This window comes from Isoptericola aurantiacus, from assembly GCF_044769875.1.
GTDB classification, from domain to species: domain Bacteria; phylum Actinomycetota; class Actinomycetes; order Actinomycetales; family Cellulomonadaceae; genus Isoptericola; species Isoptericola aurantiacus.
Genome location: NZ_JBJBAE010000007.1, coordinates 1 through 113,813 on the forward strand (window position 1 = coordinate 1; position 113,813 = coordinate 113,813).

96 protein-coding genes and 2 pseudogenes (1 of these 98 running past the window's edge) are annotated in these 113,813 nt (G+C 73.2%); 53 read left to right on the forward strand and 45 right to left on the reverse strand.

Annotated elements, in window-relative coordinates; genetic code table 11:
* Positions 1-176: 176 nt before the first annotated feature.
* Both ACIQLL_RS16485 and ACIQLL_RS16490 read right to left on the reverse strand, forming a co-directional pair.
* Positions 177-1,304, reverse strand: coding sequence for a substrate-binding domain-containing protein (locus ACIQLL_RS16485; RefSeq protein WP_402469494.1), 1,128 nt, complete (start codon positions 1,302-1,304; stop codon positions 177-179).
* Positions 1,301-3,232, reverse strand: a complete 1,932-nt coding sequence (locus tag ACIQLL_RS16490) for a heparinase II/III domain-containing protein (protein WP_402469496.1) — start codon at positions 3,230-3,232, stop codon at positions 1,301-1,303. The genes ACIQLL_RS16485 and ACIQLL_RS16490 overlap by 4 nt, the downstream gene beginning before the upstream one ends.
* Before the next feature lie 182 nt (positions 3,233-3,414).
* Here ACIQLL_RS16490 and ACIQLL_RS16495 point away from each other — a divergent pair, with 182 nt between their 5' ends.
* The 8 genes from ACIQLL_RS16495 (at position 3,415) to kduI (ending at position 12,379) form a co-directional block, all read left to right on the forward strand.
* On the forward strand, positions 3,415-5,328 hold the full coding sequence (locus ACIQLL_RS16495) for a DUF2264 domain-containing protein (RefSeq protein ID WP_402469499.1): 1,914 nt from the start codon (positions 3,415-3,417) through the stop codon (positions 5,326-5,328).
* A gap of 62 nt (positions 5,329-5,390) precedes the next feature.
* Entirely contained in the window at positions 5,391-6,713 is a 1,323-nt protein-coding gene (locus ACIQLL_RS16500; RefSeq protein ID WP_402469501.1) for an ABC transporter substrate-binding protein, read from the forward strand.
* 97 nt (positions 6,714-6,810) lie between these two features.
* The gene (locus tag ACIQLL_RS16505) at positions 6,811-7,773 is read left to right on the forward strand and encodes a carbohydrate ABC transporter permease (protein WP_402469503.1); all 963 of its coding nucleotides are present in this window, start codon (positions 6,811-6,813) and stop codon (positions 7,771-7,773) included.
* The gene (locus tag ACIQLL_RS16510) at positions 7,773-8,666 is read left to right on the forward strand and encodes a carbohydrate ABC transporter permease (RefSeq protein WP_402469506.1); all 894 of its coding nucleotides are present in this window, start codon (positions 7,773-7,775) and stop codon (positions 8,664-8,666) included. The genes ACIQLL_RS16505 and ACIQLL_RS16510 overlap by 1 nt, the downstream gene beginning before the upstream one ends.
* A complete protein-coding gene (locus ACIQLL_RS16515) occupies positions 8,663-9,400 on the forward strand; it encodes a DUF624 domain-containing protein (protein ID WP_402469508.1) in 738 nt (245 codons plus the stop codon). The genes ACIQLL_RS16510 and ACIQLL_RS16515 overlap by 4 nt, the downstream gene beginning before the upstream one ends.
* Positions 9,401-9,447: 47 nt before the next feature.
* Positions 9,448-10,749, forward strand: coding sequence for a glycoside hydrolase family 88 protein (locus ACIQLL_RS16520; RefSeq protein WP_402469510.1), 1,302 nt, complete (start codon positions 9,448-9,450; stop codon positions 10,747-10,749).
* A complete protein-coding gene (gene kduD / locus ACIQLL_RS16525; RefSeq protein WP_402469513.1) occupies positions 10,746-11,510 on the forward strand; it encodes a 2-dehydro-3-deoxy-D-gluconate 5-dehydrogenase KduD in 765 nt (254 codons plus the stop codon). Before ACIQLL_RS16520 ends, kduD begins: the two co-directional genes overlap by 4 nt.
* Before the next feature lie 50 nt (positions 11,511-11,560).
* Positions 11,561-12,379, forward strand: coding sequence for a 5-dehydro-4-deoxy-D-glucuronate isomerase (gene kduI, locus ACIQLL_RS16530; protein ID WP_402469515.1), 819 nt, complete (start codon positions 11,561-11,563; stop codon positions 12,377-12,379).
* 175 nt (positions 12,380-12,554) lie between these two features.
* Here the strand turns inward: kduI and ACIQLL_RS16535 are convergent, their stop codons facing one another.
* The 4 genes from ACIQLL_RS16535 to ACIQLL_RS16550 all read right to left on the reverse strand — a co-directional run bounded on the left by ACIQLL_RS16535 (position 12,555) and on the right by ACIQLL_RS16550 (position 14,821).
* Complete coding sequence (locus ACIQLL_RS16535; protein ID WP_402469518.1) at positions 12,555-12,776, reverse strand: PspC domain-containing protein; 222 nt, start codon at positions 12,774-12,776, stop codon at positions 12,555-12,557.
* Between the two features lie 128 nt (positions 12,777-12,904).
* Positions 12,905-13,726, reverse strand: coding sequence for a hypothetical protein (locus ACIQLL_RS16540; RefSeq protein ID WP_402469520.1), 822 nt, complete (start codon positions 13,724-13,726; stop codon positions 12,905-12,907).
* Complete coding sequence (locus tag ACIQLL_RS16545) at positions 13,723-14,472, reverse strand: ABC transporter ATP-binding protein (RefSeq protein WP_402469523.1); 750 nt, start codon at positions 14,470-14,472, stop codon at positions 13,723-13,725. The genes ACIQLL_RS16540 and ACIQLL_RS16545 overlap by 4 nt, the downstream gene beginning before the upstream one ends.
* Positions 14,438-14,821 carry a GntR family transcriptional regulator gene (locus ACIQLL_RS16550; protein ID WP_402469525.1) on the reverse strand — a complete coding sequence of 128 codons (384 nt, stop codon included), beginning with the start codon at positions 14,819-14,821 and terminating at the stop codon, positions 14,438-14,440. The genes ACIQLL_RS16545 and ACIQLL_RS16550 overlap by 35 nt, the downstream gene beginning before the upstream one ends.
* A 110-nt stretch (positions 14,822-14,931) precedes the next feature.
* Here ACIQLL_RS16550 and ACIQLL_RS16555 point away from each other — a divergent pair, with 110 nt between their 5' ends.
* The gene (locus ACIQLL_RS16555) at positions 14,932-15,675 is read left to right on the forward strand and encodes a hypothetical protein (protein WP_402469528.1); all 744 of its coding nucleotides are present in this window, start codon (positions 14,932-14,934) and stop codon (positions 15,673-15,675) included.
* Positions 15,676-15,697: 22 nt separating this feature from the next.
* On the opposite strand, the gene hrpA is transcribed toward ACIQLL_RS16555, so the two are convergent.
* Positions 15,698-20,206, reverse strand: coding sequence for an ATP-dependent RNA helicase HrpA (hrpA, locus tag ACIQLL_RS16560; RefSeq protein ID WP_449768911.1), 4,509 nt, complete (start codon positions 20,204-20,206; stop codon positions 15,698-15,700).
* 300 nt (positions 20,207-20,506) lie between these two features.
* Between hrpA and ACIQLL_RS16565 the strand changes: the two genes are divergently transcribed.
* Positions 20,507-20,791, forward strand: a complete 285-nt coding sequence (locus ACIQLL_RS16565; RefSeq protein ID WP_402469530.1) for a FitA-like ribbon-helix-helix domain-containing protein — start codon at positions 20,507-20,509, stop codon at positions 20,789-20,791.
* On the forward strand, positions 20,788-21,225 hold the full coding sequence (locus ACIQLL_RS16570; RefSeq protein WP_402469532.1) for a type II toxin-antitoxin system VapC family toxin: 438 nt from the start codon (positions 20,788-20,790) through the stop codon (positions 21,223-21,225). The genes ACIQLL_RS16565 and ACIQLL_RS16570 overlap by 4 nt, the downstream gene beginning before the upstream one ends.
* 120 nt (positions 21,226-21,345) lie before the next feature.
* On the opposite strand, the gene ACIQLL_RS16575 is transcribed toward ACIQLL_RS16570, so the two are convergent.
* Positions 21,346-21,840, reverse strand: a complete 495-nt coding sequence (locus ACIQLL_RS16575; protein WP_402469534.1) for a hypothetical protein — start codon at positions 21,838-21,840, stop codon at positions 21,346-21,348.
* A gap of 73 nt (positions 21,841-21,913) precedes the next feature.
* Here ACIQLL_RS16575 and ACIQLL_RS16580 point away from each other — a divergent pair, with 73 nt between their 5' ends.
* The gene (locus ACIQLL_RS16580) at positions 21,914-22,762 is read left to right on the forward strand and encodes a siderophore-interacting protein (protein WP_402469536.1); all 849 of its coding nucleotides are present in this window, start codon (positions 21,914-21,916) and stop codon (positions 22,760-22,762) included.
* A gap of 12 nt (positions 22,763-22,774) precedes the next feature.
* Here ACIQLL_RS16580 and ACIQLL_RS16585 read toward each other — a convergent pair whose 3' ends face one another.
* The gene (locus ACIQLL_RS16585; protein WP_402469539.1) at positions 22,775-23,056 is read right to left on the reverse strand and encodes a YrhK family protein; all 282 of its coding nucleotides are present in this window, start codon (positions 23,054-23,056) and stop codon (positions 22,775-22,777) included.
* Between the two features lie 56 nt (positions 23,057-23,112).
* On the opposite strand from ACIQLL_RS16585, the gene ACIQLL_RS16590 reads away from it, so the two are divergent.
* The gene (locus ACIQLL_RS16590; protein WP_402469542.1) at positions 23,113-24,387 is read left to right on the forward strand and encodes an amidohydrolase; all 1,275 of its coding nucleotides are present in this window, start codon (positions 23,113-23,115) and stop codon (positions 24,385-24,387) included.
* Positions 24,388-24,417: 30 nt separating this feature from the next.
* Here ACIQLL_RS16590 and ACIQLL_RS16595 read toward each other — a convergent pair whose 3' ends face one another.
* The 3 genes from ACIQLL_RS16595 to ACIQLL_RS16605 form a co-directional block, all read right to left on the reverse strand.
* Positions 24,418-24,888: a hypothetical protein gene (locus ACIQLL_RS16595; RefSeq protein ID WP_402469545.1), complete on the reverse strand. Its 471-nt coding sequence runs from the start codon at positions 24,886-24,888 to the stop codon at positions 24,418-24,420.
* A gap of 74 nt (positions 24,889-24,962) precedes the next feature.
* Positions 24,963-26,612 carry a 5-oxoprolinase subunit B/C family protein gene (locus tag ACIQLL_RS16600; protein WP_402469548.1) on the reverse strand — a complete coding sequence of 550 codons (1,650 nt, stop codon included), beginning with the start codon at positions 26,610-26,612 and terminating at the stop codon, positions 24,963-24,965.
* Positions 26,609-27,394: a LamB/YcsF family protein gene (locus ACIQLL_RS16605; RefSeq protein WP_402469551.1), complete on the reverse strand. Its 786-nt coding sequence runs from the start codon at positions 27,392-27,394 to the stop codon at positions 26,609-26,611. Before ACIQLL_RS16605 ends, ACIQLL_RS16600 begins: the two co-directional genes overlap by 4 nt.
* 190 nt (positions 27,395-27,584) lie before the next feature.
* On the opposite strand from ACIQLL_RS16605, the gene ACIQLL_RS16610 reads away from it, so the two are divergent.
* From ACIQLL_RS16610 to ACIQLL_RS16620, 3 genes are all read left to right on the forward strand, one after another.
* Complete coding sequence (locus tag ACIQLL_RS16610; protein ID WP_402469554.1) at positions 27,585-29,888, forward strand: D-alanyl-D-alanine carboxypeptidase family protein; 2,304 nt, start codon at positions 27,585-27,587, stop codon at positions 29,886-29,888.
* Positions 29,885-30,223, forward strand: a complete 339-nt coding sequence (locus tag ACIQLL_RS16615) for a DUF2087 domain-containing protein (protein WP_402469556.1) — start codon at positions 29,885-29,887, stop codon at positions 30,221-30,223. Before ACIQLL_RS16610 ends, ACIQLL_RS16615 begins: the two co-directional genes overlap by 4 nt.
* A 264-nt stretch (positions 30,224-30,487) precedes the next feature.
* The gene (locus ACIQLL_RS16620; RefSeq protein WP_402469558.1) at positions 30,488-30,859 is read left to right on the forward strand and encodes an STAS domain-containing protein; all 372 of its coding nucleotides are present in this window, start codon (positions 30,488-30,490) and stop codon (positions 30,857-30,859) included.
* 12 nt (positions 30,860-30,871) lie between these two features.
* On the opposite strand, the gene ACIQLL_RS16625 is transcribed toward ACIQLL_RS16620, so the two are convergent.
* The gene (locus tag ACIQLL_RS16625; RefSeq protein ID WP_402469560.1) at positions 30,872-31,900 is read right to left on the reverse strand and encodes a LacI family DNA-binding transcriptional regulator; all 1,029 of its coding nucleotides are present in this window, start codon (positions 31,898-31,900) and stop codon (positions 30,872-30,874) included.
* 57 nt (positions 31,901-31,957) lie between these two features.
* Here ACIQLL_RS16625 and ACIQLL_RS16630 point away from each other — a divergent pair, with 57 nt between their 5' ends.
* The 8 genes from ACIQLL_RS16630 (at position 31,958) to ACIQLL_RS16665 (ending at position 41,019) form a co-directional block, all read left to right on the forward strand.
* Positions 31,958-33,487 carry an alpha-N-arabinofuranosidase gene (locus tag ACIQLL_RS16630; RefSeq protein WP_402469563.1) on the forward strand — a complete coding sequence of 510 codons (1,530 nt, stop codon included), beginning with the start codon at positions 31,958-31,960 and terminating at the stop codon, positions 33,485-33,487.
* A gap of 161 nt (positions 33,488-33,648) precedes the next feature.
* Positions 33,649-34,806, forward strand: a complete 1,158-nt coding sequence (locus tag ACIQLL_RS16635) for a DNA glycosylase AlkZ-like family protein (RefSeq protein WP_402469565.1) — start codon at positions 33,649-33,651, stop codon at positions 34,804-34,806.
* A 4-nt stretch (positions 34,807-34,810) separates the two neighbouring features.
* Complete coding sequence (locus ACIQLL_RS16640; RefSeq protein WP_402469567.1) at positions 34,811-36,064, forward strand: FAD-binding protein; 1,254 nt, start codon at positions 34,811-34,813, stop codon at positions 36,062-36,064.
* 154 nt (positions 36,065-36,218) lie between these two features.
* On the forward strand, positions 36,219-37,787 hold the full coding sequence (locus ACIQLL_RS16645) for a sodium-dependent transporter (protein ID WP_402469569.1): 1,569 nt from the start codon (positions 36,219-36,221) through the stop codon (positions 37,785-37,787).
* Positions 37,784-37,951, forward strand: coding sequence for a methionine/alanine import family NSS transporter small subunit (locus ACIQLL_RS16650; protein WP_402469571.1), 168 nt, complete (start codon positions 37,784-37,786; stop codon positions 37,949-37,951). The genes ACIQLL_RS16645 and ACIQLL_RS16650 overlap by 4 nt, the downstream gene beginning before the upstream one ends.
* Positions 37,952-38,220: 269 nt before the next feature.
* Positions 38,221-39,162, forward strand: coding sequence for a transporter substrate-binding domain-containing protein (locus ACIQLL_RS16655; RefSeq protein ID WP_402469574.1), 942 nt, complete (start codon positions 38,221-38,223; stop codon positions 39,160-39,162).
* A 1-nt stretch (position 39,163) separates the two neighbouring features.
* A complete protein-coding gene (locus ACIQLL_RS16660) occupies positions 39,164-40,195 on the forward strand; it encodes an amino acid ABC transporter permease (protein WP_402469577.1) in 1,032 nt (343 codons plus the stop codon).
* A complete protein-coding gene (locus ACIQLL_RS16665; RefSeq protein WP_402469579.1) occupies positions 40,192-41,019 on the forward strand; it encodes an amino acid ABC transporter ATP-binding protein in 828 nt (275 codons plus the stop codon). The genes ACIQLL_RS16660 and ACIQLL_RS16665 overlap by 4 nt, the downstream gene beginning before the upstream one ends.
* Before the next feature lie 16 nt (positions 41,020-41,035).
* Here ACIQLL_RS16665 and ACIQLL_RS16670 read toward each other — a convergent pair whose 3' ends face one another.
* Positions 41,036-41,761 (reverse strand): hypothetical protein, encoded by a 726-nt coding sequence (locus ACIQLL_RS16670; RefSeq protein ID WP_402469581.1) that lies wholly within the window; start codon positions 41,759-41,761, stop codon positions 41,036-41,038.
* Positions 41,762-41,917: 156 nt separating this feature from the next.
* Between ACIQLL_RS16670 and ACIQLL_RS16675 the strand changes: the two genes are divergently transcribed.
* Together ACIQLL_RS16675 and ACIQLL_RS16680 are read left to right on the forward strand one after the other, a co-directional pair.
* On the forward strand, positions 41,918-42,454 hold the full coding sequence (locus tag ACIQLL_RS16675; RefSeq protein WP_402469583.1) for an RNA polymerase sigma factor: 537 nt from the start codon (positions 41,918-41,920) through the stop codon (positions 42,452-42,454).
* Entirely contained in the window at positions 42,451-43,236 is a 786-nt protein-coding gene (locus tag ACIQLL_RS16680) for a hypothetical protein (protein ID WP_402469585.1), read from the forward strand. The genes ACIQLL_RS16675 and ACIQLL_RS16680 overlap by 4 nt, the downstream gene beginning before the upstream one ends.
* A gap of 12 nt (positions 43,237-43,248) precedes the next feature.
* Here the strand turns inward: ACIQLL_RS16680 and ACIQLL_RS16685 are convergent, their stop codons facing one another.
* Together ACIQLL_RS16685 and ACIQLL_RS16690 are read right to left on the reverse strand one after the other, a co-directional pair.
* Positions 43,249-44,304 carry a sensor histidine kinase gene (locus ACIQLL_RS16685; protein ID WP_402469588.1) on the reverse strand — a complete coding sequence of 352 codons (1,056 nt, stop codon included), beginning with the start codon at positions 44,302-44,304 and terminating at the stop codon, positions 43,249-43,251.
* Positions 44,301-45,107: a response regulator transcription factor gene (locus tag ACIQLL_RS16690; protein WP_402469591.1), complete on the reverse strand. Its 807-nt coding sequence runs from the start codon at positions 45,105-45,107 to the stop codon at positions 44,301-44,303. The genes ACIQLL_RS16685 and ACIQLL_RS16690 overlap by 4 nt, the downstream gene beginning before the upstream one ends.
* A 282-nt stretch (positions 45,108-45,389) precedes the next feature.
* Here ACIQLL_RS16690 and ACIQLL_RS16695 point away from each other — a divergent pair, with 282 nt between their 5' ends.
* Positions 45,390-45,845 (forward strand): hypothetical protein, encoded by a 456-nt coding sequence (locus ACIQLL_RS16695; protein WP_402469594.1) that lies wholly within the window; start codon positions 45,390-45,392, stop codon positions 45,843-45,845.
* Between the two features lie 85 nt (positions 45,846-45,930).
* Here ACIQLL_RS16695 and ACIQLL_RS16700 read toward each other — a convergent pair whose 3' ends face one another.
* Entirely contained in the window at positions 45,931-46,914 is a 984-nt protein-coding gene (locus ACIQLL_RS16700) for an excalibur calcium-binding domain-containing protein (RefSeq protein WP_402469597.1), read from the reverse strand.
* An 86-nt stretch (positions 46,915-47,000) separates the two neighbouring features.
* On the opposite strand from ACIQLL_RS16700, the gene ACIQLL_RS16705 reads away from it, so the two are divergent.
* From ACIQLL_RS16705 to ACIQLL_RS16715, 3 genes are all read left to right on the forward strand, one after another.
* A complete protein-coding gene (locus ACIQLL_RS16705) occupies positions 47,001-50,711 on the forward strand; it encodes a TM0106 family RecB-like putative nuclease (protein ID WP_402469599.1) in 3,711 nt (1,236 codons plus the stop codon).
* A gap of 136 nt (positions 50,712-50,847) precedes the next feature.
* Positions 50,848-51,138, forward strand: coding sequence for a hypothetical protein (locus ACIQLL_RS16710; protein WP_402469601.1), 291 nt, complete (start codon positions 50,848-50,850; stop codon positions 51,136-51,138).
* A gap of 80 nt (positions 51,139-51,218) precedes the next feature.
* Positions 51,219-52,115, forward strand: a complete 897-nt coding sequence (locus tag ACIQLL_RS16715; RefSeq protein WP_402469603.1) for an integrase core domain-containing protein — start codon at positions 51,219-51,221, stop codon at positions 52,113-52,115.
* Between the two features lie 80 nt (positions 52,116-52,195).
* On the opposite strand, the gene ACIQLL_RS16720 is transcribed toward ACIQLL_RS16715, so the two are convergent.
* Complete coding sequence (locus ACIQLL_RS16720; RefSeq protein WP_402469605.1) at positions 52,196-52,996, reverse strand: hypothetical protein; 801 nt, start codon at positions 52,994-52,996, stop codon at positions 52,196-52,198.
* A gap of 164 nt (positions 52,997-53,160) precedes the next feature.
* Positions 53,161-53,364, reverse strand: coding sequence for a transcription antiterminator/RNA stability regulator CspE (gene cspE, locus ACIQLL_RS16725; RefSeq protein ID WP_402469608.1), 204 nt, complete (start codon positions 53,362-53,364; stop codon positions 53,161-53,163).
* Between the two features lie 904 nt (positions 53,365-54,268).
* On the opposite strand from cspE, the gene ACIQLL_RS16730 reads away from it, so the two are divergent.
* Complete coding sequence (locus tag ACIQLL_RS16730) at positions 54,269-55,543, forward strand: ABC transporter substrate-binding protein (protein ID WP_402469610.1); 1,275 nt, start codon at positions 54,269-54,271, stop codon at positions 55,541-55,543.
* Between the two features lie 781 nt (positions 55,544-56,324).
* Here ACIQLL_RS16730 and ACIQLL_RS16735 read toward each other — a convergent pair.
* From ACIQLL_RS16735 to ACIQLL_RS16750, 4 genes are read right to left on the reverse strand one after another with little or no spacing between them, the layout of a single operon-like run.
* The gene (locus ACIQLL_RS16735) at positions 56,325-57,200 is read right to left on the reverse strand and encodes an ABC transporter ATP-binding protein (protein ID WP_402469982.1); all 876 of its coding nucleotides are present in this window, start codon (positions 57,198-57,200) and stop codon (positions 56,325-56,327) included.
* A 29-nt stretch (positions 57,201-57,229) separates the two neighbouring features.
* Positions 57,230-58,147 (reverse strand): ABC transporter ATP-binding protein, encoded by a 918-nt coding sequence (locus ACIQLL_RS16740; protein WP_402469612.1) that lies wholly within the window; start codon positions 58,145-58,147, stop codon positions 57,230-57,232.
* Positions 58,137-59,138, reverse strand: a complete 1,002-nt coding sequence (locus tag ACIQLL_RS16745; RefSeq protein ID WP_402469615.1) for a branched-chain amino acid ABC transporter permease — start codon at positions 59,136-59,138, stop codon at positions 58,137-58,139. The genes ACIQLL_RS16740 and ACIQLL_RS16745 overlap by 11 nt, the downstream gene beginning before the upstream one ends.
* Before the next feature lie 13 nt (positions 59,139-59,151).
* Positions 59,152-60,603 carry a branched-chain amino acid ABC transporter permease gene (locus tag ACIQLL_RS16750; RefSeq protein ID WP_402469617.1) on the reverse strand — a complete coding sequence of 484 codons (1,452 nt, stop codon included), beginning with the start codon at positions 60,601-60,603 and terminating at the stop codon, positions 59,152-59,154.
* A 384-nt stretch (positions 60,604-60,987) separates the two neighbouring features.
* Between ACIQLL_RS16750 and ACIQLL_RS16755 the strand changes: the two genes are divergently transcribed.
* The 4 genes from ACIQLL_RS16755 to ACIQLL_RS16770 all read left to right on the forward strand — a co-directional run bounded on the left by ACIQLL_RS16755 (position 60,988) and on the right by ACIQLL_RS16770 (position 65,846).
* Positions 60,988-63,198, forward strand: a complete 2,211-nt coding sequence (locus ACIQLL_RS16755) for a S9 family peptidase (protein ID WP_402469619.1) — start codon at positions 60,988-60,990, stop codon at positions 63,196-63,198.
* A gap of 77 nt (positions 63,199-63,275) precedes the next feature.
* The gene (locus tag ACIQLL_RS16760; protein WP_402469622.1) at positions 63,276-64,538 is read left to right on the forward strand and encodes an inorganic phosphate transporter; all 1,263 of its coding nucleotides are present in this window, start codon (positions 63,276-63,278) and stop codon (positions 64,536-64,538) included.
* Position 64,539: 1 nt separating this feature from the next.
* Positions 64,540-64,848, forward strand: coding sequence for a hypothetical protein (locus ACIQLL_RS16765; RefSeq protein WP_402469625.1), 309 nt, complete (start codon positions 64,540-64,542; stop codon positions 64,846-64,848).
* A 263-nt stretch (positions 64,849-65,111) separates the two neighbouring features.
* Positions 65,112-65,846: a hypothetical protein gene (locus tag ACIQLL_RS16770; protein ID WP_402469627.1), complete on the forward strand. Its 735-nt coding sequence runs from the start codon at positions 65,112-65,114 to the stop codon at positions 65,844-65,846.
* A gap of 133 nt (positions 65,847-65,979) precedes the next feature.
* Here the strand turns inward: ACIQLL_RS16770 and ACIQLL_RS16775 are convergent, their stop codons facing one another.
* Both ACIQLL_RS16775 and ACIQLL_RS16780 read right to left on the reverse strand, forming a co-directional pair.
* A complete protein-coding gene (locus tag ACIQLL_RS16775; protein WP_402469630.1) occupies positions 65,980-67,230 on the reverse strand; it encodes a glycoside hydrolase family 3 N-terminal domain-containing protein in 1,251 nt (416 codons plus the stop codon).
* Entirely contained in the window at positions 67,227-67,664 is a 438-nt protein-coding gene (locus ACIQLL_RS16780; RefSeq protein WP_402469632.1) for an SRPBCC family protein, read from the reverse strand. The genes ACIQLL_RS16775 and ACIQLL_RS16780 overlap by 4 nt, the downstream gene beginning before the upstream one ends.
* A 205-nt stretch (positions 67,665-67,869) precedes the next feature.
* On the opposite strand from ACIQLL_RS16780, the gene ACIQLL_RS16785 reads away from it, so the two are divergent.
* Positions 67,870-68,787: a hypothetical protein gene (locus tag ACIQLL_RS16785; protein WP_402469634.1), complete on the forward strand. Its 918-nt coding sequence runs from the start codon at positions 67,870-67,872 to the stop codon at positions 68,785-68,787.
* A gap of 84 nt (positions 68,788-68,871) precedes the next feature.
* Here ACIQLL_RS16785 and ACIQLL_RS16790 read toward each other — a convergent pair whose 3' ends face one another.
* A complete protein-coding gene (locus ACIQLL_RS16790) occupies positions 68,872-70,086 on the reverse strand; it encodes a threonine aldolase family protein (protein WP_402469636.1) in 1,215 nt (404 codons plus the stop codon).
* 203 nt (positions 70,087-70,289) lie between these two features.
* Between ACIQLL_RS16790 and ACIQLL_RS16795 the strand changes: the two genes are divergently transcribed.
* The 3 genes from ACIQLL_RS16795 to ACIQLL_RS16805 are packed head-to-tail and all read left to right on the forward strand — an operon-like array spanning position 70,290 to position 75,060.
* Entirely contained in the window at positions 70,290-71,327 is a 1,038-nt protein-coding gene (locus ACIQLL_RS16795; protein ID WP_402469638.1) for a 3-oxoacyl-ACP synthase III, read from the forward strand.
* Positions 71,324-73,999 (forward strand): alpha/beta fold hydrolase, encoded by a 2,676-nt coding sequence (locus ACIQLL_RS16800; RefSeq protein WP_402469640.1) that lies wholly within the window; start codon positions 71,324-71,326, stop codon positions 73,997-73,999. The genes ACIQLL_RS16795 and ACIQLL_RS16800 overlap by 4 nt, the downstream gene beginning before the upstream one ends.
* The gene (locus tag ACIQLL_RS16805) at positions 73,996-75,060 is read left to right on the forward strand and encodes an NAD-dependent epimerase/dehydratase family protein (RefSeq protein WP_402469642.1); all 1,065 of its coding nucleotides are present in this window, start codon (positions 73,996-73,998) and stop codon (positions 75,058-75,060) included. The genes ACIQLL_RS16800 and ACIQLL_RS16805 overlap by 4 nt, the downstream gene beginning before the upstream one ends.
* A gap of 49 nt (positions 75,061-75,109) precedes the next feature.
* Here the strand turns inward: ACIQLL_RS16805 and ACIQLL_RS16810 are convergent, their stop codons facing one another.
* The 3 genes from ACIQLL_RS16810 to ACIQLL_RS16820 all read right to left on the reverse strand — a co-directional run bounded on the left by ACIQLL_RS16810 (position 75,110) and on the right by ACIQLL_RS16820 (position 78,609).
* Entirely contained in the window at positions 75,110-76,393 is a 1,284-nt protein-coding gene (locus tag ACIQLL_RS16810) for an endonuclease/exonuclease/phosphatase family protein (RefSeq protein WP_402469645.1), read from the reverse strand.
* Positions 76,394-76,497: 104 nt separating this feature from the next.
* Positions 76,498-77,613: a ScyD/ScyE family protein gene (locus ACIQLL_RS16815; RefSeq protein ID WP_402469648.1), complete on the reverse strand. Its 1,116-nt coding sequence runs from the start codon at positions 77,611-77,613 to the stop codon at positions 76,498-76,500.
* Between the two features lie 195 nt (positions 77,614-77,808).
* Positions 77,809-78,609: a class I SAM-dependent methyltransferase gene (locus tag ACIQLL_RS16820; RefSeq protein ID WP_402469650.1), complete on the reverse strand. Its 801-nt coding sequence runs from the start codon at positions 78,607-78,609 to the stop codon at positions 77,809-77,811.
* Between the two features lie 140 nt (positions 78,610-78,749).
* On the opposite strand from ACIQLL_RS16820, the gene ACIQLL_RS16825 reads away from it, so the two are divergent.
* On the forward strand, positions 78,750-80,093 hold the full coding sequence (locus tag ACIQLL_RS16825; protein ID WP_402469653.1) for a M20 family metallopeptidase: 1,344 nt from the start codon (positions 78,750-78,752) through the stop codon (positions 80,091-80,093).
* Between the two features lie 87 nt (positions 80,094-80,180).
* Here ACIQLL_RS16825 and ACIQLL_RS16830 read toward each other — a convergent pair whose 3' ends face one another.
* The 4 genes and pseudogenes from ACIQLL_RS16830 to ACIQLL_RS16845 form a co-directional block, all read right to left on the reverse strand.
* Positions 80,181-80,609 carry an Hsp20/alpha crystallin family protein gene (locus tag ACIQLL_RS16830; RefSeq protein WP_402469985.1) on the reverse strand — a complete coding sequence of 143 codons (429 nt, stop codon included), beginning with the start codon at positions 80,607-80,609 and terminating at the stop codon, positions 80,181-80,183.
* A gap of 116 nt (positions 80,610-80,725) precedes the next feature.
* Positions 80,726-81,028, reverse strand: a complete 303-nt coding sequence (locus ACIQLL_RS16835) for a putative quinol monooxygenase (RefSeq protein ID WP_402469655.1) — start codon at positions 81,026-81,028, stop codon at positions 80,726-80,728.
* Positions 81,029-81,092: 64 nt separating this feature from the next.
* Positions 81,093-81,476: pseudogene (locus ACIQLL_RS16840) on the reverse strand (YchJ family protein); the annotation flags it as partial.
* Between the two features lie 25 nt (positions 81,477-81,501).
* Positions 81,502-82,923 carry an ATP-binding protein gene (locus ACIQLL_RS16845; RefSeq protein WP_402469657.1) on the reverse strand — a complete coding sequence of 474 codons (1,422 nt, stop codon included), beginning with the start codon at positions 82,921-82,923 and terminating at the stop codon, positions 81,502-81,504.
* 156 nt (positions 82,924-83,079) lie between these two features.
* Here ACIQLL_RS16845 and ACIQLL_RS16850 point away from each other — a divergent pair, with 156 nt between their 5' ends.
* A complete protein-coding gene (locus ACIQLL_RS16850) occupies positions 83,080-84,753 on the forward strand; it encodes a nuclease-related domain-containing DEAD/DEAH box helicase (protein WP_402469659.1) in 1,674 nt (557 codons plus the stop codon).
* Positions 84,754-85,014: 261 nt separating this feature from the next.
* Here ACIQLL_RS16850 and ACIQLL_RS16855 read toward each other — a convergent pair whose 3' ends face one another.
* From ACIQLL_RS16855 to ACIQLL_RS16865, 3 genes are all read right to left on the reverse strand, one after another.
* On the reverse strand, positions 85,015-87,987 hold the full coding sequence (locus ACIQLL_RS16855) for a DEAD/DEAH box helicase (RefSeq protein ID WP_402469662.1): 2,973 nt from the start codon (positions 87,985-87,987) through the stop codon (positions 85,015-85,017).
* Entirely contained in the window at positions 87,984-88,388 is a 405-nt protein-coding gene (locus tag ACIQLL_RS16860) for a (deoxy)nucleoside triphosphate pyrophosphohydrolase (RefSeq protein WP_402469665.1), read from the reverse strand. The genes ACIQLL_RS16855 and ACIQLL_RS16860 overlap by 4 nt, the downstream gene beginning before the upstream one ends.
* Positions 88,389-88,499: 111 nt before the next feature.
* A complete protein-coding gene (locus ACIQLL_RS16865) occupies positions 88,500-89,429 on the reverse strand; it encodes a Fic family protein (RefSeq protein ID WP_402469667.1) in 930 nt (309 codons plus the stop codon).
* 460 nt (positions 89,430-89,889) lie between these two features.
* Here ACIQLL_RS16865 and ACIQLL_RS16870 point away from each other — a divergent pair, with 460 nt between their 5' ends.
* Positions 89,890-91,413: a nucleobase:cation symporter-2 family protein gene (locus ACIQLL_RS16870; protein ID WP_402469669.1), complete on the forward strand. Its 1,524-nt coding sequence runs from the start codon at positions 89,890-89,892 to the stop codon at positions 91,411-91,413.
* A 55-nt stretch (positions 91,414-91,468) separates the two neighbouring features.
* Here ACIQLL_RS16870 and ACIQLL_RS16875 read toward each other — a convergent pair whose 3' ends face one another.
* Entirely contained in the window at positions 91,469-93,361 is a 1,893-nt protein-coding gene (locus tag ACIQLL_RS16875; RefSeq protein ID WP_402469671.1) for a DUF3352 domain-containing protein, read from the reverse strand.
* A gap of 97 nt (positions 93,362-93,458) precedes the next feature.
* On the reverse strand, positions 93,459-94,685 hold the full coding sequence (locus tag ACIQLL_RS16880) for an MFS transporter (RefSeq protein WP_402469674.1): 1,227 nt from the start codon (positions 94,683-94,685) through the stop codon (positions 93,459-93,461).
* Positions 94,686-94,867: 182 nt separating this feature from the next.
* On the opposite strand from ACIQLL_RS16880, the gene ACIQLL_RS16885 reads away from it, so the two are divergent.
* Complete coding sequence (locus ACIQLL_RS16885) at positions 94,868-95,965, forward strand: LacI family DNA-binding transcriptional regulator (RefSeq protein ID WP_402469676.1); 1,098 nt, start codon at positions 94,868-94,870, stop codon at positions 95,963-95,965.
* Positions 95,966-95,971: 6 nt separating this feature from the next.
* Here the strand turns inward: ACIQLL_RS16885 and ACIQLL_RS16890 are convergent, their stop codons facing one another.
* Positions 95,972-96,541: a GNAT family N-acetyltransferase gene (locus ACIQLL_RS16890; RefSeq protein WP_402469678.1), complete on the reverse strand. Its 570-nt coding sequence runs from the start codon at positions 96,539-96,541 to the stop codon at positions 95,972-95,974.
* A gap of 207 nt (positions 96,542-96,748) precedes the next feature.
* Between ACIQLL_RS16890 and ACIQLL_RS16895 the strand changes: the two genes are divergently transcribed.
* Entirely contained in the window at positions 96,749-97,123 is a 375-nt protein-coding gene (locus tag ACIQLL_RS16895; RefSeq protein WP_402469680.1) for a DUF1330 domain-containing protein, read from the forward strand.
* A 20-nt stretch (positions 97,124-97,143) separates the two neighbouring features.
* A complete protein-coding gene (locus ACIQLL_RS16900; RefSeq protein WP_402469683.1) occupies positions 97,144-99,219 on the forward strand; it encodes a thioredoxin domain-containing protein in 2,076 nt (691 codons plus the stop codon).
* A gap of 28 nt (positions 99,220-99,247) precedes the next feature.
* Here the strand turns inward: ACIQLL_RS16900 and ACIQLL_RS16905 are convergent, their stop codons facing one another.
* A complete protein-coding gene (locus ACIQLL_RS16905) occupies positions 99,248-100,006 on the reverse strand; it encodes a GH25 family lysozyme (RefSeq protein ID WP_402469685.1) in 759 nt (252 codons plus the stop codon).
* A gap of 86 nt (positions 100,007-100,092) precedes the next feature.
* On the opposite strand from ACIQLL_RS16905, the gene ACIQLL_RS16910 reads away from it, so the two are divergent.
* The 5 genes from ACIQLL_RS16910 to ACIQLL_RS16930 all read left to right on the forward strand — a co-directional run bounded on the left by ACIQLL_RS16910 (position 100,093) and on the right by ACIQLL_RS16930 (position 105,380).
* A complete protein-coding gene (locus tag ACIQLL_RS16910) occupies positions 100,093-100,530 on the forward strand; it encodes a DUF3817 domain-containing protein (RefSeq protein WP_402469688.1) in 438 nt (145 codons plus the stop codon).
* Between the two features lie 126 nt (positions 100,531-100,656).
* The gene (locus ACIQLL_RS16915; protein ID WP_402469691.1) at positions 100,657-102,390 is read left to right on the forward strand and encodes a S8 family serine peptidase; all 1,734 of its coding nucleotides are present in this window, start codon (positions 100,657-100,659) and stop codon (positions 102,388-102,390) included.
* Positions 102,391-102,435: 45 nt separating this feature from the next.
* Positions 102,436-102,690 carry a hypothetical protein gene (locus ACIQLL_RS16920; protein WP_402469694.1) on the forward strand — a complete coding sequence of 85 codons (255 nt, stop codon included), beginning with the start codon at positions 102,436-102,438 and terminating at the stop codon, positions 102,688-102,690.
* Positions 102,691-102,701: 11 nt separating this feature from the next.
* Positions 102,702-102,986 carry a hypothetical protein gene (locus ACIQLL_RS16925; RefSeq protein WP_402469697.1) on the forward strand — a complete coding sequence of 95 codons (285 nt, stop codon included), beginning with the start codon at positions 102,702-102,704 and terminating at the stop codon, positions 102,984-102,986.
* Positions 102,987-103,076: 90 nt separating this feature from the next.
* Positions 103,077-105,380, forward strand: coding sequence for a 5'-nucleotidase C-terminal domain-containing protein (locus ACIQLL_RS16930; protein WP_402469700.1), 2,304 nt, complete (start codon positions 103,077-103,079; stop codon positions 105,378-105,380).
* A 94-nt stretch (positions 105,381-105,474) separates the two neighbouring features.
* Here ACIQLL_RS16930 and ACIQLL_RS16935 read toward each other — a convergent pair whose 3' ends face one another.
* On the reverse strand, positions 105,475-105,918 hold the full coding sequence (locus ACIQLL_RS16935) for an Lrp/AsnC family transcriptional regulator (RefSeq protein WP_402469703.1): 444 nt from the start codon (positions 105,916-105,918) through the stop codon (positions 105,475-105,477).
* A gap of 116 nt (positions 105,919-106,034) precedes the next feature.
* Here ACIQLL_RS16935 and ddaH point away from each other — a divergent pair, with 116 nt between their 5' ends.
* From ddaH to ACIQLL_RS16950, 3 genes are all read left to right on the forward strand, one after another.
* Positions 106,035-107,066, forward strand: a complete 1,032-nt coding sequence (gene ddaH / locus ACIQLL_RS16940) for a dimethylargininase (protein ID WP_402469706.1) — start codon at positions 106,035-106,037, stop codon at positions 107,064-107,066.
* Entirely contained in the window at positions 107,063-108,130 is a 1,068-nt protein-coding gene (locus tag ACIQLL_RS16945; protein ID WP_402469709.1) for an ornithine cyclodeaminase, read from the forward strand. The genes ddaH and ACIQLL_RS16945 overlap by 4 nt, the downstream gene beginning before the upstream one ends.
* A 108-nt stretch (positions 108,131-108,238) precedes the next feature.
* Positions 108,239-109,648 (forward strand): zf-HC2 domain-containing protein, encoded by a 1,410-nt coding sequence (locus ACIQLL_RS16950; protein ID WP_402469712.1) that lies wholly within the window; start codon positions 108,239-108,241, stop codon positions 109,646-109,648.
* Between the two features lie 57 nt (positions 109,649-109,705).
* Here ACIQLL_RS16950 and rlmC read toward each other — a convergent pair whose 3' ends face one another.
* From rlmC to ACIQLL_RS16970, 4 genes and pseudogenes are all read right to left on the reverse strand, one after another.
* Entirely contained in the window at positions 109,706-111,001 is a 1,296-nt protein-coding gene (rlmC, locus tag ACIQLL_RS16955) for a 23S rRNA (uracil(747)-C(5))-methyltransferase RlmC (RefSeq protein ID WP_402469715.1), read from the reverse strand.
* Positions 111,002-111,020: 19 nt separating this feature from the next.
* A pseudogene (locus tag ACIQLL_RS16960) lies at positions 111,021-111,251 on the reverse strand (VOC family protein); the annotation flags it as partial.
* Positions 111,252-111,253: 2 nt separating this feature from the next.
* On the reverse strand, positions 111,254-111,859 hold the full coding sequence (locus ACIQLL_RS16965; protein ID WP_402469718.1) for a DinB family protein: 606 nt from the start codon (positions 111,857-111,859) through the stop codon (positions 111,254-111,256).
* Between the two features lie 22 nt (positions 111,860-111,881).
* A protein-coding gene (locus tag ACIQLL_RS16970; protein ID WP_402469721.1) for a helix-turn-helix transcriptional regulator crosses the window boundary here: on the reverse strand, positions 111,882-113,813 show its 3' portion. The gene runs 1,020 nt beyond the window's last position; 1,932 of the gene's 2,952 nt are visible here — the last part of the coding sequence; the start codon falls outside the window, past its right edge — the gene reads right to left on this strand; its stop codon occupies positions 111,882-111,884.

Below are 113,813 nucleotides of genomic sequence, written 5' to 3' on the forward strand. Positions count from 1 at the left end.
CGGAACCAGGAGCCGGGCACCTCGTCGTGGGGTCCGTGGCAGGTGAGCGCCGGCTGACCTCCTGACGTCCCACCCCTCGACGTTGTGGGTATGAAATTGACGGCCTTCCACCACTGGAGGGCCGTCAATTTCATACCCACAACGTCGAGGGGTGGCGGCGCAGCGGGCGGCGGGCGCTACCGGCGCACGGCCCCCGTGGACTCGCGGACCATGAGCCGGGGGCTGATCGCCTCGCGGTGCACGGGGCGCGACGGGTCGCCGAGCCGCTTGAGCAGCAGGTCCACGGCGGCGTGCCCGACGGCGTCCCGCGGGGGGCGCACGGCGGTCATGGCGGGGCTGAACAGGCTCGCCACCTCGTCGTCGTAGGCCACGATCGACAGGTCGCCCGGCACGGAGAGCCCCCGGTCCATGGCGCGCTGCGCGACGGCGGACGCCTCCGGGTCGGAGTGCACCAGCAGCGCCGTGGTGCCGGAGCCGAGCGCGGTGTCGACGACCTCGTCGACCACGCCGGAGAACTCCGGCCGGCTGCGGTCCGGCGCGAGGCGCTCGAAGTGCTCGGCGCTCGTCAGGCCCAGCTCGTGGCAGGCCGCGCGCCAGCCGGCGGCGATCTTGCGCGAGGTGGGCGACTCCCGGGAGAGCACGAGCCCGACCCGGCGGTGGCCGAGGTCGGCGAGGTGGTGGACGGCCATGAGCGCGCCGAGCGCGTGGTCCGAGACCACGGCCTCGAGCGCCGCCCGGTGCGGTCCCCGGGTCGCCTCCCGCTCGACCAGCACGTGCGGCACCCCGGAGGTCGCGAGCCAGGTGACGACGTCGCCCGCCGTCGGCCCGTCCATCCGGGGCGCGCAGATCAGCCCCCGCACGCCGTCGACCTCCACGAGGCGGCGCAGGGCCGGGCGCTCGTCGGCGATGTCGTAGGAGGACCCGCGCAGCACGATCCGCAGGCCGTGCCGGCGCGCCTCGGCCTCCATGCCGCGCACCACGCCGGGCCAGTAGTAGTCCAGGGACGGCACCAGCACACCGATGGCGGCGCTCGACGGCGGCAGCGCGGTCCCGTCGTCGTCTCCCGCGTCGGGGTCGGGTGCGCCGACGCCGCGGGACGGTCCGGCCGCGACGGCGCCGCCGTGCACGCGCTCGAGCCGGCCCTCCCGCTCGAGCCGCGCGATGTCGCGCCGCACCGTCACCGGGGTCACGCCCAGCTCGGTCGTGAGGTCGGCGACCCGCACGACGCCGTCGCGCTCGAGCGCGGCCAGCAGGTGGGACCGGCGCTCGGCAGGCAGGGGGGAGCGCGCCGGCTCGGTGGTCATCGGACCTCCTGGATCAGGGGGGTGGCGACCACGCGCAGCGCGTCGCGGCCGGTGACGTCCAGGTCGAGGCGGGTGAGGCGGTCGCCCCAGACGTCGGAGAGCATCGGGTCGTCGAGAGGCCGCTCGGTGGCGGTGGCCGGGACGTCGTCGGGCCAGCGCAGCTCGACCGGGGCGGCGTCGTCGAGCGGACGGACGACGGCGTGCCCCGGCCCCAGGGTGACGTCCCCGGCGAGCAGGAACCGCACGCTGGTCGGCCCCGCCCCGGCATCGAGGTCCCAGGCGTCGTCGACGACGACGCGTGCGGCGTCGGACCTCTCGAGGCGGGCGCTGCGCCGCCAGGACCGCAGCCCCGCCACGGGGTAGGCGCCGGCGAGGTCGAGCCTCAGCCCGGCGCCGTCGTCGACCACCGCGACGTCCCGGGCCGCGAACGCGGCGCCGATGCCCTGGGCGGTGCCCGCGATCTCGGGCACGCCGTGCCAGGAGGACTGCATGGTCCAGATGTCGTAGCGGTCGGGGCCGAACGTCTTCGCCGTGTAGGTGGGGCGCCCGGCGTCCACGACGACGGGGACGCCGTCGGACGCGACGACGACGGAACCGACGTCGGCGTGGTTGTGCGCCTCGCCGTTGTGGCCGCCCTTGGCGGCCAGCGTGAGGCCGGCGGGCGTCCCGCCGTGCTCCCGGGCGATCAGCACCTGGGTGGAGGGCCACCACACGCTCGCGGGCAGCGGCGCGGTGGCGCCGGCGTCGACGGCGGCGTGCCAGGCGGTGTCGGTGATCCCCCGCAGGAGGCGGGCCAGCCCGGCGTGCTCCCCGGCCAGCGGTGCGCCGGCGGGGACCCGGGAGGCGGCGTACGCCGCGGCGTCGCCGTCGCCGACGGCGCGGGCCGCCCGGTGCAGGGCGTGCCACGGGTGGACGTCGGTGGGGCGGGCCTGGGCGTCGGCGACGGACAGGTACCAGTCGCCGCCGAGGTGCATGCGGTGGGGGAAGGCGACGGTCTCCCGCAGGGCGGGCGGCACGACGGCGGGGTCCAGCGCGTCGAGGGCGCCGCCGGTGGCGTGCCGCAGGACGTCGAGGGCCTCCAGGGTGCGGCAGGCGCCGTTCCACCAGTAGCCGTAGCCCTCGTCGATCGCGCCGTCGGCGGGCAGCGCGGCCACGTACCGGTCGATGCCCTCCAGGCACAGGTCCACCACCCGGGTCCGCTCGGGCCCGGCGTCGAGGAGCCGCAGCGCGGTGACCAGCACGTTCCCGTGGATCCACGGGTTCCAGTTGTGCACGGGGGTGTCCAGGCCGAGCCAGTGCCAGTCGCGGCGGCGCAGGAACGGCTCGACGACGCGGGTGCGGGCCTCGTGGCGCACCCGGGCGCGCAGACCCGGGTAGCGGGCGTCCAGCAGGTCGCCCAGCACGTGGTCGGCCCAGGCGAGCTGACCGGCGGCCTCGCCGGCGCCGAGGTCGAGGTAGGGGTCGGTCACGGTCGGCAGCACGGCGCCGTGCCGGGTGCGGGTGTCGTCGTGGGCGGGCCAGCACCAGGAGGACTGCTCGCAGAGCTGCCAGATCCCGTCGGCGGCCTCGTCGACCCAGCGGTCCTCGAGGGTGGTGGCGGCGAGCAGGACGGCGCGCGACAGCCGGTGCTGCCGGGTGAACACGAGCTGTTCGTGGGTGTCGCGGTCGCCGTCGCGGTGGACGCGCGCGGCGGTGCTGGCCAGCGGCTGGGGCCAGGGTGCGGCGAGGTCGCGGTCGGCGCGCGTCGCGACGTCGTCGGCGGTGGGGCGGTGCACGACGCCGGAGCGCGGGTCCCAGACGGACCGCTCGGTGGCGGGGGCCAGCGGCAGGGCGTCGACGGGATCGCGCAGCAGGGTGCCCAGGGGTGTGCCGCGCAGGGTCGGGGCGAAGGCCGCGGCGAGCGGCCCGGTGAAGCGGTCGGTCCCCATCTCTCCTCATCGAGATCGGTGTATGACTCATTTCAGCAGCGAAACGATCGGAAACGATCATCACAGTACAGCAACGCGGTTGACATGGCGAGAAGATGAGCACTTTACTTCGAACATGTTCGGTCACGGAGGATCGAACCTGATCGCCACGGCGGCGATCCATCCGACTGAAGAAGGACGGCATGTTCGAGTCAGCGACGCTCCCCGGTGACCCCGGCACGGCCCCTGCGGCCGACGCCTGGGACCGGGACCGGTGGGCGGCCCACGCCGACCGGATGCTCGCCGCCGTCGCCCCGTACACCTCGCCCGCCGGATCGCTCGTGACGCTCCCCGGCGCCGAGGGCGGCTACGGCCGGGCGATCGACGGCCTCGAAGGCTTCGCCCGCACCTTCCTCCTGGCGGGGTTCCGGCTCGCGGGGGAGCGCGGCGCGGACCCGCACGGGTACGCCGACCGGTTCGCCGCCGGGATCGCCGCCGGCACCGACCCCGCGTCACCCGAGAGGTGGCGGCGCCTGTCCGAGCACGCCCAGGCCAAGGTCGAGGCCGCCTCGATCGCGCTGATGCTCGACATGACCCGCCCCTGGATCTGGGACCGGCTCGACGCGCGGGTCCAGGAGCAGGTCGTGGACTACCTCGCCGAGGCCGTCGGCGACGACACCTACCCCCGCATCAACTGGGTCTGGTTCCGCCTCGTCGTGCAGACGTTCCTCCGCTCCGTCGGCGGGCCCTGCTCGCTCACCGAGATGCGCGCCGACCTCGCCACACACGACACGTTCGTGCGCGCCGACGGCTGGCTCGCCGACGGCCCCGAGCGCTCGTTCGACCACTACAACGGGTGGGCGCTCCACCTGTACCCGACGCTCTGGGCCCGCATGGCCGGGGCCGAGGACCTCGCCGCGCCCCGTCGCGAGCACGACGTCGCGCAGCTCGACCGGTTCCTCGGCGACGCGCTCGCGCTGATCGGCGGCGACGGCTCCCCGCTGATCCAGGGCCGCTCCCTCGCCTACCGGTTCGCCGCCGCCGCACCCTTCTGGGTCGGGGCCATGGCCGAGGTCCCCTCGCACACGCCGGGCCGGCTGCGCCACGCCGCCTCCGCCGTCGTCGGCCACTTCGCCACGCACGGCGCCCCCGACGACGACGGTCTGCTCACGCTCGGCTGGCACCACGCCTGGCCGCGGATCGCGCAGGCGTATTCCGGGCCCGGCTCGCCCTACTGGGCGAGCAAGGGGATGCTCGGGCTCGCGCTGCCCGCCGACCACCCCGCCTGGACCGCACCGGCCGAGCCGCTGCCCGTCCAGGAGGCCGACGTGCTGCGCGCCGTCGCCGCGCCCGGCTGGATCGTCAGCGGGACCCGGGCCGACGGCGTCGTGCGGGTGGTCAACCACGGCACCGACCACGCCCTGCCCGGGGACGACGTCGGCGACTCGCCGCTCTACGCGCGCCTGGGATACTCCACCGCCACCAGCCCGTGGCTCGACGAGGAGAGCTGGGCCTCGCCCGCCGACCAGTCGGTCGCGCTGCTCGACACCACCGGGCGGGCCTCGCACCGCGCAGGGTTCGAGGTGCTCCAGGGTCCGCGGATCGAGGGCGAGGGCACCACCGCCGTGGGCGTCGCGGCGTCCCGCGCCCACGCCCGGTGGCTGGAGGTCGAGCCCGGTCAGCGCGACCACGGGTCCGGACGCCGCGGTGCGACCACGCCCGCCGGCACCCTGACCACCGTCTCGCTCGTGCGCGGTCCCTGGGAGGTGCGGTGCGTCCGCGTCGAGGAGCTGCCCGACCGCGCCGCGCCGACCGCGCTGCGCGTCACCGGCTGGCCCACGGTGGACGGCGACGGCCTGGACTCGCGCCTCGACCCGCTCGTCGGGAGCTGGGCCGCGGGCACGGAGTCCCGCGACGGCGCCGACCCGCTCGGTGAGGGCGCCCGGGTGCCGTTCCTCGACACCCAGCCGGCGCCGGGCCGCTGGGCCGCCGTGCTGCTGACCCTGCGGCGCGGCCCCGATCCCGTGGCGGACGAACCCGCCACCTGCACGCTCGACGGTGCCGACGCCGTCGTCCGCTGGCCCGACGGCGTCACCACGACGACGCGGCTGGTCTGAACCGTACGACCCCTGTCACGACGGCCCGACGACGGTCCGTCCACTCGAAGGAGAGAACACCGATGAAGCGCACGATCCCCACCGCGGCCGGTGCAGCCGTCGCGGTCGTCCTGGCCCTCACCGCCTGCAGCGGCGGCGACACCGGCGAGTCGGGCGGCAGCGACGACGCCGCGGCGGCCGAGGGTCCCGTGACCCTGACCCTGGCCGGGTGGAGCCTGTCCACCACACCGGAGTTCCAGACGCTCGCGGACGCGTACCACGAGGAGAACCCCGACGTCACCGTCGAGCTCGCCGAGTACGACGCCACCGAGTACGACACCCAGATGACGGCCGACCTCGCCGCCGGGTCCGCGCCCGACATCTACGTGCTGAAGAACCTCAAGAACTTCTGGACCTACTACGACGGCGGACAGCTCCTGGACGTCTCCGACGTCACCTCCGGGCTCGACCCGGCCACGGGCGGCGCCGACTTCTACGAGGTCGAGGGCACCAGCTACGCGGTCCCCTACCGCCAGGACTCCTGGTTCCTCTACTACAACCAGGACCTGTTCGACGAGGCGGGCGTCGACGCGCCGGACGGCTCGTGGACGTGGGACGACTACGCCACCGCCGCCAAGGACCTCACCAGCGGCCTGAAGGACTCCGGCAGCAAGGCGCTCGGCACCTACCAGCACTCCTGGCAGTCCGTGGTGCAGGGCTTCGCCCTGGCCCAGACCGAGGGGGCCGACCTGACCAGCGGCGACTTCGGCTACCTCGAGCCGTTCTACGACCAGGCGATCGAGCTGCAGGACGCCGGTGCCCAGGAGGACTTCGGCACCGTCACCACCAACCAGCTCACCTACCAGGCGCAGTTCGGCACCCAGCAGGCCGCCATGATGCCGATGGGCTCCTGGTACGTGGCCACCCTGCTCGCGCAGCAGGAGTCCGGCGACGCCGACGAGTTCAACTGGGGCATGGCCCCGATCCCGCAGGTCGACTCCTCCACGACCGGCATGGACGCCACGCCGGTGACCTTCGGTGACCCGACCGGCCTGGGCATCAACCCGGCCATCGACGAGGAGAAGGTCGCCGCCGCGAAGGACTTCCTCGCGTTCGCGGCCGGCGAGGGCGGTGCCGACGCGCTCGCCGCCATCGGCATCACCCCGGCGCTGCTGAGCGACGGCGTCGTCGACACGTACTTCGGCATCGACGGCGTCCCCGGCGACGACCTGTCGAAGTTCGCCTTCGCGACGCACGACACCCGTCCGGAGAACCCGGTCGACGCGAACACCGCCGCCCTGCAGAACATCCTGGGCGACACCCACTCGGAGATCATGTCCGAGTCGTCGTCGGTGGCCGACGCCATCGCCGGCGCGGAGTCCCGCGCCGCCTCCGAGGTCGGCTGAACCGCAGGCGCAGGCTGAACCGGACCCCGTCGTCCCGGGGGTGTCGCGCCCGCCGCGACATCCCCGGGGCCACCCCGCCGAGACACAGGAGTCACCCATGGCGACGACGACCGTCGACGACCGCCGCAGCGGTCCCCCGGGCCCCCTCCCGGGCGCGCCGCCCGGCCCCCGCCGGCGGCGGCCGGGCAGCCGGCTCAAGCTGCGCAACACCCTCATCGGGTGGAGCTTCATCCTGCCGAACTTCGTCGGCTTCGCCCTGCTGACCCTCGTTCCCGTCATCGCGCTGTTCTACTTCTCGCTGACGGAGTGGAACGTGTTCGGCGGTGCCGAGTTCATCGGCCTGGACAACTTCACGCGGCTGGTCGGTGACCCCAGCTACCGCACCGCGCTGCTGAACACCCTCTACTACTCGGGTGTCCACATCCCTGCCACGCTGGTGGCCGCGATGTGCCTCGCGCTCCTGCTCAACCGCAAGCTGCGCGGCGTCGCGTTCTTCCGCACGGTGGCCTTCTTCCCGTACATCACCTCGATCGTCGCGATCGCCGTGGTGTGGAACATGCTGTTCAGCCCCGAGTACGGGCCGATCAACCAGTTCCTGACCTTCCTCGGCGTGGACGACCCGCCCGGGTGGACGACGTCGGCCGACTCCTCCATGCCCGCCGTGATCATCGTCGGCGTGTGGCGCGAGATGGGCTACTACATGCTGCTGCTCCTCGCGGGGCTGCAGACCGTGCCGCCGGAGCTCTACGAGGCGGCCCGCGTCGACGGCGCCGGAGCGTGGTCCCGGTTCTGGAACGTCACGCTGCCGTGCCTGCGCCCCACCATGTTCTTCGTCACCGTGATCCTGACGATCAACAGCCTCAAGGTCTTCGACCTCATCCTCGTGATGACCGACGGCGGGCCCGGGCAGTCGACGCTGGTCCTGAGCCAGTTCATCTACGCCAAGGGCTTCGAGGAGAACCAGTTCGGGTACGCCTCCGCCGTCGCCGTGACGCTGTTCTTCATCTGCATCGCCGTCACGATCTTCCAGTTCCTGTGGAACCGAAGGAGGGACGCCTGATGGCTACCGTCTCCCCGTCCGCCGTCGACCCCGCGGCCACGACCCTGCGCCCCGCGCAGGTACGGGCCCGTCGGCGGAGCCTGGCCTCGCGGATGGTCGGCTACGCGGCGCTGATCGTGGCCGCCGCGGGCATCCTGCTGCCGTTCGTGTGGATGGTCATCTCCTCGCTGAAGGAGAACAACCAGGTCTTCACCGTGCCGCTGCAGTGGATCCCCGACCCGTTCGTGTGGCAGAACTACGTCGACATCTGGGCGAAGTCCGACATGACGACGTGGATCAAGAACACCCTGATCCTGTCGGTGGGCGTGACGTTCCTGCAGGTGCTGACCGGCAGCTTCGCCGCCTACGGGTTCTCCAAGATGCGGTTCCCGGGCCGCGACGCCCTGTTCCTGCTCTACGTGGCGACCATCGCGGTGCCGTGGCAGGCGTACATGATCCCGCAGTTCGTCATGCTGTCGAACGTGGGGCTGTCCAACACCCTGTGGTCGATCCTGGCGCTGCAGACCTTCAGCGCCTTCGGCGTGTTCCTCATGAAGCAGTACTACGAGTCGATCCCCGAGTCGCTCAGCGAGGCCGCCCGGATCGACGGCATGAGCGAGTACGGCATCTGGCGGCGCATCATCCTGCCGCTGTCCACGCCCGCGATCGCGAGCCTGACGCTGTTGACCTTCGTCAACACGTGGAACGACTACCTCGGGCCGCTCATCTACCTGCGCAGCCCGGACCTGTGGACGCTGCAGCTCGGTCTGCAGACGTTCGTCGGCCAGTACAACGCCGAGCACGCCCTCATCATGGCGGGCTCCGTGATCTCCGTGCTGCCGATCGCCGTGATCTTCCTGTTCGGCCAGAGGTTCTTCGTGCAGGGCATCGCCACCGCGGGGGTGAAGGGATGAGCCGGGCGCACCGCACGAGCACCGGGACGCCGCAGCGGCGTCGGCTCGTCAGCCAGGAGATGTACGAGACGGTCTTCGGGACCGTGTACGTCGGGCTGGCCACCAACGCGTTGCTCGCCGTGGCCTGCCTGCCCGTCCTCGTGCTGCTGATGACCACCGACCCCACGGCGTCCTGGCCGGCGCTCGCGCTGGTCGCCCCGCTCACGGCGCCGGCGCTGGTCGGTGCGTTCGCGGTCTTCACCGCGCTCTCGGCCGACGGGTCCACGACGGCGGTGCGCACCTTCTGGCGCGCGTACCGCCGTCACCTGCGGCGGTCCCTGGCGATCGGTGCGCTGGCGAGCGCCGTCGTCGTGGTGCTCGCCGTCGACGTCGCGGCCGTGTGGGGCGCGCGCGTCGGCGCCGCGGCGATCCCCGTGTTCGTCACGTTGCTGGTCCTGACCGTCCTCACCGCGCTCATGGCGCTCGCGGCCGTGCCCGTCCTGCCGGACGCCCGGCTGCGCGACCTGCTGCGCACCAGCCTCTACCTGGCGGTGCGCCGCTGGTACGCCAGCGTCGGCGCCGTCGTCGTCCTGGGCCTGCTGGCCGCCGTCACGACGGCCAAGCCGGCTCTCGCGGTCGGGTTCCTCACGGCGCCGCTGCTCTTCGTCGTCTGGGGCGGCTACCGCGCCGCCCTGCGCTCCGTCGTGCCCGACGACGCCGCCCCGCCCGCGCACGCCGCGGCCGCTGCCTCCTGAACCACCCCGACGGCGCGCCGCGGCGCGCCGGAAAGCGAGACCGACCGATGTCCTCCACCGACGTGCGCGCCACCGCGCCGACGTCCGAGCCGGATCCCGGCGCCGGCCAGTACCCCGACCGCACCCCCCTCCGGGCGGCGGTCGAGGCCGCCGTGGCCACCGTGCGGCGCAACGCCGCCGCGTTCGGGGCGCGGTACCCCGACTCGACCACGCGGGAGAACGTCTACCCGCTGCGACCGGCCACCGCGGAGTTCGCCGAGGGGGCCAACCGCGACTGGACCACCAGCTTCTGGCCCGGCATGCAGTGGCGGGCCGTCGAGCTCACCGGTGACACCGAGCTGCGTGGCGCCGCGATGGCGCACGCCGCCGACTTCGCCCGCCGGGTGCACGCCGGCGAGGACCTCGACACCCACGACCTGGGGTTCCTCTACACGCTGTCCTGCGTCGACGCCTGGCGACTCGCCGGCGACGAGGCCGCGCGGGACGCGGCGCTGGCCGCCGCCGACCACCTCATGACGCGGTTCCTGCCGTCGGCCGGCATCGTGCAGGCGTGGGGCGACCTGTCCGACCCGGCACAGCGCGGCCGGACCATCGTGGACAGCCTCATGAACATGCCGCTGCTGACCTGGGCCACGGAGGTCACCGGTGACGAGCGGTACGCCGACGTCGTGGCCCGGCACGTGGTGCAGGTGCGCACGCACCTGCTGCGCGACGACGACTCGACGTTCCACACGTTCTACTGGGACCCGGTCTCGGGGGAGCCGCTGCGAGGCGCGACCGAGCAGGGCGCCGGTGACGACTCCTGCTGGGCGCGCGGTCAGGCGTGGGGGATCTTCGGGTTCGCGCTGCACCACCGCACCTCCGGCGACCCGGAGTCGCTGCGCGCCTCGCAGCGGTGCGCCGACTACTTCCTCGCCCACCTGCCGGCGGACGGCGTGCCCTTCTGGGACCTGGTCTACACCGACGGCTCGCAGGCACCCCGCGACTCCTCGGCCGCGGCCATCGCGGTCTGCGGGCTGCTGGAGCTCGCGTCCGTCCTGCCCGACGCCGACCGGGCCGCCGCGTACGACGCCGCGGCACGGCGGATGCTCGCCGCGCTGGTGACGGGGTACACCCCGGCGCGGCACCAGCGCGCCGACGCGCTGCTGCTGCACGCCGTCTACGACGCCCCCAAGGGCAAGGGCGTCGACGAGGGCTGCCTGTGGGGCGACTACTACTACCTGGAGGCGCTGACCCGCCTCACGCTGCCCGGCTGGGTCTCGCCCTGGTGGCCCGCCGCACCCGCCGTCCCGACCCGGGACACCGTGACCGACGCCGTCCTGCCCGACACCGACGGAGGCAACGCATGATTCTCGAGACGTTCCGGCTCGACGGGAAGGTCGCCCTGGTCACCGGCACCAGCCGCGGCCTCGGGCAGGGCGCCGCCGTGGCGCTCGCCGAGGCCGGGGCGGACGTCGCCCTGCTGGACCGCAGCGTGCCCACCGAGACGATCGCCCGCGTCGAGGCCCTGGGGCGCAGGGTGCACAGCGTGCAGCGCGACCTGGCCGCCGCGACCCCGGCGGACCTCGACTCCGCCGTCGCGGAGGTCGAGGACGCGCTGGGGGCGGTGGACGTGCTGGTCAACAACGCGGGCACGATCCGTCGCGCGCCGGCCGCCGAGCACCCCGCCGAGGACTGGGACACCGTCCTGGCGGTCAACCTCGACGCCGTGTTCCACCTGTCCCGCGCCGTCGGCCGGGGCATGCTCGAGCGGGGCTCGGGCTCGATCATCAACGTCGCCTCGATGCTGTCCTTCCAGGGCGGCATCCTCGTGCCCGGCTACGCGGCGTCCAAGCACGCCGTCGTCGGGCTGACCAAGGCGCTCGCGAACGAGTGGGCCGGGCGGGGCGTCAACGTCAACGCCGTGGCCCCCGGCTACATGGCCACGGACAACACCGCGCCGATCCGCGCCGACGCCGAGCGCGAGCAGTCGATCTCGGCACGCATCCCCGCCGGCCGCTGGGGGACGCCCGACGACCTCGCGGGGATCGTCGTCTACCTGGCCTCGCCGGCCTCGGCCTACGTCCACGGGGCCGTCGTCCCCGTGGACGGCGGCTGGCTGGTGCGCTGAGCCGCGCACGGCATCACCGACCGAACGACCGCACCACACGGAGGAGCATCATGGAACAGCGCTACGCGACCAACCCCGAGCAGATCCCGGGGATGACCACGCAGGACCTGCGCGACCGGTTCCTCGTCGAGGACCTGTTCGTCCCCGGCGAGGTCCGCACGGTCTACACCCACCACGACCGCATCGTGCTCGGCGGGGCGCTGCCCGGCGCCGAGCCGGTCGCGCTGCCGAACCCGGCCGAGCTGCGCGCCGAGTACTTCCTGCAGCGGCGCGAGGCCGGGATCGTCAACGTGGGCGCCACGGGGACGGTGACCGCCGACGGCGAGTCCTACGAGCTGCCGAACGGTGCCCTGCTGTACCTCGGCAGCGGCACCCAGGACGTGACCTTCGCGGGCGAGGGCGCCGCGTTCTACCTGTTCTCGGCCCCCGCGCACACGAGCTATCCCACGGTGCTGACGCTGCCCGGCGAGGGGAACACCCTCGAGCTCGGCGACCAGGTCACCTCGAACCGGCGCTCGCTGGAGCAGGTCGTGCACGCCAAGGGGGTGCAGTCCTGCCAGGTGGTGATGGGCGTGACCCGGCTCCACGAGGGTTCCATGTGGAACACGATGCCGGCGCACACCCACGACCGGCGCACCGAGTGCTACCTGTACTTCGACCTGCCGGAGGACGCGCGGGTGCTGCACCTGTGCGGTGAGCCCACCGAGACCCGGCACCTCACCGTGGCCGACCGCCAGGCGATCATCTCGCCGTCGTGGTCGGTGCACTCGGGGGTGGGGACCGCCAACTACTCGTTCGTCTGGGCGATGGCGGGGGAGAACCAGGACTTCACCGACATGGACGCGGTGCCGCCCACCGAGATCCGCTGAGGTCGCGCGCGCCGCACCCCCTCGCGAGGTAGGCCACCCCTTCCCGGGATAGGCCACCTGCCGGCGGGGTAGGCCACCCCTTCCCGGGGTAGGCCACCGCCTCGCGAGGTAGGGCACCGCCTCGCGAGGTAGGGCACCTGCCGGCGGAGTAGGTACGCCCCTCGCGAGGTGGTGCTCAGGCCGCGAACGCCTTGCGCTCGTCGGGCATGAGGATCCAGAAGATGACGTAGGCGAGGAACTGCGGCCCCGGGATCAGGACCGATGCGACGGCCAGGACGCGGACCAGGGTCCGGTCCCACCCGAAGTAGTCGGCGATACCGGCGCACACGCCGCCGAGGATCCGACCGCGACTCGGCCGGTAGAGCTTGCGGGGCTGGGCGGTCTGAGGAGTGCTCATGTTCCGACACTAGGCACGACGGCGGCTGCTCGGTATCGGGCGATACCCCGGTTCGACCCTGACCCGTCCGGTGCAGGTCGCCGTGGTGCCCGGTCGGACCGCCGCCGGGAGGGCGGCGGTCCGACGGCCTACACGAGCGACACCCGCCGCTTCCAGGAGTGCACCGTCCAGCCGAGACAGACCAGCGTCGTGAGCAGCAGGCCGGGCAGGAAGCCGACGGGCATGACGTCGGATGGCCCCGTGCCGCCCGCGGTCATCTCGGAGAGCAGGTCGAAGGGCACGAGCGCGAGCTGGCCGCCGTCGAGCCCGACGGCGACGGGCACGGCGGCGAAGGACGCGAGGGTGATCACCTGGACCGCCACGTAGACGGCGACCCAGACGATGATCGGCCCACCGGCCCCGAGCCTGTTGAGGGGGGCCTGGCTGCCGACGGACGCGGCGAAGAAGTACTGGGTGGGCCAGGTGAGGATCAGACCCACGACGACGGCGATCGCTGCTGGTGCGACCCAGGCGGGACCGATGTCGGCGAGGGTGGCCCACCCTTCGCGCAGAGTCTCCAGCACCCGCAGGGATCGTCCGGTGGCTCGTGCGACCAGCTCGCCGACGGGGAGCGCGACGGCGACAGCGATGCCGGTCATGACGATCGAGACCGCCCAGGCCCAGAGCATCTTGGCCCAGAAGATCGTGGTCCCGCGCAGGGGCAGGGTCTGCGTGAGGTAGCCGACCCGGCCGTAGCTGGACTGCCAGTAGTGCACGGCGAGCAGGACCTGCGTCACCGGGACGAGCCCGACGGTCGACATCAGGGCGACGACGGTGCCGAGCGGCGCCAGGACCGGCCAGCCCGTCGCGGCGAGCGCCGCCCCGGTGAGGGTGAGCAGTGCGGACGCGCCGGCTACGAGCCCGAGCATCGCGCGGGTCTGGACGAGCTCGTGCTTGAGCAGGGTGATCATGAGCCGTACACCTTCCGGAAGATCTGCTCGAGGCTGCCGCCGTGCTCGGCGCGCAGGTCGTCGACGTCCCCGGCGAGCAGCACACGACCGTGCCGCATCATCACCACGGAGTCGAGGGACGTCTCCAGGTCGTGCACCAGATGGGTGGCGACGACCAGCAGGGAGTCGGGGTCGAGCGTGTCCAGGATGCCGCCGAGGATTCCTTCCCGGGCGGCGGGATCGACGCCGGAGATCGGTTCGTCGAGCAGGTACACGCGGGCGCGGCGGGACATGGCGAGCGCGATGTGCGCCTTCTCCCGCATCCCCTTGGACATCTCCTTGAGGCGCAGCGCGGGGTCGAGGCGGAAGCGGGCGAGGAGCGTCTGGGCGCGGGCTCGGTCGAAGTCGGGGTAGAAGTCCGCGAACAGGTCGAGGCAGTAGCGGACGCGAGCCCGTTCGGGCAGGGCGCTGCGGTCGGGCAGGTAGGACACGACCGCCTTGGTCCGCGGGCCGAGGGGGTGCCCGGCGATCCGGACGTCGCCGCGGTGGTCGGCGTACACGCCGGCGAGGGTCTTGAGCAGTGTCGACTTGCCGCAACCGTTCTCGCCGAGCAGGCCGACGATCTGCCCGGCGTGCAGGTCGAGGTCGAGCGCGTCGAGGGCGGTCCGGGCGCCGTAACGCACGGTGAGGCCCCGCACGCTGATCAGGGCGGTGGGTTCGGGCACGGCGCGCTCACTCCCCGGCTGCAGGGCTGGTGTGGTGGTCATTCCATCGCTCCTCGATCAGTCGCTGTGCCTGGGCGGGTGTCATGCCGAGTCCGTGTGCGCGTCGCACGAAGTCGTCCGCGACCTCCTGGGCGAGCTCGGCGCGCAGCGCGTCGACCCGGGCGGTGTCCGATGTGACGAACCGACCTGCGGTGCGTTCCGACCGGCACACGTCCCGGCGCTCCAGCTCGGAGAGCGCCCGCTGGACGGTGTTGGGGTTCACCCCGAGGTCACCGGCGAGGTCGCGGACGCCCGGGATCCGGCCGCCGGCCGGCCACGTGCCGGTGACGATCCGTCGGGAGAACTCGGCGACGAGCTGTCCCCAGATCGGTGTGCTGGTGTCGAACTCCACGCGGCCGCACCTCTCTTGTATGAAGTGCTTAGTACAGTGACACAGGCGCCCGCCCGGGTCAAGGCGGCGCCTCCGTGGACGACAGGCCCGGGGTGCGCCATGATCCGGTCATGAGACGCATTGTGGCGGCGCTCGGGTGCGCGACGGCGGCGCTCGCGGGCGGGTGCGCCGGGACCGGCGCGCCGGTGTCCGGTGGTGGGAGCGACGCCGTCGTCTACACCTGCTGGGGCGAGCCGGTCCCCGCCGAGGCGCTGGACGCGGGACGTTCCGCGCGGGAGCTCGGGGAGGACGGACGCCTGGCCCTGCAGGGCCAGGAGGTACCCGCCGTGGACCCCGCCGACTGGCTGGTCGTCACCGAGACCCCGGAGTGGCTCGCGCTCGTTCGTGAGCTCGACACCGTCGACGACCGTGGAGCGGGGGACGTGCGCACCCACGAGATGCTGACCGTGGAATGGACCGAGGCCGTCAACCTGGAGCCGTCACCGACATGGGTGCTGAGCTCGTACGGCTCCTGCGCGTTGCACCGCGACGTCGGCGGCGAAGTTGCGACCGTAACCCTGGATCCGGACCGTCCGCCGGACCCGGACTCCCGCGAGATCGCTCTGCTCGTGACCGAGACGGCGTGCCACTCGGGTTTGGACGCGCAGGGTCGGGTGCGGGTGGCCGAGCAGCGCGAGTCGACGACGGCGGTCCACCTGGCGATCGTCGTCGACCCGGAGGGCGGTGACCAGACCTGCCCGTCGAACCCCGCCACGCCGTTCACGGTCGAGCTGGACGAACCGCTCGGAGAACGTGTCGTGCTGGACGCAGCCGTGGCGCCCCCGCGCGAGGTGGGCATGCCGGTCTCCCCGTGAACGAGGACGGCCGGCGCCGGGCTCACCAGCCGCCGGGGGTGAGGATCTTGCGGATCCGCTTCTCGCTGACGGCGCCGTCCGTGCCGAGCTGCTGCGCGAACAGCGAGACCCGCAGCTCCTCGAGGAGCCAGCGCACCTCGGTCAGCTCGGCAGCCCGCGCCGGGTCGGCCGCCCCCGCTGCGTACGCCGCTCGCGCGGTGTCGTAGGCCGCGGTGACGTCCTGGACACGCCAGGCGAGCTCGCCGTCGCGGGCGGGGTTCGACTGCGCCTTGTCCAGCCGGTACGACGCCGCCCGCAGGTAGCGCACCAGGTGGGCGAGCCGTCGGGGTGGGGTCGCGGAGACGAAGCCGTCGTGCACGAGCCCGGCCACGTGGTCGCGCACGTCCTGGAGGGTGTTGAGCAGGGCCAGCGACGACGACGCGCGCACCTCGCCCTCGACCGTGCGCCACGCGGTGAGCGCGGCGACGACATGCCCGACCACGCGGTGCACCTCGTCCTCCAGGTGCCGGCGCACGAACGTGACAGCATCCTTGTACACCTCGGCACCACGGATCTGTACGGCGACGGGACCCCCGGTCGGCGTCCCCGGTGCCTTGTCGGCGTCCGGGCTGGTCAGCGCGATCACGGCGGCGAGCTGCAGGTCCGCCACCAGCGCATCGGTGTTCCGGTACGGCGCGGCCGCCAGCGTCAGCGACTGCTTCGCCGACCACCGCGACGTGATCCGCGCGGTCGCCAACGCCGTCTCGGAGAGCAGGAGGCGCCGGACCCCGGCCGCGTGCGCGGCGTCCCGCCCGGACGCGTCGGCCAGGATGCGCAACGCCACCGACGGCGACGTGCCGGACGAGCCGGAGCCCGTCGCACCGCGTTCCTCGACGAGCGCGGGATACCCCTGCACGACGACGCCCCCGCCGAGATCGGTCGACACCACGTCGGGCAGCACCCCGCCCGCGAGGCCCTCCGGCCACGTCGTCAGCCCTTCGGCCTCCTGCACGACAGCACCACCGCGAGCACCCTCATCGCCCGGTGACCCCGTAGCGGGGGTCACCGGAGCGCCGTCGGACTCGGAGGGGGAGGCGCCGCCGTCAAGCCGTAGCGGAGGGCCCCCCGGGGCCCGTGAGCGAGGCGGCGCCTCCCCCTGCGAGACCGACGCCCCCGACACCGAATCCGCTCCGGACGCCGCGCGAGCGGCCTCCTCCAACGCCACGCCGACCGCCCCCTTGACGGCCGCCCGCACCGCGGCCTCGGCCTGGGGAGCCAGCGTCTTCTGCAGCGAGAGCAGGTCCTTCGACTCGTCGAGCACCACGGGGCCGGTCGGCTGAGCCGTCCGGGGTCCGCGCCCGACCGTGCCACCGGCCTTCCGCCGTCGGCCCCCGCCGGCCGGGCCGCCGCTGCGCCGCGAACCGCCGCCGCGACGCGATCCGCCGCCGTCCTCGGCGGGGTTCGGCGGACCCTCGACCCGGAACGTCACGCGCAGGTGGGCCGGCAGCCGCTCGATGCGCTCGGCGTCCCACACGTCGTCGTCGATGACGACGTCGCGCACCTCGCGCACGGCGCGCGTGAACTCGACGTGGAACGGGGTGGCCATGTCACCGGCCCGGGTGATGTCCTCCCACGCGGGTGCGTTCGCCCGCAGCCACGCGGCCACTGCCGAGCCGACGTCGGGCGCCGGCACGAGCTCGCGGCGGACCGCCTTGGGCAGCGACCGGATCGTGGCGACGCACAGCTCGTCGAGCAGGCCGGGCACCATCCAGTCGAACCCGTCGGGGCTGACCCGGTTGAGGATCGACAGGGGGATGTGGACGGTGACGCCGTCGGCGTCGGAACCGGGCTGGAACTGGTACGTCAGCGGCAGGGTGACCTCGCCCTGCGTCCACGTCTCGGGGAACTCGGAGGTGTCCACGGCGTCCGCGTCGACGAGCTGGTCGAGCGTGAACGTCAGCAGGTCGGGGTCGTCGCGGCGGGCCTTCTTCCACCAGGAGTCGAAGTGCCGGGCGCTGACCACCGACGCCGGGACTCGTTCGTCGTAGAAGGCGAACAGGTCGTCCTCGCTCGCCACGAGCCCGCGCTGCCGGGACCGCGCCTCGAGCTCCTCGGCCTCGGCGAGCAGCCGCCGGTTCTCCGCGAAGAACTGATGGTGGGTGGTCCACTGCCCCTCGACGAGGGCGTGCCGGATGAACAGGTCCCGCGCACCCTCGGGGTCGATCTTCCCGAACAGCACGGGGCGGTCCGCGACGATCGGCACTCCGTACAGCAGCACCTTCTCGGTGGCCATTGCGGCGCCCTGCCTGGTGGACCAGTGCGGGTCCGAGTAGGTGCGCTTCGCGAGATCCCCGGCGAGCTCCTCGGCCCACTCGGGCTGGATCCTCGCGACGTCGCGCGCCCACAGCCGGGAGGTCTCGACGAGCTCGCCGGCCATGATCCAGGCCGGCGGCTTCTTGCTCAGCGGGGAGCCGGGGAAGATCGCGAAGCGGGCGCCCCGCGCCCCGAGGTACTCGTTCCGTGCCCGCTTGGCGGCCTGCCGCAGCGCCCGCGCACGGGCCTCGCCGCGCAGATGAGCCACCGCGGACGCCTTGACCTCGCCGGTGTCCTGCATGCCGATCTGGGAGAGCATCCCGGCCAGCAGGGCGCGGTGGACGGTGTCGCCGTCCCAGGACCGCTTCCAGCTCGCCTCGCCGTCGCCGTCCCCGTCGGTCGTGGGGCCCGTGGTGGAGGGCCGGAACGACATGTCGATGTCGAGCTGTTTGGCCATCTGCCGCAGCTGGGCGACGACGTCCTGCCACTCGCGCACCCGCAGGAAGTTGACGTACTCGTTCTTGCAGAGGCGGCGGAACGCCGAGGAGCCCATCTGGTGCTGATGCTCGCGCAGGTACTCCCACAGGTTCAGATAGCTCAGGAAGTCCGACGTGGGATCGGTGAACCGGGCGTGCGCCTGGTCGGCCTGCTCGCGGGACTCGGTGGGGCGTTCGCGGGGGTCCTGGATGGACAGGGCGGCGGCGATGATCGCGACCTCGCGGGCGACGCCGAGGCGGGAGCCCTCGATGACCATGCGCGCCAGCCGTGGGTCCATGGGCAGTCGAGCCAGCGTGCGGCCGACGTCGGTGAGCCGCGTCCGGCCGGAGCCGCCGCGCCCCGAGAGCTCGAGCGCGCCGAGCTCGGAGAGCAGGTTGACGCCGTCGCGCACGGCGCGGGTGTCCGGGGGCTCGACGAACGGGAAGCGCGCGACGTCGTCGGGGGAGCCGACCACCCCCACGGAGATCATCTGCAGCAGCACCGAGGCGAGCGAGGTGCGCAGGATCTCCGGCTCGGTGAACTCGGGACGGCCCTCGAAGTCCTCGGCCGAGTACAGCCGGATCGCGATGCCGTCGGCCACGCGCCCGGACCGCCCGGACCGCTGGTTGGCCGACGCCTGGCTGATCGGCTCGATGGGCAGCCGCTGGACCTTGGTGGCCTTGGAGTACCGCGAGATGCGGGCGGTGCCCGGGTCGACGACGTAGTGGATGCCGGGCACGGTCAGCGACGTCTCGGCCACGTTCGTGGACAGCACGATGCGCCGGCCCGGGTGCGACTGGAAGACGCGGTGCTGCTCGGCCGAGGACAGCCGGGAGTACAGCGGCAGGATCTCCACGTGCTGGGGGTGCTTCGGGTCGCGGACACGTTCCTTCAGGTGACCCTCGAGCGCGTCGGCGGCGTCGTGGATCTCTCGCTCGCCGGACAGGAACACGAGGATGTCTCCGGAGCCCTCGCGCATCAGCTCGTCGCAGGCCTCGACGATGCCCGTGACGAGGTCCTTCTCCTCGCCCTTCTTCCTCCCCGGCCGGTCGGCGTCCGGGGTGAGCGGCCGGTAGCGGATCTCGACGGGGTAGGTGCGCCCGGTGACCTCGACGACGGGGGCGGCGTCGGGCAGCGCCTCGACGACGGCGGGCGGCGCGCCACCGATCTCGGCCAGGTGCGCCGGGGAGAAGTGCGCCGCGAACCGGTCGGAGTCGATCGTGGCGGAGGTGATGATCAGCTTGAGGTCCGGGCGGCGGGGCAGCAGCCGGGAGAGGTACCCGAGCAGGAAGTCGATGTTGAGGGACCGCTCGTGCGCCTCGTCGATGACGATCGTGTCGTAGGCGAGCAGCTCCGGGTCGCGTTGGATCTGGGCGAGCAGGATGCCGTCCGTCATCACCTTGACCAGCGTGTCCGCGCTGGAGGTGTCGGTGAACCGGACCTGGTAGCCGACGACACCACCCAGCTCGGTCCCCAGCTCGTCGGCGACGCGGTCGGCCACCGAGCGCGCGGCGATCCGCCGGGGCTGGGTGTGCCCGATCTGACCGGTCCGCCCGCGCCCGAGGTCCAGCAGGATCTTCGGCAGCTGCGTGGTCTTGCCGGAGCCGGTCTCGCCCGCGACCACCACGACCTGGTTCTCGCGGATCGCGGCGGCGATGTCGTCGCGACGGGCCGAGACGGGCAGCTGCTCGGGGTAGGTGATCTCGGGGACGACGACGGCGGCCCGCGCGGCGGCGGCGCGTTCCAGCTGCTCGCGGCTCACCCGCGCGGGGCCGCGGCCGTCGCGCGGTGCACCACGTCGGCCGCGGTTCCGCCCCCGGTTCCGACCCGTGCCCCGTGGGCCGCGGCGTTCGCCGTCGCGGCGCCCGGTCTCCTGCGGTGGTTCCTGCGTACGGACCCGAGCCTCGCCGCCCCGCGACCCGCCGTCAGCGCGCGACCCGCCGTCGTCGGCGGGCTGCGGGGCGGATGACTGCTCGGCACTCACGGGGATCCATTCTCGCAAGGTGTGCAAGCCGATAGTGCAGTGCTAGCATTGTGCTGTCAACCTACGGAGGAGGTCGGGATGGGGCACACGATCACGGTGCGCGGGCTCGAGGACGAGCTCCACGCCAAGCTCAAGGAGCAGGCGCGCGACCACCACCGCTCGATGGAGGCCGAGGCCCGTGCGATCCTCGCCGCCGGGGTTGCCGGCGCACCGGTCGATCTGAGCTGGGCAGAGCCGAAGGCCCAGGACTGGATCGATCGTGCGCGGTCCGCCGTCGCCGCCGCCTGGTCCGACTGGGACGACGACTGGGTTCCGGCACGTCGGAGCTCGCCGTCCCGAGGCGTGCCGAGCCTCGACCGGTGACGCGGTATCTCGTCGACACGAACGTCGTCTCGGAGGTCCTGCGACCACGGCCCGAGCCCGTCGTGCTGGACTGGCTCCGGGACCACGGGGAGGGCCTGTGGACCACGTCGATCGTGGTCGCGGAGATGTTGTCGGGGGTGGCGCTGCTTCCGCCGGGACGTCGACGTGACGGCCTGTCCGCCGGGGTGATCGCGGTTCTCGAAGACCGGTTCGCAGATCGTGTTCTGCCGTTCGACGGCGCTGCGGCAGCCGAGTATGCCGTCGTGCGAGCCCGCAGCGAGCGGGAGGGCCGGGTCGTGGGCGATCTGGACCTCATGATCGCCGCGGTCGCACGGGTGCACGGTGCGGTGGTGGCGACCCGGAACGTGCGGCACCTGGCCGCTGCAGGCGCCGAGGCCATCGATCCCTGGGCAGGGTCGCCGCGGGGCGCATAGTGCGGCGACCGTCAGGCGTTCGTCGCCCGCGCGGAGCCGGCAGCGAAGGCTTGGCTCCGGACGCCGTTCGCGAAGGCCCCGGGTGCGTCCCGCTCCGGACGCACCCGAGGCCGACGCCGGTCAGACGGTGGAGGTGAACGCCGCGCTCATCGTGCCGAAGACGGCGACCACGAACACGACGTAGCCGATGACCGCTAGGACGCCCAGCGCGGTGAAGGCGATCGACAGCCAGAATCCCCACTTGCCGAGGACGTTGTCGTAGCCGACCTTCTTGGACTCGGACAGCGCCATCGCGCTCAGGACGATCCCGGCCGGGGAGAAGACGAAGGCCAGCACGAAGCCGATGATGCCCAGCGTCTTGCCGGGCGGGTCCGGGGCGTAGCCCGGATACGTCGGCTGGCCGTAGCCGGGCTGCTGGCCGTAACCCGGCTGCTGGCCGTACCCCGCGGGCTGGCCGTAACCCGGCTGCTGGCCGTACCCCGCGGGCGGGTAACCGGGCTGGCCGTAGCCGGGAGGCGGCTGGTGCGGGTCGGTGTGCGGCTGTCCGCCGCCGTGGCCGGGTTCACCGGCGCCCGAGGACCCCGGGGTCGAGTAGGGCTGGTACGGATCGGTCATTTCCCCAGTGTCCCGGATCGGGGCGCCCGGCACCAGATCCCGGTCCCCGGTCCATCCATGATGTGATCGTCAGGTGTTCGACCGGCCCCGCACCTCGTCCCAGCCCGTTCCCCGCCGCGCCCGCGTGCACGCGGTCCGTGCGCTCACCGGCACGATGGTCCGCACCACGCTGCGGGACGCCGACGGCGCCGACCCGGCCGCGCCGTCGTCGCTCGCCGCGCTGCGCGCCCCGGGCCCGGAGGATCACGTGAAGGTCTTCCTGCCGGACCCCGCCACCGGTGCGCTGCACGCCCCGACGCTCGCCCCCGACGGCGGGCTCCAGCGTGCCACCGGCGGGGTCTCCGTCTCGCGCGAGATGACCGTGCGTGCCACCCGGACGGTCGACGGCGCCGCCGAGGTCGACGTCGACTGGGTGCGGCACGACGGCGGCGGGCCGGCGTCCGCGTGGGCGGCGCGCGCCGCCGTGGGCGACGAGATCGTGCTCGCCGGACCGGCGAGCAGCCTCGGTGTGCCCACCGGGATCGGGCGGCTGACGCTCGTGGTCGACGAGACCGGTCTGCCCGCCGCCGCGCGCTGGGTCGACGCCGTCGGGGCGGACGTGCCGGTGACGGCGATCGTGGAGATCGGCGACGACGTCGACGAGTCGTTCGTCGAGGCGGAGCTGGGCCGTGCGGACGTGGAGATCCTCTACCGGACCGACGGCCCCGGGCAGATGGTCGAGTCGGTGCGGTCGCTCGGTGCCCTGGACGACGACGAGTACGTCGTGGCGCTCGGCGAGGCCGGCGAGCTGGCGGCCGTGCGCCGCTGCCTGCGCCAGGACCTGGGACTCGGGCGGGACCGCGCGACCGTGGCGGGGTACTGGCGCCGGGGCACGGTGAACCTCGACCCCGACGCGCCGTTGGACCCGGCCGACCCGGACTGAGCCGACCCGTGCTCAGAAGTCGCGAGCGGTCTCCGCGCCGGCCGACCCGATCCGCTGCAGATGGACCCGGCGCGCCAGCCGGATCCCCGGGCGCACCAGCATCTGGACGCTGCCGACCAGGAAGAGCCAGGTGCCCGCCGTGGCCGTGGCGTCGGAGAAGAACAGCACCGAACCGATGACGAACCACAGGCCGATGCAGATGTCGTTGGCGATGCTCAGGGTCTCGTAGCGGTGCCGGACGACGATCTCGTCGTGGCCGATGCGCAGGTGCAGGGTGCGGTCGTCCTCGGTCATGCCCCCTACTCTTCCCGTCACCGCGCCGAGGTGCACGCGCCGGGCATCATGACCCCATGAGCACCCTCTCCACCGCCGAGCTGACGGCGATCTACACCGACCTGCACGCCCACCCGGAGCTCGCCTTCGCCGAGCACCGCACGGCGGGCCTGGTGGCGCAGCGCCTCCGGACGGCGGGCTTCGAGGTGCACGAGGGCATCGGCACCACCGGCGTCGTGGGCGTCCTGGCCAACGGCGACGGCCCCACCGTGCTGCTCCGCGCGGACATGGACGGCCTGCCGGTGGCCGAGCGCACGGGTCTGCCCTACGCCTCGACGGATACCGCCACGACGTCGGACGGCCACGAGACCGGCACCATGCACGCGTGCGGGCACGACGTCCACGTCACCTGCCTGCTGGGCGCCGCGGCCGAGCTGGCCGCCCGCCGCGCCGAGTGGTCCGGCACCCTGCAGGTCCTCTTCCAGCCGGCGGAGGAGGTCGGGGCGGGTGCCCGGGCGATGGTGGCCGACGGCCTCTACGCCCGGATCGGCACCCCCGACGTCGTCCTCGGCCAGCACGTCATGCCCTTCCCCGTGGGGGTCGCCAACCTCACGCCCGGCACGGCGATGGCGACGGCGGACTCCCTGCGGATCACCCTGCACGGCACGGGCGGGCACGGCTCCAGCCCGGAGGCGACGGTGGACCCGGTGCTCATGGCGGCCGCGACGATCCAGCGCCTGCAGGGGATCGTGGCGCGGGAGGTCGGCGCCGGGGAGCAGGCCGTGGTGACCGTCGGATCGGTCCGGGCGGGCACGCAGGCGAACATCATCCCGGACCGTGCCGAGCTGGGCGTCAACGTGCGCACGTTCGACGAGGGCGTGCGCGAGCGGGTGCTGGCCGCCGTCCACCGGATCGTCGACGCCGAGGCCGCGGCGTCCGGCGCACCGCACCCGCCGGAGTACGAGCAGGTCGCGACGTTCAACCTCACGGTCAACGACCCGCAGGCGTCCGAGCGCACCCGCGCGGTCCTCGCCCGCGTCCTGGACGACCACCGCGCCACGATCGAGGCGGCCGGCGGCCGGCCCGCCGTCGTCGCCCTGGCTCCGATGCCGGGGTCGGAGGACGTGGGTGACCTGGCCTCGGCGGCGGACGCCCCGCTGGTCTACTGGAACCTGGGCGGGTGCGACCCGGCGCTGTTCGGGGCGTTCGACCCGGCGCGCACGACCGGCCTGGGCGGCCTGCCCGACGGCGTCGCACCGAACCACTCGCCGTCCTTCGCGCCGGTGCCGGAACCGACGCTCGACCTGGGCGTCGACCTCCTGGTCGCCGCGGCGACGGAGTGGCTCGGCTGACCCGGGCGGCACCCCGGGCGGGGAGCGAGGCTACTCGGCGGCGTTCTCCGTCTCGCCCCGCAGCGCGTCGATCTGCTCCTGCAGCTCGGTGAGAGCGTTCACGACCTCGGGCGGCGCCTCGGTGTTCTCGATGACGTGGTGCAGCTCGGCCGACGCCGCCTCGAGCGCGACCTGAGCGTCCGCGAGCGCCACGACGGCCCCGTCGGAGGACTCGGCGGCCTTGTCGAGGGCGGTCCGCGCCTCGTCGGTGGCGGCCTGTGCGGAGTCGACGGCGTGCGTGACGTCCTCCCCGATCCCGGTGGTGAGGTCCGATGCCTGGTCGGAGAGCTCCTGGATGTCGGCCTCGAGGCTGTCGGCCTGGACCTGGGCGTCGGCGATGAACCGTTCCACGTCGTCGGGTGCGGAGCAGGCGCCGAGCATCATGGTGACCGCCAGGAGGCCGGCCGCCGCGATGCGGCCGGGTGCTCGCCCGGTCGAGGAGGGTGTCGTCGTCGACGTCATGGGTCGATTGTGCCCGGGACGTCGTGCTTTGTGTGTGGTGACCACCACAGAAGACGTGGAGATCTTGCGCACACTCAGGTCACACGGAAGCGCAGGCGGGCCCCGGGGGGCGCCTGGCCGGCGAGCCACAGGTCCGACGTCGGCACCGCGGCGACGACGGGATACCCCCCGGTGAGGGGGTGGTCGGCCAGGAAGAGGACGGGCTGCCCGTCGGGGGGAACCTGGAGCGCGCCGGTGACCACGCCCTCGCTGGGCAGCTCGGCCCGGGCGGCGGCGTCGGTGCGGGCCAGCGGGGTGCGTCCGGACAGCCGCAGCCCGACCCGGTTCGACCGTGCGGTGACCTCCCACTCCTGCGTGGCCAGCAGGTGCAGCGCGTCGGGGGTGAACCAGTCCTGCCGCGGTCCGAGCACGAGGCGCAGCTCGACGACGTCACCGGGGGCGGGCAGGGAGCCGGGGTCGGGTGCGCCGACGTCGTCGGTGGCCACGGCGTCCGACGGCGGCGGCCCGGGGGGCAGCGCGGCGCCGGTCCGCAGGGGCCCGGGTCCGAGCCCGGCGAGCACGTCGGCGGACCGGGAGCCGAGCTCGTGCGGCACGTCGACACCGCCGCGGAGCGCGACGTAGCCGCGCAGCCCGTGCTCGGGCGCGCCGACGGAGAGCTCGTCGCCCTCGGCCAGCGCGAACGGCCGGCCGAGGGCCTGCTGCCGGGCGGGGCCGCCGTCGTCGGGCACGACGTGGACGGGCACGAGCGCACCGGTGACGGCGACGACGGCGCGTCCCCGGGCGCGCAGGCGCAGCCCGCCGAGCGTCTCCACGGCGGCGGACCCGGTGGGGTTGCCGACGGCGCGGTTCGCGGCGCGCAGGCTGCGGGGGTCGGCGGCGCCGGACGTCGCCACGCCCAGGTCGGCGTGGCCGGGGCGGCCGAGGTCCTGGACGAGGGTGAGGGGTCCGGGCTCGATCACGACGAGGCCGGTGCGTTCGGCAGCTCCGCTCTCGCTCGGCAGCTCAGGCTGCCGATCCGGGTCGGAGCTGCCGAGCGCACCGACAGCGCGTACCTGCTCCCGCACCGCGGTGAACCGCACCCGGTCGCCGGGGACCCACAACGCGGGTGATTCCCGGGCGGGGTCCCAGGTCACGACGTCGGTGCGGCCGACGAGCTGCCAGCCACCGGGGCTCGGGCGCGGGTACACCCCCGAGTACTCCCCGGCCAGCGCCACCGCCCCCGCCGGCACGCGGGTGCGGGGGGTGTCGCGCCGCGGCACGACGAGGTCCGGGTCGTCACCGACCAGGTAGCCGAAGCCCGGCGCGAACCCGACGAACCCCACCGTCCAGGCGGAACCCGTGTGCCGGCGCACCACCTCGGCCGGGCTCCAGCCCAGGTGGGCGGCGACGTCGTCCAGGTCCTCGCCGTCGTACACCGTGGGGACCTCGACCAGACGTCCCGCGCCGCCGGTACCGGACGCCGCGGCGAGGGCCCGCTCCCGCAGGGTCACCGCGAGCGCGGGGGCCGCCACGACCCACGGGTCGAACGGCACCAGCACGGTCCGGGCGCCCGGCACCGGTTGCCGCACGCCCGGGACGGGCGCGTCGGTCAGCGAGCGGTGCAGGGCCGTCGCGGCGACGAGGTCGGCGACCTCGACGAGCAGGGCGTCGGCGCCGGCGACGAGCACCCGCACGCGGTCCGGTCCGGCCGCGGGCCGCGTCCCGCCGTCGGGCGCCACCGTCACGACCCGACGAAGGACCGCAACCGCACCCCGCTTGCAGTGAGGACCTCCCGCACGCGCGCGGCCATGCGGACCGACCCCGGGGTGTCGCCGTGCACGCAGACCGAGTCGGCCGCGACCGCCACCTCGGTGCCGTCGGAGGCGGTCACGACGCCGGTCGTGACCAGCCGCAGGACCCGTGCGGCCACCGCCTCCGCGTCGTCCAGCACCGCCCCGGGCTCGCTGCGCGGCACGAGCGTCCCGGCGCGGGTGTAGGCACGGTCGGCGAACGCCTCGGCCGCGACGGCGAGCCCGGCCGCCTCGGCGGCGGCGAGCGCCGCGCTGCCCGGCTGGCCGAGCATCACGAGGCCGGGGTCGACGGCGGCCACCGCCGCGGCGACGTCGTGCGCCACCCGCTCGTCCACCTGTGCCGTGTTGTACAGGGCGCCGTGCGGTTTGACGTACTCCACACGACCCCCCTCGGCGGCGGCCACGCCCTGCAGGGCGCCGAGCTGGTAGACGATGTCGGCGCGCAGCACGTCGCTCGCCACCTCCATCTCCCGCCGCCCGAACCCGGCCAGGTCCCGGTAGGCGACGTGCGCGCCGAGCCGGACCCCGCGTGCGACGGCGCCGCGCACGGTGCGGCGCATCGTGGCGGGATCGCCCGCGTGGAAGCCGCAGGCGACGTTCGCGCTCGTGACGACGTCGAGGATGCGTTCGTCGCCACCGAGGCTCCGGCGGTCGATCCCCTCGCCGAGGTCGCTGTTGAGGTCGATCTGCGGCGTCGGCGTGGCACGGTCGGTCATGGTTCCCAGTCTGCCCGGTCGGCGCCCGCGGGCAACGCCCGGGTGACGCCGGGGCGAATTCGCCGGACTGGGGTGGCGGCCCCGGGGACGGTGCCGCAGAGTGATCCCAGAGGATGTTGCGCGCGGCACCGGTGCACGCCGATGTGCGAGGATGTGAGCGGCAGCACAGCAGCTCTTCGGAAGGTTCCGCGTGGCGGTCGACAAGGACGGTGACCTGGGCGGACGCGACGATGCCGTCGTCGCGGGGACCCCGGTCGCCGCAGCGTGGACGGCACCGCGTGCCCAACGCGTCCACCCCGTCCTGCGGACCCTCGGTGCGGGCGGCGCCACCCTGGTCCTCCTGGCCGGTTTCATGGCCGCCTCCGTGGCCGACCTCCCGTGGAACCGGCTGGCCCAGCACCCCGGTTTCTCGGCACCGGTCGAGCAGGTTCCGGCCGACGCCGTCGAGGTCGTCGGTGCGTCGTCGGCCACCGGCCCGCAGTCGGTCGCCGAGGTGCTCCAGGTCGTCGAGGACGCCGAGATGGCGGTGCTCGAGTCCGGGCAGCAGGTCGATCCCGAGATGCAGCAGGCCGCCGCCGAGCTCGGTTCCCTGCTGGCCGTCTACGTCGCGCAGCAGGACGCGGCCGTGGTCCCGCGCGTCGGGACGCCCGCCGACCGCCCCGACGTGGTGCAGTACCGGTCGGGAGACGCCGGAGCGCAGGACGACGCGGCGACGGGCGGTGCCGACGCGGCGGAGGTCGACGTCGAGACGGACGGCCTGGGCATGGCGGACCTGGAACCCCCGGCGCGGGCCGAGCAGGACGACCGCACGGGCGACGACGCGCGGTCCGTGGACCGGAAGGGTGGTGCCGGGCAGGGGAAGGACGCTGCCGGGCAGCGGCTCGCGGACCCGGCCGCGACGGCCCCCACGGACCGACGGGCGGACGACGCCGACGGCGCGGATCACGGCGCGGCGTCGGACCCCTCCACGCGGCCGGCACAGGACGACGCGTCGGCGGCCGTCCCGCAGCTGGGGCTGCCCACGCTCGACGAGCTGCTCGGCGGGCAGACGTTCCCGGTGGGCGACGCACTCGGCGCGGGTCCGGCCGCCGACGCCGCGCCGGCCGGCAGCACGGCGGGTTCCGGTGCCGGAGCGGACGCCGCCGGCGGAGACACGATCCCGGGTGCGGCCCCGGCGGCCGAGGAACCGGCCACCGTGGCGAGCGGCGTCGCGGTGACGTTCGACGACGTCGTGGTGGCTGCCACGCGGCTCGTGTCCCTGCTGAACGCTGCGTCGACCACCTTCGTCGTGGACGTGCGCCCGGCGGTCACGGAGCTGCCGGACGGCACGTTCGTCACGGCCGACGGCGTCCGCGTCACCGCGAACGGCATCCCGCTGGACGACCTGGACGGGACGCTGTCGGCAGCGCTGGCGTCGGTCGTGGCCGAGCACGCCGGTTCCACGGCGGGCTACAGCAACGGCAACATTCCCGCCTCGGTGCTGTGCGAGATCGCCTCGGCGCCGGGGCACCTGCTGCGGTGCGACGCCGCGGAGCAGTTCGCCGCCCTGAACGCGGCCTACCGGGACCGGTTCGGCGTGGACATCCCGATCACCGACTCCTACCGGTCGTACGCCGCGCAGGTGGCCGTGCGCGCGACCAAGCCCCATCTGGCCGCGGTGCCGGGCACCTCCAACCACGGCTGGGGCCTGGCGCTCGACCTCTCGACGCCCATCTCCGGCGGTGCGTCCGCGGAGTACGCGTGGCTGCGGGTGCACGGCCCCGACTACGGCTGGGACAACCCCTCCTGGGCGCGTCCCGGCGGGACCAAGCCCGAGCCGTGGCACTTCGAGTTCTTCGCCGCGGGTCCGATCCCGGACCGCGCCACCTCGACCGCCGACGTCTCCGGCGTCGGGTCCGTGGGCACCGCGACGGGTGACGACGGCGGTGCGGGGGCGGACGGCCGGGACGACGGCGGTGCGCAGGACGCGGGTGGCGCGAAGGACCGGGGTTCGAAGCATCAGGGTGGCGCGAAGGACAAGGGCGGCTCGAAGAACACGAGCGGCGCGAAGGACCAGGGCGGCTCGAAGGGCGGGGAGCAGGCGACCGGCGCCCTGCCGAAGCCGGCACCGGAGCCGACGCCGACGGTGAAGCCCAAGCCGACGCCGTCGGCCAGCCCGTCGCCGTCGCCGGAGCCGTCGCCGTCGCCGTCGCCGGAGCCGTCGCCGTCGCCGTCGCCGGAGCCGAGCCCCAGCCCGTCGGCCTCGCCCACCCCGACGCCGTCGCCGACCACGTCGCCGAAGCCTTCGCCGTCGCCCAGCCCGTCGCCGAGCGCCGAGCCGTCCTCCGCGGCGGGCTCGGAGGATGCCGAGGACCTGGCGACGGAGGAGGACGCGGCGACCGAGGACGCCGAGGACCTGGCGACAGAAGACCTCGCGACCGAGGACGCGGAGGGCACCGCGGCGCGGACGGAGCTCGAGCGCGTGGTCGGCACCGAACCCGACGAGGACGAGTGACCGCGTCGGCACCAGGCGGCGACCCCCGGCGATTCCTCACGGGGGGCCGGCTGGAGCGTTCTCCGCGTCGGTGGCGCGACAAGGTGGCGGTGACCCGCTACCTGGCGACGATGGCCATGCCCCACCTGCTCGAACCGGTCGACGAGCGCGCCCTGACCGACCGCCTGGGCGATCTCGCCTCCGACCCGGTCGGGCTGCGGCGCGCGATGGTCGACCTGGGCCTGGTGGCACGGACCCGGGACGGCGCCGAGTACTGGCGGACCGAACGCACGGAGCACGACCCGGAACCCGATGCCGTCCAGGATGCGGAGCGAGCGCTGGGGGAGCAGCGATGAACGCGGCGCGAGCGGGCGCTCGACCGAGCCCGAGGCTCCGCCGTCGCCCGGTATCTTCCGTGAAAGACCTGATCAGCGCGCTGGAGGCCCGGTGGGTGGTGGCGACCGACCCGGAGTCGACGACGTCGTGAACATTCCGCACGAACCGCCACCCCCACTGGACGAATCCGCCTGACAGGTGAACACTCGACCCGTGGCCGTCGACCTCGGGGGAGCGACTGCCGCGGTTCGCCGCTGACGGCACAACTGGAGCACGTGACCTCGATGGACACTGAACTCACCACGGAAACCGACCCGGAAGCCGGGTCCGGCATCTCCTGCCAGCACCAGGAGGACGGCACGTACCTGACCCTGTGGGGTGAGGTGGACGCTGCGCTGCGCGAAGCCGCGAGCGACGCCATGGCGGCCGTCGTCTCGCGCCCGGCGGCGACGCCGATCGTCCTGGACGTGCGGGACGTCACCTTCATCGACTCCTCGGGGGTCGCCTTCATCCTGCAGATCTACATGCTCGGGCAGGAGACGGGCGCCCCGGTGCGACTCCTCGAACCGTCCGAGGCCGTGACGGAGGTCCTCGAGATGGTCGGGATGGGCGGCCGGATCGAGATCGTGCGCGCGGAGCAGCCGGCGGGCGCCTGAGGCCCCTCCCGCTCAGGCGGGCCGGGTGGTGGCCCGGGGGATCAGGCGGACCGGTGCGGTGACGTGCTCGGCGGGTGGCCCGTCCGGAGCGCCGACGCCGGAGCGGCCGGTCCCGAGCCGATCGAGGAGCCGGAGGGCGTCCGCGGCCATCTGCTCGTGGGCGGGGTCGACGGTCGTCAGTGCCGGCACCGTGAGCTCGGAGGTGGCGAGGTTGTCGAAGCCGACCACCTGGACGTCCTGCGGCACCCGCAGCCCGGCCTCGGCCAGACCGGCGAGCACCCCGGTGGCGAGCGTGTCGGTGACGGCGAAGACGGCGTCGAAGGCGATGCCCTCGCGCAGGAGCCGGCGCACGGCGTCGCGTCCGTGGAACGGGTCGGAGGGTGCGGGGACCAGCAGCTCCGGGGCGGGCACGGTGCCGGCGTCGGTGTGGGCCGCGGACCAGCCGGCCGTCCGGGCGGGCATCATGCCGCCCTCGGGGGCGGGGTCGGTCCCGCCGACGATCGCGACCCGCCGCGACCCGGTGGCCAGGAGGTGCGCGGTGGCGAGGCGCGCGCCCGCGACGTTGTCCATGCGGACGTGGTCCCACCGCGCCGGCATCTCCTGCTCGCCGAGCAGGACGAGCGGTACCGAGGTCTCCAGGTCCGCCACGTCGGCCGCGGACATCCCGACCACCGACAGCAGCACGCCGTCGTAGAGCTGCCAGCGAGCCTGCCCGACGGCGGCGAGCTCGGCCTGCCGGCTCGCGCCGGTCTGCTCGACGACGAGGTGGCGGCCGTCGGCGGCCAGCAGGCGGGCCAGGCGGGCGGCGAGCTCGCCGTAGTACGGGTGGTCGAAGTGCGGCACGACGAGCGCGACGGTGTCGGTGCGGCCGGCGCGCAGGTGCCGCGCGGTGAGGTTGAGCTCGTAGCCGAGGTCGGCGGCCGCCTGCTGCACCCGGGCGCGGGTCGCGGCCCCGACGCGGCGGCGCCCGGTGAGGACGTTGGAGACCGTCATCGCGGACACGCCCGCCGCGCGGGCCACGTCGCTCATGGTCGGCTTCACGCGCGTCACGGTATCGAGTCCTTCCGTCCTGCTTGATTTTATCGTTAAACTGGCGCGATGGATCAGACAACGGCTGTCATCGACCTGGACCTGCCCGGTCCCCGCATCTCGCGGCACGTCTACGGGCACTTCGCCGAGCACCTCGGGCGCTGCATCTACGGTGGCTTCTACGTCGGGGAGGACTCCGACGTGCCGAACGTCCGCGGCATCCGCACCGACGTCGTCGAGGCGCTGCGGGCCCTGCACATCCCCAACCTGCGCTGGCCGGGCGGCTGCTTCGCCGACGACTACCACTGGCGCGACGGCATCGGCCCGCGCGACCGGCGTCCCCGCATGGTCAACTCCCACTGGGGCGACGTCGTCGAGGACAACGCGTTCGGCACCCACGAGTTCATGGACCTGTGCGAGCTGCTCGGCACCGACGCCTACATCAGCGGCAACGTGGGTTCGGGGACGGTCGCCGAGATGAGCGAGTGGATCGAGTACCTGACCCGGGCCGACGACTCGCCGATGGCGGCGCTGCGCCGCGAGAACGGCCGCGACGAGCCGTGGAAGGTGCCGTTCTTCGGCATCGGCAACGAGGCCTGGGGCTGCGGCGGGAACCTACGCGTCGAGCAGTTCGCCTCGCTGGCCCGCCAGTACTCCACCTACGTGCGCGACCACGCCGGCAACGAGGTGTACCGGATCGCCGCGGGCGCCTCCGACGACGACCTGCACTGGACCGAGGTGCTGATGCAGTCGTTCGGCCCGCTCGACGCCCCGGCCGACGCCGCCGCTCCGGCCACCCCGTTCCAGGGCGTCTCCCTGCACTACTACACGATGACCGGCACCTGGCAGGACAAGGGGACCGCCACCGAGTTCACCGAGGACGAGTGGTACCTCGCCCTGCAGAAGGCCGGGTTCATGGAGCACCTGCTCACGCGCCACGGTCAGGTCATGGACCGGTACGACCCGCACCGGCGCGTGGGGCTCGTGGTCGACGAGTGGGGCACCTGGTGGAACGTGGAGCCGGGGACCAACCCGGGGTTCCTGTACCAGCAGAACACCCTGCGCGACGCCCTGGTGGCCTCGGTCCACCTCGACGCGTTCCACCGGCACGCCGACCGGGTGGTCATGGCCAACATCGCCCAGACGGTGAACGTGCTGCAGGCGATGCTGCTCACCGATCCGGAGTCCGGCGCCCTGGTGCGCACGCCGAGCTACCACGTGTTCGAGATGAGCACCGGCCACCACGACGCCGACTCCCTCGCCGTGCACCTCGACGGCGTGCCGACGCGGGCGACGGACGGCGCCGAGCTGCCGCTGGTCTCGGCGTCGGCCTCGGTCAAGGACGGTGCGGCGCTGGTCTCGCTGAGCAACCTGGACGCGGCGGCCGAGCGCACCGTGGTGCTGGACCTGCGGGGACGTGAGGTGACCGGGCACCGCGGGCGGGTGCTCACCGCGCCGGAGCTGGCCACCCACAACACGCCCGAGGCGCCCGACGCCGTCGCCCCGGTCGAGCTCGCGGCGATCCGCCCGCACACGCGCGGTCTGGAGGTCACCCTGCCGGCGCACTCCTACGCGACGGTGCGGCTCGACCTGGCCTGACGGGCCACCCCCGGTGCCTGACGCACCACCCCGTGCCTGACGCACCCCCTCCGTTGTGGGCATGAAATCTGCAGCTCTTGTCCCGGGAAAGCTGCAGATTTCATGCCCACAACGGGAGCGGTGGGGGGTCCGGTGTCGGGAGCGCCTGGCATCCTCACCGCATGAGCGTCGACGCCGCCACGGTCCGCGCCGCCCGCCTGCGTGCGACCCGCCTGCGCGAGCCCGATCTGCCCGACGTCCCGCGCGCCGTCGAGCACCTGCTCGCCGTCCAGGGCCAGGAGCTGCGGCCCACGCTGTGGGGTCTGGCGTGCCGGATCGACCCTGCCGCCCGCCCCGGGGCCGCGGCCGCGCTCGCCGCGCTCGACGACGGCAGCATCCTGCGCACCCACGTGCTGCGCCCCACCTGGCACCTCGTGCGGCCCGCCGACGCCCGCTGGCTGATCCGCCTCACCGGGCCGCGGGTCGCACGGCAGATGGCCTCCACGGAGAAGCAGTGGGGCCTCGGCGACCCCGGCCCGGGCATCGCCGCGGTCGCGGCGGAGGTCGCCGACGGCCCGCGCACCCGACCCCGGCTCGCCGCGGCGCTGGTCGCCCGCGGCGTGCTCGACGCGGACGCCCCCGGCATCGCCCTGACCCACGTCCTCATGCACGCCGAGCTGCAGCAGGTGGTCGTCAGCGGGCCGACGGCGGACGGGGCGCACGCCTACGCCGCGTTCGACGACCGCGTCCCGGCCGGGTACGGGCCGCTGGGTGAGACCTTCGACCGGGAGCCGGCCGTCCGCGAGCTGTGGCGGCGCTGGCTGCCCGGACGCGCGTACGCCACCGTCAAGGACCTCGCGCAGTGGTCCGGGCTGACCCTGACCGAGCTGCGTGCCGGGCTCGCCCCGCTCCTCGACGCCGGCGAGGCGACCGAGGTCCCGGGAAGCGGCGCGCTCGACGGCCTCACCCTGGTCACGACGCCCGCCGTGCACGACGACGTCGCGTCCGCCCCGCCGTCGGCCCCGCCGCCGCGCGGCCAGCGTGCGGCGGACCTGCTGTGCGCCTACGACGAGCTCGTCTGCTCCTTCGGGGAGTCCCGCCACGCGATCGCCGACCCGCGCGCGCCCGAGCCCGACCGCCGGCAGGCCTTCGTCCACCGGGTGCTCGTCGACGGGATGCTGACCGCTCGTTGGCGCTGGCCCGGCGCGCCGCCGGACGACGACGCCCTCGAGGTGCAGTGGCAGCGTGACCCGGACGCGGCGGACCGGACCGCCGTCGCCCGTGCCACCGCGGCGCTGGGCGCTCATCTGCGCACGTCCGGGCCGGTCGTGGCACCCTAGGCGGATGCGCAACTGGGCCGGCAACCTCGTCTACGGCGCGCGCGACCTCGCGCGCCCCCGCACCCTCGAGGAGCTGGCCGACGTGCTCACGGCACCCGGTCCGGTGCGGGCACTCGGGTCGACGCACTCGTTCAACGACCTCGCCGACACCAGCGGGACCCACGTGCAGGTGGACGGGCTCGACGACGGGCGCCCCGTCGTCGACCTCGACCCCGCGACCGGCGTGGTGTCCGTCAACGCCGGCCAGCGGTACGGCGAGCTGGCGCGGGCGCTGAGCGCGGAGGGCCGCGGCCTGGGGAACCTCGCCTCCCTGCCGCACATCTCGGTGGCCGGAGCCGTCGCCACGGCGACCCACGGCTCCGGTGACGCCAACCGGTCCCTGGCGAGCGCCGTCGTCGGCCTCGAGATCATGACCACCGCGGGCGAGCTGCGGCGCGTCACGCGCGACTCCGACCCCGAGGCGTTCGCCGGGACGGTGGTCTCGCTCGGCGCCCTCGGGGTCGTCACCCGGGTCGAGCTCGACACGGTGCCGGCCTTCGCCGTCCGGCAGGACGTCGCGCTCGACGTCGGCTGGGACGCCGTGCTGGGCGACCTCGACGCGGTCACCGGCGCCGCGTACTCCGTCAGCCTCTTCACCGGGTGGGCCGAGCCCGCCGTCCGGCAGGTGTGGTTCAAGTCGGTGGTGCCCGACGGCGCCGGGACGCGTCCGGAGCCCGTGGCCGGACTGCGCTGGGCCGCGCAGGACGTGCACCCCCTGCCCGGGGTCGACGCCGCCGCGTGCACCGCGCAGTGCGGCGCCGTCGGGCCCTGGCACGACCGGCTCAGCCACTTCCGGCTCGACTTCACCCCGTCGGCGGGCGACGAGCTGCAGAGCGAGTACCTGGTGCCCCGGCGCCGCGCCGTCGAGGCGATCGAGGCGGTGCGAGCCCTCGCTCCGCGCGTGGCGCCGCTGCTGCAGACCACGGAGATCCGCACGGTCGCGGCCGACGACCTCTGGCTCAGCCCGTTCGACGAGGACAGCGTCGGGCTGCACTTCACGTGGCTCCCCCGCGGGGACGACGTCGCCGCCGTGCTGCCGGCCATCGAGGACGCGCTGCTGCCCCTGGGCGCCCGGCCGCACTGGGGGAAGGTCTTCGCGATCGACGCGGCCGAGCTCGGCGCCCTGTACCCGCGGTTCGCCGACTTCCGGGCGCTCGCGGAGCGGTTCGATCCCGAGGGGCGGCTGCACGGCGGCTACCTCGCCCGCCTGCTGGGCTGACCGTCCGACGGCGTCGCTGCGGCGCCAGGGCCCGGCCTCGGCGGCGCCGGGCGCCGGCCAGGGTGTCTCGACGTGCCGGTGTGCGGTCGATCGCGCATCATCACAGGTGGGACGGTTTGACGTGGCACCGATCAACGCGGAAGGTGTGTGACCCGTGAGCGAACAAACCAAGGCCGCTCCGCGGGAGCAGTTCACCGGACAGGTCGGATTCATCCTGTCGGCGATCGGCTCCGCCGTGGGGCTCGGCAACATCTGGCGGTTCCCGGGCGTGGCGTACGAGAACGGTGGCGGCGCCTTCATGGTGCCCTACCTCATCGCGCTGCTGACGGCCGGCATCCCGATCCTCTTCCTCGACTACGCCCTGGGCCACCGGTTCCGCGGTGGCGCCCCGCAGGCGTTCCGCCGGCTCAAGGGTTGGCTGGAGAGCCTCGGCTGGTTCCAGGTGATGATCTGCATCCTCATCGCCGTGTACTACGCGGCGGTCGTGGCCTGGGCCGGGAGCTTCTTCGTCTACTCGTTCGGCCTGGACTGGGGCGACGACGCCGCGACCTTCTTCGTCGGCGACCACCTGCAGCTCGCCGACGTGGGCGGTGCCGACCCGTGGCTGACGTTCGACTTCGTCGCCGCCGTCCTCATCCCGCTGGTGATCGTGTGGATCGCCGTGATCGCCGTGCTGGCCGCGGGCGTGGTCAAGGGCGTCCAGCGTGCCAACGTCGTGTTCATCCCGCTGCTGGTCGTCGCGTTCGGCATCCTCGTGGTGCGGGCCCTGTTCCTCGACGGGGCCGCCGACGGTCTGAACGTGCTGTTCACGCCCGACTGGAGCGCGCTCGGCGACGCCGACGTGTGGATCGCCGCCTACGGCCAGATCTTCTTCTCGCTGTCCGTGGCGTTCGGCATCATGATCACCTACTCGTCCTACCGGAAGCGCCGCTCGAACATGACCGGCCCCGGGCTGGTCGTGGCGTTCTCCAACTCCGGGTTCGAGCTGTTCGCCGGGCTCGGCGTCTTCTCCGCCCTCGGCTTCCTCGCCGCGCAGGAGGGCGTGACCGTCGCCGACCTGGACTTCCAGGGGGTGCTCCTGGCCTTCGTGACCTTCCCGACGATCGTCTCCGAGATGCCGGCGGGCGCGTTCTTCGGCGCGCTGTTCTTCGGGTCGCTGGTGATGGCCGGCTTCACCTCGCTCGTGTCGATCCTGCAGGTGGTCTCCGCGGCCCTGCAGGAGAAGTTCGCGCTCTCCCGCCGGGCGGCGACCGTCGGGATGGGTCTCGTCCTGGGCACGGTCTCGGTGCTCGGGTTCAGCACGACGACGGGTCTCGTCCTGCTCGACACCGTGGATGCGTTCGTCAACAACATCGGCATCGTGGCGTCGGCGATCTTCATGTGCGTGTTCGTCATCTGGCTCTACCGCCGCGGTCCCGAGCTGCGGTACCACCTGTCGTCCGTCTCGACCATCCCGGTGGGCCGCTGGTGGTACGCCTGCGTCGGACTGATCGTCCCGGTGATGCTCGTCGTGATGCTCGTGCAGTACGTCATGACGCGGATCGACGAACCGTACGGCGACTACGACACGACCTACCTGCTGTACGCCGGCTGGGGGGCGGTCGCCCTGCTGTTCCTCGGCGCGATCGTGCTGTCCCTGCCCCGCTGGCGGGGTCGTGAGGAGTTCACCCCGTGGCCGGCGTACCCGCCGGTCGACGCCGTCACGAAGGAGGGGGCGCGATGACCACCGAAGCGATCCTGATCATGCTCGTCGCCATGGTGATCATCTGGGGCGGCCTGGTCGCGAGCATCCTGGCGTTGCGGGCCCGCCCGGAACGTCCCGAGTACCCGCCCGGCGCCGTGGACGACCACCGCGAGGACGCGGGCATCATCGAGCACGACACGTAGCCCTCTCGGGGAACGAGGTCCGGACTCCCGGAACGCGGTCGCGCTCACGGGCGCTGCGCGCCCTGCGCTTCCCGTCCGACGGCCGCGCACCGGGAGTCCGGTCCCCGTGCTGTGCCCGGCTGCGGTCGGGGACGGTGCCGCGTGATCGACGTCATGCCCGCAGGATTTGGGCGCGTGGGGAATATGTATTCATACTCATGCATAGACGCTCTGCGGCCCGGACCGGGCCCGGGTGTCCTCCTCCTCCACGCGACCCTCGGAGATCCGCCATGCGCACCCGCACCGCTCTGCCCCTGTCCGCGCTCGCCGTCGTCGGTCTGCTCACCGGCTGCACCACCGCGTCCCAGGACCTGGGCACCGGCACCGGCTCCGGCGAGGAGACCGCCGACAGCTCCGCCGCGCCGAACGCCGTGGCGTTCGACCCCGCCGCGATCGAGGCCGACCCGGAGCTGGCCGCGCTCGTGCCGGCCGCCGTCGCCGAGGACGGCGTGCTCACCGTGGGTGCCGAGCTGTCCTACGCGCCCGCCGAGTTCGTCGCGGCCGACGGCGTCACCCCGGTCGGGTTCGACGTCGACGTCGCCGCCGCGGTCGCCGCCACGCTGGGCCTTGAGTCGCAGGTGGAGCCGTCCACGTTCGACGCGATCATCCCCGCCGTCGGCACCAAGTACGAGGTCGGCATCTCCGGGTTCACCATCGACGCCGACCGCCTGCAGGTGGCCCACATGGTCAGCTACTTCGACGCCGGCTCCCAGCTGGCCGTCGCCAGCGGCAACCCGGACGGCATCGACCCCGCGGACCTCTGCGGCGTCGTCGTCGGCGTGCAGACCGGCACCGTGCAGCAGGGCGAGCTCGAGGACACCTCGGCCACGTGCGAGGCCGACGGCACCGACCCCGTCGAGATCCTGCCGTACGACTCGCAGGCCGACGTCACCACCAACCTCGCCGGCGGCAAGGTGCAGGCGATGTACGCCGACTCCCCGGTGACAGCCTACGCCGTCGAGCAGGCCGAGGGCTCGATCGAGACGCTCGGCGACATCACCGACGCCGCCCCCTACGGCGTCGTCGTGGCGCAGGACGACGACGCGCTCGCCGATGCCGTCCAGGCTGCCCTGCAACAGCTCATGGACGACGGCACCCTGACCGAGATCCTCGACGGCTGGGGCAACGCCGAGGGCGCGCTCGCCACCGCCGAGCTCGACCCCGGCGTCTGACGTGGCCGCCCGCTCCGCGAGCGCCCCGCCGCCCGGGGCGCCGTCGTCGGACCTGCCCGAACCCCTGCGCGCCCGTCCGGTCCCCCGGCCGGGCCGCTGGGTCTCCGCCGCCGTCGTGCTGGTGCTCGCCGCCATGGTGGTGCACGCGCTGGTCACCAACCCCAACTTCCGCTGGGACACCGTCTGGCTGTACCTGCGGGACGTGAACGTGGTGCGCGGCGTGGGCTGGACGCTCGTGCTGACGTTCGGCTCCATGGCGATCGCGATCGTGCTCGCCGTGCTGCTGGCGATCATGCGGCGCAGCGACAACCCCGTGATGCGGTCGGTGTCGTGGACCTACATCTGGTTCTTCCGCGGCACACCGATCTATACCCAGCTCGTGTTCTGGGGGCTCATCTCGGTGCTGTACCCGCGCCTGAGCCTCGGCGTCCCGTTCGGGCCGGAGCTCTTCGTGTTCGACACCCGCGACGTCATCACGGCGTTCTGGGCGGCGCTGCTGGGGCTCGCGCTCAACGAGGCCGCCTACCTCGCGGAGATCGTGCGCGCCGGGCTCGGGTCCGTCGACCCGGGCCAGGCCGAGGCCGCGCGGGCCCTGGGCATGAAGGAGTCGCGGATCCTGCGCCGCATCGTGCTGCCGCAGGCGATGCGCGTCATCGTCCCGCCCACCGGCAACGAGACGATCTCCATGCTCAAGACCACCTCGCTGGTCGTCGCGGTGCCGTTCACCCTGGAGATCACCTACGCGACCAGCGCCATCGGCACCCGCACTTTCCAGCCGATCCCGCTGCTCATCGTGGCCGCCCTGTGGTACCTGCTGATCACCTCGGTGCTCATGGTGGGGCAGTACTACGTCGAGCGGCACTACGGCCGCGGGTTCGACGGCGGTGCCACCGGTCCGCGGCGCGGTGCGGGAGGGCGTGGCCCCGGCGGCACCGGCAGGACCGGCCGGCGCGCCGGACGACCGAGCCGGCAGGCCGCGATCCGCGGCGCCGGCACCACGACGGACGACCCCTTCGCGGAGGTGACCCCATGAGCGCGACGCAGGTGCCGTCGTCGAACGCGACGGACGCGGGCAACGCCCCGACGCCGATGGTCGAGGCGCGCGGCGTCCACAAGGTGTTCGGGCACGGCGCCGACGCCCTGCACGTGCTGCGGGGCGTGGACCTGGTGGTACCGCAGGGCTCGGTCACGGTGATCCTCGGGCCGTCGGGTTCCGGCAAGTCGACCCTGCTGCGCTGCCTCAACGAGCTGGAGGAGATCACCGCCGGCTCGGTGCACGTCGACGGCGAGCTGCTCGGCTACCGCGAGGACGCGCGGGGCGTGCTGCACCGGCTGCACCCGCGGCGGATCGCCGCACAGCGGTCGCGCATCGGCATGGTGTTCCAGCGGTTCCACCTGTTCGGGCACCTGACGGCGCTGGAGAACGTGGCCGAGGCGCCGGTGCAGGTGCGCGGCCTGTCGCGGCGCGCGGCGCGGGAGCGTGCGGCCGAGCTGCTGGACCGCGTCGGGCTGTCCGACCGGGCCGGGCACTACCCCGCGCAGCTCTCCGGCGGGCAGCAGCAGCGGGTCGCGATCGCGCGGGCGCTGGCGATGGACCCCGAGCTCATGCTGTTCGACGAACCGACGTCCGCCCTGGACCCGGAGCTCGTGGGCGAGGTGCTGGCCGTGATGCAGGACCTCGCGGCGTCGGGCATGACGATGGTCGTGGTGACGCACGAGATCGGGTTCGCCCGGGAGGTGGCCGACCACGTCGTGTTCATGGACGACGGCGCGGTGGTGGAGCAGGGGCCGCCGGACCAGTTGCTGGGTTCACCCTCCGCGCCCCGGCTGCAGGAGTTCCTGTCCCACGTGCTCTGAGCGCGGGCGCGTGCGCTCAGAGCTTCGAGCAGGTGCTGCCCCAGTCGGTGTGGCCGATCCAGACCTTCTTCCAGATGTGCGCCGAGTACCCGGAGTAGCTGGTGCGGGTCTTGGAGATGCTGCGCGTCATCCCGCTGCTCCAGGTCCGCTCGGGACCGGTCAGCCAGGTGTCGCCGCGGTAGCAGCCCGAGGCCGACGTCGGGATCCGGTAGATCCGCAGGAACCCGGACACGCTGCCCGAGCCGCGGTACTTCCAGGAGGCGTAGATGCGCCCGCTGGACTTGTAGATGCACACGGTGCCCGGACCGCTGGTGCTGTCGCAGTCGCTGCCGGACCCGATGGCCAGCGTGCTCACCGTGCCCTCGCCCGTCCTCAGCGTCGTCCCGCCGGTCGCGGCCGGTCCGTCGCAGCTCTCGACCATGTCGACCCGGTGGGTGGCCAGATCGTCCGGGGCGCCCATGGCGCGGTTGTAGGAGACGTCGACCTCGTCACTGATCGACACCTCGTCCAGCTCGCACCCGCGGGCCGCCGAGTCGGCCTCCCAGTCGGTGGCCTCCGCCTCCGCACGTTCGTCGGCGGCCCACGCCTCCCACACCGCACGGGGACTGCCGGCCTCGGGCACACCGGGCAGGTTCTGCGGTGCCGACGCCGCGCTGGCCGGCACGGCGGCCAGCGCGAGGCTCAGCGCCACCGCGCAGGCTCCGACGCCTGCCGTGACGGTCCGGACGAGGTTCGTGCGCATGCGTGGCTCCTCACGTCGTCGTCGAGGACGCGTGGGGCGCCCGCGTTCAGTCCCCGAGCGTAGCGAGAGGGTCGATCCGGGCAACAGATGACCAGTACCGTGTAACAACCCCGGGGGTGCCGGCAATGTACAGGGTGTAGGAGCGAGAGGACGAGCGTGGACGACGCCGAGGCGCGCGACAGGTTGACTCGCCTGTGGGTGGACCTCCATGAGGACGTCGTGCGGTTCGTCGCCCGCCGGGCCCCGACCGAGCTCGTCGACGACGTCGTCTCGGAGACGTTCCTGGCGGCCTGGCGAAGGGTGGAGGACGTGCCGAGCGAACCGCGTCCGTGGCTGTTCGGCGTGGCCCGCAACGTGCTGGCCACGCAGGTCCGCACGCACGGGCGCTGGCAGGCGCTCGGCGTCCGGCTGGAGCAGGAGCCGCGCGCCGTGCAGGAGCCGCTCGACGACGTCGCCACCGATCGCACCGACCTGCGGCGTGCGTGGGAGCTGCTCGGGGACGCCGACCGGGAGGTCATCGCGCTGGTCGCGTGGGACGGGCTGACCAACATCGAGGCGGCGCAGGTGCTGGGCTGCCGCCCCTCCACGTTCGCGGTCCGGCTGAACCGTGCCCGCAAGCGGCTCCTCGCCTTCTCCGAGATCCCGCAGGGCACGGCGGCCACGCTGCGCCACATGCAGCAGGAGACGCCATGAGATCACCGATGATGGACGAGCTGGCCGGGCTCGACCCGGCGCGTCACGTACGCGCCCCGGGCGGCCCCCACGACCCGGAGCTGCGGGCCGTGCTGGCGGCCGACCGCACCGCCCGGGCCCGGTACGCGCCGCCGCGGCGCCCGGTCCGGCCCGTGGTGGTCGCCGGTGCGGCGGCGTTCGGGGTGGCGGCGGTGGCCGTCGGGGTGACGCTGAGCTCCACCCTGGGCGCGACGCCCGCGTACGCGACGTGGACGCCGGTCCCGGTGACCGTGGACGCGGCCGAGGCCGCCGAGCAGGCGGGGAGCTGCCCGGTCGCGGCGCACGCGATCACCGACGGCGACGACCCGCAGGTCACCGAGGTCCCGCTGACGCCCGTGCTCGCCGAGACCCGCGGCGACTACACCTACGTGGTGCTCGCGGGCGACGACGCCTACGGCGACTGCTTCGTCACCGCGGTGCCCGACGGCGGCGAGGACGTGTTCACCTCGGACGCCGCCGAGGCGCCGCTCGCGGAGCCCGACGCCCGGGGACTGGTCGTCGCGCAGGGCGGCACCGCGTCCTGGTCGGGCGGCGAGGCGGGGGAGGGTGCGGTCACCTCCGTGTTCGGCCGCGCCGGCGCCGAGGTCGAGTCCGTCACGGTCGCGTCCGCCGACGGCGAGCTCGTCGAGGCGACGGTGTCCGACGGCTGGTTCGCCGCCTGGGCGCCCGGTCAGGACGCGTTCGCCGCCACGGCGCAGGTCACCTACACCGACGGGTCGACGGCGGACGTCCCGCTCGGGTGAGCCGCGGGCCCGTCACCGGGACGCGGGCAGGGTGAGCGTGAAGCGGCAGCCGCGTCCGCCGTCGGGCAGGTCCACGTTGCGCACCTCGACGCGCCCGCCGTGGGCGGTGGCGACGGACTCCACGATGGACAGGCCGATCCCCGCGCCGCCGGAGCCGGGGGTGCGGGCCGCCGTGCCGCGCCAACCCGCGTCGAAGACGCGCGGCAGGTCGGCCGCCGGGATGCCGCCGCAGGCGTCCGTCACGTGCACGACGGCGGGGCCCGCCCCGCGCCGGTCGGGTCCCGTCCCGCCGGGGTCGCCCGGTCCGCGTCCCACCTCGACGTGCACCGTGCCGCCGGCCGGGGTGTGCCGCACCGCGTTGGACAGCAGGTTGCCCAGGGCCCGCGACACCTCGCGCGCGTCCGCGGACGCCACGACCGCACCGTCCACCCCGCCGGTCAGCCGCACGCCGGCCGCCTCGGCCACCGGGCCCAGCGCGGCGAGCGCGTCCGAGGCCAGGTCGCCCACGTCCGTGGGCTCCCGGGCCGGCTCGAACGACGCGGACTGCAGCCGGGACAGGGCGAGCAGGTCGTCCACCATCTCGCTCATCCGCCGGTTCTCCGCCAGGATGCCCGCCGCCGCCCGGCCCTGCGGCGCCACCCCGTCCTCGAGCGCCTCGGCCAGGGCCCGCACGGCCGCCAGCGGGGTGCGCAGGTCGTGCGAGACCCACGCCACCAGCTCACGCCGCCCCTCCTCCACCTCGCGGTCGCGGTCCCGCGCGGCCACCGCGGCGGCACGGTCCGCGGCGAGCCGGTGGGTGCGCTGCGCCAGGGCCAGGCCGATCACCAGGGCCACCGGCACGGTGGCGAGCAGCAACCACAGCACGGTGGTCGAGACCTCGTAGGACAGGAACATCGCCCGGGCGCTCGCGTAGACGCCGGCCGCCACCGAGGCGACCACCACCAGCGGTGCGAGCACCGCGGCGAGCGACGTCCGCCGTCGTCCCAGAGCCAGCACCCCGAGCGCGCCGACCACCCCGACCACGGCCGCCACCCCGGCCGACAGGCCGACCCCCGCCAGCGGCGTCACGCCGCACCTGCCGCGTCCCAGCGGTAGCCGACGCCGAACACCGTCACCAGCCGTGCCGGCACCGACGGGTCCGGTTCGACCTTCTCCCGCAGCCGGCGCACGTGCACCGTGACGGTGGACCGGTCGCCGTACTCCCAGCCCCAGACCTCGCGCAGCAGCGTCTCGCGGTCGTGCACCTGGCCCGGGTGGGCGAGGAACCACGCCAGCAGGTCGAACTCGCGGACGGTCAGCCCCAGCTCCGCACCGCCGCGCAGCACCCGGTGCGCCGGCACGTCCACCGTCAGGTCGCCGTCGTGCAGGATGCCCGACGGCGGCACGGAAGCCGGTGGCGAGGGCTGCGGTCCGCCGTCGGGCACCTCGCCGGTGGGCGCTTCGCCCTGCGAGCCCGGCGACCCGGACGCGTCGCCCCCCGCCGCGGCGCCGCCGTCGGGCAGCCAGGTCCCCGCCCGCCGCAGCACCGACTGCACCCGCAGCGTCAGCTCGCGCGGGCTGAACGGCTTGGTCACGTAGTCGTCGGCGCCGACCTCCAGCCCCGTGATGCGGTCGTCCTCCTCGCCGCGCGCCGTGAGCATCAGCACCGGCAGCCGGGGACGCTCGGCACGCAGGCGGCGGCACACCTCGATGCCGTCGACGCCGGGCAGCATCAGGTCCAGGACGACGGCGTCCGGCGGGCGCTCGCGGGCGGAGGCCAGGGCGGCCGGCCCGTCGGCGGCGTGCTCCGCCGTCATCCCGGCGCGCTCCAGGTAGGCGCACACCACGTCGGCGACGGTGGTGTCGTCGTCGACCACGAGGACCCGGACCATGGGACCAGCGTAGGGCGGCGCACCGCGGCGGCCCGCGCCGTCGTGCCGTCCCGGCGGCGTCGTCACGGGACCGTAAGGCGGGGCGGGACGGGCGCCGCGCTCCGGCACGGCGTGTCGCGTCGCGGCGAGGATCGGGCTCCCCGTCCGTGCCGGATGATCGGCGGAGGTCACGTCACCACCTCGTGAGAACTCCCTAAGACCGCCGTCATGGACCCGCGGGGCGACGCGCGGTGGGCTGGGTGCAGGGCCGCCACCGGGGTGCGGCCCGGAAGGAGTCGCATCATGCACCGCAGCAGCTCGCTCGCCCTCGCCGGGTCGGTGGCGCTCGCCGTCGGGGCCTTCCTGGTGCCCGCCAGTGCCGCCCAGGCCGGGGTCTCGCAGGGCACGGCCTTCTACGTCGACGGGGTCCCGTACCGCACCGTGGCCACGCCCAACGACCTGTCCGGGACCGGCGCCCCGGCCCACTCGTTCGACGTGATCTACGACCTGGGCGGCGCCCAGGCCAACGTCGCCGAGGCCGCCCCGGGAGACCGTGACTACAACGGTGGACGCTGGCAGGTCCACGCCCTGCAGTACGACGACTTCGACGCCGTCCTGGCCGCCGGCGACCTGGACGGCGACGGCATCCTCGGGTCCGTCGAGGAGGTCGGGGCGGCCATCGCCGCCGGCGTGGCGACCGACGGCGGCGTCGTCGCGTCCTTCACCTGCCCCGTCATCCCGTTCCCGCGCGGTCGCTGACCGCGCGCACGTCCGTCCGCCGGCACTCCCTGGCAGGACTGCCGGCGGACGGGTGTCCGAGGACCCCCGGGACCGCGGCCGCCGGCTACTCGCCGTCCTCGCAGGCGAGCCCGTTGCCGTTGGCGTCCAGCCCGCCGCGGTAGCCGGGCTGACCCTGCTGGATGGGCGCGGCGCCGGCGGCGCGGGCGTCGTCACAGCTCCAGTACCACCACTGGTCGCCCCCGCCCTGCGGCTCCTGCTCCTGCTGCTGTTGCTGCTCCTGCTCGGCCGCCGCCGCCTGGTCGTCCAGCTCGTTCTGGCGGCTGGTCAGCTGGGACTCCTTCTCGGCGAGGTCGGACTCGCGCTCCTGGAGCTTGTTCTCCCGCTTCTGCAGCTCGTCGGCCCGGTCGTCGAGCGCCGTGCGCTCGTCGGCCACCTCCGCCTCGAGGGCGTCCGCCGCGGCGACCTGACGTTCGGCGTCGGCGACGGCCTGGCGGGCGTCGGAGGTCTGGACCATCGAGAACATCACGCCGAGGATGACGCCGAGTGCCAGGCAGGCCACGGCGACTCCGGCCACCATCGTGTTCGCCGGCCGCTTGGTGCGGACGTTCCGCTCGCTGCGCGACGGGCTCTCGGCCGACGCCGCGGCCTGGGCGGCGATCCGCGGGTCGACGCGCTCGGCCGGCGTGGGGTGGCCGAGCGGCGGCACGGGGGTGGTGGAGTGCTGCGTCGCGTGCGGGTCGGACGACGGCGGGCCCGGCGGCGGGGGCGGCGGCGTGGACGACGGCGCGGGGGACGAGGTCGCGGCGGGCGCGGGCGACGGCGCGGCGGCGGGGGACGCAGCGGCCGGGGCGCCGACGGGCGCCATGACCGTGGTGGCACCCGCACCGCCGGCGGACGCCGCGGACTGCGGGGCTGCTGCGGGCGGCGGGCTCACCGAGGGGGCGCGAGGGGCGGGGTCCGGCGTGGTGACCCAGTACTCCCAGCCGGGGGGTGCCGGCGGCCACGAGGGGTCGGGCGACCAGCCGGCCTCGGGCCGGAACCCCGGGGGAACCTGCCAGCCCGGAGGGGGGTTGAATCGCACGGTCATGACTCTCCTTCGGCGTGGTGCGGCCCCACTATGCCGAATGCGACCCCCCGAGGTCCATGTCGGGGGCCGCTGGTAGACCTGGGGACATGTTCCTCCTGGGCGACGACGGCGGGTCCGGACCGCGGCTCGTACACTCCGCCGGCGATCTCGTCGTCGCCGCGGAGTGCGAGCACGCGCTGCTGAGCCGCGTCGACGAGGTCCTGGGCCGGACACCTCCCCGGCCCCGTGCGGCCGACCAGATGCTGGAGCGCACCGCCGCGCTCGGCGAGGCGCACGAGCGCGCCGTCCTGGACGGTCTCCTCGACCGGTTCGGCGCTGCCCCCGACGGCGGCGGTCCGGGCGGCGTCGTCGAGGTCGCGGCCCCGCGGCGGATGACCACGGACGATCTCCTCGCCGCGCACTCGGCCACGCTCGCCGCCCTCGAACGGGGTGCCGACGTCGTGTACCAGGCGGCGTTCTTCGACGGCAGGTTCCACGGCCGCGCGGACTTCCTCGTGCGCGACCGGGCCGGTGCCGGCGGGGCGGCCGGTCCGGCGTCGGGCCCCCCGGACCCGGGCCGGCCGCGGTACGCCGTCTGGGACACCAAGCTCGCCCGCCGCGAGAAGGTGCGGGCCGTGCTGCAGCTCGCGGCGTACGCCGACCAGCTCCTCGCGGCGGGCATCGACCCCACCGACGCCGCCCACCTCCTGCTCGGCACGGGCGAGCGCACCGACCACCTGCTGGCCGAGGTGCTGCCCGTCTACCGGACCCGCCGCGACCGCATGCTCGACGTCGTCTCCCGGCACGTCGACGCCGACGCCCCCGTGGGCTGGGACGCTCCCGGGCACACCGCGTGCCGGCGGCTCGGTGCCTGCCCGGACTGCGCGGCTGCGGCGCAGGAGCACGGCGACGTCCTGCTCGTCGCCGGGGTGTACGCGTCGCAGCGAGCGCACCTGGTCGCCGCCGGCATCAGGACGACGGCGGCGCTCGCGGAGGCCGTCACCACCCCCGCCGGGATGAGCCCGGACCGGTTCGCCGGACTGCGGCGGCAGGCGGCGCTGCAGCTCGGCACCGACCCGGGCGACGGCGCGGTGAAGATCGAGACCGACGACGGTCCGGGCGAGCTGCGCTGGGCGCTCACCGACCCCGGCGCGGTGGAACGGCTGCCACCCCCGAGCGAGGGTGACGTGTTCTTCGACTTCGAGGGCGACCCCCTGTGGACGCCGGACGACGACGTGGCCGCACCGGCGGCGTCGGGCCTCGACTACCTGTTCGGCTGGGTGACGCGGGACCTCGACGCCGAGGGGCGCCCGGCCTTCCACGCGCTGTGGGCGGACTCGTTCCTGCAGGAGGCCCGCGCGCTGGTGGAGTTCGTCGACCTCATGGCCGAACGTCGGCGCCGCTGGCCGGACATGCACGTGTACCACTACGCCGCCTACGAGCGGACCCACCTGCTGTCCATCGCCGCACGGCACGGCGTGTACGAGGACGAGGTCGACGAGCTGCTGCGCTCGGGCGTGCTCGTCGACCTGTACGCCACCGTCCGCTCCGGTCTGCGCATCTCGAACCGGTCCCGCTCCATCAAGAAGCTCGAGCCGCTGTACATGGGCGACGAGGCCGCTCGGGCGGGCGTCACCGACGCCGCGACCTCGGTGGTCGAGTACGCGGAGTACTGCGAGCTGCGTGCCGCCGGGGCGGTCGAGGAGGCGGCGCAGCGACGCGCCGAGATCCTCGACTACAACCGGTACGACTGCCTGTCCACGCTGCGGCTGCTGGACTGGCTGCGCTGGGCGCACGACGAGGTGGTCGGGCCGGTCGAGGTGCCCGTCGTCGCGCCGTTGGAGCTCGAGGAGGTGCGCGAGGAGAACGCGGAACGCGTGGCCCGGGAGGCGCTCGAGTCCGCGGTGCGCGACGTCGTCGAGCACGCCCACGCCCACGATCCCGCCGACCGCGCGGCGGTGCGCGCCCTGAGCCTGCTCGGGGCGGCGGTCGGGTACCACCGGCGGGAGAGCAAGCAGTTCTGGCAGGCGCACTTCAGCCGGATGGAGCTGCCGCCGGACGAGTGGCCGGGCCGACGCTCCGCCGCGGTGGTCGAGGGCTGCCGCGTGGTGACCGACTGGGAGACGGAGCCGGGCAAGCGTGCCCCGTCGCGGGTGCTGGCCCTGCGGTGCCCGGCGGTCGAGGGGTCGGAGCTGCGCGCGGGGACCCGGGCGTTCCTGCTGTACGACGTCCCCTGCCCGCCGGTCGTGGGCGACGCCGGGGCGCTGGCCGAGCGCTGGTTCCACGGCAAGATGGCGATCCTCGACGTCGAGCGCGTCGTCGACGGCGACCGCGACCTCGACGTGTACCTGGTGCGCGAGCACGTCGGCGCCGGCCAGGAGACGCACGACGACGTGCCGTGCGCACTGAGCGTCAACAGCCACGTCCCGGCCGGGCCGCTGGAGGCCGCGACGGGGGAGGCCGGGCAGGCGGCGCTGGATGCCTGGCTCGCCGGTGCGGACCGGCCGATGTCCGACCGCCTGCCGCCGGGGCCGATGACGGATCTGCTGCAGAGGCGTCCCGCCCGCGTCGTCGGCGGTCTGCCCGAGCCCGCGACCGGGCCGGACGGGGAACCCGACGTCGTCGCCGCCGTCGAGCAGGCGGTGCGCCGGCTGGACCGCTCCTACCTCGCGGTGCAGGGACCTCCCGGCACCGGCAAGACGTACCTCGCCTCCCACGTCGTCGCGGCGCTCGTGGCCGGCGGGTGGCGCGTCGGTGTGGTCGCGCAGGCCCACGCCGTCGTGGAGAACCTGCTGCGTGCCGTGCTGCGGGCCGGTGTGCCGGCCGACCAGGTGGCCAAGAAGCGCTCCTCGAGCACCGCGACCACGGACGCCGAGCCCGAGTGGGTCGACGTCGACGCCGCGGGGCTCCAGGACTTCGCCGCCCGGGCCCGCGACGAGGGCCACGGGTGCGTGGTCGGGGGAACCGCCTGGGACTTCGCGCACGAGCGCTGGGACCCCGAGGGCCTGGACCTGCTCGTCGTCGACGAGGCGGGACAGTTCGCGATCGCCAACACCGTGGCCGTGGCGCGCGCCGCCTCGCGCCTGCTGCTGCTCGGGGACCCGCAGCAGCTGCCGCAGGTCTCCCAGGGCACGCACCCGGACCCCGGCGTGGCCGGGTCGGCGCTCGGCTGGCTGGCCGACGGTCACGAGACCCTGCCCGAGGGTTTCGGCTACTTCCTGCCGGCCTCCCGGCGGATGCATCCCGAGCTGTGCGCTGCGGTGTCCGACCTGGCCTACTCCGGGCGCCTGCACGCGCACGCCACCACGGCGGGGCGCTCGCTGGCCGGCGTCGAGCCCGGGGTCCACGAGGTCCTCGTGGAGCACGAAGGCCGCGCCGTCTCCTCGCGGGAGGAGGCCGACGAGGTGGTGCGGCAGGTGCAGGGGGTGCTGGGCCGCGACTGGGTCGCCGCTCCCGGAACGCCCGCACGGCCGTTGGGGCCGCAGGACGTGATCGTCGTGGCCGCGTACAACGCCCAGGTGTGGGCGGTGCGGCGGGCGATGGCGGCCGCTGGTCTGGACGAGGTGCCCGTGGGGACCGTCGACAAGTTCCAGGGGCAGGAGGCGCCCGTGGCGATCGTGTCGATGGCGGCGTCCTCCCCGCAGGACGTGCCGCGAGGGATGGGATTCCTGCTCAGCCGGAACCGCATCAACGTCGCGGTCTCCCGGGGGCAGTGGTGCGCGCTGGTCGTGCGCTCGCCCCGGCTCACGGACTACCTGCCGACGTCGGTCACCGACCTGGGGCAGCTCGGCGCCTTCCTGCGGCTCCTGTCCCGCTGACCCGCGAGGTAGGCGTGGGTTCCGCGAGGTAGGACAGGTTGCGGCTGTGAAGTCTCAGGACATCGTGCACAGTTCTGTCTCACGACATCGTGCACACTTCCCGGGTTCTAGGGCGGTGTGATCGTCTGCTGGGGGCATGGAGTCAAACTCGGTGCCCCCGGCAGTGCGGTGGGCGATCGCGCAGTGGCCCGACGACGCGGCGCGTGGTGCTGTCTCGGCGTTCTGCGACGAGCACCGGATCTCGCGTCGGGTGTTCTACAAGATCAGGGCGCAGGCTCGATCTGTGGGGGCGGTGGCGGCGCTGGAACCCGCCTCGAGGGCACCGGTGTCGAGCCCGGGGCGGGTCGATCCCGACCTGGTGTCCATCGCCTTGGAGGTGCGTCGTGACCTGGTCGCCGCGGGCTTGGACCACGGCCCGTTGTGGTGATCGACAGGATGCGCCGGGCGGGCCTGCGGCCGCCGTCGCGGGCCACGCTGGCCCGCTACTTCCAGACAGCGGGTCGCGTGGTGCCTGAGCCTCGCAAACGACCGCGGGCCGCGATGCGCCGGTTCGTCTACCCGGCACCGAACTGCATGTGGCAGATCGACGCGTTCGACTGGACGCTGGCCGACGGCTCCGCGGCGGTGGTGTTCCAGGTCATCGACGACCACTCCCGACTCGCGCTGGCTTCCCTGGCCGCGCGCGGCGAGACCTCCCATGGCGCGATTGAGGTCGTCGCCACCGCGATGGACCGCTGGGGCGTCCCGCAACGGTTCTTGTCGGACAACGGCGGCGCGTTCAACCCCACCCGCCGCGGTCACACCGGCAGGCTCGTGGAGTTCTTGACGGCTCGCGGGACCGAGCCCGTGACCGGGCGGCCAGGCAGACCGACCACGCAGGGCAAGAACGAACGCATCCACCAAACGATGCTGCGATACCTGCGCGCTCAACCGGCCGCTGAGACGATCGGTGAGCTCCAGGTCCAGATCGAGACCTTCGATGCCTACTACAACCACGAGCGCGGTCACCAGAGCCTGCCCGGACCCAACGGGCTGATGACCCCGGCCGAGGCCTGGCAGGCCACCGCACCAGCCGAACCGCCCCAGCCTCCGGCCGGCCACGAAACAAGCCAGACGCTGCCTGCAGCGCCACCACGCCCCCGGCCGGCACCCAAGCCGCAGGGCTACCTGCCCCCCGAGACACACACCGCCGTCGGAGCCGCCGGCCGAGCCACCGCCCACGGCACCGAGTTCCACGTCGGGACCCAGCACGCTGCCCACACCGTCACGATCACGTTCACCACCACGACCGTGCTGATCGTCGCAGCCCACACCGGCGAGCTCCTACGCCGCTACACACGACCCGCCCCCGGAACCCGTTACGCCGGACCACGCACCCACCCCGACCCCGACAACGAACCCTGAACCGTGCACGATGTCCCGAGACAGACGAAGCGTGCACGATGTCCCGAGACATCACAGGACAGGTTGCGGCGAGGTAGGACTCAGATGTCGAACCCGCCCCCGTCGCCCCCGCCGAAGAAGTCGCCGAGGCCACCGCCGTCGCCACCGAAGAACCCGCCGAACAGCCCCTCGTCGCCGCCGTCGGCGCCGTCGCCGCCTGCCTGGTCGGCCCCGGCGTCGCCGCCCCCGTCGTCCGCCGCGCCACCGTCAGCGGCACCGTCCGCCGCGCCACCGTCAGCGGCACCGTCCGCCGCGCCATCCCCGGCGGAGTCCTCGGCGACCGGGGTGCTCGGGTCGCCGAACGCGGGGCCGAACAGCGCGTTCGCGACCGCGGAGCCGATCACCACGCCGGCCACCGTGCCGAGCAGGCTCGAGCCGATCATCGAACCGAAGCCGGGCACGCCACTCCGCGCGCCGGCACCGCCGCGGAACGTGTTCTCCAGGGTGCCGGGGTTGCGCATCTCGGCGCGGGTGGCCATCCGTGCCAGGGCCTGCGGGTCGTCGGAGGTGGCGCGTTCGGCCGGCGGGACCGTCGCGCCGACCTCGGCGAGCACCTGTCGGCGCTGCTCGGGGCTGAGCTGGGCGAACGCCTCGGCGTGCGCCTGCTCGACGGCGTCCGGCGGAGCCGTGCGCAGCAGGTAGCGGTAGCGGTCGATCGCGACGTCGTCCTCGCTGCGACCTGCCGTGCCCGACGACGGCGCCGCCGGGGCGGGTGCCGCCGTCGGCTGCGGTGTGGGTTGCGGTGTGGGGGAGGCGTAGCCGCGGGGGGTGCCGCCACCCGTCATGCCGGGGATGGAGCGGTCGTCGCGTGGCCTGCCGAGGAGTCGGTCGAGGAATCCCATGTCAGAGGAACGACCGCGGCGCGATGCAGGTTCCCCGCCGCTCGCACGCACAGCCGGGCCCCTGCGCCCGGGAACGACGACGGCCCGCACCCTCCGCCGAGAGGCGGCTGGTGCGGGCCGTGCGTTCGATGTGGTGACCGCCGTCAGGCGATCTTCACGTCAGATCAGAGGGGGCGAACGTTCTCCGCCTGCGGGCCCTTGGGGCCCTGCGTGACGTCGAACTCGACCTTCTGCTCCTCGTCCAGCGAGCGGTAGCCCTGCGACTGGATGGCGGAGAAGTGGACGAACACGTCAGCGGTGCCGTCCTCGGGGGCGATGAAGCCGTAGCCCTTCTCGCTGTTGAACCACTTCACGGTCCCGGTGGCCATGGGTACTCCTTCAAGAGTCGGCGTCCCCGCCTGTCGGGGGCGCACATCACGGTGTTCGTCGCCAACTCTTGATGACCAAGGTCCGCCGCCGGGCCGCGTCAATCCTGACGACACGACCTCGCCGACGCAGGACGGGAGACCGTCCTGGTACGAGCAACACACTGCAACAGCGACAACGGTACGCGAGCGCGCGGCATCGCACCAGCACAAAGGCCAAAGTTGTGCATGACTGTTCTCAGTATCACCCCGGACGTCGGGGCGGAGGGTGCGTCGGTGAGGCTGCGGTGCCCCGCGGTCGGGCCCCGAGCGCGGTGGCCACGGGCGCACCGGGCGATCCGGACCGCTGCGCCGACCGGCGCCGGGAGCCCAGCTCGGAGGGTCACTCCCGGCCCGGTGCTGGGGGGACGCCGGGGGCGCGGCGTTCCGTCGGCACGCCGTCCCGGCGGCTGGTCGTGCTGCGGCGCCGCCGGGGACGCCGTCGGCGCCGGGCGCACCGGTGGTCGCCCGACGCCGCAGGTCAGCGACGGGGCATCGGGCACGACGCGCTGCGCGAGAGCTCGGATCCGTCCAGGGGCGGAGCCCGGGGACGATGCCGCCCCGGCGCCTCCCGTGCCGCACGGCCGGCCGAGGCGACAGGCGGTCCGACGCCGCCGTCGCCGGCCGAAGACGGTACCGGAGGTGGTGGACCGGTACGTGCCCGGCGCCGTCGGCCCCCGTGCCCCGGTGGCCTGGCCGCCTCGGCACGTCTCACGATGCGTCCGGGAACGTGAGACGCATAACAGGTTCGTCACGATCCTGCCGATGTGGCGCATCTGACACCTGACTGTCACACGGGCGGGTTAGTTTCAGCGCCACTACATGCGGCATTGAGGTGTCGTAGCAGTCCGATCCCGAAGGGGAAACCATGAATCGACGCATGACGGCAACGAAGGGCATCGCCCTCGCTGCCACCCTCAGCCTGGGCCTGGCGGCCTGCGGCTCCGACGACCCCGCCGACGAGTCGGGCGAGTCCTCGGCCGAGCCCCTGACGATCGGCACGACGCTGCCGGTGACCGGCACGCTCTCGTTCCTCGGCCCGCCCGAGATCGCGGGCGTCGGCCTCGCTGTCGCGGACATCAACGAGGCCGGCGGTGTGCTCGGCAACGACGTCGCGGTGGAGTGGGGCGACTCGGGTGACAACACCGACGCCACGGTGGCGAACTCGACCGCGACCGACCACATCAGCAAGGGTGTGGACGCCGTCATCGGTGCGGCGTCGTCGTCCGTGACGCTCGGCGTCGTCGACCAGTACGTCGAGGCGGGCATCATGATGATCTCGCCGGCGAACACCTCCGCGGAGCTGTCCGACTACAGCGAGTTCTACACGCGGACCGCTCCGCCGGACACGGTCCAGGGCGCGGCGCTCGGCTCGCTGATCCTCGACGGCGGCCACCAGAAGGTCGCGATGATCGTGCTCAACGACTCCTACGGCACCGGTCTGCGTGACCACACGCAGGACGCCATCGAGAGCGGTGGCGGCGAGGTCGTCTACGGCGCCAACGGCGAGGGCCAGGAGTTCCCGCCCGGTGAGACGAACTTCGGTTCGCAGGTCTCGGCCGCTCTGGCCACCGACCCGGACGCGCTCGTCGTCATCGCCTTCGAGGAGACCACCGCCGCGGTGAACGAGCTCGTCGCGCAGGGCTGGGACTTCGACGGCACCACGTACTTCACCGACGGCAACCTGTCGAACGGCTACGACTTCGACAAGGGCACGCTCGCCGGCGTCCAGGGCACCCTGCCGGGCGCTCAGGCCGACGACGACCTGCGTGAGCGCCTGAACACGTGGTACTCGGAGAACGAGGACGGCGAGCTCGAGGGCTACTCCTACTCGGCCGAGTCCTACGACGCCACGATGCTGGCCGCGTTGGCCGCGGTCCGCGGTGGTGCCACCGACGGTCAGACGATCGCCGACAACATCAAGGCCGTGTCGGGCGCCGAGGGCGGTACCGAGGTGACGACCTTCGCCGAGGGTGTCGAGGCGCTCGACGCCGGCGAGGAGATCAACTACACCGGTCCCTCCGGCACCGGCCCGCTCAACGAGATGAACGACCCGTCGTCCGCGTACATCGGCATCTACGAGTACAACGACGACAACCAGTACGAGTACGTCCGGCAGATCGAGGGCACGACGGCGGAATGACCGTCTGAGGCTCTCGGCACGGGTTCCGCTCGGCCGGCACGACCACGGCGGCTCGGTCACCTCTCCGGAGGCGGCCGGGCCGTCGTCGTCGTGCGCCCCGCTCACGAGATAGGTGACCACGTCGCGACGTAGGCGTCGCGACGCAGGCACCCTTCCCGCGACGCAGGCGACATTGTCGCGAGGTCGAGCGGGCGGCCGCGAGATAGGCAACATTGTCGCGAGGTAGGCCGGCACGTCGTGGTGCCGCACCGGGGCGCGACGGCTACCCACAGCAGGCCGACGTCCACAGGCGCGGGACGACGGCGGTGCGCCGGCACCGCGCACCCGTCACGGTCGGGCCATGGCCCAGACCGAACCGCTCCACGCACCCGCCGTCCGCCGCCTGACCGGGATCCTCGAGGCGATGAACGCGCCCGGATCCCGGTTACGTTCCATGCTGTCCGCGGACCGTGAGCCTCCGATCGTCCCGCCGTCGGTGGACACACGCCTCGCCGACCCCGAGCTCGTGGCGCGACGCCTTGCGGCGGGCCGGTACACGGCGGCGCGTGGGTCGCTCCTGTCCGCTCCGCCGTCGGGCAGCATGAGCGGGCCCGGCCGGATGGCGCCTACCTGGCACGGACGACGCCTACCTCGCGGGAAGCCGGCCGACGTCGCCGGGCTCGGGCCGACGTCGCGCGGTCCGGCCCGTCCCGCGCACGTACGACAGCGGCCCCCGGGATGAACCCGGGGGCCGGCGTCGTGCTACCTGGTCGAGACGTTGCCTCCCTCGCGGAGACGTTGCCTACTTCGCGGGATCCTGGCCTACCTCGCCGTTCGTGCTCGGCTCGGGGGGAGCGGGTGCCTCATCCGCCTCGGCCTGCGCGTCCCTGTCGGCCCGCGCGTCGGCCTCCGCGGCGGCGTCCGCCTCGTCGACGTCCTCGGCCAGCGTGCCGAGGTAGAGCGAGATCACCTTCGGGTCGGCCTGGAGCTCGCGCCCCGTGCCGGTGTAGGCGTCCTTGCCCTGGTCCAGGACGTAGCCGCGGTCGCAGATCTGCAGGCAGCGGCGCGCGTTCTGCTCGACCATGATGACCGAGACCCCGGCCTTGTTGATCATCCGGGTGCGCAGGAACGTCTCGTCCTGGCGCACCGGGGACAGGCCGGCAGACGGCTCGTCGAGCAGCAGCACCGACGGGTTCATCATGAGGGCGCGGGCCATCGCGACCATCTGCCGCTCGCCCCCGGACATCGCGCCCGCCCGCTGTGCCCGCCGCTCGTGCAGCACCGGGAACAGGTCCCCGATGAACTGCCAGCGCTCGGTGAAGATCTTCGGCTTGAGGAACGTCCCCATCCGCATGTTCTCCTCGACGGTCAGCGAGGGGAACACGTTGTTGTTCTGCGGGACGAACCCGACGCCGTCGGCGACGAGCTGGTTGGCCTTGCGGCCGGTGATGTCTTTGCCGCCGAGCGTGACGGTGCCGGAGTGGATCTTCACCAGCCCGAACAGTGCCTTGAGCAGCGTCGACTTTCCGGCCCCGTTGGGGCCGATGATGCCGACGAGCTCTCCCTGGGCGACCTCGAGCGAGCACCCGTTGAGGATGTTCACGCCGGGCAGGTACCCGGCGACGAGGTTGTCCGCGTGCAGCAGGAGGTCCTTGCGGGGCACCCCGGCGGCGGACATCGTCTCGCCCGGTGCGGTAGCGGTCTGGCTCATCGCTTCTCCTCCTCGGCCTCGAGCCGGGCCAGCACCTCGGGATCCAGCAGGGAGTCGTCCCCGAGGTCGGTGTCGTGGTGCGCGCCCAGGTAGGCGTCCACCACGGCCTGGTCCTTCATGACGGAGCTGGGCGGCCCCTCGGCGACGATGCGTCCCTCGGCCATGACCACGACCCAGTCGGAGATGTGCCGTACCGCGTGCATGTCGTGCTCGACGAACAGCACGGTCATGCCCTCGTCCCGCAGCGCCTGGATGTGTCCCAGCAGCGACTGGACCAGGGCCGGGTTCACGCCGGCCATCGGCTCGTCGAGCATGATGATCGTCGGGTCCGTCATGAGGGCCCGGGCCATCTCCAGCAGCTTGCGCTGGCCGCCCGAGAGCGACCCGGCGTAGTCCGCCGCCTTCGCGTCGAGCTGGAAGCGCGCGAGGATCTCCATCGCCTTCTCGGTGGCCTCGGCCTCGTGCTTCTTCCACACGAACGGCAGCCACGAGAGACCGAGCCGTTCACCCGGGTTGGTGGGCGAGGCCAGCAGCATGTTCTGCAGCACGGTCAGGCGCGAGAGCGCCTTGGTGAGCTGGAACGTGCGCACCATCCCCGCCTTGGCGACGGCGGCGCCGCTCTTGCCGGTCAGGGAACGTCCCTGGAAGCTCCACTCGCCGGTGTTGGGGGTGTCGAACCCGGTGAGCAGGTTGAAGAACGTCGTCTTGCCGGCACCGTTGGGGCCGATGAGGGCCGTGATGACGCCCTTCTGCACCTCGAGGTGGTCGACGTCGACGGCGGTCATGCCGCCGAACCTCCGCACCACGTTGTCGGCGACGAGGATCGGGTCGGGCTTGGCGGCACCGGGGGTGCGGCCGACGGTCTCGAGATCGGTCGGGACCGGCGACGCGGTGGTCGTGGGGTCAGCGGACATTGAACGCCAGCTCCTTCTTGTTCCCGAGGATGCCCTGTGGTCGGAAGATCACCAGGCACATCAACGTGATGCCGACCAGCATGCCGCCGATCTGCTCGACGTTCGTGGTGGTGATGACGTCCCCGACACCGGTGTTCTCCGAGACGGCACGCATGCCGGTACGCAGGAACATGTAGGCGGTGAAGAAGATCATCGAGCCCAGGATCGGTCCGAACACCGTGGCCGCGCCACCGAGCAGCAGCACGGTCCACACGAAGAACGTCATGGTGCGGCCCATCGCGTCCGGTGAGATCGCCAGCGGGATCGCGTAGATCACGCCGCCGAGCGCACCGATGGCGCCACCGATCACGAGCGACTGCAGCTTGTAGGCGTAGACGTTCTTGCCCAGTGCCCGCACGGCGTCCTCGTCCTCACGGATGCCCTTGAGCACACGGCCCCACGGGCTGCGCGTGATGAGCCAGACGAACAGCAGCACGAGTGCCACCAGGCCCCAGGCGAAGATGCGCGTCCACCACGAGTCCGACCCGGTGTTGATGTACTCGAGCGGCCCGAGCGCGAACCGGCCCTCGGGCAGCGGGGACAGCGCGTGGAACGGGTCCTTGTAGTAGCGACCCTGCAGGCCGGAGGCGCCGCCGGTCCACTCCTGCCAGAGGGTGGAGCGTCCGAACCAGCGCACGATCTCCGCCGCGGAGATGGTGACGATGGCGAGGTAGTCGCCGCGTAGCTGCAGGGTCGGCATGCCCAGGATCAGGGCGAACAGGACGCCGGCCATGATGGCGATGAGCAGGGCGAGCCAGATCGACCCGCCGAGGGTGAGCGTGATGCCGAACCCGTAGGCGCCCAGCAGCATGAAGCCTGCCTGGCCCATGTTGAGCAGACCGGTGTAGCCGAAGTGCAGGTTGAGGCCGATGGCGGCCATGGCGTAGGCCGCGGTCGTCGGGGCGATGAGCTCGCCGACCGACTGCGTCAGGATGCGGAGGAATTCGTCCATGATGTGTCTCCCTTCAGCCGATCCGCTCGCGGCGGCCGAGGATGCCCTGCGGCCTGAACAGGAGCACGAGGATGAGGATCACCAGCGCCGAGGCGTAGCGCAGGTCGCTGGGGATCACGAGGTTGGACAGCTCGACGACCTGCCCGATGAGGAGCGAGCCGACGAACGCGCCGAGCGCCGTCCCGAGCCCGCCGAGGGTGACGGCGGCGAACATCAGCAGCAGGAGCTGCACGCCGAGCTGCCAGTTGAACGACCCGAACGAGATACCCCACATCAGGCCGGCGAGGGCGGCGAAGCCCGTGGCCATGACCCACACGATGCGGATGATCCTGTCGGGGTCGATGCCGGTGGCGGACGCCAGCGCCGGGTTGTCCGAGACGGCACGCGTGGCGCGGCCGATCCGGGTCCGGGTGAGGAACCAGGCGATGCCGAGCACGCACACGAGCGCGACGACCATCGACAGCCACGACGCCGCGCTGAGCGTGATCCCGAGGATCTCGATGGGGCGCGGGTTGCGCGACAGGATCCGCTCGGACCCGCCGCCGATGAGCAGCTGGATCACGTACTGCAGGGTGATGGACAACCCGATCGAGACGATCATCAGCTGCATCACCGGCACGTTGCGCTTGCGCAGCGGCCGCCAGATGCCGGCGTCCTGGGCGTACCCGGTCATCGCGCAGACGGCGATGGTCAGGAGGCCACCGAGCCAGATCGGCATCCCCATCTGGTTGATGGTGATGAACCCGAGCGCGGCGCCGAGCGCGAACTGCTCGCCGTGGGCGAAGTTCGAGAGCCCGGTGGTGCCGAAGACGAGGTTGAGGCCGATGGAGGCCAGCGCCAGGAGAAGGCCGAACCGCAGTCCGGAGCCGATCTGCTGCCATACCTGACCCAGGGTGAGGTCGCTCTCGGAGGCGTCGCCCTCCGGTGCGGCACCGACCCCTTCGCCGTCGGCGTCGGTGGTGCCGGCGTCGGTCTCCGTGCCGGGGTCGGCCGCCGTGTCGCCGGTCTCGGCGCTCTCCTCGCCGGCCGGCGCCGACTCGGGGACCTCGGCGCCCGCGCCGACGCGGAAGGCCGCGCGGCCCGTCCCGCCGGTCTGGGCGACGACCGAGACCTCCGCCTCCGCGCCCTCGGGCAGCGGCTGCCCGGCGGGCAGCGTGTCCGGGTCGAGGCTGACCGTGTAGGTCCCGACCTCCGGGACGGCGACGGCCACGGGGCCGTCGGCGCTCGAGGTGAGGTCGGCGGTGAAGTCACCCCCGGTCACGGTGAGCGCGACGTCGCCGACGCGGTCGTTGTCCGCGGTCAGCACCAGGACGGCCACGCAGGCGGTCTGGTCGTCGGGTTGGCAGGTGGCGTCGGTGCTCGCCGTCGCGGGTGGGGCGACGAGCAACGCGGGGAGCAGCGCGAGGGCGAGGGCCGCGAGGATGCGGCGCGAACGGCTCGCGATGGTGGGTCGGTCCGCTGTCATCGGACGTGTCCTCCGTCGGGTCAAGGTCAGGCGTCCGGGTCACCCCGGGACGTCGTCGGGCCACCGCCGTCCGTGAAGCCCTGCTGAAGGACCCATTGACGGTTCGGAGGTCCGAACGTGCCCGGAAGTGTAGCGGCGTGCTGTGACGTGGATGACACGAGCAGGTCACGTCGGTGGGCACGACCCGGTCGAAACCCGCCCAGGAGGGCGCTGTCCCGGCGAAAGGCGCTGAAACCGTTGCAGAGACGTGACCTCCCGGACGCCCCCGCACCACGGGTCGGGGTGCAGCACCGCTGTGGCTCCGGCGTCGTCCACAGGCAGGCCGCGTCCACAGCGGTGCCCGACGGCGGCACGTCCCGTGGCCGCGCCCCGTACGCTGGCCGGGTGCACGACGACGCCACCCCGGCCCTGCCCGAACCCGCCGCGTCGCAGGACGCCCCCAGCAACCCCCCGGTCGCGGACCGCCGTCCGGTCGAGCGCAGCCATCACGGACACACGTTCGTCGACGACTACGAGTGGTTGCGTGCCAAGGAGGACCCGGCCGTCCTCGCGCACCTGGAGGCCGAGAACGCGTGGACCCGCGACCAGCTGGCCCACCTCGGCCCGCTGCGCGACCAGGTCTTCACCGAGATCAAGGAGCGGACGCTGGAGACGGACCTGTCCGTCCCCACGCGGCAGGGCGGCCACTGGTACTACACGCGCACCCAGGAGGGTCGGCAGTACCCGCTGCACGCGCGCGTGCCGGTCGCCGACCCGCACGACTGGACCCCGCCGTCGATCGAGCCCGGAGCCGTCCCCGAGGGCGAGCAGGTGCTGCTGGACCAGCACGTCGAGGCCGCCGGCCACGAGTTCTTCTCCCTGGGCTCGTTCGCGATCACCCCGGGCGACGGCGGGCGGCTCGCCTACGCGGTGGACACCACGGGCGACGAGCGCTACACCCTGCGGATCCGCGACCTGACCACGGGTCAGGACCTGGACGACGAGATCGCCGGCACCTTCCCGGGTGCCGTGCTCACCCCGGACGGCCGGTACGTGTTCTACCCGACGGTCGACGACGCCTGGCGCCCCCACCGCATCTGGCGGCACGAGGTCGGTACCCCCGCCGAGGACGACGTGCTGGTGTTCTCCGAGCCCGACGAGCGGTTCTGGGTCGGCGTGGGGCTGTCCCGGTCGCTGCGGTACCTGCAGATCGAGCTCGGCTCGAAGATGACCAGCGAGGCGTGGTTGCTGGAGGCTGCCGACCCCACCGGCGACTTCCGGTGCGTCTGGCAGCGGCGCGAGGGCGTGGAGTACACGGTCGAGCACGCGGTGCTGCCCGGCCGGGGCGACACCCTGCTGGTGCTGCACAACGACGGTGTGCAGAACTTCGAGCTCGTCGCGGCGGACGTCCCCCCGCCCGGCGCGGGTCCCGCCGACCCGGCGCACGCCACCGTCGTCGTCCCGCACGACGGCGAGGTCCGGCTGGAGTCGGTGGACGCGTTCGCCACGCACGTCGTGCTCGGGGTGCGCCGGGGCGCCACGCCGCGGGTCGCCGTCGTGCGCCTGGCCGGGCTGCTGCCCGACGCGCCGTGGACGCCGCGCGAGCTCGAGTTCGACGAACCGCTCTACTCCGCCGGCATCGGCGACACCCCGGAGTTCGACGCGCCGGTGCTGCGGGTCGCGAGCACCTCGTTCGTCACCCCGACCACGGTGTACGACGTCGACCTGGCCACCGGCGAGCGGATCCTGCGCCGGCAGCAGCCCGTGCTCGGCGGCTACGACCCCGCCGACTACGTGCAGCGGCGGGAGTGGGCCACGGCCGCGGACGGCACCCGCATCCCGATCTCGTTGGTGTGGCGCCGCGACGCCGTGACCCTCGACGCCGCGGGGACCGGTGCGGAACCCGCGCCGCTGCTCCTCTACGGGTACGGCGCCTACGAGATCAGCATGGACCCGTACTTCAGCGTGCCCCGGCTCTCGCTGCTGGACCGCGGGGTGGTGTTCGCCGTCGCGCACGTGCGGGGCGGCGGCGAGATGGGGCGGGCCTGGTACGAGCAGGGTCGGCTCGACCGGAAGCGGAACTCCTTCACCGACTTCGTCGCGTGCGCCCACCACCTCGTCGACGCCGGCTGGACCTCCCCGCAGCGGATGGTGGCCGACGGCGGCAGCGCGGGCGGGCTGCTCATGGGTGCGGTGGCCAACCTGGCCCCGGAGATGTTCGCCGGGGTGCTGGCCGGTGTGCCGTTCGTGGACGCGCTGACCTCGATCCTCGATCCGTCGCTCCCGCTGACCGTCGTCGAGTGGGAGGAGTGGGGCAACCCGATCGCGGACCCGCAGGTGTACGAGTACATGCGCTCGTACTCCCCCTACGAGAACGTGCCCGACGACGCCTCGCGCTATCCCCGCATCCTTGCGGTGACGTCCCTGCACGACACCCGGGTGCTGTACGTCGAGCCCGCCAAGTGGGTCGCGAGGCTGCGGGCCGCGGGTGCCCCGGCGCTGCTGAAGATCGAGATGTCCGCCGGGCACGGCGGTGTCTCCGGGCGGTACGCCCGCTGGGAGGAGATCGCGTTCGAGCACGCCTGGACGCTGGACGTCCTCGGGATCGCCAGATGAACAACAGGTGAACTCCTGAGGAACTCTGTGCAGCGTGCTCGGCACTTGGTCATCGGGAGTTCTTCTGGGGGCGGACCATGGTGGGCGTGACCGAGACGCTCCTCCTCGTGCTCGTCGTCGTGACCGCACTGGCCTTCGACTTCACGAACGGCTTCCACGACACCGGCAACGCCATGGCCACGTCCATCGCGACCCGGGCGCTCCGACCTCGCGTGGCCGTCCTGCTGTCCGCCGTCCTCAACATGGCCGGCGCCTTCCTCTCGCTGACCGTCGCCGCGACGATCGCCAAGGGCCTGGTGGACGCCGGCGCCATCACCCTCGAGGTGGTGTTCGCCGGCCTCGCGGGCGGCATCGTGTGGAACCTGCTGACCTGGTTGCTGGGCCTGCCGTCGAGCTCGTCGCACGCCCTCGTGGGCGGGGTGATCGGCGCGGTGCTCGCCGCAGCCGGCACCTCCGGCGTCATCTGGTCCGGTGTGCTGTCCAAGGTGCTCGTCCCTGCTCTCGTGGCGCCCGTCGTCGCGATCGGCGTGGCCGCCACCGGCACGTTCCTCGTGGCTCGGCTGACCCGCGGCATCTCGCAGGACGTCACGAGCCGCGGGTTCCGCTGGGGGCAGGTCGGCTCCGCCTCGCTGGTCTCGCTCGCGCACGGCACCAACGACGCGCAGAAGTCGATGGGCATCATCCTGCTGGCCCTCATCACCGCCGGGGCCGTCCCCGCGGACTCCAGCGTGCCGTTCTGGGTGATCATCTCCTGCGCGTTCTTCATGGCGCTCGGCACGTACCTGGGCGGCTGGCGCATCATCCGCACGCTCGGCAAGGGGCTCGTCGAGATCGACAGCCGGCAGGGCATGTCGGCCGAGACGTCCTCCGCGGCCGTCATCCTGCTGTCCAGCCACTTCGGCTTCTCGCTGTCCACCACCCACGTCGCCACCGGTTCCATCCTCGGCTCCGGCGTCGGGATGCCCGGCGCCACCGTCCGCTGGGGCGTCGCCGGGAGGATGCTCGCCGCCTGGGGGCTGACCCTGCCTGCCGCGGGGCTCGTCGGCGCGGCCTGCTACGGCCTCCAGCACGTCGTGGGCGGTGCCCTCGGTACCGCGCTCGTGCTCGCGCTGCTGGTCGGCACCGCGGTGACGATCTGGGTGGCCTCGCGCCGCAAGCCCGTCGATCACCGGAACGTCAACGAGGACTGGGACGAGGAGAAGGGCGCGCGCCTGAAGCCGGCCGTCGTCAACACCGGTTCCGTGGGCGAGCCCCAGGTCGGCCCCCTCGTCGAGGAGCGTCGAGCCGTGGCACTGACGCCGAGCATCGCTCACGACCCGACCGCATCGAAGGAGCGCTGACATGGTCATCGACTGGGGTGCCCTCGGGCAGGTGGTCCTGGCGGGACTGATCGTCGGGGCGGGTGTGCCCGCCCTGTTCGCGCTCGGACTGCGCCTGCTGGCCGGGACGACGGCGGAGCCCGCCGGCGCTCGCGGTCCGGCGGGCGCACGCCGCCCCGCCGCGGACCGTGCGAGCGGCCGGGAGCCGAAGGGGCCGGTGGTCATCGACCGCCCCTCACCGGCGCGGCTCGTCGGCGCGATCCTGTGCTTCGGCACGGTGGTGGGTGCCGTCGCGGCCGGGCTGGTCTTCCTGGCGGCCGGCGGGCACTGACCGGGCGAACTTTCTGGTTCAGGACGGCCACGGCGTGAGACGCGGCCGTGACAGTGCCTCCGGGCATCTATGATCCGGTGAGTCAGGTCACAGCCTCGCCGATGCCGCTTGCGCCAGGAGCCGGGCCGACGACGTAGCCCGAGTTGTGCGTGGACGAGCAGGTACTTCCGGCTGGACCGGCGGCCGATCGATCCCGATCGAGTGCGGAGCGGGCCGCGTCCGTCACGGGCCGACGTGGAAGTTGACCCTCAGGAAGGAACCACATGCGCGCTCTGCTCAAGCTCGCCGCCACCGGGGTGGCCGCGGCATCTCTTCTGCTCGGCACCGCCGTGCTCCCCGCGTCCGCCGCGGACAAGCCCGTCAACGTGACCTCGGTGAAGGTGAAGCCGTCGAACGGCAGCAACGGGGTCTCCGCCAAGACCAAGTCCTACCGCGTGATCACCAAGGCGAAGATCAGCGGCCTCGACTCGACCGCCACGATCTACGCGAACGTGTACCGGGGCAGCAAGAAGGTCAAGAGCAAGGTCGAGATCGGCTGGGTGTCGCCGAACTACGACTACCTGTCCGGCTACCCGATCTCGGTGAAGTCGAAGTGGGGCCGCGGTGCGTTCACGCTGAAGGACATCCGCGTCGACTACCACGGCGCCATCTACGCGGACACGAACGTCACCGGCGGCGGATTCGCGATGAAGTCCGCCATCGACGGCAAGCTCAAGTACCACAACGCCATCCAGGTCCAGGCGAAGGGCACCAAGAAGACCATGAAGATCGGTCTGCGGTGCTACGAGAAGGGCGGCTGGGAAGGCTGCTCGGGCAAGCGCGTCCACGTCCAGTACAAGACCGACGGTCACTGGAAGACCCGCAAGACCGTCCGTCTGAACGGTCAGGGTCTGCACACCTACTCGTTCACCGCGGGCAAGAAGTACAGCTACCGCATCAAGGTCGACCCGGGCAACAAGGTCGTCGGCGGGACCACCACCGCGAGCATCAAGATCTAGGTCGAGGTCCGGACCGTCGGGTGACGCGGTCCGGGGACGCCGGGCCCCCGGGTCACGGTGCGCAGCCTGCCGGGCTGCACACCGCGGACCCGGGGGCCTTCGTGCAGCCTGTCGGCGCCGTCTGACAGACGGCTCAGCGCCCCAGGCCCTCCTTCTCGGCCAGTACGCGCTCGACGGCGGCGTCCACCGTGGCCGCGAACTCGGGGTCCTTCTCGGCGCGAGCCACCAGGGCGTCCGCCATCTCGGGGACCACGGTGGGGTCGGCCGAGGCGAGCACGAGGTCGACGCCGGCGTCGACGGCGTCGACGGCCCGGTCGCCGGGCGAACGGTCGTCCACCGCGGCGGCGGCCGACACGTCGTCGGTCATCACCACGCCGTCGAACCCCAGGTCCTCGCGCAGCAGCCTCACCACCGTGGGGGAGAACGTCGCCGGGTTCTCGGGGTCGATCCGGGTGTAGACCGCGTTCGAGAGCATGACGTAGCGGGCGCCGGCGTCGATCCCTGCGGCGAACACGTCCACGGAGGCGGAGTCCGCCGTCACCGCGTCGTCCGCCACGTCCTCGGTGGTGTCCGTGTTCTGAGTGACGTGGCCGAGCCCCGGGAAGTGTTTGACCACCGGCTCCACGCCCGCGGACCGCATGCCGTCCGAGAACGCGTTCGCGGAGCGCACCACGGACCGCTCGGTGTTGCCGTAGTTCCGGGAGAAGTGGCCGATCGGGGCGTTCGCGGACTGGTTGGCGGCCGGCACGAGGTCCATGACGGGCGCCAGGTTGAGATTGATGCCGGCGTCCGACAGCTCCTCGCCCCAACCCGCTGCGGCGTCCCGGAGCCGGTCCGGCTTCCACCCGGCCTGCGTCGTGGCGCGAGGGATCTCCGAGAAGCCCGGACCGCGCAGCACCTGCACGAACCCGCCCTCCTGGTCGGTGGCGACCAGCATCGGGACGTCCGTGGGGCCGGCGTCGGTGCAGGACCGCACCAGCTTCCGGGTCGCCTCCACACCCCGCTCGCTGCGCCCGTGCAGGAACACGTTGCCGACGTGGTCGTCGACCAGGGCGGTGCGGGTCGCCTCGCTCACGCTCGCGGCGTCGGCGGGCGTGCCCACCATGAGGAGCTGGCCCACCTTCTGCTCGAGCGACCACCCGGCCGTCGGGTCGTCGTCGGCCGGGGCGCCGTCGTCGGGCGTCGTCGTCGCGCTCGGGGTGGGGCTGGCCGTCGCGCTCGGCGTAGGGCTGGGCGGTGGCGCGGACGACGACGGCGCGCTCGCGGAGGCCGATCCGGAGCGGTCCGGTGCGGGGGTCGGCGACGGCTGCGTCCCCGGGCTGCTGCACGCCGCGAGCGCGGTGCAGGCCAGGATCGTCAACGCCGCGGTCCGTCGCGCGGTCATGCCTTCGGCGCGGGCGGTGCGTCGCGGTGGGCGAGCGTGGCGAGGGCCTCACGCCAGTGCTGCTCGGAGCGGGTCGCGTGCTCGGCGGTGTCGATGTTGCCCTGTACCACCGTGACCAGCGTGCCGCCGTCGTCGGCCTCGAGCGTGATGCGGATGTCGTGGTAGTTCTCGGGCCGGTCCTCGAGCCCGCCGAGCGGCGAGTAGTGCGTGAAGTGCAGCAGGCGGGGGCGGTCGACGGCGATCACCTCGCCGGTATCCGCAAAGGTCCGGCCGAAGAAGTGCCCTTCGAACGTGATCGGGCTGCCGGGCCGGAAGTCGGTCTCGATGTTGGCGCCCAGCATCCACCGGGCGCCGGGGTGCATGAGCTCCGCCCAGACGCGGTCCGGTGGTTCGGCCACGTGCGTGGACGCGGTGGCGGTGTGCCCGCTGGTCATCGTCGCCTCCTCGGGTCGGTTACCTGGTCACGACGGTACACGCGCTCTGTGCGGCAGTTGGTCGTCTGCGCGGCACTCCGGACTGCCGCTCAGACGACGAACTGCCGCTGCCATCGCGGCGTTCGCCGTCCACAGGCCGCTCGTCGTCCACAGGCGGCGCCTCGTGGCCTGTCGGAGCGCCCCGAGAGGGTCCACCGTGGGCGCCATGGACCGACCGATCCTGCTGTCCCGTGAGCACGACCGGATGCGGCTGCGCGCGGCGTTCGCCGCCGGCGACCTCGACCGGGTGCGGCGCGGCGCCTACCGCGCACCGCTGGGCGCGCGAGGTCCCGCGGCCGACAGGATGCGAGCCCTCGACCGGGTGCGGGCGGTGGACCGTCAGCTGCGGTCCCGGCACGTCTTCAGCCACGGCACGGCGGCGCTCCTCCACGGCGCACCCCTGTGGCGCCTGCCCGATCGGGTCCACGTCCTGGTGCGGTCGGCGCCGAGCGGACGGTCGGCACCCGACATCGCCCGTCGTCGAGGTCTCCCCGAGCACGCGGTGACGGCCCGCGGACTTCCTGCGACGACCCTGGTACGGACGGTCGTCGACTGCGCGTTGACCCTGCCTCCGCTGGACGCCCTGGTGGTGGCGGACTGGGCGATCGCCTCCGGGATGTCGCCGGAGGACGCGCTCCGTGAGCTCGCCAGGCCCCGCCGTCGCAACGGCACGGCGCGCGCCCGGTGGGTGCTCGAGCACGCGGACGGCGGGGCGGAGTCGCCCTGGGAGACCTGGGTGCGCTACCTGGCGCTGCGCGCCGGCCTGCCCCGACCGCGGACCCAGGCGCCGGTCGGGAGGTATCGCTGCGACCTGGGCTGGCCGGACCTGGGAGTGCTGGTGGAGTTCGACGGGCGGGTCAAGTACACCGACGGGGCGTTCGGCGCCGGCTACGACGCGGACCGCGCACGGTTCGACGACAAGGTGCGTGAGGACGCGATCACCGCGCTGGCGGGCGTGCGGCCGCTACGGTTCACCGCTCGGGACGGTGCGGACCCGCTGCGGGCGACGGCGCGGCTGCTGGCGGCGTTCCCGCTGCGCGTGCGGCAGGGCGCGCGCGTCGACCAACGGCTGCCGCTGCCGTGATCGGGCCATCTGTGCGGCAGTTCGTCGTCTGCGCGGCACTCCGGACTGCCGCGCAGATGACGAACTGCCGCTCAGAGCGGGCGGTCAGGCCAGCACGCCCGCCACGGTCGCCACGAACTCGTCGACGGCGTCGGCGGTGGTGTCCCACGAGCACATCCACCGGACCTCGACCCGGTCCGGCGTCTCCCCGGCGGCCCAGTCGTAGAACCGTGCCCGCTGCCGGACCTGGTCGGCGGCCTCGCGGGGCAGGGTGGCGAACACGGCGTTCGCCTCGACCGGGCGGGTCACGCGCACCCCCTGCGGGACGACGACGGCGTCCTCGTCGCCCTGGGAGGGTCCGCTGGGCGTCGGGTCGAGCACCCCGGCCGCCTCCAGGCCGTCCCGCACGCGGGTCGCCATGGCGTTCGCGTGCACCGCGTTGCGGTGCCACAACGGTCCCGGCGTGCCGTCGGCCCTCGCGTCCGAGGGGCCCACGGGTGCGCCCGGCTCCCCGAGGAGCGCCAGGAGCTGCGCGGAGACGAACCGGGTCTTGGACGCGAGCTGCATCGTCGACTTGCGCAGGTACGGCACCGCCGCGGCCGCCGCGGAACGCAGGGCACCGCCGTCGTACCCGGACCCGGGGACCTCCGGCGCCTCGGCAGGACCGAGCACCACGACGGCCTCGCCGATCATGCCGCCGATCTTGGCGGCGCCGAGGGAGACGACGTCGACCCCGAGGTCGGTGGTGAGCGCCCGCAGCGAGCAGCCGAGCGAGGCGGCGGCGTTGGCGATCCGGGAGCCGTCGACGTGCACGGCCATCCCCAGGCCGTGCGCCGTCTCCACCAGGGCGCGCAGCGCGTCGAGCGGGTAGACGGTCCCGAGCTCGGTGGACTGCGTCAGGGACAGCACGCCCGGGTGGGCGCGGTGGACGTCGTGCCGCTGCCCGGCCCACCGTTCCACGTGGAACGGGGTGATCCGGCCGTCGTCGGACGGGCAGGGCAGCAGCTTGAGGGCGCCGACGCGCTCGGGCGCGCCGTTCTCGTCGGTGTTGACGTGTGCGACGTCGGAGGTCACCACACCGCCCCAGCGCTCGGACAGCGCCATGAGGGACACGACGTTGGCGCCGGTGCCGTTGATCAGCGGGAACGCGAGCGCGCCGTCGCCGAACACCTCGCGGACGCGGGCGTCGAGGCGGGCTGTCCACGGGTCGTCCCCGTAGGCGACGGCGAACCCGTCGTTCGCGGCGCCGATCGCGGCGAGGACCTCGGGGTGGGTGCCGGCGTAGTTGTCGGAGGCGAACGGGGGCAGGGTGGTGGTCACCTCACCAGGCTAGGCACGACGGCGTACCCGGTGCGCCGCAGAGGCCTCCCGGCGGACAACGTGTCGAGATCCACACCGAGAGATGGAACAGCGGCGGACCCCGGAGCGTCATAACCTCGAGGACGGGTGTCGACACGCCCACCACGCCGGCCTCCTCCCGGGAACCGGTGATCCGTCGTCGTTCCGGCACCTCGCGTGACCGGATGTCTGGAGCTCGAGTGTCTGGAAACGCCACCACCCGGTTCGGCAACGTCGCATTGCTGTCCGTGACGAGCCGCCTGCCGTCGCGTGTCACGACGTCGACCGCGGTCCAGGAGCGCCTCGCTCCCGCACTGGCGCGGCTCCGGCTCCCGGCCACCCTGCTCGAGCGCGTGGCGGGTGTCGAGGCCCGGCGCAACTGGGGCGAGGGCGAGGACGCGAACACCGCGACGGTGGCGGCCGGACTCGAGGCCCTGGCCGAGGCGGGCGTGGAGCCCGACGACGTCGGCCTGCTCATCAACACCTCGGTGACGCGCAAGCACCTCGAGCCGTCGGTCGCGGTCGGCCTGCACCACGGGCTCGGTCTGCCGACCTCGGCGGTGAACTTCGACGTGGCCAACGCCTGCCTGGGCTTCATCAACGGCATGAGCATCGCGGCCGGGATGATCGAGTCCGGGCAGATCCGGTACGCGGTGGTCGTCGCGGGGGAGGACGCCGACGACATCCAGGACGTCACCGTCGAGCGCCTGCTGCGTGACGACGTCGGGCGCGAGGACTTCATGGCCGAGTTCGCCTCGCTCACCCTCGGGTCGGGTTCCGCGGCGGCCGTGCTCGGGCGCGCCGACGAGCACCCCGAGGGCCACCGGGTGCTCGGCGGTGTCACGCGGGCGGCGACCCAGCACCACCTGCTGTGCGTGGGCAGCACCGAGGGCATGTTCACCGACGCCCAGGGGCTGCTCGAGGGCGGTCTGGAGCTCGTCGTCGACGCCTGGAAGGACGCGACGGCGGACTGGAGCTGGGGCGCGATGGACCGCTACGTCACCCACCAGGTCTCGCGCGTGCACACCCACGCCATCGTCGAGGCCGTGGGGCTGGACCGCTCCCGGGTCCCGACGACGTACGGCCACCTGGGCAACGTGGGCCCGGCGTCGGTGCCGATCACCCTGGTCGAGGAGCAGGCCACCCTGGACGCCGGCGACCGGGTGCTGCTCATGGGTGTGGGCTCGGGCATCAACACCGCCATGATGGAGATCGCGTGGTGAGCTCGGGCGCCACCACCGTCCCGCCGGGGCTGCCCGGCCTCGAACCTCGCCACAGCCACGTGCTGACGGTGCCCGACGGCGCCGCGTGGCACTACCTGGACAACGGGCCCGAGCTGCACGCGCGCGGGATCGAGCCCGTCGGCACCGTGCTCGCGGTGCACGGCAACCCCACCTGGTCCTACCTGTGGCGCGACCTCGTGTCCCGGGCCACCGAGCAGGCCCTGACCGAGGCGGCAGCCACGGGTGAGCGCCCGGGCGGGGCACCCGACGCGTGGCGGGTCGTCGCCGTCGACCAGCTCGAGATGGGACTGTCCGCCCGGACGGGACGACGCCGGACCCTCGCGGACCGCGTCGCGGACCTGTCCGCGTTCACCGACGCGCTCGGCCTGGACGGCCCGGTGGTCACCCTCGGCCACGACTGGGGCGGCGTCGTCTCCCTCGGCTGGGCCGTCGACCACCCGGAGCAGCTGGCCGGGGTCGCGCTGCTCAACACGGCGGTGCACCAGCCCGAGGGCGTCGCCATCCCGGCGGCGCTGCGGCTCGCGCTCGCGCGCCCCGTGCACCGGCTGGGGACCAGCACCACGCGGGCCTTCCTCGAGACGACCCTGGCGCTGGCCCGGCCCCGGTTGAGCCACGAGGTGGCCGACGCCTACCGGCTGCCGTACCGTACCGCCGCCGACCGCGCCGGCATCGAGCAGTTCGTCGCCGACATCCCCGCGAGCGCCGAGCACCCGAGCCGTGCCGAGCTCGACCGCATCGCGGCCGGCGTCGCGGCGCTGGACGTCCCGGCCCTGCTCCTGTGGGGGCCGCGCGACCCGATCTTCTCCGACCGCTACCTCGACGACCTGGTCTCCCGGCTGCCGCACGCCCGGGTGCACCGGTTCGACGACGCCGGGCACCTCGTGGCCGAGGACGTCGACTACGTCGCGCCGGTCCTCGGCTGGCTGGGCACCACGACGGCGGGTCGGACGGTGCTCCCGCCGGCCGGTGGGAGCGCACCGGACCCTGCCTTCCGCCCGATCTGGGCCGGGCTCGACGACCGGGCGGCCGACCCGGACTCGAGCACCGACCAGGCCGTGCTGGACCTCACCACCACGGGCGCCGGCCGCGTCGTGAGCTGGCGGGCGCTGGACAAGCAGGTGCGGCGGATCGCGGCCGGGCTGGCCTCGATCGGCGTGCGCGCCGGCGACCGCGTCTCGCTGCTCGTGCAGCCCGGCCCGACCCTCACCGCCCTGGTCTACGCCTGCCTGCGCATCGGTGCCGTCGTGGTCGTGGCCGACGCCGGGCTCGGCCTGCGGGGCCTGACCCGCGCGCAGCGGGGGGCGTGGCCGCAGTACCTGGTGGGGCAGACGACGGCGCTCGCTGCCGCTCGCGCGGCGGGCTGGCCGGGCGTGCGCATCGCCGTCGACCCGTTGGACCGCGTGCGCCGGGCGGCGCTCGGCGTGGACCACGAGCTCATCGACGTCGCCCGCGCCGGTCAGGGTCTCGACCTGCCGCCCGAGCCGGGACCGGACGACGAGGCCGCGGTGCTGTTCACCTCCGGCTCGACCGGCCCGGCCAAGGGGGTCGTGTACACGCACGCCCGGCTGGCGGCGTTGCGGGACGTGCTGGCCGCGCACTTCGCCGTGGGTGCGGACACGGGCCTGGTCACGGGGTTCGCGCCGTTCGCGCTGCTCGGCCCGGCGCTCGGTACCCGCTCGGTGACGCCGGACATGGACGTCTCGGCGCCGCGGACGCTGACCGCTCGGGCCGTGGCCGACGCCGTGCGTGCCTCGGACGCGCGCATGGTGTTCCTGTCCCCGGCGGCGATCCTCCACGTGGTCGACACGGCGTCCGAGCTCGACGACGCCGACCGCGACGCCCTCGGCCGGGTCGAGACCTTCCTGTCCACGGGGGCGCCGATCAGCGCCGAGCTGCTGGCCTCGGCCCAGGAGCTCATGCCGCACGCGGTCCCGCACACGCCCTACGGGATGACCGAGTGCCTGCTGGTCACCGACATCACGCTCGACGGCATCCGGAAGGCGGCGGCCGCGCCCGACTCCGGCGTGTGCGTCGGGCGCCCGCTCGTGGACGCGGCCGTGGGTGGGGTGCTGATCAGCGCGCTGGACGACGACGGCGCGGCCTCGGGTCCGCCGTCGTCCGGGCCGGAGGTCCGTGGTGTGCTGGGCGAGGTGCTGGTGAGCGCCCCGCACCTCAAGGAGCGTTACGACCGCCTGTGGCTCACCGACCTCGCCGCCGAGCGCGACACCCCCGAGGGGCACTGGCACCGCACCGGGGACGTCGGTCACCTGGACGACGCCGGGCGGCTGTGGATCGAGGGTCGGCTGGCGCACGTGCTGACGACGGCGGACGGCCCGCTCGCGCCCGTGGGTCCGGAGCAGGCGGTCGAGCGGGTCGGGGCCGTGCGGCGCGCGGCCGTGGTCGGCGTCGGACCGGCCGGGGTGCAGCAGGCCGTGGCCGTCGTCGAGTCCCTGCCGGCGGCGCCGCGTGCGGGGCTGGCACCGCAGGACCTGGACGCGGCCGTGCGGGCGGCGTCGCCGGTGCCGCTGGCCGCCGTGCTGGTGGTGGCCGAGCTGCCGACCGACGTGCGGCACAACTCCAAGATCGACCGGGCGCGCCTGTCCGCCTGGGCGTCCGGTGTGCTCGCGGGCGGTCGGGTGGGCGCGCCGTGACCGTGCTGGTCACGGGCGCCTCCGGACTGCTCGGCGCGTCGGTGGCGCGGGTGCTGGTGGCGCGGGGCGAGTCGGTGCGGACCTTCCAGCGCCGACCCTCCGGGGTGGCGGGTGTCGTGGACGCCGCGGGGTCGCTGATCGATCCGCGCGCCGTGGCCGCCGCCGTCGACGGGGTCGACGCCGTCGTGCACCTGGCCGCGAAGGTCTCGCTGGCGGGGGACCCGGCGGAGTTCGAGCGGGTCAACGTGGGCGGGACGCGGACGCTGCTCGACGCCGCCGAGCGCGCCGGGGTGCGGCGGTTCGTGCAGGTGTCCTCCCCGTCGGTGGCGCACGCCGGCGACTCGCTGGTCGGCGTCGGCGCAGGGGTCGCGGATCCTGCGGCGGCGCGCGGCGAGTACGCGCGGACCAAGGCGGCCTCGGAGCTGCTGGCCCTGGGGCGGGACGTTCCCCCGGATCGAGCGTCTCTGTTCCCGCGAGATCGGGGCCCGGACCGACCCGAACAGAGACGCTCGACCAGCGCGACGGGACTCGGCGTCGTGGCCGTGCGACCGCACATCGTGTGGGGCCCCGGGGACACCCAGCTCGTGGAGCGCGTCATCGACCGGGCGTCGTCGGGACGCCTGCCGCTGCTCGGGCACGGGGCCGCCCTCATCGACACCACCTACCTGGACAACGCCGCGGACGGGATCGTCGCCGCGCTGGACCGGCTGGCCGACCGTCCGGAGGCCGTCCGCGGCCGGGCCTACGTGCTCACCAACGGCGAGCCCCGCCCCGTGGCCGACCTCCTGGCGGGCATCTGCCGCGCCGCCGGCGTCGAGCCCCCGCGGTGGCGGGTCCCGGCCGGGCTCGCGCGCACCGCGGGCGGGCTGATCGAGACCGTGTGGCGGGTGCGTCCCGGAACCGACGAGCCGCCGATGACACGTTTCCTCGCCGAACAGCTCTCCACCGCCCACTGGTTCGACCAGCGGTCGACCCGGGCCGACCTGTGGTGGCGGCCCGCCGTCAGCATCGACGAGGGGTTCCGTCGCCTGGCGGCCCACTACGGCGGCACCGCGCGCTGAGCCGAGGGCCGGGCCCCGGACCCGCGGCGCGCTGCCGGGCCGCCCGGGCTCAGACCTTCAGATCGACCCACACCAGCCGGTGGTCGCTGCTCGGGAACGGGTAGGTGCCGGTCAGGGCGGACAGCGGGTCGGCCTGCACCGGCCAGAACACCCCGGCGTCGCGCACCCGCAGGCCGTGCTTCGAGGGCAGGACGTAGTCGGCCCGCAGATTGCCCGGGGTCGTGTCGGCGAAGTCGGCGGTGTCGAGCGCCGGGTCGCCGGTGTGCGTGAGGTTGGCCCCGCCCTGCAGAGCGGCCGCCTCGACGGCGCCGTCCGACGTCGGCCGCGGGTCCCTGATGCGCGGGTGGTCCAGGAGCTGGTCGATCGCGACGTCGTAGGAGTCGCCGTCGGCCGGGTCGGCGTTCTGGTCGCCCAGGATCACGAATCGCTCGCCGCCGCCCAGGCCGCCGCGTCCGCCGTCGTCGTCGTAGATGTAGCGCGAGGCCTTGCCCGGAGTGACGTAGTCCGCCCAGAAGCGGATCTCGTCGTGGTTGCGGCGCCCGTTGCGGTCCTCCGGGCCGTCGAACGTGGGCGGCGTGGGGTGCGAGGCCAGCACGTGCACCGTCTCGCGGCCCACCCGGACCGGGACGTCCCAGTGCGACTTGCTGGACAGCCGCACCACCTCGAGCTCCTCGGCGGAGAACCAGTCGGCCGGTGCGTCCGTGGCCGGGTCGTCGGGCAGCAGCCCGCCGGGCATGTCGGCCCACAGGAAGTCCTGGAAGGTGCGCACGGCGGCGGTGTCGATCGGGTACTTCGACAGCACCGCCATGCCGTACTGCCCCTCGAACAGCCCGAAGCCGAACGCGTCGTCGCCGCCCCCGACCGTGCCGTCGTTGTTGAGGTCGAACCCGCTCGGCACGCCGGTGTTCGACGGCGCCACGAACGCGTACGGGTACACCACCGGCTCCGCACCGCCCTGGCCGACCTCCAGGTAGTTCTCGCGGAAGAGGTCCACGGCCTCGCCGGCGGCGTCGAAGTCGAACTCGTTGAGCAGCACCACGTCCGGGTCGGCACGCTGGATGACCTCGGCGACCGTCGCCGCCTGCGCGTCGTCCGGGGTGGACAGGTCCTGCACCAGCTCGCCCTCGCTCGCCCGGTTCAGCGACAGGTTGTACGTCGCCACGCGCAGCGTGTCGGCCGTGCCGGACCCGTGACCCGACCCGTGCCGCCCTGGCGAGGTACCGCCGTCGTGCCCGCGGCCGTGGGCGCTCGCGGCGACCGGGGCTAGGGCGGCGGACAGGGCCACGGCGAGCGCGGTGGCGGCGGACAGGGCGGTGCGGTGTCGCAGGCTCATGCTGCGACGGTAGCGCCGCGCCGTGACCGGTGGATCAACGGCGCGTGAACGGACCGGTCCGGGCGGACGACGACGCACGGTCGCCGGCCGCCCGGACCGTCGCGTCAGTGGTGCCACCCCCGCTGCAGCGGGTACCGCACGAGCTGCCCGTCGGGCGGGCTCGTCTCGTCCTCGGGCGGCAGGACGTTCACCGTCGCGACCAGCCCGTGCCGGTCGATCTCGACGTCCCCGGGCAGCGGAACGGACGCGACGGTGGTGCTGCCGCGCCATCCGACCTTCGAGATCTCGCCGCCGAACAGCTGGGCGACGTAGAGCGTCCCCCAGCGGTCCACGGCGATGCCCGTCGGGGAGAGCAGGTCCTTCGCGACCGTGCGGACCCGACCGGACCAGGGCGAGACGACCACGACGGAACCACGTGCCCCGAGCGACTCGTCCTCCGGTCCGCCGGGCAGCAGGGACACGTAGAGCATCCCGAACGGACCCACCTCGACGTCCGTCGGCACCGGCTCGAACCAGTACCGGTACCCGGCCGCACAGCTCGGCAGCCCCTGGGCCTCCAGCGCCTCCGCGGTGACCTCGACGGGCTGCGGCGGCAGCACGGCGACCGTGCGGATCTTCCCGCGGTGGTCGACCGACAGGATCGCGTTGGCCGCGGCGTCGGCCACGTACGTGGTGCCGTGGTGCGACGTCGTCGCGTACGGGTGGGAGTCGACGATGCCGGTGTACGTCGCGGGGAAGTCCTCGGGGAACTGGCTCGCGCACGCGGCCGGCAGGTTGCGCAGGCCGTAGGTGACCCGGGCGTCCGGGTTCCTCGCGGCCTCGTACGCGCCGACGTCGGCCAGCACGGTCGGGTTGCCCCGAGGCGTGCCCGACCTGTCGAGCCGGAGCCGTTGGACGGTCTGGGTGGCGCCCGTCTCGGTGAAGGTGACCGTGCGGCCGGCGTAGCTGACCCCGCCGACCTCCGCGCCGTCGTCGGACGCGTAGAGCACGGTGGACCCGCCGTGACGGTCGACGGCCGTGAGCAGGCCCGCGAAGTTCTGGCTGACGAACGTGGTGCCGTGCGGCCCCACCGCCAGGCTCAACGGGCTGACGAGCCCGTCGGTGACGGTGGTGGGCTCGGGCGGGAAGTGGTCCTTGGACCCGTGGGCGGCCGCGGGGGAGGCGGCGAGCGCGAGGGCGGCCAGGGCGGCCGCGCAGGAGGACAGCAGGGTGCGTCGCATGGAGAGGCTCCTGGTGTGCGCAGGGAAGGGTGCGGCCGGGTGGCACGCGGATGCGCTCGACGCGGTGCCACCGCGGGTGCGCGAGACGGCCCGAGGGCCGCAGCACGTGACGCGTCCGCTCCGAGGCGTCACTCCGAGAAGATTCTGCTCCCGGGCGCGCCCGCACGCCCACCGATTTTCCGGGTGAATTCGCGGTCAGCGCCGCGCCTGCACGACGACCATCGTGTCGCCCAGCAGCGGCAGGCGTCCCAGGGTGCGGGCGTCGTGCAGACCGGCGGCGGTGAGCAGCCTCTCGATGCCGCCGTCGGCGTTGTCGGCGTCGTGGGTGCGGCTGCCCGGACCGTGGCCCGGCTGGTGGCGGTGGCCCGGCTGACGGCCGTGGCCCGGCTGGTGGCGGTGCGACCTGCCGTGACCGTGCCGCTCGTGGTGCGTGCCGGCGTCGGGCGCCGTGCCGTCCGCCGGAGCGGCGCCGTCGTGCCCGTGCGTGGCGGCGTGGTCGCCCGCGAAGTCCGCGATCGTGACCGTGCCGCCGGGGCGCAGCACGCGGACGATCTCGACGGCCATCCGCTCCTTCTCCTCGGCCGGCACGTGGTGCAGCGCCAGCGACGAGATCACGTGGTCCTGGCTCGCGTCCGGCACCGGCAGGCGGTGGGCGAACCCGCGCACCAGCGTCACCTCCGCGCGCGCACGACGCCGCAGCTTGCGCGCCGCCCGGCGCAACGAGTCGCCGTCGGGGTCCAGGCCGGTCACGACGGCGTCCGGGGCGGTCCGCAGCACCTCCCGGCTGAGGTTGCCGGTGCCGCAGCCGACGTCGAGCACGTGCTGACCGGCGGCGATCCCCGCGAGCTCCACCGTGCGCCGGTACAGGCGGGTCAGACCGCGCAGCCGCGCCACGACGTCGTACCAGGGCATCATCCAGCCGCGGGCCATGCCGGGCAGGAACTCGTGGTCGGACTCGTCGGGGCGGACGTCGTCGACCCTGCGGACTGGGGGCATCACGGGCTCCTGAGGACGGGGACGCGTCCATGATGCGCCGCCACGGGGGAATCCGAGAACGGGCTTGCCGAACCGGCAACCGTCCGGTCGCGCTCCGCTCGTCCGGCAGGTCGACGCGGAGCCGTCCGTACGATGGCCGTATGCCAGCCGCCGGTCCGCCCCAGCCCAGCACCGCGTACCTCGACCACCTCGCCGACGAGACCGACGAGCGCCGCCGCGCCGCCGCCGTCGGACCCGGTCCGGACAGCATCGACGGGGGAGCGCCCCGGGCGCTCGCGGACCTGGTCGACGCCGCGGCCTCCGCGCTGGAGCCGGAGCTCGCCGACGTGGTGCGCACCCTGCACGCGCACCCCGAGACGGCGTGGGCCGAGCACGACAGCGCCCGCCTGCTCGTCGATCTCCTCGAGCGCCACGGGATCAGCGCCGAGCAGGGGGTGTTCGGCGCCGAGACCGCGTTCCGGGCGGAGCTGGGCGGCGGCGAGGGCCCCACGCTCGTCATCTGCGCCGAGTACGACGCGCTCCCGGGGATCGGGCACGCCTGCGGGCACAACGTCATCGCGGCCTCCGGCGTCGGGGCGTTCCTCGCGCTGCGGGACGTGCTGCGCGCCGCCGACGCCCCGCCCGGACGGGTGGTGCTGCTCGGCACGCCCGCCGAGGAGGGTCACTCCGGCAAGGAGGTCCTCGCGCGGCACGGGGCGTTCGACGGCGTGGACGCGGCGATCATGGTGCACCCGTACGGCGTGGACGTGGCCGACCAGGTCTGGCTCGGCCGGCGGCTGCTGACCTGGACGTTCACCGGGCACAGCGCGCACGCCTCCGCCCAACCGTTCATGGGCCGCAACGCGCTGGACGCCGCGAACCTCGCCTACCAGGGGGTCGGGCTGCTGCGCCAGCAGATGCCGCCGGTGGACCGGGTCCACGCGATCATGGTCGACGGCGGCACGCGGCCCAGCATCATCACCGAGCGCGCCGAGATGCGCCTCTACGCGCGGTCCAAGTACCCGGACACGCTGAAGGACCTGTCCCGCCGGCTCGACGACGTCGCCCGGGGTGCCGCGCTCATGACCGGTACCGCGGTGGAGATCACCTGGGACGACGGCGCCCACCCGTCGCTGCCGGTGCGCACGAACGCCGCGCTCACCTCGCGCTGGGTGGCCGCTCAGCAGCGGCGCGGCCGGGAGGTGCTGCCGGGCGGCGTGGTGTCCGAGACGCTCGCGGCCTCGACCGACTTCGGCAACGTCAGCTTCCGGGTGCCGGGGATGCACCCGCTGATCCAGGTGGCCGACCCGTCGGTCGCGCTGCACACGCCGGAGTTCGCCGCGGCCGCCGGCTCGGAGCGGGCGGTGCGGGCCGCCGTCGACGGCGCCGCGGGGCTCGCGGCCACCGCGCTGGACTACCTGTGCGACCCCGCGCTGCAGGCCGCCGTGCGTGACGAGTTCGAGGCCGCCGGCGGGGCGATCGACGTGCCGCGCTACTTCGACTGAGGTTCCCGATCGAGCGTCTCTGTTCGGGTCAGATCAGCGCGTGATCCGACGCGAACAGAGACGCTCGACCGGTCTGTCGGCCGCCGGTCAGGCCGCGGTCGTGACCTCGATGCGCTGCGGCGTCGTGCCGGCGAACACACCGGCGACGGTGACCGTCAGGACTCCGGCGTCGTAGGAGGCCGTCACGGCGTCGCCGTCGACGGACCTCGGCAGGGTGACGACGCGGCGGAAGGCGCCGAAGCGGACCTCGGAGACGCGGCGGCCCTCGGCCTCGGCGTCACGCTGGTCCTTGCGCTCGCCGGTCACGACGAGCTTGCGGCCCTCGACCTCGACCGTGACGTCCTGCGCGGGGTCGATGCCCGGCAGGTCGAGGCGGGCGACGAGGTCCTCGCCGTCGCGGTAGACGTCCGCGGCAGGGCTGCTGCTCTGGGGGCGCTGCGGCGCGGTGGCACGGGGCGTCCACAGGTCACGCAGCCAGGCGTCGGCGAGCAGGGTGCGGTTCAGGGTGGTGGTCATGAGGTGCTCCTCTCGGGGGTGCTTCCGAGAGGTCCAACCTGAGTCGGGTCCGCTCAATTTCCGGGTTCGCCGACGGCGGACGGCGGGCGTTCGCGGGAGACCCGTGCGCGGGCGCCTCAGTCGTGCAGCGGTGAGCCGACGACGTCGAACCGGAAGCCGCCGAACTCCCCGGACAGCAGCGGGCGGGCCGCCGCGATGGACGCCTGGACGCTCGCGAGCTCCAGGGACGCGCGGTGCGCCTGTGCCGACGTCCACAGCTCGGCGACGAACACGGTGTCGGGGTGGTCGTCGCTGACGCCGACCTCGTAGAGCAGGCAGCCGGCGTCGGCCAGCTCGTCGCTGCGGGCCGTCAGGCGGGCGACCAGCTCGTCCCGTTTCCCGGGCACGGCACCCAGGGTGCCGACGTTGGCGAAGGTCATGGTCGTGACGGTAGCGGCGGGCACCGACACCAGCGCCCCAGGGCTGCACGTCGCCGTCCACGTAGAACCAGGTGCCGCCGTCGCGCACGAACCGGCTGCGCTCGTGCAGCCGGCCACGCGTGCCGTCGTCGTCGGTGAACGACGCGACGAACTCGACGTGCCCGGCGTCGTGGAACGGTCTGCCAGCCTGCGTGCCGAGGATGTCGAGGCGGCGCCACCGCCGTCCCGGGTCGAGCTCCAGCGAGGCCGGCCGTGTGCTCGGGTGCCAGGTGGCGCGCAGGTAGTCCGCCTCGCCGGCGGCGAAGGCGCTGTAGCGCGAGCGCATGAGCGCCTCTGCGGTCGGGGCGGCGCGCTCGCCCCGGTGCAGCGGGCCGCAGCACTCGCCGTAGGGCAGGCCGGACAGGCAGGGGCAGCGGGTCGCGTCGTCCACAGGTCCATGGTGGGGCACGACGGCTCGCGGTGCGGGTCTGCGTTCACACGGACGCCGTCCACGCCTCCAGCAGGTCGGCGGGTCCGACGGCAGTCACGCCGACGACATCGACACCACTACGTGAGACGGCGACGAGCGGAGTCTCCTCGGTGGCCCCGGGCAGCCTGTCCCGGTGCTGGTGGAGCCGTGCCAGATCGCGGTGGTCGAACGCGCGGTGCTCCAGCCACTTGACGGAGCCGACGAAGGTCAGGGTCTGTGCGACGCCTTCCCGGTCGGCGCCGACGAGGTCGATCTCCGGGTCGTTGGTGCGCGTCCAGTATCCGCCCACGGCACTGGTGTCCGGGAACGGTCCGGACCCGGCGAGCCTCCACAGGGCCTCACGGATCACAGGTTCGACGGCTCGTCCCCGCCACGAGGTCCAGCCGTCGCGCACGCGGGCGAGCAGCTGGTCGCCGCGTCCCCGTTCGATCAGAGGCAACCCCGGCCTGACGAAGCGCAGCCAGAACCGCAGGTAGGGGTCGTCGACGCGGTAGCGGGTCTCCTTGCTGGGGCGCGTGGACAGTGGCGTGTCCGCGGCGACGATCCGCCGTTCGGTCAGCAGTTCCAGGGCGCGTTGGAGTGAGGCTTGCGGCAGTCCGGACGCGCGCCCGATGGTGGTGAAGGTCCGTTCTCCGTGTCCGACGGCGCGGAGCACCGTGCGTGCCTGCGCTTCGGTGGGAAGCTCGGCGGCCAGGCTGCGCTCACCACTGACGATCAGCGGAGACGTCGGGTCGGCGAGCGAGTCCGTGAGGTAGGCCCACAGGTCCGCGTCGGACGGCCAGGTGTCGAGCAGCAGGGGGAGCCCACCGGTGACGAGGTAGGCGTCGATCGCGTCGGCGGGCTGGAGCGCGAGCAGCGATGCGACGTCGGCGGGGTTGAGCGGGGGGACGACCATCTCCGTCGCGCGTTGGTAGAAGGGGCGGCCGTAGGTGTTGATCTGCTCCATCGTCGCGAGGTCGGAGCCGACGAGGATCAGGAGCACCGGCAGACGTGAGAACTGTCGGTCGAAGGCTCGCTGCAGGGCTCCCTCGAACGCGGGGTCGGCCCGGACGAGGTAGGGCATCTCGTCGAGGACGACGACGCTGGCCCGGTCTGTCGGCAGCGCGGCTGCCAGCATCTGGAAGGCGCTGGTCCAGGTCGTCGGAGGTTCTGCCGGGGTGGCTGTCGAGGCGTCGGGAAGGTCGGAGGCCTTGAGCTCCGCGGTGAAGTCCGCGAGGTCAGTGGCGGGAGGACCGCCGGCCGCCGTGAAGAAGAACGACGGGACGGCGGCGCGGTCGACGAACTCTTCGACGAGCCGAGACTTGCCGACTCGACGGCGGCCGCGGACGAGCACGGAACGCCCCGGACGGTCGGCGTCCTCAGATGTTCGCGCGAGCAGTCGGTCGAGCATGCCGAGTTCCGCGCTGCGCCCGACGAAGGTTCGCACAGGCAGACCCCTCCCAGGAAGACATTCATGTATGAGTGCTTCAAAGATGAGTGTCTCATGGATGGGTGTTTCGAGCCAGGGTGAAATCAGGTGACCAGGGCGACCCGTCCTTGGCGCATGCGTGACCTGAACCGTTCCATCGGGTACGAACGGAGCATGCCGCGTTCCTTCCCTCCCTCGCCCGACTTCCCGGAGGACGGCGGTGCCGAGCGGGCGATCTGGGAGGCGCTGCGCGACCAGCTCCCCGACGACGTCGTCGTGCTGCACGGCGTGCACCTGCAGGAGCACGAGCAGGAGTACGAGATCGACCTGCTCGTCGCCTGGCCCGGTGTGGGTCTCGCCGTCGTCGAGGTCAAGGGCGGGCACATCGAACGGTCCGACGGGCGCTGGCTGCAGGGCAGCGGACCCACGCAGCACCAGATCTCCCCGGTGCGGCAGGTCCAGGCCGCGCGGCACGCGCTGCAGGCGCTGCTGCGTCAGCAGGGGCTGGCCGCAGCATCGGCCCGCACCGCCCACCTGGTGGCGTTTCCGCACCGGTACGTCTCCGGCGGGTGGGACTCCCTCGACCTGCCGCGGGACATGCTCGTCGGGCGCGACGACGTCGAACGGGCGGGCGGCGTCGTCGAACGCGTCAAGCACGCGATCGTGCGGCACGGGCAGGGATATGCGCCGCTCGACGAGGCCGGTGCCGAGCAGATCGTCGCCGCGTTCGCCGGCCGGTTCCCCAGCCAATCCGAGAACCTGACGCGGGCGCTGGAGCACGCGACCCGGCTCGAGCAGATGACCCGCGACCAGGCGAGCGTCCTCGACACCCTGTCCCAGGTGCGGCGCATGCGCGTGGTCGGCGGGGCCGGGTCCGGCAAGACGTACCTCGCCCTCGAGCAGGCACGACGGCGGACCCGCGCGGGCGAGCGTGTCGCCCTGCTGTGCTACTCGCGCGGCCTGGGCCGGTACTTCCAGCGGATCACCGAGACCTGGCCGGCCCGGGACCGCCCCGCCTACGTCGGGCTGTTCCACGACCTGCCGCTGACCTGGGGCGCCGTCGGCGGACGCGACGACGACCCCGACTACTGGGAACGGCACCTGCCGCTCGAGCTCGGGCGGCTCGCCGCGCTGCGCGGACCGGACGAGCTGTTCGACGCCGTCGTCGTCGACGAGGCGCAGGACTTCGGCGACCTGTGGTGGCCGTCCCTGCTGCGGTGCCTGCGAGACACGGACGACGGCGGCGTGTACGTGTTCCTCGACGACGCGCAGCGGGTCTTCCCGCGCGACGGGCGCGTGCCGCTGTCCCTGGTGCCTGTCACCCTGAACGAGAACCTGCGGTCCACGAAGCAGATCGCGCAGGTGTTCGGATCGCTGTCGTCCGAGGTGGTCAAGCCGCGCGGGCTCGACGGGCCGCCCGTGCGCGTGGTCGACGTGCCGGCCGACTCGGCGCTCGCGGCGGCCGACGACGCCGTCGAGGCGCTGCTCGACGAGGGCTGGGCGCCCGGCGACGTCGCGCTGCTGGCCACCGGGCGGCGGCACCCCGAACAGGTCAACGAGGTCCAGCTCGGCGGGTACGCCGAGTACTGGGACACCTTCTTCGCCGCCGAGGACGTGTTCTACGGGCACGTGCTCGGGTTCAAGGGGCTCGAGCGGCCCGTGGTCGTGGTCGCCGTCAACGGGGTGCGGGATCTCGAGCGGGCGAAGAAGATGCTGTACACCGGGCTGTCGCGGGCGCGGACGCTGCTCGTGGTGGTCGGGGACCGGTCGTGGATCGAGGAGGTCGGGGGCGAGGGCGTGCGGCGGCGGCTCGAGAAGGCGGAGAGGTGGAGCATCGGCGGCCCCTGAGCCGAGGGCTCCGAAGCACTACTTCGTCACAAGCATCGCCAGTGAGGAAGCTAGTGACTATGCCAATGACTATGTCGACGGCGATGAGCTCGCGCGGTGGCTGACGCCGTCATGCACGACGCGCACGACCGCCCCCGCAGAGATCGGCGACGACAAGCTCGACGCTGGGGCCAAGGGCGACGAGGGCGGAGCCGCCCAGCAGCATCCCTGAGACCGTCGAAGCGATCAACTACACCCACCGCTGCGTCATCGTCCCCGGCGCTACTCGACGATAGTAGGGTGAAAGTAGTCGAATAGTGCTGCCTCGATCGGCTCAGTGAACCGGAGCTTCATGCGGACAACCGAGGCACCAGTCTCTTTCATCGTCGTCTGCTCGGCATCGTGCGACGTCGCGTCGCCGAGAAAATAAAAGTCCGACCCTTCGGCGTCGTCTTTCTTGACAAAAACAAAAAGCTTCACGTCGTTGTTGACAATCGGTTTCACTTCGCCGCTGGACAGGGTCCGGCGGCTCCTCGTGTACCAGAGCATTGTTGACGGGTCGAGCAAAGTGTCTTCATAGGCAGTGTTCGCGGAAATCTCCGTCGATTTGTGTAAGGTGACAAAGATCGGGCAAGCTGGCACAGGACCAGTCGAGAGGTCGACCTTGTATCCGTAGAGAGTCGACACCCATTTGCGTGGCCAGCAGAGAAGGCGCAGCACCTCTTTGCGTGAGTATTGCCTTGCGGGAGTGAACGGCGACGACATGTTGTACTGCTTGGCGACCAGAGCCAAGCCTGTGTCCATTAGATCGTCGATCGCGTCTCTGAAAGCCGAATTTGCTTGGTAGCCGCGGGCGATCTCAGGTCGGAGCGAGATGGCGGAACCGTCGTGTTCAACGATGCCGCCGCCGTAGCGTTTCACGTCAGCCTCCGCGAAGCCTTCGAGGGTGAAGGTATCGATTGCGCTAGTGACGTGGGAGGGGGTCGTGGGCAGCCCGCGGTCTTGCCAGAGCGTCTGCACGCGCGAGGTGGGAACACGGGTATCGTCCAGTAGAGCGCCGAGCAGAAATAGTTCGTGAGGACGCTTGGCGGGCAGGACCTCGTGGGAGAGTAGATGCAGTGCGCGGTTTTCGTCCGCGGACAGCGCGACGGACTCGCGGAGTACCTTGGCGGTAAGTGCTGGGAAATGATCCTTCTTAGTCGCCAGCACCACCGGATTGACCGACTCGAACCGGAAGAAGTCCCAGAGTTTCGGCGTGCCGCCGACACGGTTTCGCATTGCGAGGATTGCCGCTTTAAGTCGGGACATGTCATCAAGCTTTGTGTCACGGATTGAGTTAAGCACCCGCTCCTGCGCGATCCTATCGAATTGGACGCTCGACAGACCCGGCAGAGCTCCTGCCTCCTCGGCTGCGATGAGGTTCTGGCGCAACGATTCCTTGTTGAGTGAATCGTCTCCGAACAGAGCAATCGGGATGAGGAAATTGTTCGCGTAGTTGCCGATAAAGTCGATGACGACCAGATACTCCTTCTCGGCGTGTTTCCGTAGCCCGCGACCCAATTGCTGGACAAACACGATTGCTGATTGGGTCTGTCGCAGCATGATGACCTGGTTGACGGAAGGGATGTCGACGCCCTCGTTGAAAACATCCACGCTTAGGATGTAGTCGAGCTCGCCGCGCACAAGACGTTCGACCGCCTGCTCTCGGTGTTCGATCGAGTCCTCACCGGTGAGCGCTTCCGTTCGCAGCGGCCGCCCCCGGAGGGTCGAGCCATTGAGTGCTTGGGATAGTCGCCGCGCCTCGTCCTTGCGGCTACAGAAGATAAGGCCTTTTGGTGGAACTCCGGCATGGCCGTAGGTCTCTATGGTGCGGACCAGATGCGATATCCGATCTGCAGAAATGAGTAGGTTGAGATCGCTGTCCGCGTCTACTGTGGTGTTGTCGTCGAACGTGATATCCGTAACGCCGTAGTAGTGAAACGGAGCAAGCATGTCTTCCTCGAGTGCGTGGTTGAGGCGAATCTCGTAAGGAACGTTGTAGTCGAAGAGCTCGAAAACGTTGAAGTTATCGGTGCGCTCGGGGGTCGCTGTCATCCCAAGCAGGAAGACCGGATCGAAATGTTGCAGCACGCGCCGGTGCCTGGATGCCCCGGCCCGGTGGGCCTCGTCTATGATCACGTAGTCGAAGACATCGGGGGCGAATCGCGCTAGAATGTCTGGCTGGGATATGGTCTGGACGGTTGCGAACAGGTAGCGTGCGCCGAAGTCTTTCGCCGATCCTGTCAGCTTCCCGTAGTCGCTCGACGAGCCGCCGAGCACCTTGTGGTACTCCACGATGGTTCGGTCCAAGATCTGCTCGCGGTGGACGACGAAGAGTAGCCGCCGAGGGTTTACGGCGCGAACGTCGAGTGCGGACAGAATCGTCTTTCCTGTACCGGTCGCGGAGATGACGATTGCGCGTCTCTCGCCGCTTGCGCGGACGAGCGCAAGGGCATCCAGTGCATCGCGTTGCATGCTGTTTGGCGCGATCTCGGGCGCCGTGGCTTCCGGCTGGGTGGCGCCGTTCGGAACCACCGGCTCGCCCAGCGGGTATGGTGGCGGAACGGCTGATGGTAGGAGTGCAGAGAGGTCGCGCGGAATCCTAGGCGGGCGTTCGCTCGGGCGATAGTATGTCTGGGCGTACCACTCAATCCATATGGATGAGAGTGGCACTGAGTCTTCGATCTGCCGATCGGTAAGGTCATTCAATTGAGCAGCAAGGTCGCTCCCGGGAGCAGCCGACACCTTGAGGTTCCACTCATGGTTCTTCAAGAGTGCGCTTGGTGTAAGGTTTGAGCTTCCCATCATGGTCGTCACGGCGTCGGCATGTTCGAATACATAACCCTTGGGATGAAATCCGCTGGCGTTGTGTAGGCGGACATCAATTCCGAGTTGCTGGAGGTTGAGGAGTTCGGCGAATGCTTCGGGGGAGTTGAACCCGAGGTAGTCGGAGGTTACGATACGACCCACCCCTTCGAACTCCACGAGGTCCTGCTTGAGGAGGGCGATCGCTGCTGGGGCCACGAATGCCACAGAGAAGGTAAACGAGCTGCACCGGTGCAGCTCAGCGCGAATCTCACGAAGGACGGTGCTGCCGTCGTCATTCAAGACGACGCGTGGGTTGTGGCTGCGGGGAGCTCCATGGGTGGCAGTGCTGAGGAATCCGTAGTCGAGGTCGAGCTCGAACTGGTTGCTCCAGACAAAGTCAGCACTCATCGCACGTGGTCTCCCTGGATCTTTTGGACTGCGGGTACGTCCGCGGGTGCCCAGGCAAGCCTTCCAAGTTCGGCGGGTGGGAGCCACTGGACTGCTTCATGTTCGGTCAGAGTGGGGTTGCCAGAGACGAGCCCGCAGTAGAACGTGGTTAGCGTCACGACACCGAAGTCGTAGGCATGGCTGGTGGTCGCGACCTGGGCGCCAACTCGCACGTCACACCTGAGCTCTTCCTCGATCTCTCGTTGGAGGGCTTCGCGGGGTGTCTCACCGGTCTCGATCTTCCCGCCGGGAAACTCCCACATTCCTGGGAGGCTTCCGTGCGGCCCACGTTGGGCGCAAAGGACTAGTCCCTGGTCGACGATGACTGCGCCGACGACGTCGATGTGCTTCGCGGATTCCACACGCGCAGCTTTCCACGCGTGGCCGACGTGGCCAAACACCGACCGGGTGATTCTCAGATGTGGCGATGGCGACTTAACGCCACGTACTCGGGACGCGCCACGCCAGATGCGTTAACGCCCGACTCGCCGCCGCAGCTCGCCGATGAGCCACGGATACGGGTCCACCAGCGATGTCCGGTCGGCCCGGATCTGCCGCCCGAGGTCCTGCAGTTCGCCCGCTGCCGTGTAGTAGCGCCCGCGCGTCTGACCATGCGCCTCGAGGAGCCCGGCACGGACGAGCGCCCGGAGGTCGCGGCTCGCTGTCTGCTCCTCGACACCGCTCTGCTTGACGTAGGTCGGACGTACGACGCGGAGGCCGCGTACGGCGTCGAACAGTGCGTCGGCGGCGCGTTCGTTCAGCCCGGACCGGGCGACGAGCTCGTCGAGCGCGCTCCAGATTCCTTCGGCCTCGTCGAAGCGGCGTCGCAGCGTCTGCGCCTGCATGTGATGAGCGCGGAGGCTGAACTTGATCCACAGGTCGGCGCTGTTCTGGGGACTCCATGAGCCCTGGCCGGTCGCTGCGAGGACTCGGTAGTAGTCGTCGGTGTTGTTGCCCAGCCATTCCTCGATGCTGGAGAACGTCGGCTCCAGCACGTGATCCTGGGCGAGGACGAGGGTCTGCAACGCCCGGGCCATGCGGCCGTTGCCGTCCTTGAACGGGTGAATCATCACCAGGTTCAGGTGTGCCATGGCTGCGTCGACCAGGGTGTCGGTCCCATCGGTGCGCAGCGAGCAGACGAGCTCGTCGACCAGGGCGGGGACGTCGTCCGCCGGTGGTCCCTCGTAGACGGTGGCATCCGCAGCCTCGTCGCGGACGTAGATCGAACCCGGCCGGAATCGACCCGGGTCGACGGCGAGATCGTGCTCGAGCAGCATGAAGTGCAGCGAGCGCAGGGTCTGGGAGTCCACGGTGAAGCCGACTTCGGGCGCCATGCGCAGGACGTAGGTCATCATGCGGCGATAGCCGAGGATCTCCGACCAGGTGCGCTCGTCGGCGGTCATCGGGGGCTCGTCGTCCACGGCCGCCAGCGCGTCCTGGTCTGTGACCGTGTAGCCCTCGATGGTGTTCGAGCCCTGGATCGCGCGAGCCTGCGTGGTCCGGCGCATCCCGCTGGTCCAGCGCCGAGGGGTCCGCAGCATCATCGCGAGAGAGTCGCGCAGGTCGTGGATCTCGGCGACGACCCCGGTGTCCTCCAGGTCGGTTTCGGGGGTGCGGTAGATCGTTGCCATGGCCGACCACTCCCTCCCCGATGACGCTATGACTCAATCATTGTGTCATCGGCGTCGACCGTGACGCAATGATTGAGTCATAGTGTCATCGTCCGACCCTTGCCGCGCGTGACCGCAGCCGTCCCAGAAATTACCCACCCGTCACACTGCTTCATCCCGCTGAAACCAACCCTCTTTAGCGTGCACTTAACGCCGCCGCACGGGCGACCCACGCCACGGAGGGACCAGCGACATGACCGACGCGCCACCCGCCCCAGAAGCCACGCAACCGCAGCAACCCGCCGCTCCGCACGCCAAGCACCCGGTGGACGAGATCCCGCGCCTCGCCCGCCTCTTCCCGCTCGGCCTGCAGCACGTGCTCGCCATGTACGCGGGCGCGGTCGCCGTCCCGCTCATCGTGGGTGGCGCCCTGGGCTACTCGGCGGAGGACCTCGCGTTCCTCATCAGCGCCGACCTGTTCGTCGCGGGCATCGCCTCGATCATCCAGTCGGTCGGGTTCTGGCGGTTCGGCGTCCGGCTGCCGCTGATGCAGGGCGTCACCTTCGCCGCCGTCGGCCCGATGATCAGCATCGGCACCACGTTCGACATCACCGCGGTCTTCGGCGCCACGATCGCCTGCGGCCTGTTCATGATCCTCGTCGCGCCGTTCTTCTCCCAGCTCCTGCGGTACTTCCCGCCGCTGGTCACCGGCACGGTCATCCTCATCATCGGCGTCTCGCTCATGGACGTCGCCGCCGGCTGGATCACCAACCAGGGCGAGTCGGCCGCGCCGTCGGACCTCGGCCTGGCCGCCGGGACGCTGCTGTTCATCGTGCTCATCGAACGCTTCGCCCCCGCGGCGATCGCCCGCTGCTCGGTGCTCATCGGCCTGGCGCTGGGCACGCTCGCGGCGCTGCCGATGGGCAAGGTCGACTGGTCCGGCGTCGGCGAGGCGGGTTGGTTCGCCCTCGTCACGCCGCTGCACTTCGGCGTACCGACGTTCCCCGTCGCGGCCGTGCTGTCCATGCTGGTGGTGGGCCTGGTGATCATGGTCGAGACCACCGGCGACATGATCGCCGTCGGCGAGATCATCGACAAGAAGGTCACCAAGAAGCGCCTCGCGGACGGCCTGCGGGCCGACGGGCTGTCCACCGTGCTCGGCGGGTTCTTCAACACCTTCCCCTACACGGCGTTCGCGCAGAACGTCGGCCTGGTCAGCCTCACGGGCGTCGCCTCGCGGTTCGTCGCGACGATGGCGGGCCTCATCCTCGTGGTCCTCGGCCTGGTGCCGAAGGTCGGCGCCGTCGTCGAGGGTGTCCCGAGCGCGGTGCTCGGCGGGGCGGGGATCGCCCTGTTCGGCATGGTCGCGGCGTCGGGCATCCGCTCGCTGTCCAAGGTGCGGTTCGACAACAAGAACATCCTGGTGGTCGCCGTGTCTCTCGGCGTCGCGATGCTGCCCACGGTCAAGCCCGAGATCTACGCGGACTTCCCGACCTGGTTCCAGCTCATCTTCGACTCCGGCATCAGCGCGGGTGCCATCACCGCCATCGGGCTCAACCTGCTCCTGAACGGCGACCAGCTCCGGGGGATCCAGGACACCCAGGAGATCGCGCCGCACGATGCCCTGCGGGCGGTCCAGCCCGCGGTGCTCACCTACGACACGGCCACCGGCACGAGCTCGACGGTCGAGGTCCCGGCGCCGGCGTCGACGACGGGCTCGGACGCCGTCGTCGACGGATCGGAGCCGCCGACCGGTCAGTCCGGCGAGAAGGCCTGACGGGGCACGACGGCGGCCGGGGCGTCACGCACGACGCCCCGGCCGCCGCCGGCGATCAGTCGAAGCTGACCCGGAGCTCCGTGCGCGCGTGCGTGTCGTCGGCACCGGACGTCATGCCGACGGCGCGCAGCGGGTCGAGGTAGGAGAGGCTCTCCGGGCTCGACTCGAGCACGGGACGCAGCACGTCCGTGAGGCGGTCGAGGTCGACGAACACCACGCTGCTCGGCTCCTCGTCGGTCACGACGCTGCGGAACGCGTCCGTGGAGCCGAGGCCGCCGTCGCCGGCGAGCTCGGTGGCGTACGCGTCGTTCGTCGCGAACACGAACCCGTCGTCCGCCGCAGCGGTCCCCAGCGGCGTCATCCCGGCCCCGGTCATCAGGCTGTCGATCCGGCCGGCGAGGTCCTGCAGCGCGTCGGTGTCGCCGACGGTGCGCACGCCCACGGAGACGTCCTCGACGCCCTGGACGGACTCGAGCGAGTCCAGCCCCCGGGCGTCGACCGCGACCGCGACCTCCTCGCCCGCCAGGGTCGCGAGGTCGTCCGGCAGGTGGATGTCGAACTCGTCCGCGAGCAGGGCGACCATGCCGTCGAGGTCGGGCTGACCCGACGTCCCGAGGCCCCAGGGGTCGTCGGCGGCGGTCGTCGAACCGTCGGCCGAGACCCCGGTGCAGGACTCCATGAAGATGTCGAACACCATCTGGTCCTCGGCCGACAGGTCGGCGTCGCTGGTCCCGAGGTAGTCGTAGGCCGCCTCCTCGCAGAGGTCGTACAGCTCGGGGTCCACCTCCGCAGCGGCCTGGGTGTCGACGGCCGCGGGCGAGACGCCCTCGAGGCCCGAGAGCAGGGATCCTCCACCGAGCGTCGAGCCCAGGGAGTCGTACAGCTCGCGGAACTGCTCCCACCCCTCGTCGATCGCCTCGGGCGTGCTCGAGCCGGCCATCGCCACCAGCGTGGTCTCCGGCAGCGCCGCCGTCACCGACGGGCCGGACGCGCGGTACGGCGCGAGCGCCTCGTCGTCGCCGGCCGTGAGGGTCTCCAGCTCGATGCCGTCGGGGTTGGCGCGCAGCGCCCCGGCGACCGTGGTGAACCCGTCGACGCTGTCGAGCGTGCTCTGGTCCAGCGCGCCCTCGGAGAGCTCCGGGATGGCGCCGACGGCCCAGTCGAGGATGCCCTCGGCGTCCGCCCAGAACGACACGAGGCCCGCGTCGCCGAGGGCCTCCATGTCCGCGGCGAACGCGGCGTCGTCGGCGAGGGAGGCCTGCTCGGCGGCGGCCACGACGTCGGCCGCGGCCGCGCCGTCGGTGATGATCGCGTACCCGGAGGTGAAGGCGACCTGCGTCGCGTCGGTCCCGCCGCAGCCCAGCCCGGACTCGAGCGCGGTGCGGGCGGCGTCCTCGTCGGTCACGGCCAGCACGCCGACGGCGGTCGGTTCGTCGCCGTCGCCGGGGAGCGCGGCGATCGCCCCGCGCTCGCCGATCCAGGGGGCGACGTCGGCGTCGTAGTCGATCTCGCAGTCACCGTCGGCCGAGATCGCCTCGACCAGGACCTGCTTGAGGTCGGAGTCCTCGGAGAGCTCGACGCCCAGGTCCTCGGACAGGTCGGGCAGCCGGGTCGCCAGGCGCAGCAGGTTGATCTTCTGCTCGGCGGAGGGGTCCAGGTCGACGCGCACGTAGCCGAGGGTGTCCGCGGGCAGCGCGGCTTCCGGCTGCGCGCCGCCGCCGTCGAGCATGGCGTAGGCCGCGGCCCCGGCGCCGCCGAGGACGAGCAGCCCGGCGGCGATCGAGCCGCCGATCAGCAGGCCCTTGCGCGAGCCGCGGGCGGGCTGCTCGGATCCTTCGGGGTCCGTGAGCGGGACGGTGTGCGGCTCCTGCGGCGCAGCGAGGGGTTCCGGATCCTGGCCCGACGGCGGGTCTGCGGGGTTCTCCGGCGGCTGCGGACGGTCGTTCACGTGGGAGTCTCCTGGGAGTTCGTCGATAGCGGAGTGCTGACCGTATCGACTCCTCGACCGCGGCGGAAGCGCCGTCCACAGCAGGAACGGCCCGGGATCAGCCGGGCTCGCCGCCGCCCAGCGCCGCGCCGACCTCCCGCTCCACCAGCGACCCGAGCGGCGGGTTGGTCCGCTCCTCCCACAGGGCGACCAGCAGGGCCAGCAGCACGATGCCGGCGCCCACCAGCGGCACCGCCTCGATCCCGACGACGGACACGAGCAGGGCGCCCAGCGCCGACCCGCCGGCGATCCCGAGGTTGAACAGTGCCGAGGAGATCGCCTGCCCCATGTTCGTGCCGTGCGGGGAGATGAGCAGCACCCGGTGCGACAGCACGGGCGGCACGGTGGAGAACGAGAACCCGAACAGCAGCAGGCAGGCCACCGCACCGACGGGGGACGAGCCGACGACCCAGAGGCCCACCATCGCCACGACCAGCACCCCGAGCCCGGCCAGGAGCGCCCCCACGGGCCGCCGGTCGAGGAACCGTCCCACCACGACGGCGCCGAGCACCCCGGCGCCGCCCTGCAGGAGCAGCAACGCCGGCAGGTCGGACTGGGCGAACCCGGCGACGTCGATGAGGTACTGGGTGACGAACGTGATCATGCCGAAGGCCCCGGTGACGGCGAGCACGGTGACGACCATGACGGAGACGTAGCGCCGCATCGAGGCGAACGGTGCCTCGCTCGCGCCGCCCGCCGACGGCGACACCGCCGGGAACAGCACGATGACGACCACCATGATGATCGCCGAGACCACGGCCACGGCCGCGAAGGACCAGCGCCACGACGTCGCCTCACCGAGCCAGGTCCCGGCCGGCACCCCGAGCACCGGGCCCAGCGAGTTGCCGACGGCCAGCCGGGCCATGACCTTGCCGCGCACCCTCGGGGGGAACAGGCCCGCCGTCGCGGGCACGACGGCCACCCAGAACAGCGCCTGGGCCAGCGCGGTCACCACGCGGGCGGCCATGAGCTGCTCGTACGACGGCGTCAGCGCGGCCCACAGGGTGGCGAGCGCGGCGACGCCGGCACAGGCGGCGAGCACCCACCGCCGCTGCAGGTTGCGGGTGAGGTGCGCCAGCGGCACCGAGGACACGAGCACGACGAGCGCGTAGGCGGTGACCAGCAGGCCGATCGCGGCCGTGGTGCGGTCGAGGTCCGGCGCCATGAGGGTCAGCAGGCCGGAGGGGAGCTGTTCGACGGTGACGAACAGGAACGTCGAGGCGCCCATCGCCAGCAGGATGATCGTGGCACGACGGGCGTCGACGGTGGGGCCGGCGGTGGACATCGAATCGATTCTAGGCGCCCGGGGACGACGGCGGCGCATGGTTTTCGCACGCCGCCTCGGTCTCGTTCGGCACCGCTGGCCTCACTCGGCACTCCGGAGCTGCCGAACGAAGCCGGCAGTGCCGAACGAGATCGCCGGCCACGACCCTGTGAGCGTTCACAGCCACCGGCTACACTCGCACCATGGAAGGCCCGACCAGCAACGACGCCGACGCCGGCACCGGCACCCCGGACGCGCCGTCGTCGTCCGCCGCCCGGCCCGCACCGACCCGGCGTCGCAAGCCCCCGAAGCGCCCCACCATCCGCGACGTCGCCGCCACCGCCGGGGTCAGCCGCGGCACGGTCTCCCGCTTCCTCAACGGCGGCCACTGGGTCTCGCCGGAGGCGCGCACGGCCGTCGAGGACGCCATCAAGCGCACCGGGTACCGCGCCAACGAGCACGCCCGCTCCCTGGTCACCGGCCGCTCCAACAGCGTCGCGTTCCTGCTCACCGAGCCGCAGCACCTGCTGTTCGAGGACCCGAACTTCTCCCTGCTGCTGCGGGGCGCCACGCAGGCCGCCGCCGCCCGGGAGATGCCGATGGTCCTGCTCGTCGCGGGCACGGCCGAGGAACGCCGCCGCGTCGCGGGCTACGTCGAGGCGGGGCACGTCGACGGGGTGCTGCTCATCAGCTCCCACGCGGGCAACCCGATGCTCACCGAGCTGCTCGACCTCGGCATCCCCACGGTCGCGTGCGGCGTCCCGCTGGGGTTCGAGGACAAGATCGCCTACGTCACCGCCGACGACCGCTCCGGCGGCCGCGCCATGACCCAGCACCTGGTCGACTCCGGCCGCCGCCGCATCGCCACCATCACCGGGCCGATGGACACCCCCGGCGGTGTGCTGCGGCTGCAGGGCTTCCGCGACGTGCTCGGCGACGCGTTCGACCCGGACCTCGTGGTGCACGGCGACTACACGCGCGAGAGCGGCCGACTCGCCATGGCGGACCTCCTGGAGCGGCACCCCGACGTCGACGCCGTGTTCGTCCACAGCGACCTCATGGCCGCCGGTGCGCTCGTCGCGGCCCAGGCGGCGGGTCGGGACGTGCCCGACGACGTCGCGGTGGCCGGGTTCGACGACAACGGCGTGGCCGCCCAGCTCCACCCGGCGCTGACCACGATGCGGCAGCCGTACGAGCGCATCAGCGCCGAGATGGTGCGCCTCCTGCTGGACGTCGTCGACGGCGCCGAGCCCTCGGCCGTCACGCTCCCGACGTCGCTGGTGGTGCGGGACTCCGCCTGAGGCGGGTCAGGGGGTCTTCCACTCCCGCTCGAGCATCGCGTAGACCAGGGTGTCGGTCCACTCGCCCTTGGACCACCAGTCCTCGCGCAGCCGCCCCTCCTGCTTGAGCCCGATGCGCTCGCAGAGGCGGGCCGACCGGTCGTTGCGGGCGTCGAGCTGCGCCACGACCCGGTGCATCCGGTAGTGGTCGAACGCGATCTGCAGCACCGTGCGCATCGCCTCCGTGGCGAAGCCCCGCCCGGTGTGGGCCGGGTGGAACGCCCAGCCGACCTCCCCGCGCGACGTCGTGTCCCCCGTCGTCCACAGGGCGACGTCGCCGACCACCTGACCCTCGTGCTCCACGACCAGCGCCAGCGCCGACCCTGGCTCCTCGATCCCGGTGCGCTGCATCCGGCGGGCCACCTGGGTCTCGGCGTTCTCCGGCGTCCAGGGCTCCTCGAGCAGGAACCGCGCGACCTCCGGGTCGGCGTTGTACTCGAGCAGCGGTTCGACGTCCTCCTCGGTGTACGTGCGCAGCACGAGGCGGCTCGTCCTGACGGGCAGGGGAGCGCGCTGCGGGATCGGGGGCTCGGTCACGGTGCGAAACCCTAACCCGCCGCGGCCCGTCCCACCCGGTGGGGTGCGCTCCTGCAGGTGGAGGATCCTCCGCGCGGCGCAGCGCAGCACACCGAGGGGAGACATCGTCTCGATCGGTCGGGTACCGGTGCCGCGCGGTCCCGGCCGTGGCTAGCGTGGCCGGCGAGCCGCCGTCGCCTCGGCGGCCCCCAGGACCGAGGAGGCACCATGGCCGTCGACCCGACCGAGGGCGCGCTGGCCGCGCTGCGCGACCACGCGCCCGGCGAGCCGGTCGTCATGCTCAACCTCCTGCGCTTCGCGCCGGGCGGGCGCGCGTCCTACGACGAGTACTCGCGCCGCGCAGCGCCGTTCCTGCGCGAGCACGGCGGCGAGGTGGTCTACGCGGGCGACGGCCGCGACCCGCTCGTCGCCGAGGACGGCCAGGCGTGGGACGCCGTGCTGCTCGTGCGGTACCCGAGCGTGGACGCGTTCGTCCGCATGGTCTCCGACCCGGGCTACCAGGAGATCGTCACGCTGCGGACCGCCGCGCTCACGGAGGCCGTTCTGCAGCCCACCGTCCCGTGGGTGGGCCGGCGCGGGTGAGGCACGCGTAGCGTGGGGGCATGGCCGACCGTCTCCGCTCCGCCACCTCCCCCTACCTGCGTCAGCACGCCGACAACCCGGTGGACTGGTGGCCGTGGGGCCCCGACGCCTTCGCCGAGGCCCGCCGTCGCGACGTCCCCGTCCTGCTCTCGGTGGGCTACGCCGCCTGCCACTGGTGTCATGTCATGGCGCACGAGTCGTTCGAGGACACGGAGGTCGCCGAACGCATCAACGCCCACTTCGTGCCGATCAAGGTCGACCGGGAGGAGCGGCCCGACGTCGACGCCGTCTACATGGCCGCCACCACCGCCATGACGGGGCAGGGCGGCTGGCCCATGACGGCGTTCCTCACCCCCGACGGCGACGCCTTCCACACCGGCACCTACTTCCCGCGCGAGCCGTTCCTGGAGGTGCTCGGCGCCGTCCGCGACGCCTGGGCGGATGCCCGGGACGCCGTCGGGGAGCGCGCCGCGGCGGTGACGGCGGCGATCGGCCAGACCACCGCCGGCCTGCCCGCCGCGCCCCTGGGCGACGCCGAGCTCGCGGCGGCCGTCGAGTCGCTGCTGGGCGACGCCGACACCACCCACGGCGGGTTCGGCGGCGCGCCGAAGTTCCCGCCGTCGATGACGCTGGACCACCTGCTGCGCCACCACGCCCGCACCGGCGACCCGGCGGCGCTGGAGCACGTGGAGCGCACGTGCACCGCGATGGCGCGCGGCGGCATCTACGACCAGCTCGGCGGCGGGTTCGCCCGCTACGCCGTCGACGAGGCCTGGGTGGTCCCGCACTTCGAGAAGATGCTCTACGACAACGCCCAGCTCCTCGGCGTGTACGCCCGCTGGTGGCGGGCCACCGGCTCCGCGCTCGCCGAGCGGGTGGTGCGCGAGACCGCCGCGTTCGTGCTGCGGGACCTGGGCACCTCCTCGGGCGGGTTCGCCTCCGCGCTGGACGCGGACACCGAGGTCGACGGCCGCGGCGTCGAGGGCTACACCTACGCCTGGACCCCCGCGCAGCTGCGCGAGGTGCTCGGGGACGACGACGGCGCCCGCGCGGCCGAGGCGCTCGGCGTGACCGACGCCGGCACGTTCGAGGGCGGCACGTACACCCTGCAGATGCCCGGCGACCCCGACCCGCAGTGGTGGGCGGAGGTGCGGGCCCGGCTCCTCGTCGCGCGGCTCGACCGCCCCCAGCCCGCCCGCGACGACAAGGTCGTCACGGCGTGGAACGGCCTGGCGATCGCCACGCTCGCCGACGCGGGCGCGATGCTCGACGAACCCCTCTGGGTCGCGGCCGCGCGCAAGTGCGCCTCGTACCTGCTCAGCGAGCACGTCGTCGAGGGGCGCCTGCGACGCGCCTCCCGCGGCGGGATCGTCGGGGAGGCGCTCGCCGTCGCCGCCGACCACGGAAACCTCGTGCGCGGCCTGCTCTGCCTGCACCAGGCCACCGGCGAGGCGCAGTGGCTCGACTCCGCCGTCGCGCTGCTCGACGCCGCGATCGAGCTGTTCGGCGCCGAGGGGGACGACGGCGGGTACTACGACGCCGGCTCGGACGCCGAGCGACTCGTGGTCCGGCCCCGCGACCTCAGCGACGGGCCGGAACCCTCCGGGCAGTCCGCGCTCGCGGAGGCCCTCATGACGGCCTCCGCGCTGACCGGGTCCTCGCGGTACCGGGAGCTCGCCGAGGCCGCCGTGCGGGCCTCGGGGACGCTGGCCCGGCGGGCTCCCCGGTTCGCCGGTGGGGTGCTCACCGCCGCCGAGGCGCTCGCCGACGGACCGCGACAGGTCGCCGTCGTCGGCGCGGCGGCCGGGGGCGACGGCGGCGTCCTGCTGGACACGGCACGCACCGGCGGGGCGGCGCTCCACGGGGACGACGGCGCCAGCGCGGTGGCCGCCGACCTGCTGCGGACCGCACGCCGCGCCCACACCGCCGGTGCCGTCGTCGTCCCCGGGGCTCCCGACGCGCCGGGCGTGCCGCTGCTGGCCGACCGCCCGCTCGTGGACGACGGCCCGGCCGCCTACGTGTGCCGGGGATTCGTGTGCGACCTGCCGGTCACGACGCCCGACGACCTGGCGGCAGCCCTCCTCCCTGCGAGGTAGGCCAACGTCTCGCGAGATAGGCCGTCCCTCAGTCCAGGGTCATCGCGCGCAGGTCGTCCAGCGAACCGTCGAACACGTTCATGTCGATGTGGGTCTCCTCGCCCGAGTAGCCGTCCAGCACGTCGCGGTCGGAGTACTGCCAGAACGTCCAGTCGCGGCGCGGGAGGTCGGGCGCGGTCACCACCGAGCGGATCCACAACGGGTAGTCGCCGTAGTCGTCGCCCAGGTAGGTGCTGCGGACCTCCTGGGTCGTGTAGATGATCGGCGGGGCCCCGTAGTGGTCCTCCAGGGCCGCCAGCATCGGGTCCAGGATGCCCCGCAGCTCGTCCACCGACGGCGGGGAGTCGGCGAACTCCCCGTAGTACTCGACGTCGACGACGGGCGGCAGCGTGCCCGGCTCGTCCGGGACCTGCTCGATCAGGTGAGCCGCCTGGTCCTGTCCGGAGCTCTCGAAGGACAGGAAGTGGTAGGCGCCCACCAGCAGGTCCGTGTCCCGGGCGCCGGCCCAGTTCGCCGCGAAGCGCTCGTCCACGTGGCTCGACCCCTCCGTGGCCTTGAGGAACGCGAAGTCGAGGTCCTGCTCCGCGAGCACCGGCCAGTCGATCTCGCCCTGGTAGGCCGAGACGTCGACGCCGCGCACGTCGTAGCCGCCGACGGCGAACCGGTTGGGCCAGATCACGCCGTTCCACGCCAGGAGCGCCAGGCCCCCGCCCGTCAGGACGAGCGCCGCGGCGGCCGCCGCCGCCCAGCGCCACCACCGCCGTCGTGCCGTCCGCTTCCCGTCCACCGGGCGATCCTCGCAGATCGGCGGAACCTCGCGCCGTCGCCGGGCGTTGACCGGACGCCCCCCGCAGACCCTCCGGAAGGACCCGCATGCCCGCGCCCGCCGCCCAGCCCCCCACCGACGACGCGGTGGCCACCGGTCCGACCGCGCCGCCCGCCGCCAGGCCGCCGCTGACGGGCCTCGGCCGGCTCTACGCCGTCGTCGCCTGGATCGAGGCCTTCACCTGGGCGGGGCTGCTGGCCGGGATGTTCCTCAAGTACGTCACCGAGACCACCGAGGCCGGCGTGTGGCTGTTCGGGCGGCTGCACGGCGGTGCGTTCGTCGCCTACGGGATCGTCGCGCTGATCGTCGCGGTGCGGTACCGCTGGGGGATCTGGCGCACCCTCGTGGCGCTCGCCGCCGCCGTCCCGCCGCTGGCCACGCTCCCGGCCGAGCGGTGGCTGCGACGCACCGGGCACCTCGACGCGCCGGCCGACGCGCCGACCGACGCGCCGCGCGACGGGGAGCGGCTGCCCGCCCCCTCCTGAGAGGCGGCGCGCTCGCCGTCGGGCCGCTCGCCGTCGGCGCGCGATCCGCCCGCCGACGTATCACTGTGCCGGGACCGTCCCTCCCTCTCCCCGTACCGACGGGTGCTCCCGGAGGGGGAGACGGACATGACGCACGACGACGTGGAACGGCCCGCCCACGGTCCGCAGGGACCGGGTGCGGGGGCACGAGAACTGATCGTCATGACGGAGCCGCGCGAGCGGGTCCGGGTCACGGCGCGTGGCGTGGAGTCCTCCACCGCCGACGCCGGCGGGCTGCAGGAGATCCTCGCCCGCCACGACGCCACCCTCGCGCCGCTGTTCGGCGACGAGTCCGTCGTGGAGGCGGAGGTCGCAGCCATGCCGGACCGGTCCGACGCCGTCGCGCAGCTGCCCACGTACTACCACGTCGAGGCGCCGGACGACCGGCTCGAGGCGCTCGCCGACGAGCTCTCCCAGGACCCCCTGGTCGCCGCGGCCTACGTCAAACCGGCCGCCGAGCCACCGGTGCTGGCGGTGGACGACCTGGACGCGGTCATGTCCGAGACCCCGGACCCGGGGTCGCCGCCGGCCGTGACCCCCGACTTCACCGGCCGGCAGGGCTACCTCGACCCGGCGCCCGGCGGCATCGACGCCCGGTACGCCTGGACCCTCGGCGGTGGCCGGGGCGCCGGCATCCGCGTGATCGACTGCGAGTGGGGCTGGCGGTTCACGCACGAGGACCTGGGCGTCCACCAGGGCGGCGTGGTCGCCGGCACCGGCGGCACCGACACCGACCACGGCACCGCCGTCCTCGGGGAGATCTCCGGCGACCGGAACTCCCTCGGCATCACCGGCATCGCGCCCGACGCCGTCATCAGCGCCTCGGCCTTCTCCGTCCCGTCGGCGACGGCGATCCGCTCGGCGGCGAACCGGCTGCGCGCCGGGGACGTCCTGCTCCTCGAGATCCACCGGCCCGGCCCCAACGCGCCGATGCCGCGGCAGGGCCAGCAAGGGTTCATCGCGATCGAGTGGTGGCCCGACGACTACGCCGCGATCCGCTACGCGGTGGAGAAGGGCATCGTGGTGGTCGAGGCCGCCGGCAACGGCAGCGAGGACTTCGACGACGCGGCCTACGACCGCCGCCCCCGCGGCTTCCCCAGCGGCTGGACCAACCCCTTCGACCCGGCGAACCCGACCTCGGGCGCCGTGGTGGTCGGGGCTGGTGCGCCCCCTCCCGGCACCCACGACCGCAACCACGGCCCGGACCGGTCCCGGCTCGGCTTCTCCAACTGGGGTCGCCGCGTCGACGTCCAGGGGTGGGGCCGCGAGGTGACCTCCACCGGGTACGGCGGCCTGCAGGGTGGCACCGACCCGGACCGGCACTACACCGACACCTTCTCCGGGACGTCGAGCGCGTCGCCGATCGTCGTCGGCGCGATCGCGGCCGTGCAGGGTGTGCTGCGGGCACGAAACCGTCCGCTGCTGAGCCCGGCCCGGGCCATCGAGCTGCTGCGCAGCACCGGCTCTCCCCAGACGGACGCCCCGGGACGGCCCCGGACGCAGCGGATCGGGAACCGCCCCGACCTGCGCGAGCTGATCCGGGCCGCTCTCGCGACCCGCTCGCCCTGGGTCGGGGTGCAGTTCCACGGCCGGCTGGGACCGCGGCAGACCCGGTGCTGGTTCACGTTCAACTGGCCGGCCCACTGGCACGTCGTCTGGACGGTCGTGCCCACCACGGTGCGTCCCGGCGCACCGCAGCTGCAGTGGCGCACCCAGGTCGAGCGGGCCCAGGACGGCCGGGCGACCTACTGGATCTGCGTGACCAACCTGACCGGCACCACCGTCGACCTCGAAGGCCGCTACGGCGTCCTGGGCTGGTGAGTCGCGCGCCGCGTCGGCGGCCGCGAGAGACGAAGGGAGCGACCCATGCGAGTGGGCAAGCAGTTCGACGGGACCCTCGGTCCCGGGCAGACGCGGCGTTGGTTCACGTTCAACTGGCCGCAGCAGTGGCACGTCGTCTGGTACGTCATGCCGACCACGCGGCGTCCCGGCGCACCGGAGGTCCAGTGGGACGTGGCGGTCGAGCGCGCCTCGGCGGACCGCGTCACGTACTGGATCACCGTCAAGAACCTGACGGGTGCGTCGGTGAACTTCGAGGGCCGCTACGCGGTGCTGAGCTGAGGAGACGAATCATGCGCGTGGACATCAGCGTCCGGAGCGGCGCGTCCGAGGGCGTCCGCACCACCGTCGACGGCGTCGAGGTGGCGACCGGCGGCGACGGCACGGGTCCCGACGAGGGTCCGGTCGACGCCGGTCCGGTCGACGACGCCCTGGTCGAGGAGATCGAGGCCGTGCGGGCCGCCGAGCTCGCCACGACCGGCGACGACGGCGCCTCTGCGACCGGGTCCGACGACGGCGCTTCCGCGACCGGCGGCGACGACGTCGACGCGGGCGCCGCACCGGAGCGCCTCCCGTAGTTTTCGTGATCGTTACCCGTTCGGCGTTCGTTCGTCGGCGACCCTCGTTAGTGTGACGTCGACCATCACGAACAGTGGGAGACATCACACATGCACACCATGCGCAAGCAGCTGGCCGGGGTCACGACCCTCGGCCTCGCGCTCGCAGGTGTCGCCGCCGTCGGAGCGCCCGCCCAGGCCGCCGACCCCGTCGACATCCAGATCCTGGCCACCAACGACTTCCACGGTCGCATCCTGGAGGACGACTACAGCGGCAACGCCGGCGCTGCGGTCCTCGCCGGGGCGGTCGAGCAGCTTCGCGGCGAGAACCCGAACACGGTGTTCGCCGCCGCGGGCGACCTCATCGGCGCCTCCACCTTCGAGTCCTTCATCCAGCAGGACAAGCCGACGATCGACGCCCTCAACGCCGCGGGCCTCGACGTCTCGGCGGTGGGCAACCACGAGCTCGACGGCGGCTACTCCGACCTGGTCGACCGAGTCATGGGTGACTACGACGCCGAGGACAACCCCTACGGCGGGGCCGAGTGGGAGTACGTCGCGGCCAACCTCAAGATGCGCGCCACCGGCGACGACGCCGTGCCCGCCTCCTACCTCGCCGAGCAGGGCGGGCTCGAGATCGGGTTCGTCGGCGCCGTCACCGAGGATCTGCCGTTCCTCGTCAGCCCGGCCGGCATCGAGGACATCGAGGTCACGGACATCGTCGACTCGGTGAACGCCGAGGCCGACGCGCTGCGGGCCGAGGGCGCCGACATGGTGGTGCTGCTCGTGCACGAGGGCGCCACCTCCACCGACTGCGCGGACATCACCGACGGGGCCTTCGGCGACATCGTCACCGGCCTGGACGGCGACGTCGACGCGATCGTCTCGGGGCACACGCACCTCGCGTACGACTGCCGCGTGCCGGTGGCCGAGTGGGCCGACCGCGCCGTGACCGAGCGTCCCGTGGTTTCCGCCGGCCAGTACGGCGTGAACCTCAACCAGCTCACCTACTCGGTGGACCCGGACTCGGGCGAGGTCCTCGGCCTCGACACCGCGATCCTGCCGCTGCTCGGCAACTACCCCGCCGACCCCGCCGTCCAGCAGATCGTGGCCGACGCCGAGGACGTCGCCGACGAGCTCGGCGCCGAGCCGCTGGGCGAGATCGACGGCGTCTTCAACCGCGCGCAGCGGATGGGCACCGACGACGACGGCAACCCCGTCCGCGTGGAGAACCGGGGCGGCGAGTCCACCCTGGGCAACCTCGTGGCCGAGGTGCAGCGCTGGGCGACGTCGGGCGAGGAGTCCGGCTCGGCGCAGATCGCGTTCATGAACCCGGGCGGTCTGCGGGCCGACCTGACCGGTGCCGCCGGCGAGGACTTCCCGCGCACCGTGACCTACAAGGAAGCAGCCGTCGTGCAGCCGTTCGCCAACACGCTGGTGAACATGGACCTCACGGGCGCCCAGATCAAGACGGCGCTGGAGCAGCAGTGGCAGCGCGACGCGGCGGGCGACGTCCCCTCGCGGCCGTTCCTGCGGCTGGGCGTCTCGGAGGGCTTCACCTACACCTACGACCCGGCGCTCGACGAGGGTGACCGGATCACGGGCATGTGGCTCGACGGCGAGGCGATCGACCTCGACGCCTCGTACTCGGTCACGGTGAACTCCTTCCTCGCCGCCGGCGGGGACAACTTCCGCGTGTTCGCCGAGGGCGCGGACGCGGCCGACACCGGCAAGATCGACCTGTCGGCGTTCGTCGACTACATGGCCGAGCTGGCCGGCGACGAGCCGCTCGCCGTCGACGCGAGCCAGCGCGCCGTGGGGGTCTCGTTCACCGAGGGCTCCGAGCTGGCCGCGGGCACCGACGTCGCCTTCGACGTCTCCTCCTGGTCGATGTCCACCGCGGCGGACGCCACGGACGACGAGCTCGTGGTCTCGCTGGACGGCACCGAGCTGGGCCGGTTCGCCGTCGACAGCACGGTGGACGGCGACCCGTACGACGAGGTCGGGACGGCGTCGGTCGCGGTCACGCTGCCGGCGGACGCCACCGGGACGCTCACGCTCACGGGCCCGACCACCGGGACCGAGGTCGTGGTCGGGGACGTCGCCGCGGCGCCGGCGCCGGCGCCGGCCGAGTGGGAGCGCGGCACGGTCTACACCGAGGGTGACCAGGTGATGTACAAGGGGTCGCTCTTCGAGGCCACCTGGTGGACCACGGAGAAGCCCGGCGGCTCGCCGTGGGGCTCGTGGCAGGAGATCGCGACGACGGCGGACGGCACGGCCGTGTGGACCCGGTCGCGGATCTTCACCGCCGGTGACGTCGTGGAGTACCGCGGCGAGCTCTACGAGGCGCAGTGGTGGACCCGCAACCAGCGGCCCGGCACCTCGCCGTGGGGTCCGTGGGAGCTGATCGGCTGACGCCCGTCGACCACGTTGTGGGTATGAAATTGACGGTCCTTCATCGTGGAGGGCCGTCAATTTCATACCCACAACGACGTACGGGGGGGGTCGCTCAGCCGGAGCGGACCGGGCGGTCGATCACGCGGGACATGACGATGGCCGTGCGGGTCTTGTCGACCCGCGCCCGGACGCGGAACGACTCGACGATGCGCTCCACGTCGGCCATCGAGTCGGCCATGATCTGCACCAGGGCGTCCGCCTCGCCGGTGACGGTGTCGACGCGCACCACCTCCGGGATGGGCCCGAAGTCCCGTTCCAGCGCCGCGGGCGAGATGTTCCCCCGGCAGAAGATCTCGACGTACGCCACGATGCGCCACCCGAGCTGTTCGGGGGAGACCTGCACGGTGAACCCCGAGATCTCCCCGCGCGCCAGCATCCGGTCCACCCGGCGCTTCACGGCCGGCGCCGAGAGGCCGACGGACTCCCCGATCTCCGCGTAGGACGCCCGCCCGTCGCGCAGCAGGTGTCCCACGATCTTCCGGTTGGTCTCCTCCATGATCCCCTCCGACTCGACGGATCGTTGCGTCGAGGGTAACGAACGTTGCAGAGACCGGCGCGGACGCGCTCGATTCAGGACGGCACGGGCAACGACCGGGCCCTTAGCGTCGAGACATGACGTTGACCACACCGCCCCTCGCCTCCTCGGCGGCACCCACGGACCCGACCGGGGAGGCCGTCGCGAGCGCCCCGGCCGCCGCACCCGCACCTGCCCCCGCGCCCGCCTCGCAGCGCCCGGCGCGCACCCCGGTGGCCCGCCGTTACCTCATGTGCCCGCCGGTGCACTTCGACGTCGTCTACGCGATCAACCCCTGGATGGACGTCACGGTCCCCGTGGACGCCGGTCACGCCGTCGTGCAGTGGCAGACGCTCAAGGCGGCCTACGAGGCGCACGGCCACACCGTGGACGTGATCTCCCCGGTGCGCGGGCTGCCGGACATGGTCTACGCGGCCAACGGCGGCATCGTCGTCGGCGGCAAGGCCCTGGCCGCACGGTTCACGCACGCCGAGCGGCAGCCGGAGGGTGCGGCGTACGAGGCGTGGCTCGGGGCGTCGGGCCCGGCGCGGCGGATCACCAGCCTCGGGCAGGCCGCCGAGCTCAACGAGGGGGAGGGGGACCTGCTGTGGGACGGCGAGGTGCTGCTCGCCGGCACCGGGTTCCGCACCAGCCGTGCCGCGCACGCCGAGGTCGCCGAGCGGTTGGGCGTCGAGGTGGTCACCCTGGAGCTCGTCGACCCGCGCTTCTACCACCTGGACACGGCGCTGGCCGTCCTGAGCACGGCATCCGGCAGCACGGCAGCCGACGGCGGCACGCGGCCCGAGGTGGCGTACTTCCCGCAGGCCTTCACCCCGGAGTCCCGGGCGGTGCTGCGCGAGCGGTACCCGGACGCGATCGAGGCGAGCGAGGACGACGCCGCGGTGCTCGGCCTCAACGCGGTCAGCGACGGCCTGCACGTCTTCCTCTCCGACCGGGCGACCGGCATGCACGCCGCGCTGCGCGAGCGCGGCTTCCGCCCCGTCGGCATCGACCTGTCCGAGCTGCTCAAGGGCGGCGGCTCGGTCAAGTGCTGCACGCTCGAGCTGCGCCCCGCGCCGGAGCCGTCGCGACGGCCGGACGCCCTCACGGCGAAGGAGGCCCGCGCATGACCACCGTCGACCTGCTGGACGTCCCCGCCGCCGCGCGCTGGATCGCCGCCCGCGGCCCGGAGCGCATCATCGCCGAGCTGACGGACGCGCTCGCCGCGGACTTCCGCCGCTGGCCCGAGCTGGACAAGCGACCCCGGGTGGCCTCGCACTCGCTCGAGGGCGTCATCGAGCTCATGCCCACCTCAGACGGCGTCACGTACGGCTTCAAGTACGTCAACGGCCATCCGGTCAACCCGTTGCGCGGCTTCCAGACCGTCACCGCGTTCGGCGTGCTGGCCGACGTGCACAACGGCTACCCGACGTTCGTCGCGGAGATGACCCTGCTGACGGCCCTGCGCACGGCGGCGACGTCGGCGCTCGCCGCCCGCACGCTGGCCCGGCCGGGGTCGCGCACGCTGGCGCTGATCGGCACGGGCACCCAGGCGGAGTTCCAGGCGCTCGGCATGCGTGCCGCGCTGGGGATCACGCACCTGCGGGCCTGGGACGTCGACCCGGCCGCGCGGGAGAAGCTGGTGCGCAACGCGCGCAGCCTCGGCTTCGAGGTGCACGAGGCCACCAGCGCCGCCGACGCCGTCCGCGGCGCCGACGTCGTGACGACGTGCACTGCGGACAAGCGCGACGCCACCGTGCTGACCCTCGACATGCTCGCCGACGCCGCGCCGGGGGTGCACGTCAACGCCATCGGGGGCGACTGCCCGGGCAAGACCGAGCTCGAGGCGAGCATCCTGACCGCTCCGGGCACCGCCGTCGTCGTCGAGTACACCCCGCAGACCCGCATCGAGGGCGAGATCCAGGCGCTCGCCCCCGACTTCCCGGTGACCGAGCTGTGGGAGATCCTCACGGGCGACGCCGTGGGGCGCACGAGCGCCGACCAGGTGACCGTCTTCGACTCGGTCGGGTTCGCCGTCGAGGACTGGAGCGCCCTGCGGTACGTGCACGCCGCGATGCTTGCCGACCCGGCGGCCCGCGCACTGCTGCAGCAGGTGGACCTGATCGCCGAGCCGGCCGATCCCAAGGACCTGTGGTCGCTGGTGGCCTCCGAGGCGCTGGCGCCGCAGCCCTGACCTGCCCGTCGGCCTGGACCAGCGCGGCCCCGCCCTGCGAGAATGCGCGCGGCGTGGCCGTGGGGCCCGCGTCCGGGGGCCGGGCAGGGCAGCAAGCAGGAGTGACGGATGACCGCGACGGAAGACGCGTCCGGCGGGCCGACGGCGGCGGACGACGTCGCCCGGCAGATGCGCGCCGCGGCAGCCGCGGACGGGCACGACGACGGACCGGGTGCGGCGGGCACGGCCGACCCCGAGGTGGTGCGCACGGCGCTGGCCACGCTGTCCCACGACGACCAGCAGCTCCTGTGGGACCTGCACGTCGTGGGCCGGCAGGTGGAGGTCGTGGCGCGCGAGCGGGGGGTGCACGTGCGGTCGGCGCAGCGACGTCTGCGCGCGGCGGAGCAACGCCTGACGAGCGCCCTGTCCGCCGCCCACACCCGGGGCGTCCCGCAGCGGGTGTGCATGGAGACCCGCGGCACGCTGCACGAGTACGTGCGGCACGAGCTCGGCGGGCAGCGTCGGCAGGCGTTGGAGGACCACCTGTTCGGCTGCTCCGGCTGCATGCGGGCGTTCATCGACGTGCGGCAGGCCTCGTGGGCGTTGCGGGACGCCGCACCCGTGCTGCTGGCGGGTGTGGCCGGGAGCGGTGTCGCCGTACCGTTCGTGGTCGGCGCGGCCGGCGCTGCCGCGTCCTCGGCCCCGGTGCCCGCGTGGCTCGCGGCGACGGGCGCGGCGATCACCGCTGCCTGGGAGTGGTGCGTGCGCGGTGTCCGGCAGGTCTTCGGTCGGCCCGTCGCGATCGCCGGCGGGGTCGGGGCCGCGGCCGTCGCGGTGGCGGCCGTCGCGATGGTCGGCACCCTCGGGGACGGTGCTCCCGCCGGCGGTGCCCCGGCCGCGGTGACCGCACCGGACGGTGCCGACCCCGCCGACGTGGTGGTGACGGCGTCCCCGTGGCCGTCGGTCACCCCCTCGCCCTCCCCGTCGGCGGCGCCGTCGGCGTCGGCCACCCCGTCGCCGGAGCCGTCTCCCGGGCCGTCGGCGGCAGCGTCCCCCGCGCCGAGCACCCCACCCCAGGACGCCCCCGCCCCCGCTCCGGCGCCCGAGCCGACCGTGCGGGTCGAGGCCGCACCTCGTGACCCGGATCCGGCCGCGACGCCCGAGCCGGAGACGTCGACCTCGCCGCACGCTCCGAGCTCCCCGGAGCCCACCGCGGCACCCACCGCGAAGCCGACGCCGCCCGCACCCGAGCCGACACCGGCACCGACGGCCGGGACCGAGGTCGAACGGCCCGAGCCGGCGCAGGTCTCCACGGTGCTCGCCCTCGAGGTCGGCCCCCTGGGCGTGTACCGCGTGGACGCGACGGCGCAGATCACCGCCGTCTCCGCGGACCGCGGGAACGTGCGGGTCCGGCAGGCCTGGGACGGATCCTGGTGGGTGTGGACCCGGGGCGGCTCGCGGGGCAGCGTGACGGTCGAGCTGAGCGGGCCCGCCGGATCCGACCTCGGGGCACGGCTCGCCTCCTGGGGACGCGACTGAGCGTCGCGGGCGGCGCCGCCGCGGTCGCCGCCGCCGTCGCGGTCGCCCGCGCCGCGGTCACCGATCCTGCGGTGCGGACACCCTCGATCCTGACTCCGGCGCCCCCGGAGCGGACGAGCGCTCCGAGCGTTCCAGCAGCATCAGCACCTCGTAGTGCTCCGTCTGCGGGAACATGTCCAGGAGCACCGCCCGTCGGGGTCGCAGCGACGGCATCTCCGCCAGGTCGCGCGCCAGGCTCACGGCGTGGCAGCTCGAGTAGACGACGTACCGGGCGTGGGACGCCTCGAGGCGCCGTGCCAGCTCGCTGCCCAGCCCGCGCCGCGGTGGGTTGACGACCACCAGCTCCGGGTCGGCGTCGGTACCGAGCGCGAATCCCGTCGCGTCGCCGGCCCCGAAGGAGACCTCGGCCATCGCCGCACGCCACCACGCGGCGTCGTGGGAGCCGACGACGGCGTCCGGTGCCAGCGTGGCCAGCTCGTCCGCCGTCGTGGTCGCCGAGGCCACGGCCTCCGCGGCGATCTCCACCCCCGTCACGGCGCGTCCGGGGGCGGCGCAGTGCAGGGCGAACCCGCCCACACCGCAGTACAGGTCCCACAGGGAGGCGGGCGCCACCTCGTCCACCCACTCGCGGGCCTGCCGGTACAGGGCGGCGGCGATCTCCGTGTTGGTCTGGAAGAAGCTCTGCGGGCGCAGGTGCAGCGTGATCCCGTCCACGCGCATGGGCAGCGTGCCGCGGTCGGTCAGCACGATCTCCTGCTCACCCTCCAGGACCGCGGCGTGCGCCGGCTGGACGTTCACGCTCAGCACCGCCAGCGCCGGCAGCGCCTCGGCCAGCCAGGGCAGGTGCTTGCGGATCCTGGCGACGGCCTCGGTCGAGCGCAGCACGAGGCGGACCATGAGCTCGCCGTCCGGGGAGAGGGTCACCAGCACGTGCTTGAGCTCGCCGCGGCGGGCGGCGTCGCGCGGCGTCACCTTGCGGCCCCGCGGCGCCGGCGTCAGGTCGTAGGGCTGCAGCCGCGCGCGGGTGATCAGCCCGCTCAGCGGACCGAACGCCGCCTGCAGCGCGGTCGGGTAGAGGCCGCAGTCGGTGAGGTCCACGCTCGTGCCCGCGTACGGCCCGGGCGGGCCGACGATCCCGAGCACGGGCCGGTCGACCGTGCCGGTGACGACCATCTTGGCCTTGTTGCGGAAGCCATGCTCGGCGCCCGTGACCGACGGCAGCCACGCGACGTCGTCGTACCCGGCGAGCAGCTCCCGGACGCGCGCCTCCTTGCCCGCGACCTGGGCGGGGCGAGGGAGCTCGATGAGGGTGCACGACCGGCACCGGCCGGCGTCGTAGTGGGGGCACTGCACGAGGACATTGTCCCGCGGGTCAGCCCACGAACACGCAGAAGGGATGCCCGGCGGGGTCGGCGTAGACGCGCAGCGGCTCCTCGGCGTCGTCGCTGCGGTCCAGCAGCAGCGACGCTCCGAGAGCCAGGGCCCGCTCGTGCTGGCGGTCGAGGGCGGCGACGTCGGGCACGCTCGTGTCCAGGTGGAGCTGCTGGGGCACGGTGGCGTCGGGCCAGGTCGACGGCGGCAGCGCCGGGACCTGCTGGTCCGCGGTCACGCCGTCGTCCGGTCGTCGGCGGGGAACTGCTGGGCGATGGCACGCAGCTTGGCGACGTAGGCGTCCTGGTCGATGTCGGGGATGTTCGTCGCGCGGGGGACCAGCCCCACGGCCCCGTCGATCTCCTCGCGCAGGATGTCGGCGTGCCCGGCGTGGCGGCTGAGGTCGAAGATGACGTGCACGATGATCCGCTGCAGGGTCACGTCGCCCCGCTCGCCCCACCACGGCACCCGGCCGGGGGCGTCCAACGGCAGGTCGGTGATGGTCGCGTCGGCGAACTCGGCCACCCGGCGGTACAGGTCCAGGATCTGCGCCGCGGGTTCGTCGGGCAGGGCGTAGAAGTCGGCGTTGGGGTCCTCGTCGAGGCGGTCCTCCCAGGGCATCTCCTCCGGCGTCGGCCAGGGGCGGTCGAAGACCTCGCCGAAGTAGCCGCTCTCGATGCTCGCCGCATGCTTGATCAGGCCCAGGAGGTTGGTCCCGGTGGAGGTCCGCGGCATCCGCAGCGCGCGCTCCGAGAGCCCGTCGACCTTCCACAGCAGGGACTCGCGGGCGTCGTGCAGATAGTGCAGCAGCATCTGGCGGGTGTCGGGCAGCGCGTCCATCGATCTCTCCTGGTTTCTCGGGTCAGACGGTCAGCAGCCCGCGCCGGGTGGCGACGGCGACGGCCTCCGCACGCCCGGAGACTCCGAGCTTGGCGAGCACGTTCGAGACGTGGACGCTGACCGTCTTGGTGGAGATGAACAGGTGCTCGCCGATCTGCCGGTTCGACAGCCCCTGGGCCACCAGGGTCAGGACCTGCTCCTCACGCTCGGTGAGGGTGGTGGAGGACTCGCGGCGCGTCCCCGGGACCGCGATGCGGGCCCGCCGCGCCCACGCGAGCACGGCGTCGGCCAGCGGCCGGGCACCCATCCGCTGCGCCTCGGTCAGGGCCTCGACGCCCTCCAGCTCCGCGGCCGTCCGGTCACCCGCGGCACGCAGCGCCTGGGCCCACCGGAACCGGGACCGCGCGACCTCGTAACGGTAGCCGTAGGAGAACTCCCGCACGGCGGCCTCCCACACCGACGGGTCCGCCGCCTCGCCGCCCGACGCGGCCACCAGGCGGGCGTGCTCCGCCTCGGCACGCGCCAGCCACGCGCGGCCCTCGGGGCCGAGGACGCCACCGCGGGGCCGGCCCCGCTCCGCCGTCTGCCGGGCCACCGAGAGCAGGTCGTCGCCGGCGGCGCGCCGCTCCGCCTGCTGCGCGGCGGACCCACCGCCGGGCGCGGACTCGGCGGCGTCGGCCAGCGCGGCCAGCGCGAGCGCCGAGATCCAGATGCGGCCCAGGAAGTAGGTGCTCCACACGGCACCGAGGTGGTCGACGACGGCGCCCGCCAGCGCGACGGCCTCCTCCTGACGGCCGGCCCACGTCAGGGCGTCGATGCGGCACCCGCCGGAGGTCAGCGCCACGAACCCGTCGACGTCCCACTCCTTCTGCAGCGCCGCCGTCCGGTCGAGCACGTGATCGTCCCCGCGGGCGACGGCGGCGTACAGACCTGCGCCCTCCAGGACCGTCGCCTCCAGGGCGGGCACACCGTCCCGCGGTGCCGCCGGGGTCAGGTCGCCTCGGACGTAGCGCAGGAGCTCGGCGATCATGCGCATCGCGGTGCCGACGGAGCTGCGGGTCGATGCCGTCTCCGCCGCCCGCGCGAGTCCCTGGCGCAGCAGGTCCTCGGCCAGGTCGAGGCGACCCGCGTAGTACCAGGTGGTGGCCAGGTTGTAGCGGCAGCGCAGCTCGGCGCCGAGGTTGCCGGCGTCGATCGCCCGGTCCATCGCGGACTCGATGAGCCGCGCCGCTGTCCCGGGGTCGCCGACCTCGAGCACCGCCAGGGACGCCAGGGCGTCCGCCTCGGCGTCGGGGGCCTGCGCGCGGCGGGCCACGTCGACGGCCCGCTCCAGGAACTCGCGGGCGGCGTCGTCGTCGTCCCCGTTCAGCTCGATGCGCCCCCGCACGGAGAGGGTGGCGGCGAGCGTGGCCGTCGGGTCGTCGGGGAGCGCCGCGAGGGCGAGCTCGGTCTCCTGGGTGGCCTCGGACATGTCCTCCTGGACGTCGAGGAGGTAGCGGGCGAGCACGTGGCGCAGACCGGCCTGGCGCCGGGGATCGTCCGGGAGCGACTCGATCGCGCGGCGGGTGAGCTGGACGGCGCGGTTCGGCTGACCGGCCCGCGAGGCCGCGGCGGCGGCGTCGAGCGCCACGTCGACCCGGTCGGCACCCACGCGCTCGGCGGCGTCGGGCACCGACCCCCACAGCGAGAGCACCTGCTCGAGGTGGCGCAGCTCCTCGGTGGGGGCCAGCAGGTCGCGGGCGCCCGCGGCCGCGTCGTAGGAGGCCTCCAGCGCCGTCGGCAGGTCGTGACCCTGCTGGGCGTGGTGGGCGCGCTCGGCGGCCGAGCCGAGTCCCGGTGAGGCGGTCAGGGCCGCGAGGTAGGCCAGGTGCATCGTGGTGCGTTCACCGGGCAGCAGGTCGAGGTAGAGGGCCTCGGCGAGCAGGGCGTGGCGGAACGCCAGGTGGGCGCCCTC

Bases quoted from the DNA above. Each gene is read 5' to 3' on its own strand.
- ACIQLL_RS16485 (WP_402469494.1), bottom strand. From the start codon at position 1,304: ATGACCACCGAGCCGGCGCGCTCCCCCCTGCCTGCCGAGCGCCGGTCC.
- ACIQLL_RS16490 (WP_402469496.1), bottom strand. From the start codon at position 3,232: ATGGGGACCGACCGCTTCACCGGGCCGCTCGCCGCGGCCTTCGCCCCG.
- ACIQLL_RS16495 (WP_402469499.1), top strand. From the start codon at position 3,415: ATGTTCGAGTCAGCGACGCTCCCCGGTGACCCCGGCACGGCCCCTGCG.
- ACIQLL_RS16500 (WP_402469501.1), top strand. From the start codon at position 5,391: ATGAAGCGCACGATCCCCACCGCGGCCGGTGCAGCCGTCGCGGTCGTC.
- ACIQLL_RS16505 (WP_402469503.1), top strand. From the start codon at position 6,811: ATGGCGACGACGACCGTCGACGACCGCCGCAGCGGTCCCCCGGGCCCC.
- ACIQLL_RS16510 (WP_402469506.1), top strand. From the start codon at position 7,773: ATGGCTACCGTCTCCCCGTCCGCCGTCGACCCCGCGGCCACGACCCTG.
- ACIQLL_RS16515 (WP_402469508.1), top strand. From the start codon at position 8,663: ATGAGCCGGGCGCACCGCACGAGCACCGGGACGCCGCAGCGGCGTCGG.
- ACIQLL_RS16520 (WP_402469510.1), top strand. From the start codon at position 9,448: ATGTCCTCCACCGACGTGCGCGCCACCGCGCCGACGTCCGAGCCGGAT.
- kduD (WP_402469513.1), top strand. From the start codon at position 10,746: ATGATTCTCGAGACGTTCCGGCTCGACGGGAAGGTCGCCCTGGTCACC.
- kduI (WP_402469515.1), top strand. From the start codon at position 11,561: ATGGAACAGCGCTACGCGACCAACCCCGAGCAGATCCCGGGGATGACC.
- ACIQLL_RS16535 (WP_402469518.1), bottom strand. From the start codon at position 12,776: ATGAGCACTCCTCAGACCGCCCAGCCCCGCAAGCTCTACCGGCCGAGT.
- ACIQLL_RS16540 (WP_402469520.1), bottom strand. From the start codon at position 13,726: ATGATCACCCTGCTCAAGCACGAGCTCGTCCAGACCCGCGCGATGCTC.
- ACIQLL_RS16545 (WP_402469523.1), bottom strand. From the start codon at position 14,472: ATGACCACCACACCAGCCCTGCAGCCGGGGAGTGAGCGCGCCGTGCCC.
- ACIQLL_RS16555 (WP_402469528.1), top strand. From the start codon at position 14,932: ATGAGACGCATTGTGGCGGCGCTCGGGTGCGCGACGGCGGCGCTCGCG.
- ACIQLL_RS16565 (WP_402469530.1), top strand. From the start codon at position 20,507: ATGGGGCACACGATCACGGTGCGCGGGCTCGAGGACGAGCTCCACGCC.
- ACIQLL_RS16575 (WP_402469534.1), bottom strand. From the start codon at position 21,840: ATGACCGATCCGTACCAGCCCTACTCGACCCCGGGGTCCTCGGGCGCC.
- ACIQLL_RS16585 (WP_402469539.1), bottom strand. From the start codon at position 23,056: ATGACCGAGGACGACCGCACCCTGCACCTGCGCATCGGCCACGACGAG.
- ACIQLL_RS16590 (WP_402469542.1), top strand. From the start codon at position 23,113: ATGAGCACCCTCTCCACCGCCGAGCTGACGGCGATCTACACCGACCTG.
- ACIQLL_RS16595 (WP_402469545.1), bottom strand. From the start codon at position 24,888: ATGACGTCGACGACGACACCCTCCTCGACCGGGCGAGCACCCGGCCGC.
- ACIQLL_RS16605 (WP_402469551.1), bottom strand. From the start codon at position 27,394: ATGACCGACCGTGCCACGCCGACGCCGCAGATCGACCTCAACAGCGAC.
- ACIQLL_RS16620 (WP_402469558.1), top strand. From the start codon at position 30,488: ATGGACACTGAACTCACCACGGAAACCGACCCGGAAGCCGGGTCCGGC.
- ACIQLL_RS16630 (WP_402469563.1), top strand. From the start codon at position 31,958: ATGGATCAGACAACGGCTGTCATCGACCTGGACCTGCCCGGTCCCCGC.
- ACIQLL_RS16635 (WP_402469565.1), top strand. From the start codon at position 33,649: ATGAGCGTCGACGCCGCCACGGTCCGCGCCGCCCGCCTGCGTGCGACC.
- ACIQLL_RS16640 (WP_402469567.1), top strand. From the start codon at position 34,811: ATGCGCAACTGGGCCGGCAACCTCGTCTACGGCGCGCGCGACCTCGCG.
- ACIQLL_RS16650 (WP_402469571.1), top strand. From the start codon at position 37,784: ATGACCACCGAAGCGATCCTGATCATGCTCGTCGCCATGGTGATCATC.
- ACIQLL_RS16655 (WP_402469574.1), top strand. From the start codon at position 38,221: ATGCGCACCCGCACCGCTCTGCCCCTGTCCGCGCTCGCCGTCGTCGGT.
- ACIQLL_RS16665 (WP_402469579.1), top strand. From the start codon at position 40,192: ATGAGCGCGACGCAGGTGCCGTCGTCGAACGCGACGGACGCGGGCAAC.
- ACIQLL_RS16670 (WP_402469581.1), bottom strand. From the start codon at position 41,761: ATGCGCACGAACCTCGTCCGGACCGTCACGGCAGGCGTCGGAGCCTGC.
- ACIQLL_RS16680 (WP_402469585.1), top strand. From the start codon at position 42,451: ATGAGATCACCGATGATGGACGAGCTGGCCGGGCTCGACCCGGCGCGT.
- ACIQLL_RS16690 (WP_402469591.1), bottom strand. From the start codon at position 45,107: ATGGTCCGGGTCCTCGTGGTCGACGACGACACCACCGTCGCCGACGTG.
- ACIQLL_RS16695 (WP_402469594.1), top strand. From the start codon at position 45,390: ATGCACCGCAGCAGCTCGCTCGCCCTCGCCGGGTCGGTGGCGCTCGCC.
- ACIQLL_RS16700 (WP_402469597.1), bottom strand. From the start codon at position 46,914: ATGACCGTGCGATTCAACCCCCCTCCGGGCTGGCAGGTTCCCCCGGGG.
- ACIQLL_RS16705 (WP_402469599.1), top strand. From the start codon at position 47,001: ATGTTCCTCCTGGGCGACGACGGCGGGTCCGGACCGCGGCTCGTACAC.
- ACIQLL_RS16710 (WP_402469601.1), top strand. From the start codon at position 50,848: ATGGAGTCAAACTCGGTGCCCCCGGCAGTGCGGTGGGCGATCGCGCAG.
- ACIQLL_RS16720 (WP_402469605.1), bottom strand. From the start codon at position 52,996: ATGGGATTCCTCGACCGACTCCTCGGCAGGCCACGCGACGACCGCTCC.
- cspE (WP_402469608.1), bottom strand. From the start codon at position 53,364: ATGGCCACCGGGACCGTGAAGTGGTTCAACAGCGAGAAGGGCTACGGC.
- ACIQLL_RS16730 (WP_402469610.1), top strand. From the start codon at position 54,269: ATGAATCGACGCATGACGGCAACGAAGGGCATCGCCCTCGCTGCCACC.
- ACIQLL_RS16735 (WP_402469982.1), bottom strand. From the start codon at position 57,200: ATGTCCGCCGCCGGGGTGCCCCGCAAGGACCTCCTGCTGCACGCGGAC.
- ACIQLL_RS16740 (WP_402469612.1), bottom strand. From the start codon at position 58,147: ATGTCCGCTGACCCCACGACCACCGCGTCGCCGGTCCCGACCGATCTC.
- ACIQLL_RS16745 (WP_402469615.1), bottom strand. From the start codon at position 59,138: ATGGACGAATTCCTCCGCATCCTGACGCAGTCGGTCGGCGAGCTCATC.
- ACIQLL_RS16750 (WP_402469617.1), bottom strand. From the start codon at position 60,603: ATGACAGCGGACCGACCCACCATCGCGAGCCGTTCGCGCCGCATCCTC.
- ACIQLL_RS16760 (WP_402469622.1), top strand. From the start codon at position 63,276: ATGGTGGGCGTGACCGAGACGCTCCTCCTCGTGCTCGTCGTCGTGACC.
- ACIQLL_RS16765 (WP_402469625.1), top strand. From the start codon at position 64,540: ATGGTCATCGACTGGGGTGCCCTCGGGCAGGTGGTCCTGGCGGGACTG.
- ACIQLL_RS16770 (WP_402469627.1), top strand. From the start codon at position 65,112: ATGCGCGCTCTGCTCAAGCTCGCCGCCACCGGGGTGGCCGCGGCATCT.
- ACIQLL_RS16775 (WP_402469630.1), bottom strand. From the start codon at position 67,230: ATGACCGCGCGACGGACCGCGGCGTTGACGATCCTGGCCTGCACCGCG.
- ACIQLL_RS16780 (WP_402469632.1), bottom strand. From the start codon at position 67,664: ATGACCAGCGGGCACACCGCCACCGCGTCCACGCACGTGGCCGAACCA.
- ACIQLL_RS16785 (WP_402469634.1), top strand. From the start codon at position 67,870: ATGGACCGACCGATCCTGCTGTCCCGTGAGCACGACCGGATGCGGCTG.
- ACIQLL_RS16795 (WP_402469638.1), top strand. From the start codon at position 70,290: ATGTCTGGAGCTCGAGTGTCTGGAAACGCCACCACCCGGTTCGGCAAC.
- ACIQLL_RS16810 (WP_402469645.1), bottom strand. From the start codon at position 76,393: ATGAGCCTGCGACACCGCACCGCCCTGTCCGCCGCCACCGCGCTCGCC.
- ACIQLL_RS16815 (WP_402469648.1), bottom strand. From the start codon at position 77,613: ATGCGACGCACCCTGCTGTCCTCCTGCGCGGCCGCCCTGGCCGCCCTC.
- ACIQLL_RS16820 (WP_402469650.1), bottom strand. From the start codon at position 78,609: ATGCCCCCAGTCCGCAGGGTCGACGACGTCCGCCCCGACGAGTCCGAC.
- ACIQLL_RS16825 (WP_402469653.1), top strand. From the start codon at position 78,750: ATGCCAGCCGCCGGTCCGCCCCAGCCCAGCACCGCGTACCTCGACCAC.
- ACIQLL_RS16830 (WP_402469985.1), bottom strand. From the start codon at position 80,609: ATGACCACCACCCTGAACCGCACCCTGCTCGCCGACGCCTGGCTGCGT.
- ACIQLL_RS16835 (WP_402469655.1), bottom strand. From the start codon at position 81,028: ATGACCTTCGCCAACGTCGGCACCCTGGGTGCCGTGCCCGGGAAACGG.
- ACIQLL_RS16850 (WP_402469659.1), top strand. From the start codon at position 83,080: ATGCCGCGTTCCTTCCCTCCCTCGCCCGACTTCCCGGAGGACGGCGGT.
- ACIQLL_RS16855 (WP_402469662.1), bottom strand. From the start codon at position 87,987: ATGAGTGCTGACTTTGTCTGGAGCAACCAGTTCGAGCTCGACCTCGAC.
- ACIQLL_RS16865 (WP_402469667.1), bottom strand. From the start codon at position 89,429: ATGACCGCCGACGAGCGCACCTGGTCGGAGATCCTCGGCTATCGCCGC.
- ACIQLL_RS16870 (WP_402469669.1), top strand. From the start codon at position 89,890: ATGACCGACGCGCCACCCGCCCCAGAAGCCACGCAACCGCAGCAACCC.
- ACIQLL_RS16880 (WP_402469674.1), bottom strand. From the start codon at position 94,685: ATGTCCACCGCCGGCCCCACCGTCGACGCCCGTCGTGCCACGATCATC.
- ACIQLL_RS16885 (WP_402469676.1), top strand. From the start codon at position 94,868: ATGGAAGGCCCGACCAGCAACGACGCCGACGCCGGCACCGGCACCCCG.
- ACIQLL_RS16895 (WP_402469680.1), top strand. From the start codon at position 96,749: ATGGCCGTCGACCCGACCGAGGGCGCGCTGGCCGCGCTGCGCGACCAC.
- ACIQLL_RS16900 (WP_402469683.1), top strand. From the start codon at position 97,144: ATGGCCGACCGTCTCCGCTCCGCCACCTCCCCCTACCTGCGTCAGCAC.
- ACIQLL_RS16910 (WP_402469688.1), top strand. From the start codon at position 100,093: ATGCCCGCGCCCGCCGCCCAGCCCCCCACCGACGACGCGGTGGCCACC.
- ACIQLL_RS16915 (WP_402469691.1), top strand. From the start codon at position 100,657: ATGACGCACGACGACGTGGAACGGCCCGCCCACGGTCCGCAGGGACCG.
- ACIQLL_RS16920 (WP_402469694.1), top strand. From the start codon at position 102,436: ATGCGAGTGGGCAAGCAGTTCGACGGGACCCTCGGTCCCGGGCAGACG.
- ACIQLL_RS16925 (WP_402469697.1), top strand. From the start codon at position 102,702: ATGCGCGTGGACATCAGCGTCCGGAGCGGCGCGTCCGAGGGCGTCCGC.
- ACIQLL_RS16930 (WP_402469700.1), top strand. From the start codon at position 103,077: ATGCACACCATGCGCAAGCAGCTGGCCGGGGTCACGACCCTCGGCCTC.
- ACIQLL_RS16935 (WP_402469703.1), bottom strand. From the start codon at position 105,918: ATGGAGGAGACCAACCGGAAGATCGTGGGACACCTGCTGCGCGACGGG.
- ddaH (WP_402469706.1), top strand. From the start codon at position 106,035: ATGACGTTGACCACACCGCCCCTCGCCTCCTCGGCGGCACCCACGGAC.
- ACIQLL_RS16945 (WP_402469709.1), top strand. From the start codon at position 107,063: ATGACCACCGTCGACCTGCTGGACGTCCCCGCCGCCGCGCGCTGGATC.
- ACIQLL_RS16950 (WP_402469712.1), top strand. From the start codon at position 108,239: ATGACCGCGACGGAAGACGCGTCCGGCGGGCCGACGGCGGCGGACGAC.
- ACIQLL_RS16965 (WP_402469718.1), bottom strand. From the start codon at position 111,859: ATGGACGCGCTGCCCGACACCCGCCAGATGCTGCTGCACTATCTGCAC.